The 115,343-nt window shown below is 43.2% G+C and carries 89 protein-coding genes and 1 tRNA gene (2 of these 90 only partly in view); 60 read left to right on the top strand and 30 right to left on the bottom strand.

Features of this window, described 5'->3' with window-relative positions; all coding sequences use genetic code 11:
* Nucleotides 1-571, bottom strand: the 5' portion of a protein-coding gene (locus tag PQ469_RS18025) for a HEPN domain-containing protein (protein WP_274208921.1). Its footprint begins 236 nt before the window's first position; the window shows 571 of its 807 coding nt (coding positions 1-571); its start codon is at nucleotides 569-571; its stop codon lies off the left edge, out of view.
* On the bottom strand, nucleotides 571-1,785 hold the full coding sequence (locus PQ469_RS18020) for a DUF262 domain-containing protein (protein ID WP_274208920.1): 1,215 nt from the start codon (nucleotides 1,783-1,785) through the stop codon (nucleotides 571-573). Before PQ469_RS18020 ends, PQ469_RS18025 begins: the two co-directional genes overlap by 1 nt.
* A gap of 386 nt (nucleotides 1,786-2,171) precedes the next feature.
* On the opposite strand from PQ469_RS18020, the gene PQ469_RS18015 reads away from it, so the two are divergent.
* Nucleotides 2,172-2,909, top strand: a complete 738-nt coding sequence (locus tag PQ469_RS18015) for a DUF3450 domain-containing protein (protein WP_274208919.1) — start codon at nucleotides 2,172-2,174, stop codon at nucleotides 2,907-2,909.
* A gap of 184 nt (nucleotides 2,910-3,093) precedes the next feature.
* Here the strand turns inward: PQ469_RS18015 and PQ469_RS18010 are convergent, their stop codons facing one another.
* Entirely contained in the window at nucleotides 3,094-4,659 is a 1,566-nt protein-coding gene (locus PQ469_RS18010; protein ID WP_274208918.1) for a DUF4407 domain-containing protein, read from the bottom strand.
* A gap of 678 nt (nucleotides 4,660-5,337) precedes the next feature.
* On the opposite strand from PQ469_RS18010, the gene PQ469_RS18005 reads away from it, so the two are divergent.
* Both PQ469_RS18005 and PQ469_RS18000 read left to right on the top strand, forming a co-directional pair.
* Nucleotides 5,338-7,905 (top strand): M1 family aminopeptidase, encoded by a 2,568-nt coding sequence (locus PQ469_RS18005; protein WP_274208917.1) that lies wholly within the window; start codon nucleotides 5,338-5,340, stop codon nucleotides 7,903-7,905.
* 45 nt (nucleotides 7,906-7,950) lie between these two features.
* Complete coding sequence (locus PQ469_RS18000; RefSeq protein WP_274208916.1) at nucleotides 7,951-8,280, top strand: hypothetical protein; 330 nt, start codon at nucleotides 7,951-7,953, stop codon at nucleotides 8,278-8,280.
* A 155-nt stretch (nucleotides 8,281-8,435) separates the two neighbouring features.
* On the opposite strand, the gene PQ469_RS17995 is transcribed toward PQ469_RS18000, so the two are convergent.
* A complete protein-coding gene (locus PQ469_RS17995; protein WP_274208915.1) occupies nucleotides 8,436-10,685 on the bottom strand; it encodes a sodium-translocating pyrophosphatase in 2,250 nt (749 codons plus the stop codon).
* A gap of 248 nt (nucleotides 10,686-10,933) precedes the next feature.
* Here PQ469_RS17995 and PQ469_RS17990 point away from each other — a divergent pair, with 248 nt between their 5' ends.
* The 4 genes from PQ469_RS17990 to PQ469_RS17975 all read left to right on the top strand — a co-directional run bounded on the left by PQ469_RS17990 (nucleotide 10,934) and on the right by PQ469_RS17975 (nucleotide 14,890).
* The gene (locus PQ469_RS17990; RefSeq protein WP_274208914.1) at nucleotides 10,934-12,370 is read left to right on the top strand and encodes an APC family permease; all 1,437 of its coding nucleotides are present in this window, start codon (nucleotides 10,934-10,936) and stop codon (nucleotides 12,368-12,370) included.
* Nucleotides 12,348-13,754, top strand: a complete 1,407-nt coding sequence (gene dacB, locus PQ469_RS17985; protein WP_274208913.1) for a D-alanyl-D-alanine carboxypeptidase/D-alanyl-D-alanine endopeptidase — start codon at nucleotides 12,348-12,350, stop codon at nucleotides 13,752-13,754. The genes PQ469_RS17990 and dacB overlap by 23 nt, the downstream gene beginning before the upstream one ends.
* Nucleotides 13,755-13,982: 228 nt before the next feature.
* Nucleotides 13,983-14,432, top strand: a complete 450-nt coding sequence (locus PQ469_RS17980) for a hypothetical protein (protein WP_274208912.1) — start codon at nucleotides 13,983-13,985, stop codon at nucleotides 14,430-14,432.
* 56 nt (nucleotides 14,433-14,488) lie between these two features.
* Complete coding sequence (locus PQ469_RS17975) at nucleotides 14,489-14,890, top strand: hypothetical protein (RefSeq protein WP_090645716.1); 402 nt, start codon at nucleotides 14,489-14,491, stop codon at nucleotides 14,888-14,890.
* A 321-nt stretch (nucleotides 14,891-15,211) separates the two neighbouring features.
* Here the strand turns inward: PQ469_RS17975 and PQ469_RS17970 are convergent, their stop codons facing one another.
* The 3 genes from PQ469_RS17970 to PQ469_RS17960 all read right to left on the bottom strand — a co-directional run bounded on the left by PQ469_RS17970 (nucleotide 15,212) and on the right by PQ469_RS17960 (nucleotide 17,517).
* Nucleotides 15,212-15,631: an OsmC family protein gene (locus tag PQ469_RS17970; protein WP_274208911.1), complete on the bottom strand. Its 420-nt coding sequence runs from the start codon at nucleotides 15,629-15,631 to the stop codon at nucleotides 15,212-15,214.
* Nucleotides 15,632-15,824: 193 nt separating this feature from the next.
* Nucleotides 15,825-16,892: an NADH:flavin oxidoreductase/NADH oxidase gene (locus tag PQ469_RS17965; protein ID WP_274208910.1), complete on the bottom strand. Its 1,068-nt coding sequence runs from the start codon at nucleotides 16,890-16,892 to the stop codon at nucleotides 15,825-15,827.
* 181 nt (nucleotides 16,893-17,073) lie between these two features.
* Nucleotides 17,074-17,517, bottom strand: coding sequence for a hypothetical protein (locus tag PQ469_RS17960; RefSeq protein ID WP_274208909.1), 444 nt, complete (start codon nucleotides 17,515-17,517; stop codon nucleotides 17,074-17,076).
* Between the two features lie 149 nt (nucleotides 17,518-17,666).
* Here PQ469_RS17960 and PQ469_RS17955 point away from each other — a divergent pair, with 149 nt between their 5' ends.
* The 11 genes from PQ469_RS17955 to PQ469_RS17905 all read left to right on the top strand — a co-directional run bounded on the left by PQ469_RS17955 (nucleotide 17,667) and on the right by PQ469_RS17905 (nucleotide 36,563).
* On the top strand, nucleotides 17,667-18,857 hold the full coding sequence (locus PQ469_RS17955) for a cation:proton antiporter domain-containing protein (RefSeq protein WP_274208908.1): 1,191 nt from the start codon (nucleotides 17,667-17,669) through the stop codon (nucleotides 18,855-18,857).
* A gap of 137 nt (nucleotides 18,858-18,994) precedes the next feature.
* Entirely contained in the window at nucleotides 18,995-19,849 is an 855-nt protein-coding gene (locus tag PQ469_RS17950) for a bifunctional helix-turn-helix domain-containing protein/methylated-DNA--[protein]-cysteine S-methyltransferase (RefSeq protein WP_274208907.1), read from the top strand.
* 6 nt (nucleotides 19,850-19,855) lie between these two features.
* Nucleotides 19,856-20,563 carry a 2OG-Fe(II) oxygenase gene (locus tag PQ469_RS17945; RefSeq protein ID WP_274208906.1) on the top strand — a complete coding sequence of 236 codons (708 nt, stop codon included), beginning with the start codon at nucleotides 19,856-19,858 and terminating at the stop codon, nucleotides 20,561-20,563.
* Between the two features lie 133 nt (nucleotides 20,564-20,696).
* Nucleotides 20,697-21,251 carry an RNA polymerase sigma-70 factor gene (locus PQ469_RS17940; RefSeq protein WP_274208905.1) on the top strand — a complete coding sequence of 185 codons (555 nt, stop codon included), beginning with the start codon at nucleotides 20,697-20,699 and terminating at the stop codon, nucleotides 21,249-21,251.
* Nucleotides 21,252-21,653: 402 nt separating this feature from the next.
* Nucleotides 21,654-22,817, top strand: a complete 1,164-nt coding sequence (locus PQ469_RS17935) for a FecR family protein (RefSeq protein ID WP_274208904.1) — start codon at nucleotides 21,654-21,656, stop codon at nucleotides 22,815-22,817.
* A 193-nt stretch (nucleotides 22,818-23,010) separates the two neighbouring features.
* Nucleotides 23,011-26,400, top strand: a complete 3,390-nt coding sequence (locus PQ469_RS17930; protein WP_274208903.1) for a TonB-dependent receptor — start codon at nucleotides 23,011-23,013, stop codon at nucleotides 26,398-26,400.
* Between the two features lie 51 nt (nucleotides 26,401-26,451).
* Entirely contained in the window at nucleotides 26,452-27,945 is a 1,494-nt protein-coding gene (locus PQ469_RS17925; RefSeq protein WP_274208902.1) for a RagB/SusD family nutrient uptake outer membrane protein, read from the top strand.
* 148 nt (nucleotides 27,946-28,093) lie between these two features.
* On the top strand, nucleotides 28,094-30,883 hold the full coding sequence (locus PQ469_RS17920) for a glycoside hydrolase family 78 protein (protein ID WP_274208901.1): 2,790 nt from the start codon (nucleotides 28,094-28,096) through the stop codon (nucleotides 30,881-30,883).
* Nucleotides 30,884-30,912: 29 nt separating this feature from the next.
* Entirely contained in the window at nucleotides 30,913-32,064 is a 1,152-nt protein-coding gene (locus PQ469_RS17915) for an acyltransferase family protein (RefSeq protein WP_274208900.1), read from the top strand.
* Nucleotides 32,065-32,081: 17 nt separating this feature from the next.
* Nucleotides 32,082-34,358 carry a beta-N-acetylhexosaminidase gene (locus PQ469_RS17910; RefSeq protein WP_274208899.1) on the top strand — a complete coding sequence of 759 codons (2,277 nt, stop codon included), beginning with the start codon at nucleotides 32,082-32,084 and terminating at the stop codon, nucleotides 34,356-34,358.
* Between the two features lie 9 nt (nucleotides 34,359-34,367).
* Complete coding sequence (locus PQ469_RS17905) at nucleotides 34,368-36,563, top strand: GH92 family glycosyl hydrolase (protein ID WP_274208898.1); 2,196 nt, start codon at nucleotides 34,368-34,370, stop codon at nucleotides 36,561-36,563.
* Nucleotides 36,564-36,776: 213 nt separating this feature from the next.
* Here the strand turns inward: PQ469_RS17905 and PQ469_RS17900 are convergent, their stop codons facing one another.
* Nucleotides 36,777-37,616, bottom strand: coding sequence for an SDR family oxidoreductase (locus PQ469_RS17900; protein ID WP_274208897.1), 840 nt, complete (start codon nucleotides 37,614-37,616; stop codon nucleotides 36,777-36,779).
* 105 nt (nucleotides 37,617-37,721) lie between these two features.
* On the opposite strand from PQ469_RS17900, the gene PQ469_RS17895 reads away from it, so the two are divergent.
* The 3 genes from PQ469_RS17895 to PQ469_RS17885 all read left to right on the top strand — a co-directional run bounded on the left by PQ469_RS17895 (nucleotide 37,722) and on the right by PQ469_RS17885 (nucleotide 42,133).
* On the top strand, nucleotides 37,722-38,267 hold the full coding sequence (locus tag PQ469_RS17895; RefSeq protein ID WP_090645796.1) for a lipocalin family protein: 546 nt from the start codon (nucleotides 37,722-37,724) through the stop codon (nucleotides 38,265-38,267).
* A gap of 462 nt (nucleotides 38,268-38,729) precedes the next feature.
* Nucleotides 38,730-41,453, top strand: coding sequence for an MBG domain-containing protein (locus PQ469_RS17890; RefSeq protein WP_274208896.1), 2,724 nt, complete (start codon nucleotides 38,730-38,732; stop codon nucleotides 41,451-41,453).
* Nucleotides 41,450-42,133 carry a hypothetical protein gene (locus tag PQ469_RS17885; protein WP_274208895.1) on the top strand — a complete coding sequence of 228 codons (684 nt, stop codon included), beginning with the start codon at nucleotides 41,450-41,452 and terminating at the stop codon, nucleotides 42,131-42,133. Before PQ469_RS17890 ends, PQ469_RS17885 begins: the two co-directional genes overlap by 4 nt.
* 445 nt (nucleotides 42,134-42,578) lie before the next feature.
* Here PQ469_RS17885 and PQ469_RS17880 read toward each other — a convergent pair whose 3' ends face one another.
* The gene (locus tag PQ469_RS17880; RefSeq protein WP_274208894.1) at nucleotides 42,579-44,057 is read right to left on the bottom strand and encodes an OmpP1/FadL family transporter; all 1,479 of its coding nucleotides are present in this window, start codon (nucleotides 44,055-44,057) and stop codon (nucleotides 42,579-42,581) included.
* Between the two features lie 18 nt (nucleotides 44,058-44,075).
* Nucleotides 44,076-44,996, bottom strand: a complete 921-nt coding sequence (locus PQ469_RS17875; protein WP_274208893.1) for a hypothetical protein — start codon at nucleotides 44,994-44,996, stop codon at nucleotides 44,076-44,078.
* 100 nt (nucleotides 44,997-45,096) lie between these two features.
* Between PQ469_RS17875 and proS the strand changes: the two genes are divergently transcribed.
* The 3 genes from proS to PQ469_RS17860 all read left to right on the top strand — a co-directional run bounded on the left by proS (nucleotide 45,097) and on the right by PQ469_RS17860 (nucleotide 48,752).
* Complete coding sequence (gene proS, locus PQ469_RS17870; protein WP_274208892.1) at nucleotides 45,097-46,569, top strand: proline--tRNA ligase; 1,473 nt, start codon at nucleotides 45,097-45,099, stop codon at nucleotides 46,567-46,569.
* 86 nt (nucleotides 46,570-46,655) lie between these two features.
* Nucleotides 46,656-47,795 carry a cystathionine gamma-synthase gene (locus PQ469_RS17865; RefSeq protein ID WP_274208891.1) on the top strand — a complete coding sequence of 380 codons (1,140 nt, stop codon included), beginning with the start codon at nucleotides 46,656-46,658 and terminating at the stop codon, nucleotides 47,793-47,795.
* Nucleotides 47,796-47,897: 102 nt separating this feature from the next.
* Nucleotides 47,898-48,752: a TIGR02757 family protein gene (locus PQ469_RS17860; protein WP_274208890.1), complete on the top strand. Its 855-nt coding sequence runs from the start codon at nucleotides 47,898-47,900 to the stop codon at nucleotides 48,750-48,752.
* A gap of 97 nt (nucleotides 48,753-48,849) precedes the next feature.
* Here PQ469_RS17860 and PQ469_RS17855 read toward each other — a convergent pair whose 3' ends face one another.
* A complete protein-coding gene (locus PQ469_RS17855; protein ID WP_274208889.1) occupies nucleotides 48,850-49,140 on the bottom strand; it encodes a hypothetical protein in 291 nt (96 codons plus the stop codon).
* 469 nt (nucleotides 49,141-49,609) lie between these two features.
* Here PQ469_RS17855 and PQ469_RS17850 point away from each other — a divergent pair, with 469 nt between their 5' ends.
* Nucleotides 49,610-51,577 (top strand): KUP/HAK/KT family potassium transporter, encoded by a 1,968-nt coding sequence (locus PQ469_RS17850; protein ID WP_274208888.1) that lies wholly within the window; start codon nucleotides 49,610-49,612, stop codon nucleotides 51,575-51,577.
* A gap of 114 nt (nucleotides 51,578-51,691) precedes the next feature.
* Here the strand turns inward: PQ469_RS17850 and PQ469_RS17845 are convergent, their stop codons facing one another.
* Nucleotides 51,692-52,750: a nucleoid-associated protein gene (locus PQ469_RS17845; RefSeq protein WP_274208887.1), complete on the bottom strand. Its 1,059-nt coding sequence runs from the start codon at nucleotides 52,748-52,750 to the stop codon at nucleotides 51,692-51,694.
* Between the two features lie 157 nt (nucleotides 52,751-52,907).
* Here PQ469_RS17845 and mnmE point away from each other — a divergent pair, with 157 nt between their 5' ends.
* From mnmE to PQ469_RS17825, 4 genes are all read left to right on the top strand, one after another.
* Nucleotides 52,908-54,299 (top strand): tRNA uridine-5-carboxymethylaminomethyl(34) synthesis GTPase MnmE, encoded by a 1,392-nt coding sequence (gene mnmE, locus PQ469_RS17840; protein ID WP_274208886.1) that lies wholly within the window; start codon nucleotides 52,908-52,910, stop codon nucleotides 54,297-54,299.
* 321 nt (nucleotides 54,300-54,620) lie between these two features.
* Entirely contained in the window at nucleotides 54,621-56,936 is a 2,316-nt protein-coding gene (locus PQ469_RS17835; protein WP_274208885.1) for a tetratricopeptide repeat-containing sensor histidine kinase, read from the top strand.
* A 342-nt stretch (nucleotides 56,937-57,278) separates the two neighbouring features.
* On the top strand, nucleotides 57,279-59,537 hold the full coding sequence (locus PQ469_RS17830; protein ID WP_274208884.1) for a tetratricopeptide repeat-containing sensor histidine kinase: 2,259 nt from the start codon (nucleotides 57,279-57,281) through the stop codon (nucleotides 59,535-59,537).
* A 17-nt stretch (nucleotides 59,538-59,554) separates the two neighbouring features.
* On the top strand, nucleotides 59,555-61,504 hold the full coding sequence (locus tag PQ469_RS17825) for a sigma 54-interacting response regulator (RefSeq protein ID WP_274208883.1): 1,950 nt from the start codon (nucleotides 59,555-59,557) through the stop codon (nucleotides 61,502-61,504).
* A 13-nt stretch (nucleotides 61,505-61,517) separates the two neighbouring features.
* Here the strand turns inward: PQ469_RS17825 and PQ469_RS17820 are convergent, their stop codons facing one another.
* Both PQ469_RS17820 and PQ469_RS17815 read right to left on the bottom strand, forming a co-directional pair.
* Nucleotides 61,518-62,198, bottom strand: coding sequence for a YoaK family protein (locus tag PQ469_RS17820; protein WP_274208882.1), 681 nt, complete (start codon nucleotides 62,196-62,198; stop codon nucleotides 61,518-61,520).
* Nucleotides 62,199-62,216: 18 nt separating this feature from the next.
* Nucleotides 62,217-63,572 (bottom strand): alginate export family protein, encoded by a 1,356-nt coding sequence (locus PQ469_RS17815; protein WP_274208881.1) that lies wholly within the window; start codon nucleotides 63,570-63,572, stop codon nucleotides 62,217-62,219.
* Nucleotides 63,573-63,956: 384 nt separating this feature from the next.
* On the opposite strand from PQ469_RS17815, the gene PQ469_RS17810 reads away from it, so the two are divergent.
* The 13 genes from PQ469_RS17810 to PQ469_RS17750 all read left to right on the top strand — a co-directional run bounded on the left by PQ469_RS17810 (nucleotide 63,957) and on the right by PQ469_RS17750 (nucleotide 77,363).
* A complete protein-coding gene (locus PQ469_RS17810; protein ID WP_274208880.1) occupies nucleotides 63,957-64,238 on the top strand; it encodes a hypothetical protein in 282 nt (93 codons plus the stop codon).
* Nucleotides 64,239-64,430: 192 nt separating this feature from the next.
* Complete coding sequence (locus tag PQ469_RS17805) at nucleotides 64,431-64,697, top strand: SDR family NAD(P)-dependent oxidoreductase (protein WP_274208879.1); 267 nt, start codon at nucleotides 64,431-64,433, stop codon at nucleotides 64,695-64,697.
* Between the two features lie 13 nt (nucleotides 64,698-64,710).
* Nucleotides 64,711-65,493: an alpha/beta hydrolase gene (locus tag PQ469_RS17800; protein WP_274208878.1), complete on the top strand. Its 783-nt coding sequence runs from the start codon at nucleotides 64,711-64,713 to the stop codon at nucleotides 65,491-65,493.
* Nucleotides 65,494-65,497: 4 nt separating this feature from the next.
* Nucleotides 65,498-67,261 carry an amidohydrolase gene (locus PQ469_RS17795; protein ID WP_274208877.1) on the top strand — a complete coding sequence of 588 codons (1,764 nt, stop codon included), beginning with the start codon at nucleotides 65,498-65,500 and terminating at the stop codon, nucleotides 67,259-67,261.
* A gap of 19 nt (nucleotides 67,262-67,280) precedes the next feature.
* Nucleotides 67,281-68,276: an MBL fold metallo-hydrolase gene (locus PQ469_RS17790; protein ID WP_274208876.1), complete on the top strand. Its 996-nt coding sequence runs from the start codon at nucleotides 67,281-67,283 to the stop codon at nucleotides 68,274-68,276.
* Between the two features lie 30 nt (nucleotides 68,277-68,306).
* Nucleotides 68,307-69,236 carry an alpha/beta fold hydrolase gene (locus PQ469_RS17785; RefSeq protein WP_274208875.1) on the top strand — a complete coding sequence of 310 codons (930 nt, stop codon included), beginning with the start codon at nucleotides 68,307-68,309 and terminating at the stop codon, nucleotides 69,234-69,236.
* A 202-nt stretch (nucleotides 69,237-69,438) separates the two neighbouring features.
* On the top strand, nucleotides 69,439-70,233 hold the full coding sequence (locus tag PQ469_RS17780) for an SDR family NAD(P)-dependent oxidoreductase (protein ID WP_274208874.1): 795 nt from the start codon (nucleotides 69,439-69,441) through the stop codon (nucleotides 70,231-70,233).
* A gap of 630 nt (nucleotides 70,234-70,863) precedes the next feature.
* Nucleotides 70,864-71,532, top strand: coding sequence for a BON domain-containing protein (locus PQ469_RS17775; RefSeq protein ID WP_274208873.1), 669 nt, complete (start codon nucleotides 70,864-70,866; stop codon nucleotides 71,530-71,532).
* A gap of 21 nt (nucleotides 71,533-71,553) precedes the next feature.
* Nucleotides 71,554-72,063 carry a nicotinate-nucleotide adenylyltransferase gene (locus tag PQ469_RS17770; protein WP_090645954.1) on the top strand — a complete coding sequence of 170 codons (510 nt, stop codon included), beginning with the start codon at nucleotides 71,554-71,556 and terminating at the stop codon, nucleotides 72,061-72,063.
* A gap of 76 nt (nucleotides 72,064-72,139) precedes the next feature.
* A complete protein-coding gene (locus PQ469_RS17765; RefSeq protein WP_274208872.1) occupies nucleotides 72,140-72,982 on the top strand; it encodes a universal stress protein in 843 nt (280 codons plus the stop codon).
* A gap of 39 nt (nucleotides 72,983-73,021) precedes the next feature.
* Nucleotides 73,022-73,858 carry a universal stress protein gene (locus PQ469_RS17760; protein WP_274208871.1) on the top strand — a complete coding sequence of 279 codons (837 nt, stop codon included), beginning with the start codon at nucleotides 73,022-73,024 and terminating at the stop codon, nucleotides 73,856-73,858.
* An 11-nt stretch (nucleotides 73,859-73,869) separates the two neighbouring features.
* A complete protein-coding gene (locus tag PQ469_RS17755) occupies nucleotides 73,870-74,715 on the top strand; it encodes a universal stress protein (RefSeq protein ID WP_274208870.1) in 846 nt (281 codons plus the stop codon).
* Entirely contained in the window at nucleotides 74,712-77,363 is a 2,652-nt protein-coding gene (locus tag PQ469_RS17750; protein WP_274208869.1) for a cation-translocating P-type ATPase, read from the top strand. The genes PQ469_RS17755 and PQ469_RS17750 overlap by 4 nt, the downstream gene beginning before the upstream one ends.
* Here the strand turns inward: PQ469_RS17750 and PQ469_RS17745 are convergent.
* Entirely contained in the window at nucleotides 77,360-78,430 is a 1,071-nt protein-coding gene (locus PQ469_RS17745) for an AI-2E family transporter (protein ID WP_274208868.1), read from the bottom strand. The two genes, PQ469_RS17750 and PQ469_RS17745, sit on opposite strands and share 4 nt — an antisense overlap.
* A gap of 433 nt (nucleotides 78,431-78,863) precedes the next feature.
* On the opposite strand from PQ469_RS17745, the gene PQ469_RS17740 reads away from it, so the two are divergent.
* Entirely contained in the window at nucleotides 78,864-80,357 is a 1,494-nt protein-coding gene (locus tag PQ469_RS17740; RefSeq protein WP_274208867.1) for a glycosyl hydrolase family 28 protein, read from the top strand.
* 129 nt (nucleotides 80,358-80,486) lie between these two features.
* Here PQ469_RS17740 and PQ469_RS17735 read toward each other — a convergent pair whose 3' ends face one another.
* The 3 genes from PQ469_RS17735 to PQ469_RS17725 form a co-directional block, all read right to left on the bottom strand.
* Nucleotides 80,487-81,146, bottom strand: a complete 660-nt coding sequence (locus PQ469_RS17735) for a YdeI/OmpD-associated family protein (protein WP_274208866.1) — start codon at nucleotides 81,144-81,146, stop codon at nucleotides 80,487-80,489.
* 96 nt (nucleotides 81,147-81,242) lie between these two features.
* A complete protein-coding gene (locus tag PQ469_RS17730; protein ID WP_274208865.1) occupies nucleotides 81,243-81,779 on the bottom strand; it encodes an RNA methyltransferase in 537 nt (178 codons plus the stop codon).
* Nucleotides 81,780-81,838: 59 nt separating this feature from the next.
* Nucleotides 81,839-83,005, bottom strand: a complete 1,167-nt coding sequence (locus PQ469_RS17725; protein WP_274208864.1) for a galactokinase — start codon at nucleotides 83,003-83,005, stop codon at nucleotides 81,839-81,841.
* A gap of 203 nt (nucleotides 83,006-83,208) precedes the next feature.
* On the opposite strand from PQ469_RS17725, the gene PQ469_RS17720 reads away from it, so the two are divergent.
* Nucleotides 83,209-83,499 (top strand): YciI family protein, encoded by a 291-nt coding sequence (locus PQ469_RS17720; RefSeq protein ID WP_090645992.1) that lies wholly within the window; start codon nucleotides 83,209-83,211, stop codon nucleotides 83,497-83,499.
* 110 nt (nucleotides 83,500-83,609) lie between these two features.
* Here the strand turns inward: PQ469_RS17720 and PQ469_RS17715 are convergent, their stop codons facing one another.
* Nucleotides 83,610-84,035: a hypothetical protein gene (locus PQ469_RS17715; RefSeq protein ID WP_274208863.1), complete on the bottom strand. Its 426-nt coding sequence runs from the start codon at nucleotides 84,033-84,035 to the stop codon at nucleotides 83,610-83,612.
* A gap of 86 nt (nucleotides 84,036-84,121) precedes the next feature.
* Nucleotides 84,122-84,985: an aldo/keto reductase gene (locus tag PQ469_RS17710; protein ID WP_274208862.1), complete on the bottom strand. Its 864-nt coding sequence runs from the start codon at nucleotides 84,983-84,985 to the stop codon at nucleotides 84,122-84,124.
* A gap of 189 nt (nucleotides 84,986-85,174) precedes the next feature.
* Between PQ469_RS17710 and PQ469_RS17705 the strand changes: the two genes are divergently transcribed.
* Nucleotides 85,175-85,606 carry a DUF6526 family protein gene (locus PQ469_RS17705; RefSeq protein ID WP_274208861.1) on the top strand — a complete coding sequence of 144 codons (432 nt, stop codon included), beginning with the start codon at nucleotides 85,175-85,177 and terminating at the stop codon, nucleotides 85,604-85,606.
* Between the two features lie 12 nt (nucleotides 85,607-85,618).
* On the opposite strand, the gene PQ469_RS17700 is transcribed toward PQ469_RS17705, so the two are convergent.
* The 4 genes from PQ469_RS17700 to PQ469_RS17685 all read right to left on the bottom strand — a co-directional run bounded on the left by PQ469_RS17700 (nucleotide 85,619) and on the right by PQ469_RS17685 (nucleotide 91,529).
* Nucleotides 85,619-86,023, bottom strand: coding sequence for a DUF1761 domain-containing protein (locus PQ469_RS17700; RefSeq protein ID WP_274208860.1), 405 nt, complete (start codon nucleotides 86,021-86,023; stop codon nucleotides 85,619-85,621).
* A gap of 493 nt (nucleotides 86,024-86,516) precedes the next feature.
* Nucleotides 86,517-89,243 (bottom strand): carboxypeptidase regulatory-like domain-containing protein, encoded by a 2,727-nt coding sequence (locus PQ469_RS17695; protein WP_274208859.1) that lies wholly within the window; start codon nucleotides 89,241-89,243, stop codon nucleotides 86,517-86,519.
* Between the two features lie 238 nt (nucleotides 89,244-89,481).
* Nucleotides 89,482-90,441 carry a hypothetical protein gene (locus PQ469_RS17690; RefSeq protein WP_274208858.1) on the bottom strand — a complete coding sequence of 320 codons (960 nt, stop codon included), beginning with the start codon at nucleotides 90,439-90,441 and terminating at the stop codon, nucleotides 89,482-89,484.
* A 158-nt stretch (nucleotides 90,442-90,599) separates the two neighbouring features.
* Entirely contained in the window at nucleotides 90,600-91,529 is a 930-nt protein-coding gene (locus PQ469_RS17685) for a hypothetical protein (protein ID WP_274208857.1), read from the bottom strand.
* 129 nt (nucleotides 91,530-91,658) lie between these two features.
* On the opposite strand from PQ469_RS17685, the gene PQ469_RS17680 reads away from it, so the two are divergent.
* Nucleotides 91,659-92,126 (top strand): CYTH domain-containing protein, encoded by a 468-nt coding sequence (locus tag PQ469_RS17680; protein ID WP_274208856.1) that lies wholly within the window; start codon nucleotides 91,659-91,661, stop codon nucleotides 92,124-92,126.
* Nucleotides 92,127-92,131: 5 nt separating this feature from the next.
* Here PQ469_RS17680 and PQ469_RS17675 read toward each other — a convergent pair whose 3' ends face one another.
* Both PQ469_RS17675 and PQ469_RS17670 read right to left on the bottom strand, forming a co-directional pair.
* Entirely contained in the window at nucleotides 92,132-92,425 is a 294-nt protein-coding gene (locus PQ469_RS17675; RefSeq protein ID WP_090649422.1) for a DUF3892 domain-containing protein, read from the bottom strand.
* Nucleotides 92,426-92,673: 248 nt separating this feature from the next.
* Complete coding sequence (locus tag PQ469_RS17670) at nucleotides 92,674-92,892, bottom strand: hypothetical protein (RefSeq protein ID WP_090649425.1); 219 nt, start codon at nucleotides 92,890-92,892, stop codon at nucleotides 92,674-92,676.
* 408 nt (nucleotides 92,893-93,300) lie between these two features.
* On the opposite strand from PQ469_RS17670, the gene PQ469_RS17665 reads away from it, so the two are divergent.
* On the top strand, nucleotides 93,301-94,197 hold the full coding sequence (locus PQ469_RS17665; protein WP_274208855.1) for an NUDIX domain-containing protein: 897 nt from the start codon (nucleotides 93,301-93,303) through the stop codon (nucleotides 94,195-94,197).
* A gap of 4 nt (nucleotides 94,198-94,201) precedes the next feature.
* A complete protein-coding gene (locus tag PQ469_RS17660) occupies nucleotides 94,202-95,626 on the top strand; it encodes a nicotinate phosphoribosyltransferase (protein WP_274208854.1) in 1,425 nt (474 codons plus the stop codon).
* Nucleotides 95,627-95,775: 149 nt separating this feature from the next.
* On the opposite strand, the gene PQ469_RS17655 is transcribed toward PQ469_RS17660, so the two are convergent.
* Nucleotides 95,776-97,074 (bottom strand): IS4 family transposase, encoded by a 1,299-nt coding sequence (locus PQ469_RS17655; protein ID WP_274208853.1) that lies wholly within the window; start codon nucleotides 97,072-97,074, stop codon nucleotides 95,776-95,778.
* Nucleotides 97,075-97,278: 204 nt separating this feature from the next.
* On the opposite strand from PQ469_RS17655, the gene PQ469_RS17650 reads away from it, so the two are divergent.
* The 4 genes from PQ469_RS17650 to PQ469_RS17635 all read left to right on the top strand — a co-directional run bounded on the left by PQ469_RS17650 (nucleotide 97,279) and on the right by PQ469_RS17635 (nucleotide 100,328).
* Nucleotides 97,279-98,187: a ribose-phosphate diphosphokinase gene (locus PQ469_RS17650; protein ID WP_274208852.1), complete on the top strand. Its 909-nt coding sequence runs from the start codon at nucleotides 97,279-97,281 to the stop codon at nucleotides 98,185-98,187.
* Between the two features lie 195 nt (nucleotides 98,188-98,382).
* A complete protein-coding gene (locus PQ469_RS17645) occupies nucleotides 98,383-99,042 on the top strand; it encodes a tRNA1(Val) (adenine(37)-N6)-methyltransferase (RefSeq protein ID WP_274208851.1) in 660 nt (219 codons plus the stop codon).
* A 562-nt stretch (nucleotides 99,043-99,604) separates the two neighbouring features.
* On the top strand, nucleotides 99,605-100,099 hold the full coding sequence (locus PQ469_RS17640; protein WP_274208850.1) for a metallophosphoesterase family protein: 495 nt from the start codon (nucleotides 99,605-99,607) through the stop codon (nucleotides 100,097-100,099).
* Between the two features lie 97 nt (nucleotides 100,100-100,196).
* Complete coding sequence (locus tag PQ469_RS17635; RefSeq protein ID WP_274208849.1) at nucleotides 100,197-100,328, top strand: hypothetical protein; 132 nt, start codon at nucleotides 100,197-100,199, stop codon at nucleotides 100,326-100,328.
* A 68-nt stretch (nucleotides 100,329-100,396) separates the two neighbouring features.
* Here the strand turns inward: PQ469_RS17635 and rnhA are convergent, their stop codons facing one another.
* Nucleotides 100,397-100,855 (bottom strand): ribonuclease HI, encoded by a 459-nt coding sequence (gene rnhA / locus PQ469_RS17630; RefSeq protein ID WP_274208848.1) that lies wholly within the window; start codon nucleotides 100,853-100,855, stop codon nucleotides 100,397-100,399.
* 107 nt (nucleotides 100,856-100,962) lie between these two features.
* Nucleotides 100,963-103,056: a heavy metal translocating P-type ATPase gene (locus PQ469_RS17625; protein WP_274208847.1), complete on the bottom strand. Its 2,094-nt coding sequence runs from the start codon at nucleotides 103,054-103,056 to the stop codon at nucleotides 100,963-100,965.
* Between the two features lie 116 nt (nucleotides 103,057-103,172).
* Here PQ469_RS17625 and PQ469_RS17620 point away from each other — a divergent pair.
* Nucleotides 103,173-103,246, top strand: a tRNA-His gene (locus PQ469_RS17620).
* Between the two features lie 319 nt (nucleotides 103,247-103,565).
* Here PQ469_RS17620 and PQ469_RS17615 read toward each other — a convergent pair.
* Nucleotides 103,566-103,883 carry a hypothetical protein gene (locus tag PQ469_RS17615; protein WP_274208846.1) on the bottom strand — a complete coding sequence of 106 codons (318 nt, stop codon included), beginning with the start codon at nucleotides 103,881-103,883 and terminating at the stop codon, nucleotides 103,566-103,568.
* 887 nt (nucleotides 103,884-104,770) lie between these two features.
* On the opposite strand from PQ469_RS17615, the gene PQ469_RS17610 reads away from it, so the two are divergent.
* The 7 genes from PQ469_RS17610 to PQ469_RS17580 all read left to right on the top strand — a co-directional run.
* Nucleotides 104,771-106,198: an alpha-L-fucosidase gene (locus PQ469_RS17610; protein ID WP_274208845.1), complete on the top strand. Its 1,428-nt coding sequence runs from the start codon at nucleotides 104,771-104,773 to the stop codon at nucleotides 106,196-106,198.
* Between the two features lie 35 nt (nucleotides 106,199-106,233).
* Nucleotides 106,234-107,124 (top strand): AraC family transcriptional regulator, encoded by an 891-nt coding sequence (locus tag PQ469_RS17605; RefSeq protein ID WP_274208844.1) that lies wholly within the window; start codon nucleotides 106,234-106,236, stop codon nucleotides 107,122-107,124.
* Nucleotides 107,117-109,285 carry an alpha-galactosidase gene (locus PQ469_RS17600; protein ID WP_274208843.1) on the top strand — a complete coding sequence of 723 codons (2,169 nt, stop codon included), beginning with the start codon at nucleotides 107,117-107,119 and terminating at the stop codon, nucleotides 109,283-109,285. The genes PQ469_RS17605 and PQ469_RS17600 overlap by 8 nt, the downstream gene beginning before the upstream one ends.
* Before the next feature lie 24 nt (nucleotides 109,286-109,309).
* On the top strand, nucleotides 109,310-110,110 hold the full coding sequence (locus tag PQ469_RS17595; RefSeq protein WP_274208842.1) for a DUF4350 domain-containing protein: 801 nt from the start codon (nucleotides 109,310-109,312) through the stop codon (nucleotides 110,108-110,110).
* A 378-nt stretch (nucleotides 110,111-110,488) separates the two neighbouring features.
* Nucleotides 110,489-111,052, top strand: a complete 564-nt coding sequence (locus PQ469_RS17590) for an RNA polymerase sigma factor (protein WP_274208841.1) — start codon at nucleotides 110,489-110,491, stop codon at nucleotides 111,050-111,052.
* 96 nt (nucleotides 111,053-111,148) lie between these two features.
* On the top strand, nucleotides 111,149-112,036 hold the full coding sequence (locus PQ469_RS17585) for a FecR family protein (RefSeq protein WP_274208840.1): 888 nt from the start codon (nucleotides 111,149-111,151) through the stop codon (nucleotides 112,034-112,036).
* 165 nt (nucleotides 112,037-112,201) lie between these two features.
* Nucleotides 112,202-115,343: the 5' portion of a SusC/RagA family TonB-linked outer membrane protein gene (locus tag PQ469_RS17580; RefSeq protein ID WP_274208839.1), read on the top strand. The gene runs 224 nt beyond the window's last position; only the first 3,142 of its 3,366 coding nucleotides appear in the window; the start codon lies at nucleotides 112,202-112,204; its stop codon lies beyond the right edge, outside the window.

The raw sequence follows: 115,343 nt of genomic DNA, 5'->3' as shown, positions 1-115,343 counted from the left end.
TTTGCATTTTAGGATGCTGACCAACTTTAGTCCAAACTTCTTTTGCTCCAATTCGTGCAAACAGTTCTGCAAGAATGGTCGGCCTCATATTCTCTGTGGTAATCGAAATACATTTTATATTTACAGACGTAATATTAAGTCCTTTGATATTGTCTGAAAGAGTATTTATAAATGAGTTACGTCCATTTTCTGCGTGTCCATATTTTCTAGGATTTTTCATGACGTCGGCAGTAAAGGAAAATAAGTTTTCTTTGAAATCCTTTGGCAAATTATCGAATTTGAGGCATTTATCAGCGATTCCAGCAGCTAAATCTTCAAAAATGCTTCTCACAAAATATTCAAATCTCCCGGCTAAATAGAGAACCAGTGTCCCTGGAACAAAGGTAAGACCAATATTAGCTTCCCTGCCTAACGTTTGTATCTGCAAACCTTTATTAATGAAATTATCATTAGCAATTGCTGCATTTGGTGCAAAAGAACTTGATGTGAAAAGTTTAACATTTTCAGTAAGCACCAACAGTTTTCGCAGATGTTCTAAATCGCCCTTAAACTCGTTAAAAAGCAAACTCATTAGGCCTTCAAAATTTTAGTAGCTTCCTCTATTCGTTCCTTTATACCTTCAACAGTATTTTGCTTACCCAATAGGATTGCATTAATTGTGTCGTCGTTAAGACTGGTTTGTAATCTACTTTTTATAGTGGCAGGTTCCGCGAGTTCTTCAACGGTTAAAAAGCTGAGTGCTACCATTAGCGCATCGTATAGTGGACGACTTGGTTTATCGGTATTTGGAACTATGAATGGTCTGTTATCAAATATAGTATTTAAACGTTCCAATGTTTTCAAAAAAAGATCTTTTGATTGCTCCACCTTTGCTTCATCATCAGTGTAGTGTAACCGCATACTTTTATCAAGTAACGTTTTTAAACCGCCAGTTATTAAATCTTGATTAGTTTCTCGTATTGCGAAAAATCGCAATACTAATTCACAGTCAACCATTGATTTATATAGTGAATTTGAGATAAGAATCTTGGATGGATTTTCTTTTTCATCTTGTTCAAGTGGAGGAATTCCCCATATTTTAGTAAATAAAGCATGCCTGGAAACCTCCTTTAACATTCTATTAAATATACTTTCGTAAAGCGCATTTCTCAGTTCTTGCGCATTTAATTGTACCCCTCCAGAATTAAGTCGGTTAAAGAGGATCATCCTGACATCTACATCTGTATCGCCATTGTCTTGCTCGTATGTAAATGTAGTAGCAGATTCGGTTAACAACACAGTTGCCGAAATAGTTCTACGCAAAATACCCCTCTGAATAACTATAGGTAATTGTTCAAATTTTTTTCCGTTAAGTTCCTTCCAATATTTTAATCCGCGCAAACTTAAATTTCCACTTAAAAAATCTTTTAACGTTTCCAATCGTTGTCTTCCGTCGACCACCTCATACATTCCATATTCCTTTTCAAATAAAAATATTGGTGGAATGGGAATGTTCAATAACAGGGATTCAATTAGTAATGACCTCTTCGTAATGTCCCACCTACTTCTCCGTTGATATTGTGGCATTAAATCAATTAATGTACCGATTGCGTTTTTAAGATAGTCAATGGAGTAATCAATATTGGTACGTACTATTCGTAACTGAGTATTGGAATATTTGTCGGATATCGTTTCATCAGTGACAATTTTGGACACTGTATCAGATGAAGGACTGTCATCGTCTTCGGTTTCTAACCATTCATTAACTTCTTCGTCTGAAAATAGGCTAGGTTGCTGTGTTGCCATTTGTATAATTTAATTTCTAAACTTATAAAAAAGAAGTCAATCAAGCAATTGTTAGTTTGATTCTTATAATAGAAACTGGAGCAATAAAATAAGTAAGGGTAAAATAGTTTTATATACCAGGTATCGCTATAAAATGGTTAAAGTGAATATAGTAGGCAGTTCTTGCGAAAAATATATGTAGCAAAAATGCCTACTATAGATGAACAAAACTATTCGTCTGCCTACACGCACACTGGTTCGAAGCCTCCAGACTACAGCGGGGGTATTACGTGTTGACCGTAGTACCCGGCAGCGAAAGCATTTGCAAGAGCGAGGGGGGACTGCTTACGAATATACTTATCTCTTTTTTAGCTAATATTAATGGCAATAAGTATATTTGTATAATTATGATAAGAGGCCAATTATATAAAGATATATCGGAAACGCTCGATGAACATACTCGGTTTGATAGTACTGATTTTCGAATTTTAGCAGAAAAAAAGGATGAAAGAAATAATTTTCATACTATTTTATCGATCAATTATATAATCGATTCCAAGTACTCAATATATTTTAAAATTCCATCCTCAAAGACTTCTGATTCTGATGGCTATTCAAGCTACTATTTAATATCAGGAAAGGTTTGTCCAGGGCCATTGTCTTATGAGGAAACGTTTTCGTTTAAAGGAGAAAGTTTTATATATACAACCATTAAAAATTGGTTAGATGCTATTTGGCAGGAAGTTTCTTCAAGTCCAGTTGTTAGGCAAGTCGAAGATCATCAGGAACAAATCAATAATATCTTTGAAAAATTTGAAACTTTAAAAGAAGAATATTTTACTAACCAAGAAGCAGAAGAGTTAAAAAAACGATTAGATGCCCTAGAAGAGACATTGAAGTCTCAAATCGAAAGCCATAATGAGCTTAAAAAAAATATAGAACAAGAGGTTTCTAAGCTGCATTTTGACATTGATACTCTTAAACAAACAATTACCTCTTTCAGTAAAAAGGGTTGGCTAAAAAGTTTTACTGGAAAAATTTTCAAGTGGACAGCTAATTCTGATAATAGAAAAATGGTTAAAGGAGGGTATTCCCTATTAAGAGAATTTTTGCCTGACGACATAAAGAAAACTTTACCTGAATAAACTTCACATAGAGGGTCTGTAAAATAAACTGTCTCGGCCCCTGCCATCCCATGGGACGGCAGGGGCTGAGATCTTTTAATTCTTCAAGATTTAGGATATTCAAAACAATATTATTTACTGCGAAATATACAAAAAGAGGAGTTTTCCAAAGGCAAGCTATCCAAATTGATAGGCATTGCAACGCCTAATCAATTTTTTCTTTGCCCTTATCTTTCGTTAGATATTTAATAGAATCGGTTAAACTGGCCAGCGAAGCAAATGCCTCTTGGGCGAAACTTAAATCCTTGATCTGATCCTCTCCGAATGGGAACATCACATCCTTACCTAATAAGTCGATCAGCTTATCAAAATCTGGTTTCTTACTTTCGCACTCAAACGCTTCTTTAGAGGCGAGATAGGTAAGTAGATACCTCTCAATAACAACTTTAACCTTTAAAATGTGAAGTTCCTTGTCTGAAATTGCCCGTCTTTGTTTCAGGAACCAGGCGCCCAGAAACTCGATCATTAAAATCGTTAGCGAACCCGAGGCTAATTCATAAACAAAATATGGCTTGAATAAGTTATGGGAAAAAAAATAGATCCAGAATACGATAAACAGGAATGCAACGAAAATTCCGAGAACACTGAAAAATATGCCATAGCCAAAAAATGATTTCGCGTCTTTTTCCATTTTGTTACTTTGAATAGTAAAGGAGTCTAGCATTCTGTCAAAGTAATGTTCATACGCAGTTTTTGACTTAACTCCAAGAACCTCTCTTGTAGTGTTGTTCTCTTGCTTTTGTAATTTCTTGCGTCTATCCAGTTTAAATACTTCTGTTTCATTAGCAAGTACCAGTTGATTATATGGACCTGGCTTTCCCAACATTTGAATGATAGTTGGCGCCGTCATCAGCATTACCAATAAAAAGCACACGAAAAGATATGTATTGTTGAGCGCTGCGTTTTTTTCGCGAAGCTTTGAAAGCGCTTGGATATAGGATAGCAGATCATAACTGACTATCACATTGTCAGCCACTCTTAAATCAGCTTCTCGTTTTGAATAGCTGTATATGAGTTTCTTTTGATAGTATGCGCGAAGGCTATCATTATTTCTGCGAACCCGGTCAAAGTCTTTGATATCTGTTAAAAGCTGCTGTCGTCGCAATTGGACAATAGGGCCGTAACCTGCTCTCCTGGATCCGCCAGTACCTCTCAATTCATTTTCAATCAAGTTTGACAATTCATCAATTTCAGCTCTTTTCCCAGAATCTATGCGATTGAGCTTATTAATTTCACTGCGCCAAATGGATGTTGCAAGATCGTTTGCTCTTTCAAGCGTGTTAAGCCTAACCATTCGCTCGTAGGTTAATTCTTGCTTGATTTCACCGCGGAATATGAATATTAAAAGTGGCGTAGCAACGATGAGCCCTATAATGACCGACAGCATGAGACGCGCGACAGCTGTAAAAACATTCCTTTCAGCGTTGTTAGAACTTAATGTAATATTTAAAATGGACCTATCCAAGGTAAAAACAATAGCGCCCCATAAAATACTTGATAGCAGTGTAAGTAAATTGCTACTGAAAACATATTGGAACGCTACAAATCCTGCAAACGTCGAAATTAAGAATGACAGAAATACTGCAAAGCCTTTTATCTGAAAGGAGATTTTAGCTGAGGATATTTTGGCAACAATGCTGGGATCTGCGCCAGCACACCACCATAAAAATTCGTTGAACTTTCGTTCAATTTCTCGAAGAGATTTTAACATGTGATTTTGAGTTAAGGTTGATTGGCGATTTTAATTCCTTTTCCACTAATTCATATATCTTCAATATAATATTCTACAAGGTGAATATAAGAAGAATATTTTATACGATTTTTTAATGGAGTTCATGATGTTAGTGTAAACAAATACTAAGTATTATATTCGTGCGCCCGCAAGTGCTTTTCGCTACCGCCTCCAGGCTAGCGCCCCGCGTACAAATCACGATGTTGTTGTAAAACGCTTAACCCCACAATTCCCCCGACCTTCGCGTTAGGGATATTAGCGGATACCGGCCTCGCGCCTAATGCCTTGTGGGCGTATGAGCGATTAGCCCGGCCCGCTTCTACCAGCGGGAACGCCCTTTTTAGAGTCAAGAATCAAGAGTCAAGAATCAAAACAGCAGGTGAAAGGTTAAAGGCGAAGGGTAAAAATTCTTCGATGTCCGATTCTCCGAGTTTGAACCATTATGCCTATATTCTGCGGCTGTGGAATGACAAGGTTATGGATCGGCAATTGATAAATGAATACAATAAAACTATTGGTTAAAGGCGGTAATAATGCCGTAGCCGGAGAAACAGGCATAATGGTTCGAAGTCTGGAGACTTCGAACAGCGGTTTGTTCTTTTGACTTTCGACTCAGAACTCAAAACTCAGAACCCAAAACTCAAAACAACCAACCATATGAAATTATCTAAACTGATACTGTTTTTGTTGAGCTTCAATGTTGTGGTATATGCACAGCAGCGTGTTAAACCTGTACCTGTTGAAACGGGGGTATCGTACGGGTTGGCGCAGTACAGGCATTCGGTAATCAGTAATGTGGAGTATGACCTGTCGTTTTTGGTCCCGTTGAAACGGGCTGATGATATAGCCGGTGTGGCGCATATTGCATTTGATTTAAAAAATGCCGGCCAGCCGCTGCAAATTGATTTTAAGCAGGATGCGCAGCACATTAAAAATGTGCGGTTGGCCCAGGGGGCGGCAATCCCTTTTGAGGCGAAGGATGAACATATTATTATAGCCACTAAATATTTAAAGGCCGGGCGTAATGATATCACGATTGATTTTGTGGCCGGTAATGGATCATTAAACCGCAACGATGATTATTTGTACGCCCTATTTGTGCCCGACCGCGCCCGTACCGTTTTCCCTTGTTTTGATCAGCCGGATTTGAAAGCTACTTTTAAATTAGGCCTAAGGGTGCCAAAGGAATGGAAGGCATTGGCCAATGGCAGCATAAAGGATGTAACTGATGAGGGCGACTTTATGCGTTATGTTTTTAACACCAGCGACAAATTGCCCACCTACCTGTTCTCTTTCACCGCGGGGGCGTATGCTGATGTAAGGCAGATGATAGGCGGGCGCAATGCCGAATTTCTGCACAGGGAAACAGATTCGACCCAGATCAGGTTGAGTGTCGATTCGATATTTAAAGCCCACCGGGATGCCATCAGCTTTTTAGAAAGCTGGACGGGCATACCTTACCCTTTTCAGAAAGTGGGCTTTGTGGCCATACCCGATTTTCAGTTCGGCGGGATGGAGCACCCGGGCGAGGTGCAGTACAAGGCCTCGGGCTTGTTTTTAGATGAGGGGGCTACCAAAGATCAGTTCATCGCCCGGTCGAACGTAATTTCGCACGAGACGGCGCACATGTGGTTTGGCGATATGGTGACCATGGAGTGGTTTAATGATGTGTGGATGAAGGAGGTGTTTGCCAATTTTATGGCCGATAAGGTGACCGAAAAACTTATGGGCGCCGAAACTTTTAATCTTAAATTTTTGCAGGACCATTACCCGGCTGCTTACGGCGTTGACCGCACCATGGGTGCCAATCCAATTAGGCAGCAACTGGATAATTTGCAGGATGCGGGCTCGCTTTACGGCAATATTATTTACCACAAAGCCCCCATTATGATGCGCCAGCTGGAAAGCCTGATGGGGAAGGCCAACTTTCGGAAAGGCATCCGCGAATACCTGAAAAAATATGCTTATGGCAACGCTACCTGGCCCCAGCTGATTGCCATCCTGAGCAAATACAGTACCGCCAACCTGTACACCTGGAACAAGGTTTGGGTAAGCCAGCCCGGCAGGCCGGTGTTTGATTATAAAGTGAGTTACAACGATGGTAAAATCGGCGCTTTTACCATCAGCCAGCATCCCGAAGTTGGCGCGCAACGCATATGGCCGCAGGTATTTAATATCATGTTGGTGTATCCGGGTTACAGCAAAACCATCCCGGTGAATATGAACGCGCGGCAGATTGTACTAAAGGCGGCTGCGGATTTGGCGAAGCCGCTGTTCATTTTATTTAATGCGGACGGGATGGGCTACGGACTGTTCCCGGCGGATAAGGCGATGACGGCCAGCCTGTTCAATTTAGAAAGTCCGTTGCAACGCGCGTCGGCCTATATTAACGGGTACGAGAATATGCTGGCCGGGCGTGCCTTTAAACCGGCTGAACTATTAAAGCTTTACCTGCACGGCATCAGTATCGAAAAAAATGAAATGAACCTTCGCCTGCTTACCGGCTATATTACCAACATATTCTGGACGTTCACGCTGCCCAAAGACCGCTTGATTTTAAGCACCGAGCTGGAGCACGCCGTATGGCAGGCCATGGAACAGCAAACAGCGCCGAATAACAAGAAAATACTGTTTGGCGCTTACCAAAACACCTGTTTAAGTGCCGAAGCTAAAAGCCGCATTTACCAGGTATGGCTGACCCAAAAGCCGCCGGCAGGTGTTAAACTGGCCGAGGATGATTATACCGGCATGGCGCTTTCCATAGCCCTGAAAAGTGATACCGTTACATCGGTATTAAAGCAGCAGCAAGCCCGGATAAACAATCCCGAACGCAAAAACAGGCTGACTTTCCTGGTGCCCGCCCTCTCGCTGAACGTGCAGGAACGCGACGCCTTTTTCAACAGCCTGGCCGAGCGTAAAAACAGGGCAAAAGAAGCCTGGGTTACAACTGGCTTGAGTTATTTAAACCACCCCTTAAGGCAAAGCACCTCCATCAAATACCTGCCCAAAAGTTTGGAACTGGTTGAAGAGATCCAGCGCACCGGAGATGTGTTCTTCCCCCAATCGTGGCTGAGCGCGGTATTCGGTAGTTATCAAACCAAAGAAGCTTACCAGATTGTACGCGATTTCCTGCAGCGGCATCCTGGTTACAATCCTAAGTTGAAGGATAAGATATTGCAGGCTAATGATAATTTGTATCGGGCGCAGGGGATATTGGGGCGGTGAGACATTAAGACAGGGTAAGGTGGAGGTTACGTTTGGGATGAGGTATTGGAGTACAGGGTTTGGTGCCACTTACATGATGGAGCACCTGATATTTATGAAGGCGACGATTATTATTATGCTTTTGAAACCTATGAAGATGCTATCGGATTTTCAACAGAAAATGAAGGATCAGAGGAACCATTGGCTCTTATTTTGCAAAAGGAATATATAGACGAACCTGAGCCGGGCAACTATATCCATGTTAAAGAGCAAAGAGTAACAGAGTGGCCTGTGGAGTTTCTTAGTCGCCCTAAAAGAAACCCAAACACTATCCCTGACTTTTTTTCTCCGAATGCGCCCGATAATCGATTGCAGATATTACGTGGATTGGCTTGAGGTACCGGAAAGTTAAAAATAACACAATCATCACCCAAACCCAATTCCGGTTCAAACAATTATTCTGTTCATTCTTTAATTCTGAAAATCCTGATTCAGACAGCAAAAAAAGCCACCCTCAACAGGTGGCTTTTCCTAAATATCCTAAAAAGTAATTACCCTTTTTTGTCAATCTTAGTCGCAGGAGATATATAAGCCTGTACGATAACATGTTTTTTAACCTCCTGTTTCATGGCCGTTGATGCCACATGGTTTGCATTCAAATGCGGCGCAATTACCAGCGAAACTATCGACATTAGTTTAATCAAAATGTTCATCGACGGGCCCGAGGTATCTTTAAACGGATCGCCTACGGTATCGCCGGTTACGGATGCTTTGTGCGGTTCTGATTTTTTGTAGTACATCTCGCCATTGATCAGGCAGCCTTTTTCGAAAGATTTTTTGGCGTTATCCCATGCGCCGCCGGCGTTGCTCTGGAAAATACCCATTAATACACCCGATACGGTTACACCGGCCAATAAACCTCCCAATACTTCGGGGCCAAAGGCGAAACCGATAATGATTGGGGTGATCAGCGCGATTAAACCAGGGGCAACCATCTCGCGGATGGACGCTTTGGTTGAGATAGCTACGCACTTTTCGTATTCGGGCTTGCCTTCATAGGTCATAATGCCCGGGATTTCACGGAACTGGCGTCTAACCTCTTCAACCATGGCCATGGCAGCACGGCCTACTGCCGAGATACACAATGCTGAGAAGATGAAAGGGATCATACCGCCCACAAACAGCCCGGCCAAAACATCGGCCTTATAAATATCAATATGCTCGATACCTGCAACACCCACAAAAGCCGCAAATAAAGCCAGTGAGGTTAACGCAGCCGATGCAATGGCAAAACCCTTGCCGGTAGCAGCGGTAGTGTTACCTACAGCATCTAAATTGTCTGTACGGTGGCGTACTTCTTCTGGCAGTCGGCTCATTTCGGCAATACCACCAGCGTTATCGGCAATTGGTCCAAAGGCGTCAATAGCTAATTGCATAGCTGTTGTTGCCATCATACCTGCGGCCGCTATCGCTACCCCATATAAACCCGCAAAATGGTACGAGCCATAAATACCCGATGCCAAAACCAGGATAGGCAATACGGTTGATTCCATACCTATAGATAAGCCACCGATAATGTTGGTAGCGTGGCCTGTAGATGACTGGCGGATGATGCTCAATACCGGGCGTTTGCCCATTGCGGTATAGTACTCGGTAATGATAGACATTAAAGTACCTACAACCAAACCTACTACTATCGACATAAACACGCCGTTTTTGGTAAACGGAATTATACCCGCTTTAACAGCTCCGTTAACTTCATCGCGTACCATGTGAAACTCGCCCTCGGGCAGCATCCATTGTACTACAAAATAAGTGGCTATCGCGGTTAAAATGATAGATGCCCAGTTGCCTATGTTCAGTGCTTTTTGCACGCTGTCTGTTTCGCTTTTAATCCTCACCATGGCAGCGCCAACAATCGAGAATATCAAACCTAAACCGGCTATAACCATAGGCAACAGGATAGGGGCAATACCCCCAAAAGCATCATGAGACACAATTTCGCGGCCCAGCACCATGGTAGCCAGCATTGTAGCCACATACGATCCGAATAAATCGGCGCCCATACCGGCAACGTCGCCTACGTTATCGCCTACGTTATCGGCAATGGTGGCAGGGTTACGCACATCGTCCTCGGGGATGCCGGCTTCAACCTTACCCACAAGGTCGGCGCCCACGTCGGCTGCTTTGGTATAAATACCGCCGCCTACACGGGCAAACAGCGCTATCGACTCGGCACCTAACGAAAAACCAGCCAAAACATCCAGTGCTTTGGCCATTGCCTCGCCGTTTACGGTGCTGCCTGCAACATTAACTACATAAAACTGGTAAAATAATATGAACAGCGAACCCAAACCAATAATGGCTAACCCGGCAACGCCAAGTCCCATTACGGTACCGCCGGTAAATGATACTTTTAATGCCTGCGCCAAACTGGTACGGGCAGCCTGTGTAGTACGCACATTAGCTTTGGTTGCAATGCGCATGCCCAGGTAACCGGCAAAGGCCGATAAAAACGCTCCGATGATGAATGAAACGGCAATAACCGGGCTGGATGTAGCCACGGTGGTACCGCTCCAGGCCAGCAATAGGGCAGCTACGGCAACAAAGCCACCAAGCACTTTCCACTCGGCACGTAAAAAGGCCATTGCGCCATCGGCAATGTAGCCGGCAAGCGTAACCATGTCGCCATCGCCGGCATCTTGTTTGGTAACCCAGGCTGCTTTAACAGCCATAACGGCAATACCGATGAGTCCAAACACCGGAATTAAGTAAATTAAGTAAATGTTCAAAAAATCCATAGTAACAATTTTGGTTTTATTAAGTAAGTGTTGCTAAGTCTGAAGTCTAAAGTCGCAAGTCAAAAGCCTTTTTTTTCTTTTTTCTTTGATTCTTAAGACTACCGACTTAAGACTAACGACTTAATACCACACTGGCTATAGCAGGGTTTAATTGGTGGTTGCAAAATAGTAAATTTATTTTCTTTACAATAGCCTCTCAATATTAAAGTTTTTTGAATAGTTTAGGGCTTTAAACCCTTTTTTAATTTATGGCAAAAGATTCCGGACAACCAAAAATGAAACATGAACTTGGCCTGCTTGACGGCACCATGCTGGTAGCAGGCTCCATGATAGGCTCAGGTATATTTATAGTTGCTGCCGACATTGTACGTAATGTAGGCTCAGCAGGTTGGCTCATAGCCATTTGGCTAATAACCGGTTTCATGACACTGACAGCGGCATTAAGCTACGGCGAGTTGAGCGGCATGTACCCCAAAGCAGGCGGACAGTATGTTTACCTCAAGGAAGCCTACAATAAACTTATAGCGTTTTTGTACGGCTGGAGTTTTTTCGCGGTGATACAAACCGGAACTATAGCTGCGGTTGGTGTGGCTTTTTCAAAATTTACGGCGTATTTGATACCGGCCGTTAGTGAAGATAACATTCTTTTTCAGCAGGGCTTTATAAAAATCAGCGCGGCACAGCTTGTTTCTATCGGTGTTATTTTAATATTAACGTTTATTAATACCCGCGGTGTTAAAAGCGGAAAACTGATACAAACTACTTTTACATTAACCAAACTGTTAAGTTTATTCGGGCTGATCATTTTTGGTTTCATAGCCTTAAAGCCCGAGGTATGGCACGCAAACTGGAACGACGCCTGGAATCTGCATAAATTGAATACCGATGGTAGCTTTACAAGTGTAACCCTGGCGGCGGGGCTTGGTGCTATAGCCGCATCTATGGTGGGTTCTATTTTTAGCAGTGACTCATGGAACAACGTTACTTTTATAGCAGGCGAAATGCGTAACCCTAAAAGGGATGTGGCGCTAAGCTTGTTTTTTGGTACCATGATAGTAACTATAATTTATGTGGCTGCCAACGTGGTTTACACCGGGGTTTTACCATTACATGAAATTGCTACGGCTCCGAAAGACCGGGTTGCAGTAGCTGCTTCACAGGTAATTTTTGGTCATACGGGAACGCTTATTATAGCTGTGATGATTATGATCTCTACTTTTGGCTGTAATAATGGCTTAATTATGGCAGGTGCAAGGGTTTATTACACTATGGCTAAGGATGGTTTGTTTTTCAAAAAAACCGGAGAACTTAATAAAGCATCAGTACCGGAATTCGGCTTATGGATACAGGCACTGGTAGCATCAATACTTTGTTTAAGTGGAAAGTATGGCGATCTGTTGGATATGATATCTTTTGTTGTTGTAATATTTTACGTGCTTACTATAATTGGCATTTATATTTTGCGTTCCAAGTTGCCTAATGCAGATCGTCCTTACAAAGCTTTTGGTTACCCAGTGTTGCCGGCTATCTATATTGTAATGGGAATAGCCTTCTGTATATTGCTGATTATTTATAAGCCGCAATTCACGTGGCCCGGATTAATTATTGTTTTAATCGGTATTCCAATATATTACATATCGCAAAGGAACGTTAAGGAGCAGGATGAAGCGGCTATTGATAGTTAGTTTATTTTTAATTACCGGGCAGGCTTATGCCCAGGATCTGCAATCGAAATTATCAGCTGCATTTAACAGGTTACAGGCCGATAGCCAGTGCCGTTATGCATCGCTTTCGCTCACGGTTTTGGATGCCAAAACCGGCGAGCAGGTATTTGCCGCCAGCCCTAACATGGGGCTGGCTACTGCATCAACCTTGAAGACCATTACCAGCATCACAGCCTTTAATGTTTTGGGCGCCGATTTCAGGTACCAGACCCAATTGGGCTACAACGGCGAAATTGCCGCTGACGGTACGTTGAACGGCGATATCATCATCAAAGGATCGGGCGACCCAACCCTGGGCAGCTGGCGGTATGAGCAAACCAAAGAAGCACATGTGCTGGCCTTAATGGTTGATGCACTTAAAACTGCCGGCATCAAAAAAATAAACGGGCGCGTTATTGGCGACGATAGCATCTTTGGCACCCAATCTATCCCCGAAGGCTGGATTTGGCAGGATATTGGCAACTACTATGGCGCCGGAACATCGGGCCTTTGCTGGCGCGAAAACCAGTTTGATATTAAGCTGCGCACCGGCGCTGTGGGCAATCCTATTGGCGTTTCGTACACCGTGCCCAACGTATCGTACCTTACTTTTAAAAGCGAATTGGTTAACGGCCCCGCGGGCAGCGGCGATAATGCTTACGCCTTTTTGCCCGTTGGCAGCAAAGTAATGTACCTGCGCGGCAGTTACGCTATTGATAAAGATAAAAAAAGTATTTCGGCCGCCATACCCGACGCGGCCTACGATGCGGCCCTGCGATTGTCGGATACGCTGAAAAAATTAGGTATCGCGGTGGGGTTCGACCCCGAATCTGTTGCAACTTTAACCGCGAAAGGCTTAAAAGCGCCTTCAATCTCCAAAAATCTCACCGCAATTCAATCGCCGCCATTAAGCCGGATCATTTACTGGCTCAATCAAAAAAGTATTAACCTTTATGCCGAGCAACTGCTTAAAACCATCGCCTGGAAACAAGGCCGTAAACCCACCACAACAAACGGGGTAGAGGAGGTACAAAAATTCTGGCAGGCCCGGGGGATAGATGCCAGTAGCATGAACATCTACGATGGCAGCGGCCTGTCGCCCGGCGATAGGGTAAGCACCAATACCATGGCCCGCATCCTGCAATCGGCCAAAAAAGAAAGCTGGTTCCCTGATCTGTACGAAAGCCTACCCGTATACAACGACATGAAAATGAAAAGCGGCAGTATCAACAGCGTGCTTTGCTATGCAGGTTACCAAACCCACAACGGCCGCGAGTTTTGTTTTTCTATCATGGTAAATAACTTCAGCGGATCGAGCAGGGGGATAAAGGAAAAGATGTTCAGGGTGCTGGATGTGTTGAAGTAGGAGGCCCCTAACCCCCTGAAGGGGGGACTTTTTGATTGGTGTGATTGTATTCAGGTTGTGAGAAATAAATAGAGCGTGAGAATGTGCGATTCCTTCCTTGGGGAAGGAGGAGGTAGGGGTTTAGCCACCTGTTATTAGTCTTTTCAATTCACCGTTTTTAGTTATAATTTACTGCTCTGTAATTCGTTATGTGTTGATATTAGCCTAATTTGTTTTTAAACCTGAATCATGAAAATATTAACCTTAACCCCGCGCAACCCCATTGTTTACTCACCCGGAATGATCAGCCTTGTATTGTTGCCATTATTTTGCCTGGTTTATTTAAAGCAGCATAAAGCATTTGTGCGTTACAGTGCCATGGATATAGCGGTATGGAGTCCTGAATGGAACAGCAGGTTACCAAAGCGGCTTCAACGGGATTTTCCACCGGTTAGAAACTATCTCAGAATAAATTTAGATGGCAACGAAATTGGCGATAAGGCCCGCCTCGATTTCGCCCGCCTTGAAATCAGAAAAATGCTGGCTTCGGGAGATACTGAAAGGGGTATAGATTTTCATTTCTGGAATACCGCGAAATATCAGGCATTTATTACCGCTATTGATATTTGCCAAACGGAGAATGCCGGCATTTATATTCCTTATAAAGACGATATTTACGTAATAGTTCCAAAACGATAGTTTTAAAAAAGCCGGATTATACCGGCCGTCCTAAGTAATTTACAAATCAATATATTATGAAAAAATTAAACACGGTGATAATCCTTTTTGTGTTTTTTGCCTTGTCGGCCTGCAAATCCAAACCCAACCCTGCCGACGCCGTTCAAAGCATCCGCTTTAAGTTTACGGAGCTGGGCCGCGAAACACAGTTCAGGATCCCCTGTGATAAATTCAGCTATTATTTTCCGGCAAGCAGGATTAAGATTTTTACAAAACCCACAGCCATTGATAGTGTGATGCACTTGCTCGATGGCATGAAACCGGCCGGCGAAGGCGTCCAGCCCGATGTACGGGGGCAGATTCTCATTACCCATGTGGGCAATGCCATAGATACTGTATGTGTAGGGGTAAAGGCCCTTGAATATAAGGGTGCCACTTACGAAACGCCGCAGGAGTTATTGGTGTTGATACAGAAATAAAAACTCGGAAGAATGTGTCATCGCGAGCGTAGCGCGGCGATCGCGGACATTGCAGGTCATTCACGCGTAACTAAGAGATCGCCACGTCGTTCCTCACTATAATGGCGTGTTTGTAAGTTTATTGATTACCAGTATAGAAAACCGTCATTGCGAGGTACGAAGCAATCCCCGATATGCTAAGTCCCACATAGTTCGGGATTGCTTCGTACCTCGCAATGACGGCGGTTTAGAACATCAATTTAATTATATTTTGTTGTGCGTCATAACGTTTTTTTTAATTTTTACCTGATCGGTACACGCAATGACATGATGAAATATTACTTACGCGTAAGTAACATTTAAAGTAAATGGTACGCTCAGCGCTTTTGATATAATGCAATTTGCTTTTGCGTCTTCGGCAATGGCTTTAAATTTAGCTTCATCAACACCGTCAATAACCGATGCTTTCAGTTCTAAATGAATACCGGTGATGCTTAGGGCCTGCATATCAAGGTCAAGGATAGCATCGGTGGTAAGATCGCCGGGAGTAAAGCCGGCTTGGGTTAAAGCAGCGCCAACAGCCATAGTAAAACAGCCTGCATGAGCGGCGGCAATCAGTTCTTCGGGGTTGGTGCCAATGCCATCGGCAAAGCGGGTTTTAAAAGAGTATTGGGTTTTGTTAAGCACGGTGCTTTGCGTAGTGATTTCTCCGCTGCCGGCCTGTAAAGTGCCATTCCAATGGGCGTTTGCTGTACGTTTCATAGTTTGTGTTTTTTATTGTTTGTGGTTTTATTAGTTCATGGTTCATGCTTTTAGTTCATGGTTCATAGATCATGGTTCATGGTTTTTCGGGTTAATATAAAGATTCATAATTTCCGCATAGTGATAAGCTATCAACCATCGGCCATGAACTATGAACCATCAACCATGAACGCGCAGCGCGCTACGCGCCGCCCTACCATTTCGCCCGAACGTACTGCTCCGGCCATTCTACTTCGTGTCCCAGCTCATGGGCGGCGCGTAGTGCAAAATGCGGATCGCGCAGCATTTCGCGGGCTATAAATACAACATCGGCTTCGCCTTCCTGTATAATTTCATCAGCCTGGTGCGGTTTGGTTATTAAGCCTACTGCTCCGGTAAGTATACCGCTTTCTTTTTTAACTTTCTCTGCAAATTCAACCTGGTAACCTGGTTTTAACGCTATTTTAACACCAGCGATGTTGCCGCCGGTCGAGCAGTCAATAAGATCGATACCTTTATCTTTTAATATTTTGGCAAGCGCTACCGAGTCATCAGCCGTCCAGGCACCTTCCGTCCATTCGGTTGCCGATATACGTACAAACAGCGGGTTTTCGGCAGGCCAGGCTTCCTGTACACTTTCAATTACTTCCAGTAAAAAACGGATCCGGTTCTCGAACGGGCCTCCGTATTCATCTGTACGTTTATTGCTTGCCGGCGATAAAAACTCGTGCAATAAATACCCGTGCGCGCCATGCAGTTCAATTACGTCAAAACCTGCGGCCAAAGCCCTGGCAGCGGCGGCTTTAAAATCAGCTTTAATTTTTTCAATGCCAGCTTTATCAAGCTCTAAAGGTGCCTCTTCACTGTCGATAAAAGCGATTGGGCTTGGGGCGTATGATTTCCATCCGTTAAGCTCATTTGATGGTACTTGCTTGCCGCCCAGCCACGGCTGCAAGTGGCTGGCCTTGCGGCCGGCATGCGCCAGCTGTGTGCCCGCATACGCACCACGGGCATGCAAAAAGTCGGTAATCTGTTTTAATTTGATAATATGTTCATCTTTATAAAGGCCAAGGTCGGCAGATGAAATGCGGCCTTCGGGCGATACGGCGGTGGCTTCGGTGATAATTAAAGCAGCACCGCCAACGGCCATGCTGCCCAGGTGCACCAGGTGCCAGTCGTTAGCGAAACCGTCTTCGCTGGAATACTCGCACATGGGCGATACCACGATTCGGTTTTTAAGTTCGATGTTCTTTATTTTAAGCGGTGAGAATAGATGCGGCATATGTTTTTATTTGGTACAAATATGGTAAGTAACATTGATTGTAACCACACTGTTTTGTAAAATAGATATAAGCTAAAAGCCGAAGGCCTAAAGCAGAAAGCAAAACAGGCGTAACGGCTTTTACCAGTGGCCCTTTGCTGTGCTTCACACTTTTTTGGTGAGGTTTTAAATTGCGACCTGTTCAGGATGCTGGTTCTTCTTCCTCCTCGTCTTCATAGCTTTCATCTTCCAAATCCAGCCTGCAAATCCAAACACCCAATAACAAAGGGAATAAGAATGGCAGCAACATGGCCGATAACTCAAAGGGTGAGTAGGCGTTTTTAGCGGCAGATGCGCCAAGAAATACCAAAATAACAACCATGCCCAGGGCAGCTGATACCCGCTGCTTAACAGCAATTACGGTTGAATTCCTGGTCATCCGCGGAATAATAAAAGTAAGCAGCGCGCCCAGCGGGCAGGTAAATACCATTAACACCCCAACAGATAATGGATACTCTTTAATAAAGGCGACCGATAGGATACTCCCGGAGTGAAAGAAAAACTGGCTTACAAGGATTTGTAGCACGGGTGCTATGATCACCATAGTTAGCCACACCTTAAAACTGTAAAATTGCGCCGGATCCATAGGCTGTTATTGTTAAAGAAGTAAATATAAAAGATATCGGCTTTCAAACAAGGGATGCGCCGTACGCGACAAAAAATAATGCGAAACAATGCTTAAGTTTGAAATGTTAAGGCTGATTTATGTACTCGCACTGTTAAACAATTGGTAATTTGACTACATATACAACCCTGATTATTTTAAGCGGACTGGTCATTTTCTCGTACCTGTTCGATTTGATAGCCGGTAAAACCAAAATCCCTTCGGTTATTTTATTGCTGATGCTTGGCATCGCGATACATTTTACTGTTGATTATTTTGGGGTAAAAATGATCAATTTTAAGGTGATTCTGCCTACGCTTGGCACGTTGGGCCTTATCCTTATAGTATTTGAGGGAGCGCTGGAACTGCGGTACAATAGCGATAAAAATGCCATCATCAAAAAAGCGTTCTTTTCGGCATTTACCATTTTATTGGTTAGCGCATTTGCCATTACATTTATCATCAGGTATTTAACGGGGCAAAGCTTTTACCTGTGCTTTGTAAATGCCATACCTTATTGCGTGGTCAGTTCGGCAGTGGCTATTCCATCGGCATCTAACCTTGGTAAAAACAAAAAGGAGTTTATTATTTATGAGTCTTCTTTTTCGGATATCCTTACCGTTGTGCTGTTCAACTTTATAGTACGCAACCAGCAAATTGATGTGGTATCGTTTATAAAACTTGGCGCCGAACTTACAGGCATTATTATAGCAGCCATCATATCCTGCCTGCTGTTGCTTTACCTTATTGGCCGGTTAACGCATCACATCAAATCGTTCCTTATTATTGCCTTGCTTATATTGGTTTATTCGGTAGGGCAATCGTTTCATTTATCGGCATTGATAATTGTACTGGCACTGGGCCTGTTCCTGAATAATGCCAACCAAATCAGTTTTCCGTGGTTCAGGAAACTGTTTATCTATCCAACCTTTCAGCACGATATCAAACAGCTTTTCCAGCTATCTGCCGAGAGCGCTTTCTTGATGCGCACGTTCTTTTTCATAGTATTTGGTTATACCATGGATATTTATGAATTGCAGGATATTACCTTGCTGGCAACCGGCGGTGCCATACTGGTATCCATTTACCTGGTCCGCTTTTTATACATCAAATTCGTATCCAAAACCGACCTGATGCCCGAGTTAGTAATAGTACCCCGGGGGCTAATCAGCGTACTGCTATATTATAACCTGCCCGATAATTTGAAGATACCACAGGTTGGTACGGGGCTGTTGTTTATTGTAGTATTGGGTACAAGTTTGATATTGAGTTTGGGGTTATTTGCGACGAGGAGGAATCTGAATCAGAATTTACAGGATTAAAGAATTTGCAGAATATTCGATGCATACATTCTGTTCATTTTAAAATTCTGTAAATTCTGATTCCAGACTTTAGCAAGTTTCGGGTTTTACCACATCCGCTATCGGCCTACATTTGTTTATAAATAACAAATAAAATTATGAACACACAGGAAAATATCAATTACCATCGTATCTCCGAGGCAATAAACTATATAAAACTCAACTTTAAAACCCAGCCAAATTTAGATGAAGTTGCCGAAAAGGTTAACCTGAGCCCCTTTCATTTTCAGCGTTTGTTTACAGATTGGGTGGGCATCAGCCCTAAAAAGTTTTTGCAATACTTAAGCCTGGAATATGCCAAAGGTATTTTGAAAGATAAGCAGGCCACATTGTTTGATACGGCATATGAAACGGGCCTGTCGGGTACCGGGCGGCTACACGATCTGTTCATCAACATTGAAGGCATGACCCCAGCCGAATACAAAAATGGTGGCAGGGAGCTGAGCATTAACTACAGCTTTGCCGAAAGTCCGTTTGGTAATATCATAGTGGCATCAACTCCTAAAGGCATTTGCTACATGGCTTTTGCCGATGACCATGCCGACGCTTTAGATCAGCTTAAACAGCATTTTTCCAACGCAACATATACACAGGTAGTTGATATGATGCAACAGGATGTTTTGCATATATTTAAAAAAGACTGGTCGCAATTGCCGGCAATAAAATTGCATTTAAAGGGCAGTAGTTTTCAATTAAAGGTGTGGGATGCCTTGTTAAAAATACCTATGGGTGGCTTATGCAGCTATGGCGATGTTTCGCAAAAAATACAATTGCCAAATGCCAGCCGGGCAGTAGGCAGCGCCATAGGGGCCAATCCGGTAGCGTTTTTGATCCCTTGTCACCGGGTTATCCGGTCGACAGGCGAATCGGGGCAATACCATTGGGGGGCAACCCGTAAATCGGCTATTATAGGCTGGGAGGCGGCAATGGTTAATCAACCGGTATCAATATAAAAGGTGATGGAAATTAAAGAGCGAATTGATAATTTAAATTGGGCTGATATTAAGGCCGGTATGGATGCCCGTGGATATGCCATTGTAAAAAACGTTTTAGCTGCGGATGAATGCGCCGCTTTGGCCAATCAATATATTGATGATGGGCTTTACCGCAAAACCGTTGTGATGGAACGCCACCATTACGGCCGGGGCGAGTATAAATATTTCAAATATCCATTGCCGGCAATCATTCAACAGTTACGGGAGCATGTTTATCCCCACCTTGCGCCCATTGCCAATAATTGGATGGAAATGCTAAATAAGCCTACGCGTTTTGCCGATACTTTAGATGAATTGCTGCAGTATTGCCATCAGCATGAACAATTGCGGCCAACTCCGTTGATACTGCAATACACCGAAGGCGGTTACAATGCCATGCACCAGGATTTGTATGGCGAGGTGTTTTTTCCCATTCAATCGGTTTTTATTTTAGATGAACCCGGCATAGATTACGAGGGTGGCGAATTTATTTTGCTGGAGCAAAAACCGCGCGAACAATCAAGGGCGATGGTGTTAAAACCCGGCAAGGGTGATATGATATTATTTACCACCAGTTACCGGCCCGCAAAAGGCAGCATAGGGTACCACCGGGTAAATATGAAACACGGCATAGCCGAGATTACCAATGGTCGGCGGCACAGTATGGGCATTATTTTTCATGATGCCAAATAACTGTTGCAACCCGGAATTTGATGTGAAACAAAGCTTTAAAACTCCTGCGATCGCGATTGATTTATGCCATAATTTACATCAATAGTTAATTTTTGCTAAATTTATCGCAATTCTATGTTAACCCCCTTTCAGGATGGCAGAAAAGGTAGCTATAAGCGATGTGCAATTGATCGACCGGTTAAAGTCGGGCGATGAAAGTGTGTTGACCGCTATCTACAAAAAATACTGGCAGCAATTGTTCCTGTCGGCCTATAATGTTTTAAAAGATAAGCAGTCCTGCGAAGATGTTATCCAGGAACTGTTCATCAAGCTTTGGAATAGCAGGGATAATATCCAAATAGCCGTATCGTTAAAAGCATACCTGTATGCATCCATCCGTTATGAAGTTTACAGGCAAATCCGTGCCGGGGTTGCAACAAGCGATGTGTTTGATGCCCTTGCCAACAGTTTGCAAAGCCCTGACACCCATGAAAATTTAGAATACAAAGAGCTGGTTTCACAGGTAAATTCGGTAGTTGAAACGCTACCCGAAAAATGCCGCGAAGTTTACAAGCTTAGCCGCGAAGAGTACCTTACCCATAAACAAATTGCCTCAAGGCTCAATATATCTACCAAAACAGTCGAAAATCATTTAACCAAAGCGCTTAAACATTTGCGTACTTCATTGGGGACTTTGTTTTTGTTGTAGATGGGGTTACATGTCTTTTATTGACACAACGGGGCTTGTTCTATTACGAATTAGAGGCGTAGCCTCGGCCAATCTTGTAGCCACGGGTTTTAACCCGTGGAAAAGAATGAAGGGAACGATTGAGAACCGTAGGGTCGGGACATATTATCAATGCGTATAATCGTTTGGACAAATTGAAAATGCTTGGATTACACCAAAATATGGGCCGTGCCGATGGCACTCTTGTTGGTCTTTGGCCATTCATCCCCGGGTTGAAACCCGGGGCTACAATATGTGTCGGGCCGATGACCCTTTTTTATCCACAAACCAAGTTTACCTATCAACCTTAATCTTCTCAAATTTTTTTTCTTCCCACGTAGGGGATACCCCCCGTTTTTATACTCTCACTATAAAAAGCAGGTTGTGCAAAAACAGGAATTTCAACAATTGATAGATAGATACCTTAATGGGCAGGCTACTGCCGATGAGGTGCAGCTGTTAATGGAATTGTTTGATAACGTCCAAACCGATAGCGATTGGGACGAGCAAGCCCTGGGCGTAAGGCAAGACCTGGAAGATAAAATGCTGCAGCGTTTGCATTCGGCTGTTCAACAATCGTCTGCAAAGCATCAACCTAAAGTATTAAAAATCTTTGCTTTTAAGAATGTAGCTGCGGCGGTAATTGGCCTTATGGTCATCAGCGGCGGAGTGTATTATTGCATGCAGCATGTCGCAAAAGATAACATTGCGGCAAAAAACAAAATCGTGGTTAAGCACGATGCCGACCCCGGTAAAAATGAAGCAGTCCTAACCTTAGATAATGGCGAAAAAGTGGTGCTCGATTCTGCAAGGATCGGCACCCTTGCCAAAAAAGGCAACGTCAGCGTTAAAAAAACTAAAGATGGGCAACTGGTTTACCAGGTTGAAGAAGGCAAGGCTTCAGCGACAAATGGCCCTGTAGCTTATAATACCATCAGCACACCACGTGGAGGTCAGTACCAGGTTATATTGCCCGATGGCAGCAAAATTTGGCTCAACGCGGCATCATCGCTCAAATTCCCCACGGCATTTACCGGCAGCCAACGTGATGTGGAACTAACCGGCGAGGCCTATTTTGAAGTGGCTAAAAATCCGTCGAAGCCATTCATGGTAAATGTTAATGTGCTTAAAGTAAAGGTATTGGGCACCCATTTTAACATTAATGCCTATGCCGACGAGGACGATATTAAAACAACTTTGCTGGAAGGATTGGTACAATTAACCAGCGGCAATAACCATAACTTGCTAAAACCAGATGAGCAGGGTATTGTTAAAGGTGATAATATCCAGGTTGTTGAGGTAGATGCCCTAAGGGCCGTGGCCTGGAAAAACGGTTTTTTTGATTTTAACCGGGCCAGTATCAGGGATATCATGAAACAACTATCGCGATGGTACAACATCGAAGTGGTTTACAACGGCAAAGTATCCGACGACGAATTTATGGGCAGAATTGAACGAAATGTGAAGCTATCGCAGGTACTGCACGTTCTGGAGCTTAGCCATGTGCATTTTAAAGTTGAAGATAAAAAGATAACAGTATCACCTTAACCATATCCGTTTTTACATTAACCTTTAAAAAACATCTACCTATGAAAAAAAACATACATCTCCATTAACACCCTACAACTACCTTACCCATGAAAAATGCCGGGAGTACTGCAATACTCCCGGCTTAAATGTATGGGCTAAGCTTTTACTGAGTTTCCTTAACAGACACATTCACCCAAAACACGACGAAGTTATGCAATTAAACTTTAGGGGTAAAGTATTTTATGTACCCCAAACATCAACCTCCAAACTGTTTTTGACAATGAAGTTAACGGTTATCCTGATTATGATTGGTTGTTTACAGCTTAGCGCCAAAAGTTACTCGCAAACCATAACGCTAAGCACCAGCAATACCGCTATTGATAAAGTATTTGCCGCTATTGAAAAGCAAAGCGGTTTTTATTTTTTTTACAAATACAATGAAATTAAGCAGGCCAAACCCGTTACAATTTCTTTAAAAAATGCCACGCTTGAACAAGCCTTACACGAGTGTTTTAAAGACGAACCTTTTACTTACACCATTGATAACAAAACCATTATTGTAAATAAAAAGGAAGAGCAGTTGGTTATACCCGATAAAATAACCGTTAGCGGGCAGGTTCTTGACAATACCAAACAGCCATTGCCCGGTGTAAGCATCACCATTAAAGGTTCAAATACCGGGGTAATAAGCGGAATCGATGGTAAATACAGCATCCAGGTTGATGATAACGCGGTGCTGGTTTTCAGGTTTGTAGGATTTAAAACAAGGGAAGAGCCTGTTAACAAACGTGCGGTTATCAATGTATCCCTTGATGAAGATAACCAGCAAATGAGCGAGGTTGTAGTAGTGGGATATGGTAACCAGGAACGTAAAAACGTTACCGGTGCGGTTGGAACCGTAAAAATGGCCAATATTAAAGAGATAAAAGCTGCCAGCCTTGATCTGAAACTGGCAGGGCAACTGGCCGGCGTTACAGTAAACCAGGTTACAGGCACGCCGGGTGGCGGTGTTGCGGTTAACATCCGCGGCGCCGGTTCAGTGGGCGCCGGTGACAACCCGCTGTATGTGGTAGATGGTTTTCCACTCTCGCCTGGTTTCGATCAATATTCGAACCCCCTGAGCACCATTAACCCCGATGATATTGAAAATATAAGCGTACTTAAAGATGCTGCTTCAACCGCAATATATGGTTCGCGCGGTGCAAATGGGGTTATCATGATAACTACCAAGCGGGCAAAAAAAGGGGAGTCGTCTGTTACGGTAAATACTTCAACCGGTCTGCAATCGGTATTGCCCAAAAGCAAACTTAAAATGATGACGGCGGCCGAATTTGCTCAATGGCGCACAGAAGCTATCCAGGATGCAAACGCGGTTAACGGTACCAACAACCCAATACCCAACGAATATAAAAACCCTCAATCGCTCGGCAAAGGCACCGATTGGTTTGATGCTGTAACCCGCGTTGCGCCCATGCAAAATTACGATGTTACCATAGCTAACGGTACAGAAAAAGTACGGTCGTTGTTTTCATTAGGATACTTTGATCAGCAGGGTACTGTGCTTAATACTGCTTTTAAACGCTACTCGTTAAAGGCTACAATTGATGCCGATATAGCTAAGGGTTTAACCGTAGGGTTAAATATAGCGCCCACTTACAGCTTCAGAAATTTACAGGAAACAGACGGCCACTTTCTTTCGGCAGCATTAAGCCAGGCCTACCTGGAAAGCCCGCTTGTGCCGGTGAAACAACCTGATGGCTCGTATACCAACGTTGTCGGGTCGCCAGGTACTTTTCAAAATAATAACCCGGTAAGCTCCCTTGTAAATACAACCAACAAGCGCAACGAATTCAGGGCCCTTGCCAACACTTATATTGATTATGAAGTTGTTAAAGGGCTGAACATAAAATCAACGTTCGGGGTCGACTATCAAACCAAATCACAGGATTACTACAGGCCATCGTACCTGGGCGGGTTTAATGTCCCAAACCGCGATGGTAACCAGCAAAAAGCAGTAGCTTCATTCACCTCGCAAAATGTTTTTAACTGGCTCAACGAAAACAGCATCAACTACAAAAAAAACTGGGGCAGCCATACATTAACTGTATTGGCCGATTACTCCATACAACAGGAAAACTCACATGATCGTTTTACTTTCGGCACCGGCTTTCCTGATGATGCCATACGGTCTGTTGCCAATGCAACCATCATTACTGCTGACGCCGGCGACGCCGAGTGGCGTTTACAATCGTTAATTGGCCGGGTAAATTATGCCTATAAAGATAAATACCTGTTAAGTGGCTCTATTCGCCGCGATGGTTCATCAAGGTTTGCACCCGGGCACCGTTGGGGCACTTTCCCGTCGGTATCAGGCGGATGGCGCATTTCCGACGAATCTTTTTTTCCTAAAACGGCGGCAATTGACCAGGTTAAGTTTACCGCCAGCTACGGCCTTGCCGGTAATAACGATGTAGGGAACTATGATTACATTCCCGTTGTTGATGTAGCCAATTATACATTTGGCGGCGGGCTTGCACCGGGGGCTTCAATAACCGACCAGATTGGCAATACCGAGCTTGGCTGGGAAACCACCAAACAGCTGGATATAGGTATGGATGTATCGCTGCTAAAAGGCCGCGTTTATTTAATTGCCGAATATTATAACCGGTATACCCAACGGATGCTGCAGTATATCCCGATTCCTATCGTATCGGGCTATGGTTATGCTTTATCAAATGTGGGTAATGTACGTAACCGCGGATGGGAGTTTACGTTAACCACAAAAAATATAGTGGAGCGTAACTTCAACTGGTCAACCGATCTTAACATATCATTTAACCGCAATAAGGTGCTTGATTTAGGCCCTACACCATACATTTACGATGCACCTAAAAACGACAACCCTACAAGTATTACCAAAGTAGGCCTGCCCTTAGGCCAGTTTTATGGTTATATTTTTGAAGGTATATTTCAAAACCAGGCCGAGCTTGATAAATACCCTCATTTTGACGGCGAACAGGTTGGCAATGTCAGGTATAAAGATGTTAATGGCGATGGCGTAATTGACGGTAACGACCAAACCAATATAGGCAACCCCTGGCCCAAATTTACATTTGGTTTCAGCAATCATTTTTCGTACAAAAAGTTTGATCTGAATATCATTACAGCAGGATCGGTTGGCGGGCACGTGTTTGATATGTACAAGCAGTTTACAACCAATTTAGATGGGGTTTTTAATGTCGAGGAATCGGTTATTCATCGCTGGCGGTCTGCAAGCAATCCAGGAGCTGGAATATTGCCAACCACCGTTTCAAACACCAATCTTGCGCGTGATTATTACCCATCGTACTGGGTTGAAAGTAACTCGTATCTGTCGGTTAAAAACATTGATTTTGGATACAACTTTAAAACAAAGTTCACCCGGAATTTCAGGGTCTATTTCAGTGCCCAAAACGCCATCCTCCTAACCGGTTATAAAGGCGGTAACCCCGAGGTAGGGATTGAAGGGCAGCAGGGCAACAGGTCGCTGTCGCCCAACGTAAATTTTACGGGCTACCCTGTTTCGGCAGTTTACACGTTGGGATGTAACGTGACATTTTAATTGAAAATGAGTATTCAAACTAACGATGGTGAAACCATAACAACAGAAATCATGAAAAAATACATATATGTTTTCCTGGTACTTATTGCATGTAGTACGTGGAGCTGTAAAAAGGATTACCTTAACCTTCAGCCTGCCGATACTCAAAATACAACCAATTTTTTCAAGACAAAGGCACAGTTTATACAGGCGGTTAACGGAGCTTATGCACCGTTACAAGGCCTGTATAACGGCAGTTTTTGGGCAATGGGCGAAATGCGGTCTGACAATACATCATACGAGTTTGATCCTTATGACCGCTCCGGTACCAACAAAGAGGAAATAGATGAGTTTAGGGAGTTGAACAATAACGATATGGTAGGCGCTTTTTTTGAGGCCAGCTATACAGGCATTGGTCGTTGCAATGCTATTTTAGCACGTCTGCCCGCGGCCAAACTTGATGTGGCAGTTGCCGATACCATAGCCGGACAGGCCAGCTTTTTACGCGCATTCAACTATTTTAACCTGGTGCGTATGTTTGGCCGGGTGCCGCTGGTACTTAACGAGGTAGCATCGGTAAGCGAGGCTTACAAGGTAGCAACAAAGGCCGAGGTAGATGCTGTTTACGCGGCTATTATTGCCGATGCGCAGGTTGCAGTTGCCAAACTGCCGGTAACCTATGCCGGCGCCGCAAATAAAGGCCGGGTAACCAAGGGAACCGCCGAAACCATGCTTGCCGAGGTGTACATGACCCGGAAAAAATTTGACCTGGCCATTCCCTTGCTGCGGAATATTATTGCATCAAATGCTTATCATCTGAATACAGATTATGCCGATAACTTTGATAATAATAAAGAGAACGGCCCCGAGTCTATTTTCGAAATACAATACATTGAGGGTTCAAACGGACTGGGCAGCGATTTTGTAGATACTTTTATCCCCTGGGATTATTATGACTCGGATGTAACCGGTTTTGAGATAGCCAACGGCGCGCAAAATGGCTGGAATATTCCAACCCAGGACCTGGTTAACGCCTACGAGGATGGCGATAACCGTAAAGATGCCTCGTTAATTGAATTTACATCTGATGAGTACGGCGTGGATTTGCCCTTTATTAAAAAGTTTGCAACCACCAGCGCCGTGCAGGGTGTAACCGGCAAAAATTTCCCGGTGTACCGCTATGCCGATGTTTACCTGATGCTGGCCGAATGCCTTAACGAGCAGGGATTTGTGGGTGGCGGCGATGCTTTTAAATATTTAAACCTGGTACGCGAACGGGCCGGCCTGGCCGCTAAATCCGCCGGGAATGATGACCCTGCTTTAAATGTTTCGGGGCAGGATGCCTTTCGCGATGCCATTGCGCATGAAAGGCAGGTTGAATTGGCGTTTGAAAATCACCGCTGGTTTGATCTTTTACGTACCGGTAAGGCCGTTGCTGTAATGACAGCCCACGGCGCCCGCGAAAAAGCCTTTAAAAAACCTTACTGGAATGTTAACTCTGCTGCTTACGCTAATATCCGCCTGCTTTTCCAATATCCGCTAACAGAAGGAACACTGGAGCATTAATTATTACTTTTTTTGCCCCGCGAAACTTTTGCGGGGCTTTTTCCGTTTATTGACATAATAATGCTATTACCACATCATTTTTACTGTTTTATAGCTAAAATATGTGTGGTATTTAAAACAAAAAACGTTCTAAAGCTATATTTAGTGCATGAATTATACTCAACAAATAAGTGTGCTCAAAAAAGTATGCTTAAATATCGTTTTGTTAGTTTTTATTTCTTTCAGCAGTTTTTCCCAGGTTAAGCCGTTACCGCCGCCGCCGCTCACAGTTGATAACCTTATTTGCGAATACAAAACCAATCCCATATCGGTTGCTGTTGCCAATCCCCGTTTAAGTTGGAAACTGGTATGCCCGGAGCGCGACATTCAGCAAACATCCTATGAAATAAGAGTTGGCAGCAATGCCGTATCGTTAACAAAAGGCAAGGATATCATCTGGGGTACAGGCCGCATTTATTCCGCTCAGTCTATCCAGGTTTATTATGGCGGGCCTATGCTTGCTTCGCGCCAAAAAGTTTACTGGCAGGTTAGGGTATGGGATAACAAAAACCGGGTAAGCCCCTGGTGTATGGTCAACTTTTGGAAAATGGGTTTGCTAAACCCAACCGACTGGTCGGCCAAATGGATCCAGGATACTTACCCGTCTGACACCACCGGCGGCCCGGCGCCCATGTTCCGCAAAAGTTTTAAGTTAGATAAAAAAGTGCGTGCAGCACACTTATACATCACCGCGCACGGTGTTTTTGAAGCGCAAATAAATGGCAAACGTGTTGGTAATGATTATTTTGCCCCCGGCTGGACGAGCTATAACAAACGCCTGCAATATAATGTGTATGATGTTACCGCCAATATGCTAAAAGGCGCCAACGCCATTGGCGTAACCGTTGGCGATGGCTGGTACAGGGGCTATACTTATAACCGTAAAAAAAATATATATGGCAGCAAACTGGCCCTGCTTTGCCAGTTGGAATTAGTATATACTAATGGTAAACGGGAAATAATTAATTCAGATAAAAGCTGGAAGGTAACTTATGGCCCAATACGCTCGTCATCTTTTTTTGATGGCGAGGTTTATGACGCCCGCAAGGAAAAAAACGGCTGGACAAGTCCCCTTTATAAAGACATGGGCTGGGATACGGTTAAAATGGATACGACCATAAGGAATAACCTGATTGCCACCACCGGCCCGACTGTAAAAAAACACGAGAAGTTTTTGCCCTTAAAGGTATTTACCACACCGGCAGGCGAGCGGGTTGTCGATTTTGGCCAAAACCTGGTAGGCTGGGTGCAGTTTAAACTGAAAGCAAAGGCAGGCGATACCGTCAGGCTTTACCATGCCGAAGTGCTGGATCAAAAGGGAAATTTTTACACCAAAAACCTGCGTACCGCCAAACAGGAAATTACCTATGTTTTTAAAGATGACAGCCTTGCCACTTTCGAACCTCATTTTACCTTCCAGGGGTTCAGGTTTTTAAAGGTGGTGGGTTATACAGGCCCGCTGGATTCCACAAATTTAGCTGCTTATGCCGTTTATTCGGATATGGCGCAAACGGGCAAATTTTCCACTTCAAACCCATTAGTTAACCAGTTACAACATAATATTCAATGGGGGCAAAAAGGAAATTTTATTGATGTGCCTACCGATTGCCCACAGCGCGATGAACGCATGGGCTGGACGGGGGATGCACAGGCTTTTTGCCGTACCGCCACTTTTAATATGGATGTGGCAGGCTTTTATACCAAATGGCTGAAAGATTTAACAGCCGATCAGCATAAGGACGGCGCGGTACCTTACGTGATACCCAATATGCTGGATAGCGCATCGTCAGCCGCATCCGGCTGGAGCGACGTGGCCACCATAGCCCCCTGGAATATTTACCTGGCTTATAACGATAAACAGGTGTTGCAGCAGCAATACGAAAGTATGAAGGCATGGGTGGGCTACATTCAGCTGCATAGCCGCAATTACCTGTGGGATACAGGCAACCACTTTGGCGACTGGCTGTTTTACGCCGGTACCAATTACGAAGATGGTGCCGCACTAACCGACAAAAACCTGATAGCGCAGGCTTTTTATGCCCACTCAACGCAATTGCTCATCAATGCAGCCAAAATATTGGGTAAAAGCGATGATGTACAAAAATATTCGCAGCTGTTGTATAATATCAAAAAAGCTTTTAACAGCGAGTATGTAACACCCAACGGGCGCATGATATCGGGTACGCAAACATCCTACGTGCTGGCATTAAATTTTGATTTGCTGCCCGAGAACCTGAGGGTATCGGCAGCAAAAAGGCTGGTAAAAAACATTGACGATTATGACGAGCATATCACTACAGGTTTTTTAGGCACACCCTACATTTGCCATGTTTTGAGCCGCTTTGGCTTTACAGATATTGCTTATGACCTGCTGATGAAAGAATCGTACCCATCGTGGCTATACCCGGTTAAAAACGGCGCCACAACCATTTGGGAGCGCTGGGATGGTATTAAGCCCGATGGAACCTTTGAAGACCCCGAAATGAACTCCTTTAACCATTACGCCTACGGTGCCATAGGCGATTGGATGTACCGGGTAATTGCCGGCATTAATACTGATGAGGCTGATCCGGGGTTCCACAAAATTATTATTGCGCCAAAGCCGGGCGGTAAATTAACCAGCGCGCAGGCCGAACTGGAAACCCTGTACGGCAAAATAAAATCGGCATGGAGTATTGATAATGGCATATTTACCCTGGATATTGTAGTGCCGCCAAATACTACGGCGCATGTAGTTTTGCCATTGGTAACAGATCAGATCACCGAAAGTGGCCTGGATTTTAATACCGAAGAAGAGATCACCGAAATTAAAAAAGTTGGTAATGATGAACAGATGAATGTAGTTTCGGGTACGTATCATTTTGTGTATACGCTTAAGGCCCCGGGAAAAAAAAGCTGACAACCGGACGATTTATGGAATAATAAAGCATGGCAAATACAATAGTTGGCGATAAGGCCACCAGTACCAGCAGGCCGCGACTACTTTCGCTTGATTTTTTTCGCGGCTTTACCGTTGCGGCTATGATCCTGGTAAATGATCCCGGCGATTGGGGGCATATTTACTGGCCGCTGGAACACTCTAAATGGAATGGATGCACCCCCACCGACCTGGTGTTTCCCTTCTTTCTTTTTATGGTGGGGGTATCCATCGTTTATGCTATGCAGGGCAAAAAGTCAGATGAAGCAAATCATGGTAAAGCTATCCTTTCTATACTGCGACGCACATTAATCATCGTTGCATTAGGCGTTTGCCTGCCATTGATCAGCGATTTTCAGTTTGCGCATCTTCGCTTCCCCGGCGTATTACAGCGCATAGGGGTGGTGTTTGGCATTACTGCCATTATGTACCTGAAAACGAATACCCGAACACAAATTATGATAGCTGTGAGTTGTCTAATGGGCTATTATTTAATCATGACTTTTGTGCCGGTACCTGGCGTAGCTCACCCCAACCTTGAAAAGGAGACCAATTTGGGCGCTTATATCGATAGGATAGTTTTTACCACCAATCATCTTTGGCAGGCCTCGAAAACCTGGGACCCCGAAGGGCTGTTGGGCACTATACCCGCTATTGGTACCTGTTTGTTAGGCGTATTTGCCGGCACCTGGCTTAAAAGCGACCGGCTTAAAAACGGCAACGAAATTTTAAAACTTACCGGTGCGGGCGTGCTGCTGGTGATACTTGGCTTAGTATGGAACACGTTTTTCCCTATCAATAAACAATTGTGGACAAGCTCATTCGTGCTGTTTACCGCCGGGCTGGCTATTATTATCCTGTCGTTATCGTATTGGCTTATTGATGTAAAAGGCTATAAAAAAATCCTGCCGCCATTCCTTGCCTTCGGCCGCAATGCCATAGCCGCCTATGTTTTAGCCGATGTGATTCCGGAGATATTATCCATCATCCCGGTTACCGATAACGGGCATAAAACAAATATCTGGTCGTACATGTACTTTCACCTCCTTACGCCCAATTTTTCGCCAGAGAATGCGTCGCTGATATCGGCCATACTTACGGTTATCATTATATTTATCCCTGTTTGGATATTGTACATCAAAAAAATCACCGTAAAAATTTAAGTCCCCCTTTACATTACATGAGCAACATCAGCATAAAGTATTTAGCCGCGATTTTTATAAGTACTTGTATCAGTTTACAGGTAAAGGCACAGCTACACATTATACCGCAGCCTTTGCACATAACCGAACAAAAGGGCAGCTTTGTTTTAAGCAGTAAAGCAGTTATCGGGGTTGATAAAGAAAGCGAGGCTGTAGGTAAATACCTGCAAACCTATCTTGCTACTTATTATAAGCTGAATTTGAAGCTTAAAGTTTATCCTAAAGTTCCGGCTGCTACAGCTATCCAATTGGTAACCACGGTAACCAATAAAGAAGGCGCTTATAATCTGGTGGTAAAACCCGGCACGGTAAAAATAGCGGGCAATGGTGCCGGCGTGTTTTACGGGGTACAATCATTAATTCAATTATTACCGGGGCGGGCCGTTGCTCCTTTAAAATTAGCAGCATGCCGAGTTGCCGATGAGCCCCGCTTTCAGTGGCGTGGTTTAAGCCTGGATGTAAGCCGCCATTTTTTTACGGTTGATGAGGTTAAAAGGTATATTGATGTGATGGCGCATTACAAACTGAATGTATTTCATTGGCACTTAACCGATGATGAGGGCTGGCGCATCCAGATTAACAAATACCCAAAACTGACCGAAGTTGGTGCTAAGATCACCTATTATGAAAAACAGGGGAAATTTCGCAAGCTGGATAATTTGATTGATGGTGGTGGCAGGGATGGGTTTTATACCCAGGCTGAGATTAAAGAAGTGGTAAAATACGCGCAGGACAGGTTTGTAACCATCCTGCCCGAAATTGAAATGCCCGGCCACAGCGAAGCGGCTATATTTGCTTATCCCGAATTAGGCTGCCAGGATTCCACCGGTGCCAAACACCGTGTACGCATGCTGGATCCGGGCGAGTATACTTTTACATTTATGGAAAACGTGCTTACCGAAGTGATGGCGCTTTTTCCTAACCAATACATTCACATTGGCGGCGATGAAGCCGAAATGGTGGATTGGCTGAAAAGCCCTACAGCAGTAGCCCTGATGAAAAAGGAGGGCCTGAAAAGCGAGAAAGAAGTACAAAGCTATTTTATTAAACGAATAGAAAAATTCCTGCTCTCCAAAAACAAAAGACTCATTGGGTGGGACGAGATATTACAGGGTGGCCTGGCCGAATCGGCCACGGTAATGAGCTGGCAGGGCGAGGCGGGCGGTATAGCCGCGGCAAAAATGCACCACCATGTGGTGATGACACCACTGCCTTATATGTATTTTGATGCCCCGCAGGCCGCCGAGGATCTGGAACCGGTGGGATGGAACCCAACGGTAACCTGGCAAATGGTGTACAATTACGAACCCATGTCTAAAGAGCTTAACGCCGAAGAGGCCAAATACATTTTAGGCGCCCAGGGCAATATCTGGGCCGAAAAAGTGCCCACTGCAACACACCTGCAATACATGGTTTACCCGCGTGCTTTAGCGGTAGCCGAATTAACCTGGTCGGCAGCGGAAAATAAAGATATAGATAGATTTGCCTATAAGATGAAGCAGCAATACGGCTACTTCAAACTCTGGAACTGGAATGCCCGCCTGCCCGATATTGTGGGTATGGATAACATTGTAACCAACAGCAACCAGTTTGGCCTGGTGCTTAAATATCCGCTGTTGGGCGCGCAGGTACGTTATTCGCTTAACGGCAAAATGCCCGATAGCACCGCTAAACCACAATCGTTCCCCATAAAAATCAATACCATGCTGCAGGATACCTTCAACATTAAAACTTATACTACCTGGACGCTGAATAAGCAGCATATTTTGCAGGAGGCCATGATCAGGCATGTGGATGTTAAGCCCGTGGTTATCGACCAGGCTGCGTTTACCCCCGGCTTCAGCTACCGGCTATTTAAAAGCAAGGAATACAATATTGATAAAGTAGATACCACACAGGTGGTTACAACTGCTATCATCAATTCGGCCACGCCAATGGTGCTGCCGGTAACAGACGGAAACCTCACTTGGGTAAAAGTAAACGGCTTCATCCGGATTAATTCCGACGGTGATTACCAGCTTACTTCGGGCTTTTTAGTTAGCCCGGCGCTGTTTATCAACGGCGAGCAGATCATATACCGGGGTAAGGATAAGTACGCGCAGCCGCAAAAGGGGATGCTGCATCTTAAAAAGGGAGCCTATGCCATTAGTGGTCATTATATTGCCGATAATACCAACCGTAACGAGGATTTGCTGATTATCAAAGCTGACGATGGTAAGGTAATAGATCCACAGGTTTATATGTTCCATCAATAAACGTTTGATATGAGGTTATCCTGGTGCCCGAAAGTCGTTTTGTTGCTATTTTGCCTTGCTGCGGGTCGTACAGCCTATGCCCAAACATATGGTAAATATGTAAACCCTTTTATAGGCACATCGGCAACCGGTCATACATTTCCCGGCGCTACCGTTCCCTTCGGATTGGTGCAGCTAAGTCCCGAGACCGGCAACTTTGGCTGGAATTATTGCTCGGGCTATCGTTATGAAGATAGCGTGATTACCGGTTTTGCCCATACCCATTTAAGCGGCACCGGCGGCGTTGATTTGGGCGATGTACTGTTCTTTCCATTCCAGGGGAATGACCCCCAAAAATTCACGAGCAAATTCTCGCACCAAACAGAAAAAGCGTCCCCGGGGTACTATGAGGTTGTTTTAAGCGATCACAACATCAAGGCACAGCTTACAGCCACAGCACATACCGGTTTGCATCGTTATACATTTAACAAATCCGGCAAGTCGCATTTGCTTATTGATATGCAAAGCGGCCTGGTTGAGGATGCCGAACAATTGAAAGAACATGTGTCTGAAGGTAGCATTACCATCAATAGTAAAACGAACATCAGCGGGTATGCCAATACCAGTCAATGGGTTGAGAAGAAGGTGTTTTTTACCGCTACGTTCGGTAAGGCCTTTACCGGCTATCATTTTATTGATGGCGATGCCCATCGCCGATTGGTTGTTGATTTTGACAGCCAGCCCGGCGAAACTATTGAAGCCAGGGTTGCCATATCCACGGTCAGCACCGATGGAGCCCTTAAAAATCTTGCTGGCGAAACGGGCAATAAAACCTTTGCACAGGTTAAAACCGGGGCGGCCAAAGTTTGGGAAAACTATTTTTCCCGGTTGAAGGCCGAGGGAGGAGACGAGCAGAAAACAGCCTTTTATACCAGTGTTTATCATGCCCTTATCCAACCCAATAATATTGCCGATGTAGATGGCAAATACCGCGGAGCTGATGGCTTAGTGCATCAATCTGCCGATAAGGTTTATTATTCTACGTTATCGCTGTGGGATATCTACCGGGCAGCTCATCCGCTGTATACCCTCATCTGCCCCGATAAAGACGGGCAGATGGTCGAGACTATGCTGCAGCACTTCAACATAGCCAAATTATTGCCGGTATGGACATTGTTTGGCAAAGAAAGCTACGCCATGATAGGTAACCATGCTGTCCCGGTTATAGTTGATGCCAGCCTGAAAGGGATTAAAGGGTTTGATAAAGAACAAGCATTTGCAGCCATAAAAGCTACCCTGACTATTAATAAAAATCCCAAATACAATTGGGACTTGTATATGAAATATGGCTACCTGCCGTCAGACTCAGTAAAGCGCGAGGCGGTATCGCGTACGCTGGAGGCTGCTTATGATGATTGGTGCGCCGCTCAGTTAGCCAAATTGCTGGGCAAAACGGCTGATTATAATTACTTCAGTAAACGGTCTTCCTTCTACAAAAACCTGTTCGATAAATCAACCAACCTGATGCGGGGTAAACTGGCCGATGGCAATTGGGTACAACCATTTGCCCGTTTGGATAGTGGGCAATTGGCCATAGGCGGCGATTATACCGAAGGCAACGCCTGGCAATACACCTGGCAGGTACAACAGGACATTCTGGAATTAATGAAATTGATGGGAGGTAGGCGAGCCTTCCTAACCAAACTCGATTCGCTGTTTAGTATGGACTCCAAGGTTTTTGGTAAAGGCTCAACACTGGATGTTACCGGGTTGATAGGGCAGTATGCGCATGGCAATGAGCCAAACCACCATATTGATTATTTATATACGCTTGCCGGCGATGCTGCTAAAACGCAACGGCTGGTAAGGCAAATTGCCGATCAGTTTTACCAAAACAAACCCGACGGTTTATCGGGGAATGATGATTGCGGGCAAATGTCGGCATGGTATATTTTTACAGCCATGGGCTTTTACCCGGTTAACCCGGCCGATGGTAAATATGTGTTTGGTGCGCCCCAGTTGAGTAAGATTAGCCTGGCATTACCCGGTAATAAAAATTTTGCGATCATAGCCAGGAACCTAACGGTAGCCAATAAATACGTGAAGAGTATCAGCCTGAATGGGAAGCCTTACATGAAGAATTATATCAGCCATAAAGATATTTTGAAAGGCGGGAAGCTGCTTTTTGTGATGGGGGATAAGGGAAACGAGGCCTTAAAAAAATGAAGGCTTGCACTGTTGGGGCAAACGCATCTAATTGGGTTAACATAACTTAACACATTTCAGATAAAATATTTATAAGTATTTAATAATCAATATTTTATAATTTATCATGGTTGACACTAAACTGATGTATTGCGCAATTACGGCGCATCCAAATATTGGTGCCTGTTGTTGGCCGATACAGGTGCCAAAGGTGCCCGGGTCTTTTTACCAGGATCAGGCAAATGTATCAGAGCTTCTCAAATGCTGCTTAAATTGATATCCTAGGATAGCTTCCAAATTCTCGCTCTTTACAATTTTCCACTCTTTCAATTCATCTATAAAGTCGGGCTTATCAAGTCCGGAATTTATGGCTGCCTGGGTATAGAACACCGATTTTACAGGATGATCTGGTGCACATCCGTTAAAAAGATATCCAAAGGCATGGTGGCCAATAATAGCTTTTGTTAGTCCTATGCAATCATCCAGGTGAATGAGGTTAACCGGCGCATTCCCATTTGGGATATTTTTTTTACCCGCAAAGAACCGTCCGGGATTTCGGCCGGGGCCGATTAATCCCGCGAAGCGGATAATGGTTGTTTTAAATGCCGGGTCATTTTTGAACAAGTTTTCGGCTTCCAGCAGAATTTTGCCCGATTCTGTATCCGGCAACGGAGGGGTGCGCTCATCTACCTCGCAGTTCAAATCGGCATATACTCCCGTCGAACTTATAAAAACAACCTTTTTTACACTATGCCGCTCAATAGCGCTTATAATGCGCTGTATTTTAGGAATAAATTCGGCACCGGCGCCCGATCTGGCTTTTGGGGGTATCGCGATAAAAAGTACTTCGCAATCAAAGAAATCAGCGTTATAGGTTTCGTCATCTGCGGAGAAATTGACCAGGTATGGCTCAATTCCTTCATCAGCCAGCAAAGCTATTTTTTGCTCCGATGTGGTTGACCCTTTTACCTTTATCCCATCGTTAATCAGCGCTTTTGCTAATGCCAGGCCATACCAGCCGCAGCCTAATATACTGATGGTGTTTTTGTGCTGAAATGCAGTTGTACTCTCCAAATTTAATACTTTGTGACAAAGGTAATTAAATATTTCAGGGCGTTTAATAACGTAAATATCTGTACCGGGGTTAAACTTTTTGCCAGACCTAATCGTTATTGGAGTATGAAGAAAGAAATCTTGGCAACTTCTGTAGTATTGGGTTTGGCCGCTGCTGCTGCTTTGGCATTGCAACAGGCAAAAGAAAAACCTTTGGAAACCGTAAATTACGTCGACATAAAAAAATACCTGGGCACCTGGTTCGAGGTAGCCGCTTTTGAGCAGCCTTTTGAAAAAGGATGTTCCTGTACATCGGCAACCTATGGCCTAAATAAGGATGGCAGCATCATTGTTAAAAACAGGTGTATAAAAGGCAATAAACTTAAAGTAACCGAGGGGCGGGCTACCGTGACCGATAGAGGCGTTAACTCCAAACTTGACGTGCAGTTTTTTTGGCCTTTTAAAGGAAAGTATTGGATTATCGACCTGGCTAAAGATTACAGCTATGCTATGGTTGGACACCCTAATCGCAAATTTTTGTGGATTTTGAGCCGCAGGCCAACGCTGGATGACCAAACTTATAACCAACTAATGGTGCGTGCTGCAAACAAAGGATTTGACATACGGCGGCTGGTAAAAACCGAGCAAATAGGGGATCTGTCGGGGATATAAATAGTAGTAAGTAGTAAGTATCAAGTAACAAGATTTTTTGATTTCGGATAACGAATTTTTGAACTTGAAACCTTGCTTAAAGTCTTACTACTTGATTATAACCAGCTATTGGTACGTGCCGCAAATAAAGGGTTTGACATACGGAGGCTGGTAAAAACCGAGCAGATAGGCGATCTTTCGGGGATATAATAACTGATTTTTAATATCTGCAATGGCTTAATCAAAAATGGTTAGGCCATTTCTGTTTTTAGTGCAACAGGTTTGATGTTAGTTTATGTAATAAAGTGCTGATTGAAAATTAACTTAATGATAATGTTGTAATAACCTATCTAAAATAAAACATAGGTTATTAATATCTTTTAAATAAACAGTTCATAACTATTTGGTACTTATCGCAATTTTTGATAATTTTCCGTAAAATTTTTAACTCAAACATTCTTTAAAATTCCTAAACCGATATTAATGAGGAAACTTTACCTTATCGCTATTTGCTTTATCCTGTTGTTTTTTTCAGAACGCATTTATGGCCAGGCTCCCGCAATCAGTTACAGCGGTGCAGTGAAATTTACAGTAGGCACAAAAGCAACCCTTGCCGCGCCCAGGAATACAGGCGGAGCAATACCCAAAGAAATTTATTCAAAAGTTAGTACGTTGGCCGGCAGCGGATACTATGGCTACAAAGACACCCTGGTTAAGTATGCCAGGTTTGAAAATCCTACCAGCCTGGCTTTTGATAGTAAAGGAAACATGTTTATAACAGATGCCAATTTAAACATGGTAAGGAAAATTTCGGTTAATGGTGTAGTAAGTACATTTGCGGGCAATCCCAAAAAAGGTGTGAAAAACGGTCAGGATACCGCCGCAAGGTTTAACTACCCAACCGGTGTTATTGTAGATAAAAACGACAATGTTTATGTTGCCGATTTTGGAAATAACATGATCAGGAAGATTACGCCCAAGGGTTTGGTAAGTACTTTTGCCGGTGGTGTTAATGATGGCTACAAGGACGCTAATGGTACTGATGCCCGTTTTAGCCATCCATATGGACTGGCTTTAGATCCTTTGTCCGGTGGTATCATAGTTGCCGATACTTATAACAATAGGATAAGGATGATTTCATCGACAGGAGATGTTATAACTCTTGTGGGAACGGGTGCACCGGGCAGGAAAGATGGGTATCCCGGGCAGGCAACGTTTTATGTGCCGTATGCAGTTGCGACAGATAAGAAAGGGAATATTTATGTTGCCGACCAGGGCAATAATTGCATCAGGAAAATTTCTAACTACACAACTGTCTCCACTTTTTCTGATACCACTTACACATCAGCTTATGGCGTCGCCGTAGATAACCTGAACCGTGTATACCTTTCAACTGTAGAAGCATTCAGCATCATTCAGTTTGACAGTAATGGTAAACAAACCAGCCCGTTACCATTTTCAGGCGGCTCTTATAAAACTTATAATGATGCTACCGATACGCTGAGCAGTTACCGGGGCAGCATGGGCTTAACGTTTGATGGCCAAAATAATATCATTGTTGCGGACGCGGGTAACGGCCGTATTCGTAAAGTGGCTGTAAACGGTTACACTGTTCATCCGCGTTTGCCGGCGGGCCTTGGCATTGATAGCACGGGGGTAATTAGTGGGGTACCTTTATCTATATCGCCTGCAACAGATTATACCGTTACGGCCTATAATAGCTCGGGCTCGTCAAGTGCAAAAGTAAATATTACGGTCGGTATCGGCTCGCAAACTATTACATTTAATAAACTACAGGCTGTTACCTACGGTGCTGTTGATTACAGCCCCCTGGCCACAAGTACCGATACCGTGATCAAGATTCGTTACAACAGTAGTGATACCACTGTGGCAACCATTGTTAAAGATAAAATACACATTAAAGGCGCAGGTACAACCACCATAACCGCCAACCAGGATGGGAATGCCAATTATAAGGCGGCCTTGCCTGTTAGCCAGCCCTTAACAGTTAATAAAGCGGTTTTAACGGTTACTGCAGATGATAAAATAAAAACCATCCTTAAAGACAATCCGGCTTTAACCGTTAGTTATAAGGGCTTTGTTTATGGGCAGGATACAACTGTAATACTTACCAGGCCTTCCATCAGTACCACGGCAACCACAAATTCCGCAGCGGGTACTTACCCCATAACCGCGACAGGGGCTACTGCAAAAAATTACACGTTCAATTATGTGGCCGGCAAGCTGATTGTGGCACCCGTGCCTGTAATTACAGCTACAGGGTCAACAACCATCGTTAAGGGTGGCAGTGTTACGCTGTCGGCTTCCCCATCAACCGGCTATACCTATCAATGGGCGGTTGATGGGAAGGAAATAACCGGAGCCACAACTAATTCCTATATAGCTACCAAAACAGGGGCTTATACAGTTGCCATCACCGCAAATAATTACACTACTTATTCATTATATATCAGCGTTTTATCGCAGCTGCAACTGCCGCCCAATAATTTCAATATCAGCGTTGTAAGTGCAACCTGTAAGGGAAGTAACAATGGGCTCATCCATATAGCGGCATTGCAAAAACTTAAATATACTGCGGCATTAACAGGAAACGGGCTGAGCAAATCTTATCCCTTTACCGATTCATTAACGGTGAACAACCTGTCGCCAGGCGAGTACAGTATTTGTTTTTCGGTTGACGGCGAAATTTTCAGCCAGTGCTTCCAGCTAAAAGTTACCGAACCGAAGGACTTGTCGGTTTACTCCACTGTTGATCCAAAGCTTAATAATTTGAATTTACAGCTGGATGGCGGTACATCGTTCCAAATAGTATTGAATAGCGTAACCTATAATACTACACAAAAGGAAATTAGCCTTCCGCTGTCTGCCGGTTACAATAAACTCAGCATCACAACAGATAACTTATGCCAGGGCGTAATTGAAAAAGTTATTATAGTTGCCGATAAGGTTGTACCATTTCCCAATCCGTTTCAAAATGTGCTTAATGTTAATATTGGTAACCAAACTATTAATAACGTGGGTGTAAACGTGATTAATACCATGAGCGGTAAAACTGTGTTGAATAGCAAATACACCAATCAATCGGGCGTAATACAGCTTGATATGTCGGCCCTTCCAAATGGGGTGTATTATCTTAATTTAAACCTGGATAACAATAAATCCGGCTATAAAATTGTAAAAAAATGATGAAGCGTATTTTAAGTGTAGTAGCAATATTGGTTATCCTATCGTGCGGAAAAAAAGCGCCAGCGCCTGCGCCGGGTATAGCAACTTTATCCGCGCCGCTAAAAGATCAGCCCTGCCTTACCGGTACAGTACTATCAGCCACAGAAAGTTCGGTGTCTTTTTCATGGAACGCGTCTTCGAACACAAACCAGTACGATTTAACGATTACAAACCTGCTAACCAAAGCAGCAACAACGCAAACCACATCTGCAACCAGTGCAACGGTAAAACTGCTCCGCAACACTCCTTATTCCTGGTACATCGGTTCCAAATCGAATAAATCTTCGGTTGTAACCAAAAGTGATACCTGGAAATTTTACAACGCCGGGCCGGGAGTTGTAACTTATGCACCCTTCCCTGCCGAAATTACAGCACCTGCATTTGGCGCCGTTTTAAGTGCCGGTACAACCAAAGTAAACCTTACGTGGAAAGGAAGCTCGGTAAGTTCAAATATTGTAGCTTATGACGTGTATTTTGGCCCATCGGGTAATCCTGATTTGTTCAGGAACCACATTACGGATACTTTTGTTAATGATGTAACGGTAGGAGCAAATACCACTTATTACTGGCGTGTAGTTACTATAGATGCCAACGGTAATATCTCCGATTCAGGGACATACAATTTCTTTGTTCAGAAATAACAGAACTGTAAACGAGAGCTTAGAGGTCTGTCTAAATTGGGTTCGCTAATGTTTTTGATACAGCTAATGAAGAGACAATGACGTATATGGCATGGCGGCGACGACTCACCCCGGCTACGCTGCGCTGGCCGACCCTCTCTCCGGCTGAAGCTGCAAAGAGGGTTTATTATTTAAAGAAGTTTTATAGTCAGGCATTTACATCGGAATGGTTTCCCAAACCCTCTTTGCGGCTTCAGCCGGAGAGAGGGAGGTCGGGCGTAGCCTCGACCGGGTGAGTTGTAGCCTGCATTCAAACGAATGTTTATGTAAATTCCGATACGTTATTGGTGGGTATGAAGCAATGACGTTTTTTTATTTTTCAGACAGCTTATTTCAGACAGCTTATTAAAAGAAAACGCCGCCTCATTATAAAAATGCAGGCGGCGTTTGCTATATATTACATTTCTTAAAACGCGTATCCCAATGTCAGGAATGCGTTATTGTTGGTCTTCTTCAAATTGGCTCCGGGGCTGCCTGTACCTATTTCATAGGGGTAAACTGTTTGGTTGCCGCTTAAATGCGCATAAGTGGCATCAACATAATAGCTACCAAAGCGTACACCAATACCACCAGTTACGGTTTTAATATCGCTGCCGTTGGTTTTTAGCGGGCTACCCTGTATGCCGTAACCGCCGCGCAGGTAAAACATGCTGTTAAGGCGTGCCTCGGCGCCTATACGGGCGTTTACGGTTGAGCGGTACAGTGCTTTTATGTTGCTGTTATCAAAATCGGCGCTATAGCTGTCGTTGCTGCTGATGTGGGTAGTAGTGTAATCAATATAATCCACATCGCCCGATATGAAGCCGTATTTGCCTATAAAAATGGCAGCACCGCCGGTTAATTTTAAGGGAGTGCGCATGTTATAGGATAATGGATACTCCACCGGGCCGTTTTTAAAGCTGCTGTTATTGGCAAAGTTGGTGTTCAGGCCTTCGGAGTACGAGTCGTCAATGGTATAATAGGTAGGTGATGTAAAGGTAAAGCCCAAACGTAAGGCGTTAACAGGTTTATAAATTACCCCCAGCTTAACATTAGCGCCAGAGCCCTTGGTAACCTGGTCTTGAACAAAATTGGAATTAAAGCCAACATTTGTGCCTATATTGTTAACCAGAATATTTGCTGTACCTGTTTCGTTGAACACGTTATAGGAATTGTAACGGATGTCGGAAAAAGATACTCCTAATCCAAAATATAGCTTGTTGCTGTAGTTTGCGCCAAATGCCAGGTTAACTTCCGATTGTCCGCCTGTGCGGATGGTGTTATTTAATTGATTTACAGTTCCATATGCATTTCTGCGATATTCGCTGCCGCCGCCGGTGGTGGCATAGCTATCTATCAGGTTTTGTTGGTAGGCCCAGTCATCCAACCCACCATCGCTTAGCTGGCCGTTTGAATTGGCAATTCCCGCGTAATAGTCGCCTATGGAGTTGCTTGTGTTTTTACCGCCGTAGGTAATGTTTTCATAAAAATTATTGGTACGGCTGTATGCTGCGCCGTAGTTGATACTTAGCCATCCTTTGGTTTTATCACGGCCTTTTGGCGTGCTCAGCCGCTGGTAAATTACAACTGAAGCATTGCTGAAATTCAGGTTGCTTTTGCTATCGGTATTAAACTGGCCAAGGTAGGTTGAATTTACTTTCGACCCGTCAAACTCCGGTGTAATACTTGCCTCGGAGTGTGTAAAAAAGCCAAGCCCTGCAGGGTTACCGCTGATAGAGCTCAAATCGCCGCCAATAGCTGTCCCCGCGTTCCCTATTCCTTTGATGCGTGATGTTGAACCTGTTTGAAAGGTGCTGAAGCGAATAGCATCCTGCGAATATTGCGCAAAACTATCTTTTGTAATTGCTACTATAGCAATCACACTAAGTAAATATTTAATCTTCATAGATTTAAGCTGATAAAATTATGGTCTAACTGGTCTGCCGCCACCACCACCGCCGCCGCTGTTACCGCCGCCGCCCGAGCTTGAAGATGATGGCGATGGGGCTGGAGATGGTGAAGAGCGCTCAACACTTTGGGTTTGTGGCCTGGTATCTTGTTGCCTTACAGGGCGAGAATCGCGCGAGTAACTGGTATTGCTGTTGTTTGAATTGCCGCGGGTAATAGTACCATCGGTTGTTCTGTTTGCACGGCCGCCTGGTATATAACCAATACCGGTACGCGTAGGCGAGCCAGCACCTACCGGGCGGGCAGTACGGGTAAATGAACTTGGCGTGTAACCACGGCCGCTAAACGGACTGCCGGTACCGCGCACAGGGCGCGGCGTACCTGATGAAGCATAACCCCCACGGCCATAACCGCCGCCGTATCCATAACCGCCGCCATAAAGGCCACCGTAGCCATAACCGCCACCGAAACCGCCATATCCATAACCGTACGGGTAGCCATAGCCTAAACCAAGGCCCCAGCCGCCACCATAGCCATAACCAAGTCCCCAGCCGCCGTACGCGTACGGCGAGTAGCCATAACCATAAGGACCATAATTAAAGCCTAAGCTAAAACCGCCGTTGTAATAGGGGTTGCTGTAGCCGTAATATAAATTATCGTAATAACTAAACGGAGAGTAATAACTGAAACGGTTTATGCGCGATGCATAATCATCGTAGTAAAAATAATCGTCGTCATCTTCCTGCTGCACTTGTTGGTTATCAGCATCAGTTTGGTTGTAAACAGGCTGCACGGCATAAATAGGCTCATCTCCTGCCTTCGCATTCGAAAAGTATACATCGTCGTTACTGGCAGTGGTGGCGAGTTTTTGAGTGGAGCAGGAACTCAGTGCCAGGGCGCTGATGAGAAAAATTCCTATTGCAATATTCCGTTTCATATGCAGGTTTGTAAAAGTTCGGGTTCGAATAAGTTTTAAATTTATAAATTTGGGCGCAATATACAATAATTGCAAAGTCAAAAATTCTATTCCAATCAATATGAGCAAAGGTGTTATCAGTAAAGACGAAGATTATTCGCAATGGTTTAACGACTTAGTAATTAAATCTGACATGGCCGAATATTCGCCGGTTAGGGGCTGCATGATCATTAAACCGTACGGCTATTCTATATGGGAAAAAATACAGGCCGTGCTTGACGGCATGTTTAAAGATACCGGGCATAGCAATGCCTATTTCCCGCTGTTAATACCCAAATCGTTTTTCAGCAAAGAAGCCAGCCACGTTGATGGTTTTGCCAAAGAATGTGCTGTTGTTACCCACTACCGCCTTAAAAACGATGGTAATGGCAATATTATAGTTGATGAGGATGCCAAACTGGAAGAAGAGCTGATCATTCGCCCTACATCAGAAACCATTATCTGGAATACCTATAAAGGCTGGATCCAATCATACCGCGATTTGCCTATTTTGGTTAACCAATGGGCCAACGTAATGCGTTGGGAAATGCGTACCCGTTTGTTTTTACGTACCAGCGAGTTTTTATGGCAGGAGGGTCACACCGCCCATGCTACAGCCGACGAAGCCATAGCCGAAACCGAACAAATGCTGAATGTATATGCCGATTTCGCCGAAAACTGGATGGCACTACCGGTAGTAAAAGGCCGTAAAACCGCCAACGAGCGTTTTGCAGGCGCTTTGGATACTTATTGTATTGAGGCTTTGATGCAGGATGGTAAAGCCTTACAGGCAGGTACATCGCACTTTTTGGGGCAAAATTTTGCAAAGGCCTTTGATGTAAAATTCACCAATAAAGAAAATAAGATAGAGCATGTTTGGGCAACCTCATGGGGCGTATCGACGCGCTTGATAGGTGCTTTAATTATGGCCCATAGTGACGATGCGGGGCTGGTATTGCCGCCAAAACTGGCGCCTATACAAGTTGTGGTTGTGCCTATTTACAAGCACCAGGAAGAACTGGATAATATATCAGCTTATGTAGATTCTTTAAAGAAAGAACTGAAGGCCAGAGGTATTTCTGTAAAATTCGATAATCGTGATACCCACCGTCCCGGAGCAAAATTTGCAGAGTACGAGTTAAAAGGCGTTCCATTGCGTGTAGCCATTGGCAGCCGTGATATGACAAACGGAACCGTTGAACTGGCCCGCCGCGATACCAAAACCAAGAATACCGTTAACCAGGAAGGGTTGGCCCAGCATATTGAAGCTTTATTAGAAGAAATTCAGAACAATATCTATAAAAAAGCTTTTGATTTCCGCGCCGAAAACATGACCGAGGTGGATACCTACGAGGAATTTAAACGCATGTTGGATGAACAACCAGGCTTTATAAGCGCCCACTGGGACGGTACACCCGAAACCGAGCAAAAAATAAAAGAGGAAACTAAAGCGACAATCCGTTGCATACCTTTGGATAATAAACAGGAAGAAGGGAAATGTATTTTGACAGGTAAACCATCTACACAAAGGGTGTTATTTGCCAGGGCATATTAATTCAGCATATAGTTCATAGATCATGGTTCATAGCCGAATCTGATACTGCCATGAACTATGATCCATGAACCATGAACAAACCAAAAATGAAATTCGCAACTAAAGCAATACACGCAGGGCAGGAGCCCGATCCAACCACCGGTGCTATCATGACGCCGATATACCAGACATCTACCTATTGGCAAAAATCGCCGGGGGATAATAAGGGATATGAATACTCGCGTGGTACCAACCCAACCCGTAAAGCGCTTGAGGGCTGTTTGGCCGCATTGGAAAATGCCGAATTTGGCCTGGCTTTTTCAAGCGGAATGGGCGCCACAGACGCCGTGATGAAATTATTACAGCCCGGCGACGAGGTGATTACCGGGAATGACCTGTATGGAGGCTCGTACCGGATTTTTACAAAAATTTATGCTCACTATGGCATTAAGTTTCATTTTTTGGATCTGTCTGATCCCGAAATTGTTGCTGAGTACACCAACTCATACACCAAACTGGTTTGGATAGAAACGCCTACCAACCCAACTATGCAAATTGTGGATATTGAGGCTATAGGCAAAATAACCAAAGAGAAAAATTTGCTGTTTGTGGTAGATAATACCTTTGCCTCGCCATACCTGCAAAACCCTATCGACCTTGGGGCCGACCTGGTAATGCACTCTGTAACCAAATATATTGGCGGCCACAGCGATGTGGTAATGGGCGCCCTGATGACGAACGACGAGGACCTGTACAAAAGGCTTTGGTTTATTTACAACGCCTGTGGTGCCACACCCGGCCCAATGGACAGTTTCCTGGTGCTCAGGGGGATTAAAACCCTGCACCTGCGCATGAAGGCACATTGTGAAAATGGTCGCCTGGTGGCTGAGTTTCTGAAAACACACCCCAAAGTCGGGAAAATTTATTGGCCGGGCTTTACCGACCATCCAAATCATGAAGTTGCCAAAAAGCAGATGCGCGATTTTGGCGGCATGATATCTATCGTATTGAAAGATGCCGACCTGCAGGAAACTTTCCGTATTGCTTCATCATTTAAAGTATTTGCCCTTGCCGAATCATTAGGCGGTGTAGAGTCCCTGATTAACCACCCTGTAAGCATGACGCACGGTTCTATCCCCAAAGCCGAACGTGAAAAAGCCGGCGTAGTTGACAACCTGCTGCGTTTAAGCGTAGGGGTTGAGGATATTGAAGATTTACTGGAAGATCTTCGTCAGGCACTGAGTTAAAACCTACCCGTCATTGCGAGGTACGAAGCAATCCCCTACATGCAAGCCCGCTTAGCAAATCGGGGATTGCTTCGTACCTCGCAATGACGTTTTTTATATGTAATGAGCGAAAACCTCCAATCCTTCCTCGACGCTAAAGTTGCCCAATACAACCGCACGGAGTTTATTGAAAACGATCCTATCGTGATCCCGCATATGTTCAGCAAAAAACAGGATATCGAGATCATGGGTTTTTGGGCAGCTACCCTGGCCTGGGGGCAGCGGGTTACCATCATCAAAAAGTGTCGGGAACTAATAACCTTGATGGATGGGGCACCCTATGATTTTATCATCAACCACGAAGAGCCCGATCTTAAAAAGCTGCTGAGCTTTAAGCACCGCACTTTTAACGATATCGATACGCTTTATTTCATCAGCTTTTTTAGATATCATTATGAAAACTTTGATTCGCTGGAGGATGCATTTATGCCGAAGCCCCCTAACCCCCTGAAGGGGGAACAAGCGGCTAAATTTCCTAATCAAGGAACTCCCCCTTCCGGGGGCTGGGGGGCCGAAGATCATCTCAATCACTTCCGTTCCTATTTCTTTTCGCTGCCCGATTATCCGCATCGCACAAAAAAGCATGTATCCTCGCCTTCGCAAAAATCAACCTGTAAAAGGCTCAATATGTTTTTACGCTGGATGGTTCGTAAAGACGAGAACGGCGTTGATTTCGGCATCTGGAGCCGTATCAAATCTGCCGATCTGATTTGCCCGCTCGATCTGCATGTCGACCGGGTTTCCCGCAAGCTATTACTCATCACCCGCAAACAAACCGACTGGCAAACTGCGCTTGAACTAACAGAACGATTGAGGGAGTTTGATCCGCTCGATCCGGTGAAGTATGATTTTGCCCTGTTTGGTTTGGGCATTGAGGAACGGTGGGGGATAGAGGGCGTACTTCCAAACTTTAGCTGAGTCATAAGTACTAAGTCTTAAGCCTTAGGTTCTAAGTCATGGGGCTGAATTGGCATTTTTGACTTGGAACTTAAAACTTTCGGCTCAAGACTTCAAGCTAACTTTTTGCCTTTTCAACAACCACTACTGCGGGCTTTGGCTCTTCAACCCGTTCCATACGTACCAGGCGTCCGTCTTTAAAATAATAGTACATGTTTGCTACCACTCTTTGGGCATCGGCTTCAACTACCCGCTTGTAAACAGATCTTCCTTGTGTTGCTTCAACAAGGCTCAAATTATATTTCTGTGATGCGGTGAATTCCGTTTCGCTCATGCCAATGGTGTACTGCTTTACTGCGCAGCTTGCTAAAATAACAGACATGAATAAAATAGCGAATGACTTTTTCATAAGGTAAATGTGACAAGTTTTTGAAATACATTTTGTTTGTAAAAGTATGACTTATCCTCGCCGAAAAGGTTTACTTAATAAAGCAAAAAGTGTGTTTATTTATTGGTAACAATTGTTGTATTCAATACTACGAAGGCCTGAAATGGTTTCTTGAGGTCATATTGTACATAAAAAAATGGCAAATTTTTTATTTGTAAATGGCTATCGTTTTGATAAAACCTATCATTTTGATAGTTTTTTTGATTTTTACAAATTGCTGCATTTTTCATTCAATTGTTTGTAATACAGGTTTTTATTTTTGATAATAGTCCTGTAGGCATGTGTTTTGACTACGAGGTTTCGTTATTAAAAACAGTTTATGGCGATAGTATTTCTTTGTTGCGGCGGTCAACATTCAATGTGGCTGCAAAAAAAATCCCAGGCAACAGTATTGTCACCTTTTCAATCCCCTAATTTTTTTATTTATTAAATGAACTCACACGTTAAGCACCTCACATTTGCGGGCATGATTGTTACGCTCGGTATCATTTTTGGCGATATCGGTACTTCCCCGCTATATGTATTTCAAACCCTGCTGGTCGAAGGCGGAAAAGTAAATCAGGCCCTGGTTTTAGGCTCCATTTCTTGCATCTTTTGGACGCTTACCTTGCAAACCACCTTTAAATACATTGTGATAACCCTACAGGCCGACAATAAGGGCGAGGGTGGCATATTCTCATTGTATGCCCTGGTAAGGCGATATGGTAAATGGCTGGCTATACCGGCAATTATTGGGGCGGGCACTTTGCTTGCCGATGGTATAATTACCCCACCAATATCGGTAACATCGGCTATTGAGGGATTGAACCTGGTGCCTTACTTTTCGGATGTTATCATTCCTGGTAATAACCTTATTTTGATCATAGTAATTGCGATAATTATACTGCTTTTCTTTTTTCAACAGTTCGGTACCAAAGTGGTTGGTTCGGCTTTTGGGCCTATTATGCTGATGTGGTTTATTATGTTGGGCATTTTAGGGGGTATACAGGTGATGCATTCTCCAGGCATATTTAAAGCGCTGAACCCTTACTATGGCGCGCGCTTACTAATGGATCATCCAAAAGGGTTTTGGCTGCTGGGCGCGGTATTTTTATGTACAACGGGTGCAGAGGCCTTATACTCAGATTTGGGCCATTGTGGTCGCAAAAACATCCAGGTAAGCTGGATATTTGTGAAGACCACGCTGGTTATTAACTACCTGGGTCAGGGCGCATGGGTATTGGCGCAGGCACCAAACAAGAATTTTACAGGCGTAAATCCATTCTTCGAGATAGTGCCTCACCAGTTCCTGATCCCGAGTATTGCATTAGCTACTATGGCTACTATTATTGCCAGCCAGGCTTTAATCAGCGGGTCGTTTACACTAATCAGCGAGGCGGTGAGCATGAACTTCTGGCCGCGCATTACTATCAAATATCCATCTAACATTCGCGGACAGATTTATATCCCCAGCATCAACTGGATACTTTGTGTGGGTTGTATCCTGGTATCGTTGTATTTTAAAACATCAAGTGCCATGACCGCTGCTTACGGCTTTAGTATCACCATTGCAATGCTAAGTACTACCGTTTTAATGTACTATTTCATGCGCTATGTTAAACACTGGCCGGTGTGGTTGGTCACAATTATTTTGTGCCTGTTTTTAACCGTTGAGTTCTCGTTTTTTGTAGCCAATGCGGTTAAAATAGTTAAAAGGTTATTCTTTGTAGGCTTTGAAGTTGGGTTGATATTTACCATGTATGTTTGGTTCAGGGCGAGGAAGATCAATAACCGTTTCCTGCATTTTGTAGATATTAAAGAAAAATTACCCCTGTTAAATGCACTTAGTGCCGATACTACCGTCAACAAATACGCTACACATCTGATTTATCTAACCAAAGCCAATAACAGCAAACAGATAGAAGAAAAGATTATTTACTCTATCATGAGCCGCCGCCCTAAACGTGCCGATATTTATTGGTTTGTGCACATTGAACGTACAGATGAGCCCTACACCATGGAGTACAGCGTTGACCATATTGAGCCCGGTAAGGTTATCCGCATTGAGTACCGCTTAGGCTTTAGGATTCAGCCGAGGGTTAACGTGCTGTTCCGCAACGTGGTTGAGGATATGGTGAAACGCAAAGAAATTGATATTACCAGTAAATACCCTTCCCTTAAGGAGTATAATATCCCTGCCGATTTCAGGTTTGTAATTATGGAAAAATTCCTGAGTTATAATAACCTGTTCAGCGTGAGCGAAGGATTTATCCTTAACAGTTACTTCGCCATTAAAAAACTGGCCCAGTCAGAAGCCAAAGCCTTTGGTTTGGATACCAGCGAAACCCGCATTGAAAAAATACCGCTGGTGGTTAAGCCGGTGAGTAATTTGCATTTGAAGAGGGTAGAGGCGGTATAGGTTTTTTGGTGGAGTAGTTGATTGAGTTGATTAGGTGAGTGGTTGATTAAGTTTAAAATGCTGATAATCTGTCAACCACTTAACCCAATCAACCACTCACTTAATCAACCAACCCTACGCCTCTTCCTTAAAATAAACCTTATAAAAGTTCATCGCTTTATCATCGTCAAAGCCTTTTTCGATCAGTTGTTTATCACCATGGATATAGATGTGGAAGTTTTTATCCAGCTTTAAAACACTTTTGTAGTCGCGGGCTTGTTTTTTTACGGCATTGCCGGATATTTCGAAGGTGTTGCCAATGGGGCTGTCAAACTCCTGTTCGTACTGGTTTTTGAATGTTTTGAACGATTCGATGGCTTCAGGGTTACCTATTACCTCGTTGCCAAATTCGTCCATATCAAAGGTTTCCTTTTCTTTAAAATACTTCATCGACCGGTTGAGCAGGTCAATCTTATCGGCCTTACTCATTTCAAACTGATCGTCGAGTTTTTGGGTAACAAAGTTTTTGTAAATGCCCAGGGTATTGTTGGTTTGGTTAAAACTATCGTTACGGATCTTGAGCTGTAAAAAATCGTCTTTCCAGTATACGGCCGCATCCTGGCCGCCGTTGGTTTTATCAACCACCACTACTTTATAACCGTTTTCTTTCTCGATGTTAAAGATAAGCACCCCTTTATCCAACTTGTTAATGTTGATGGCGTCCTGCTCATAATCAACCTGGAAACCGCCTTTATCGGGGTAAACCTTCAGGTAGGTTTCTTTATTCTCCGATTTAAAAATGCCGATGGTATCCAGTGGGTTACCTTCAATTTGTACGTTGTTAAAGTAAACAACATACAACTCGCCACCTTTAATATTGGGATGGGTGGTAACCTTAAAAAGATGCTTGGCAATTTTTTCTGATGCTTCGTGAAATTTTTCCTGATCCTCAAACACCTTGGTGGCAAAGTTATGCAACTCGTTAAGCGCCAGGTCGCCGCTGCTGTGTGTCAGGTGATAAACTTCGTTAACCTTTTCAAAGGGCTTTAAAAAGTACTGCATCAGCAGGTTGGGGATAATCTCATCCTTCAATTCCAGCGGACTATCCGACAAGGCGTATAACTCATCCTGCAAAGGATTACCAACATGATGTACCGAAATAGTATCGAGCGAAGCTTCAAAAAAAGTTACCATAGTGGCGGCAAAGGTAGTTTTTTTAGTCCATAGACCATGGACGATGGTCCATAGTTAGGTTACAAAATGATGATAGGAAGATTGATCTTAAATTGCGACTTTTGTGCTTTGGTCCTTTTACCATGGGCTATCGACCATCGACTATTGACCACCGACTATGAACACTCACCACTCACCACTCACCACTCACCACGAAGATACCATCGTTGCCCTTGCTACCCCAAACGGGATTGGCGCTATCGCGGTGATCCGCCTTTCGGGGCTGAATGCCATAGCTATTGCCAACAGTGTGTGGAAGGGTAAAGATTTAACCAAACAGGCTTCGCATACCATCCACTTTGGCCATATTGTTGACGGCGATTTGGTGCTTGACGAAGTATTGGCATCGTTGTTTGTTGCCCCGCGATCATATACGCGCGAGAATGTTGTCGAGATTAGTTGCCATGCCTCGGGGTATATCATCGAATCAATCATAAAGCTATTCATCAAAAAGGGAGCAAGATCGGCCAAGCCGGGCGAGTTTACCCTCAGGGCATTCCTGAACGGACAACTCGATTTATCGCAGGCCGAGGCGGTTGCCGATTTGATAGCCTCCAACTCCAAAGCATCACAGCAGGTAGCTTTACAGCAATTGCGTGGCGGTTTTAGTACTCAGCTGCAAGCGCTGCGCGAGCAGCTGGTAAATTTTGCATCGCTGATTGAACTGGAACTTGATTTTGCCGAAGAGGATGTTGAGTTTGCCAACCGCGACCAGCTGAAAAACCTCATTCATGAAATAACCAAAATAGTAGGCAGGTTAATCCAGTCATTCGAACTGGGTAATGCCATCAAGAACGGTGTAAATACAGTTATAGCCGGCCGGCCCAACGCGGGTAAGTCGACGCTGCTGAATGCGCTCCTGAACGAGGAAAGGGCCATTGTAAGCCATATTCCTGGTACCACCCGTGATACTATTGAAGAGGTACTGAATATCCAGGGCATCAATTTCCGGTTGATAGATACCGCCGGCATCCGCGAGGCCACTGATGCTATTGAGCAGATAGGGGTACAGCGTACAATGGAAAAAATAAGCCAGTCGGCATTGTTGGTTTACGTGTTTGATGCCGCTGAAATTACTACCGAAGAATTGAACAACGACATTGAAAGCCTGCAAAAGCCAGGAATTTCCATGCTGCTGGTAGCCAATAAAGCCGATTTGCTTACCGATGCCCAGCTAACAGCCCTACCGCATGGCGATAAGCTGACCATCATATCAGCTAAAGAAAAACAACATATCGATGAGTTGAAACAACGCATCTATTCCTCATCCATTAAAGACCAGCTAAGCGGCGATGAAACCATGGTAACCAACATTCGCCACCTGGAGGCACTACAAAAAACCGAGGAGGCCCTTGTACGGGTGCTTGGTGGGATAGACGGGAGTATAACATCCGATTTCCTGTCGATGGATATTAAACAAGCGCTTCATTACCTTGGCGAGATTACCGGTGTAGTTACTACGGATGATCTGCTGGAAAATATATTTAGTAAGTTCTGTATCGGCAAGTAAGCCATCAAAAAATAAATTCTATCTGCTTTTAGGTTTCTTAATTACAGTAAATTACCTGGTTTTTTGCCGGCTTCTCATTTTGCAAGGATGATTGGATTTTTTCGAAATCATCATTAAGAATATGTTTTTAATTTTTTGTTAATCAATAAGGTATATGAATATGCTGGTATTGATTATCGGTATGCTGTAAATCGATTTTTTAAATCACGAGATATATTTCTTATGACGCCCGGAAACAAAAATGTTTATATTGGTATGTTATTTGGGTAAGCAGGTTCGCCACCAACTCATTAACGACTTAACTTTCAAAAAATAAATTCGATGGGGCATCAGTTACCAGGCCTTGCCAAACAAGAAGGCAGAGAGGCGAATATCCCCAAAAACTGCTGGCTTGCTGTGGCTGTCGATAGCAAATATGTTAAACTCCTGATAGCAATTTTATTGCTTATTGTACCAGAGTTTTGCCCCGCCCAAGAGGTAAAGGAGCAATTGTACACGCAGCCAGCTCACCACCAGGTTGACACATCGCGTATTAAGGCTTTATATCAATTAGGCCTTTACTATTTATCGCATTATAATCAAAAAAATCATTTAGATAGTGCGCAGTTTTATTTGAACAAAGCACTCCTGATGGCTACAGCGGCGCACCGAAGCACCGAAATAAACAGGTGTAATTTACAATTGGGCAATGTGTACCTGGCACGCAATAACCTGCCTGTTGCAGAAAGGTATTATACCCTTGTGGCACAGGCGCATGAAGCAAGGCTGGAAACAGCTAAGCAGGCGCAAACATGGTTAAAATTTGGCGAGAATGTATTAAATAAAATGACAGATACCGGCAAAAAGAAACCTGAGTTGGCGGCCGAAATGGCCGAGAAATATTATAGTCGGGGTTTAAGATTATTGGAAACTACAAAGGACACCGGCGCCCTTATTGACAGGGAAATAATTATAGCCAGCTCTTTTGGTGTTAGGGGTTTTGATGAGCGTTACAAGAAAAAATCTATAGACATCATTAAAAGATTTGAAAACTCCAGCTTTGCCCGGGTTAATGTGCTGTATGCAAGTTTATCGCAGTTTTACAGGGACGCAGGTAATAACAATGTGTCGCTATTTTATTTGCTGAAGGCGATGAACCGCATGAACCGGTTACGCGATACAGTAAATAAAGATTTGTTATACGGCGAGCTGGCGCTGATATACGACGAATTGGGGCAGACGGACAAGAGCATAGAAATGTATAAAGAAACCTTAGCCTTACGTGAAAAAATACCCGGTACGCCGCCTGAAGCATTGTACCGCACAGTTGGTTTTATGGTGCTTGACTTAAATAAACTGGGACGTAGCGCCGAGGGGCTTAGCTACCTTATAAACCTCGAAAAAAGGCATCCGCCTAAAGAAGATAATGTAAAAGGTATGGCCGCCCAGGTAAAAGCCTATTGTTATGACGGGCTTAAACAATATAGGTTAGCCGAAAAATTCTACCTGGTAATGATGACTTATTACAGGAACTGTCGTATCAATTACCTGCGAGAGATAGCTTCGTACGACATTGCCAATTTTTATTTACAACAAAAAAAATACAGCAAGGCCGCCTATTACCTGAAAGCTTTGCAGTCAGTAAATTTTAATTTATCGCGCGAAAGGAATATCAATTTAATGCGTTTTAAAATAGATTCTGCTGCTGGGAAACCCTGGTCTGCTATCAAGTATTTTCAGCAGTATAAACGGTTAAACGATTCGATTTTTAATGCCACCAAAAGCGGGCAAATAGAAGAATTGCAAATAAAATATGCCACCGAGCAGAAAGAGAGCGACCTTGTGTCCGTTACCAAAGACCGGCAGTTACAGTATGAAAAGGCGAACCACGCCACCAACGCACGCAATATTACATTGATAGGCATAGGTATGCTTTTAATAGTTGTTGGTTTACTTTACAATAGTTACCGCATAAACCAAAAAAAGACTATTGAGATAGATCGTAAGAATAAAGAACTGAGCCAATTAGTGAGCGAAAAAGATAGTTTATTAGAAGAAAAAGAATGGCTGATAAAAGAGGTTCATCACCGGGTGAAAAACAACCTGCAAATAGTAATGAGCCTGCTTCAGCGACAATCATCATTTATTAATAATAAAGAGGCGCTGGCAGCTATTCGCAATAGCGAACATCGCATGCATTCAATAGCCCTTATACACCAAAAGTTATATCAGTCAGATAGTTTAATGCTGGTCAACATGAATGATTACATAAATGATATGGTTGGGTACCTGCAGGAATGCTTTGATTTGGGCAACCGCATCAGGTTTGAGAAATTAGTTGCCGATATTAACTTTGAAGTAAATGTAGCAGTACCTATGGGACTTATTCTGAACGAAGCTATTACCAATTCAATCAAATATGCTTTTAATGGTCATCGGGATGGTTATATAAGGATAGCCCTTGAGCAAACCGGGGAAAACGATTATTTATTGGCAATAGCCGACAATGGGCGGGGCCTTGCTGTTGACATTGACCTTGAGAAAATGAATTCGATGGGGTTTAATCTCATGCGGGGGTTAAGCAAACAACTTGGTGGGAAATTATCGGTGTCAAATGATCATGGACTGGTTATAAAAATAGCATTTCGTACACGCTAAAATTATAAAACAACACCTGTTAAAACAACGATATATCGTTGTTTTGCAGCTAAATATCGCTGCCATCGTTACACGGTAACATATTTTACGTAGGCCGCGAAATAAAAATACATCTCAATTTATAATTGTGTTTGCTAATAAAAATCCGGCGGCTATCACGCTCAGTTGTGGCAAGGTTTATGAATAAGCATTGCCGTCCGTTATAACTTGCCGCCGGAACGGCAATAATTATCGAGGTAATGGATTTTAAATTTTAAATTATAGCCAGGTTTAATAGCAGATCCGGGAAACTTCATCAACAAGTTGCCGGATGCAGAAGCAATTGGCTATTAACAATAAATTATGTTTAAAGCGACGGTTCTTCTGTCATTATTTATTGCTGCAACCTATCCATGCTTTTCCCAAACGGCGCCTAAGGATAAGGTAAGCAACCTGCTTGCCCAATTACGTACGGCAAGGCCGGATACCAATCAACTAAACATGCTTCGCCAACTTGGCAGCTATTACCTTGAGCGGCACTTCAGGTTAAACAAGCCCGATCTCGACAGCGCTTTCGTTTTTTTTAAAAGAGAGAACAGCTTAAGTACAAAGCTACATGTGGAGGCTGGGTCTGGCCGCTTAGAAAGCCTGTGCAGTTTAGGTACAGTTTACCTCTCGAAGAATATGCTCGATAGCGGAAAGGCATGTTTTATGCAAGTAGTAGATTTTTATAAAAAAAACGGCAACAAACAACAGGAAGCAAAAACATGGGAAAGGTTTGGTAAAACAACCGAATTGGCAAACTGGCCCCTTGTGCCCGCAAATTTAGTAACGGAAATAATTGGCGCGTATAACAACGCTATTACTTTATTTATAGCTACCAATGACAGGCAGCGTGAAATTATGGCCCGGTACAATCTGGCCCACGGGCATTTTAAATTCGGCCTTATATATTTGGCCGAAAAAGATTGCATACAAGCCATTGAGAAATATGGGAATAGCTCATTTAGCAATATGGGGGCCATTTACTTTATCCTGGCCCATATAAACAGGTACCGTGGCAATATGAATAAAGCCCTGCTTTATATTTTAGAAAGTATAAGGCGGATAGATAAAAGCCATGATACCACCAACATTCGTGTAAGGCAAGCTTCTATGTTTGGCGAATTGGCCGAGGTGTACGATGCGCTTGGGCAAACCGATAACAGTGTTGCCTGGTATAAAAAAACACTGGCACTGCGCGAAAACCTAAATTTACCACTCCAGCAAAAATACAGGACAGCCGGGTTTATTGTTAAAGGGTTAATAAAGCAGAAAAGGTATTCGGAAGCGCTTGCCCTTACAATTGGCATCGAAAAAAGACACCCGCCGGATGACAATTACGATAAAGCTATTATTACACAAATAAAGGCTTATTGTTACGAAGCTTTGAAAGACTATAAAAATGCAGAGGCTGCCTACGTTGAAATGATGAGGCTGTACCCCAAGACCACAGCAGACGAGATTGTTTCTTTGGCCAAGTATGATATTGCCAAATTTTATATAACACAAAAAAAATTTGAAAGAGCTGCATTTTATCTTGATGAAGAAATTTCGAAAAGTGCTGCTGTTACACGGTCGAGGGACTTTTATTTTATAAAGTATAAAATTGATTCGGCAAAAGGGAACTATTTATTGGCACTACAGCATCAATATTTATTTAAGCAGTTCAGCGATTCTATTTTTAATAGTAATAAAAGCAAGGAAATTCAGGAGCTGCAGATTAAGTATGAAACTGACCAAAAGGAACGCAATATCAAATTCTTAACAAAAGAAGGCCTGCTGCAACATGAAAAGGCGGTACGGGCCAACAATACACGCAACCTTACCCTGGCAATTAGCGTGCTGCTTATTTTTTTGATGTGCTTGATTTTTAATAGTTACAGGATAAAACAGCGAACCAACGTGGCGCTGAACGCACTTGTAAATGAAAAAGACAAGTTATTGGCAGAAAAGCAATGGCTACTAAAAGAGATCCATCACAGGGTAAAAAATAATCTGCAAATAGTAATGGGGCTGTTGCAGCGGCAATCGGCTTATATTGATAATGACGAGGCGCTGGCCGCCATACAGAATAGCGAAAATAGGATGCACTCCATTGCGCTGATTCACCAGAAACTTTACCAGTCCGAAAATCTCGACCTGATTTGTATGCAGGAGTATATTGATGAAATGATCGGTTATTTAAAAGACAGTTGCGGCCTTTATAACCACATTTTGTTTGAAAAACAAATAGATGAACTTTACTTGGACGTGGCGCAGGCAGTACCGCTTGGTTTAATACTGAACGAAGCCATCACAAATTCCATTAAATACGCTTACAAACCCGATGAGGCCGGTATTATTTATATTTCACTGGTTAGTAAAGCTGACGGGAACAACCAGTTAACTATAGCCGATAACGGGCCTGGCCTGCCTGCTGCCTTTAATATAAATAAAGTTGAATCGTTAGGTATAAATTTAATGCGGGGATTGGCCAAGCAACTGGGCGGAAGTTTTGATATCATCAGCGAACAGGGATGTATAATAAATATTGATTTTAAAACAGAAATATTTAACAGGGTTACAGCAAAACAGAAATAACACTAACTTAGAATGTCATGAATCGGAAAAAAATTCTTGTTGTTGAGGACGAGTTTATTATTGCAGATGTATTAAGCAATATTTTAAAAACTGCAGGCTACGACGTTTGCGGTATTGCCGACAGCGTGCCAGAAGCGCTGGAAATGATTGATGAATTTGCGCCGGGATTTGTATTGCTGGACATTTATTTAAAAGGGAAGCTTACAGGTATAGATCTGGCACATCGTTTAACCGAAATAAATACCCCGTTTATTTATATTTCGGCCAACTCCAACCAAAAGGTACTTGAGGCCGCAAAGATTACCAATCCGTATGGGTTTGTGATTAAGCCATTCCGCGAAAAAGATGTATTGATTGCCTTGGATATAGCAATGTACCGCTATGAAAACCAACTGGAGAATGGCCTGCGTCAAATTGCAGTATTACAAAAAAAAGCTGCCGAAATACTGGCTTCAACAATTGGCTGGGAGCATAAAATATTGCAGATGGGCAAAACTTTACAACCCTATATTCCCTTTGAATTTTTGTCGGTGGGTATGAAACAGGAGGATACCGGGAGTTTTTATGAAATCGGCTTTTCGAGGATAGGTTTTGATGAATACCAACTGATAGGCGGTACAGAACTGATGATTGTTACCAACCACAAGCAGCATGAACTGGCCAAACTAAAGGCTAATGACCTAACCGACCTGATAGCAACCTGGTATGACGAAAATGAATTAGAAGTTTTGCTGAAAAAACCTTCGTTAAAAAAATTGTTTGCCGATACGTACAACTTAAAGTCGCATTTGTCAATGCCTATTTCATTAAGCAATGGCAAAGTGTGTTATTTTAATTTTTATAGCCGCCGACCAGACGCATACCAGGCCGATCACTTAGTGCTATGCAATAGGTTGCAGCTTATGTTAACCAGTTTTATGGAAAGCATGCAGCATGCTCCTAACAGTCCACTGATTAACAAGCCGGGTAATTATACGCCAAACCCGCAGGTTAAAACAACAGAACAGCCAAATCCCTTCAGTGGTATTATTGGCAGCAGCCATTTGTTGTTAACGGTGTTTGATAATGTCGTCCAGGTATCTAAATCAAATTCATCGGTACTTATTTTGGGCGAAAGCGGTACCGGCAAAGAAAAAATAGCAGAGCGTATTCATTCATTATCACTACGAAAAGACAAACCTTTTATCAGGATAAATTGCGCGGCTTTACCCACATCGTTAATTGATTCTGAACTATTCGGCCATGAAAAAGGAGCATTTACAGGTGCCCACGAAAGAAAAATAGGGCGGTTTGAACAGGCACATACAGGCACTATATTTTTGGATGAAATAGGCGAATTGCCGCTGGAATCGCAATCAAAATTGCTTAGGGTATTGCAGGAAAAAGAAATAGAACGCATTGGTGGTCGTGTTACCATCAAAACTGATGTACGGATTATTGCGGCTACCAACCGTAATTTGGATAAAGAAGTGGCTGAGGGTCGTTTCAGACTCGATCTTTTTTACCGCATCAATGTTTTTCCTATACTAATGCCCCCGTTGCGCGAACGAAAAGAGGATATTGCCGACCTGGCCAGGCATTTTTTAAACATCTACGCCCGTAAAACCGGTAAAACTGTGCGCGGTATATCCCCGCAGGTTTTGGAGAGCATGAAACGTTACCATTGGCCGGGCAATATCCGCGAACTGGAAAATTTAATAGAGCGTAATGTACTGCTAACACGCGATGACATGATCAATAGCATGGCGTTGCCCACCCAGTTAGAGCAACCTATAGCTGTTATGCCTGCCGAAACCGTGGTTACCACCATGGTTGAAGGAGAACGTGCCCACATACTGGCAGCGCTGAAAAAGTGTAATGGCAAAATATGGGGAGAAGGCGGAGCGGCCGGTTTATTGAATATCCCCCCAACCACACTCAACTCTAAAATGAAAAAGCTGGGAATTCGGAAAGATTTTGGTACGTAGGCAGGGAGCGAAATCAGGCCGCTTGTTGTTTAAACAGATTATTTGCTCCCAGCCAGGCCAGCATCATTGCACCCGGCAGCAAAACCGAAACCAACCCGTAGTGTTTAGCCATAAGCGCACCTGCAAAACATCCTGCCAAAAAGCCAATAATTAAAGTAGCCTGTTTTTTAAAGCTTATCCATGTTTCGGCATCTGCCGGGCGGGTGGTTATACCTTTTATCAAATCGAGGGAAGCCTGGGTTACGTTGCCGGTCATTACTGTTGTTAAACCATAGGTAGCTTTGCTGTACAGCTTGCCAAACGTATTTTGAAACGCCATTGCAGTTACAAGGAGTATTACAATTAGTTGTACCTGCCAGCCCGTATTTTGCCCGCCGCTTATCAACAGCGCCGATAATATGCCGCTAATAAGTAGCAGCAGCCCTTCCAAAATTATCAGCGTGTACATATTAGCCGATTTTTTGCCTATACGGCCGCCCAGCATTACGGCCAGCACAAAAACAGGAAAGGTGAGCAGCTTTTGCCAGTCATGCGGGTTATTATGCTTAATAAGGTCGTAAGCAAACACAATAAAGTTGCCTGTAACATGGGCCGAAAATAATTCGCCTGCGGCAACAAAAGTAAGCGTATCACAAAACCCGGCTGCAAAGCATAATAGCAGCGTTGTATTTCTAACCAATTTTTCAGTTTCCATCTTATTAATATTACCGGCTCAAAATTTCAGCGTAATGGTGCTGCCCGCCATTAAAATATCTTTACCGGGCCCGGCTTCTTTCAGGAAGTCGCCGGCGCTAAACCATGTTATTTCCTGCCGTAAATACAGGTATTTGTTTATGGTATATTCCAGCGCGCCCCCAAGCTGGCGGCCTATCTGCTTTGAACTACCTGCTTTACCGCTATAGATGACCTTGCCATTTACCGCATAAAGCCCGTCATTACGGTTCATGCGCCAAAATAAATCGTAATCTGCCGAAAATACCAATTTTTTAGTCAGGTTAACCTGAAAGTATGGGTGAGCATCCAGTAAGTTGTAGGGCCCGATCAATGCTGCAAGACCAAAATAAGCGCCTTTGGGAAATAATGGATTGAACGTATTTAACCTGCCGTCGCCATAATTTTTATCCCCGCTGATAGCTTCCGTTTTTAACCCTATTTGTGGCTTTAGCTTGGTTTGATAAAATGTGTGCGAAATATTTGCTGATAGGGTCCATGCCGAAATAGCGCCAGTTGCAAAATTACCAAACTGATAAAGGCCTTCCAGGTCATATTGCCAGTAAGGTGTAGTTCTCCATATTCGTGTACCTATGGAGTGGCGGGTTTCGGCACCTTTGCCGTCATCAAACGTAGCCGCCTTTTTATGGATGCCGAGGTAATAAATGTCGAAATTTTTGACTACAGGTATTTGGGTAAAGGCCCCGTAAGCGCCCCAAAACTGCGTTCCGTTGTTAAAGCCATCATCAAATATATTTGGTTTGGCAGGCACATAGTACGAGTAAAATACATCGAGTTTGAGATTTTTGCTGCCATACATCAGTTTAGCTGCATCAAATGCCTGCCTGTTATTTGGCGCTTCGCGTACCGCTACCAGGCGCTGCGATCCGTAGGATAATTCCTGCCTGCCAAGTCTAAGCGTTAAGCCCTTAGTCATCACATCAACAAAGGCCTGGTGCAGATCAAGCAGGTTTTGATCTACCGGCGACGGTTTTTCTGCCTCGCCGCTGGCCAAACTGCTTTGTAGCTGCACAAACGTACGAAAGTGCTTGCCGGCATGAAAATCCAGATGCCCCAGGTACCGGGTTAAAATGAAGCCGTCTTTATCCGCTGGTGCGGCTCCCCAGTCCTGGTTGTCAAAATGAAAATATTGGTAGCGTACCTCGCCACCGAAACTGAGGTAAGCAGCTTTATCTTGAGATACAGACTGGAATTTTAACCGGTTGTACCAATTGGCTGATGTGTCTTTTGCGAGATACGTGTAATTTTCATCGTATCGCAATTGTTTAAAGGAAGTTTCCTGCGCCAGGCAGGTGCAGGAAACTATACTGAAAAATAGGGCAGCAATGGCTTTCATAGGTGTAGGGATATAGGGGCGGTTTGAGCGATGAGTTTAGAAATAGCTAATTTTTGTTATTCATTGTTCACTAAAGAATCAATAGTAGTGCCTTGTTGGTAATTATTTAAAAATCAATTGTTTGTGTTTTGACGCTGCGGGGGTTATCGCTTTATTTCGGAGTCTGTCCGGTTTTTCTACGAAATAGCGTTGTTGCCCAAGGCAATATTGAGTTAGCAGATAACCATCAGGTTATCAGTTAATTTAACTACATATCGTTAAGAGGGGACGGAAATTGCGACATGTCGTTTTTTTATTGGTAGTTGTAATGTTATAAGTATTTGATTTTTAGTTATTTAAATAGGTGGAATAGCGCTTGTCATTGATAAAGGAAATAATTACGACATGAAAAAGCACTCTCTTAAAAAATTGAACTCATCCCTAACCAACTGGGTGATCCGCCTCCATCAAATTGGATACACCGACGATTTTTTACCATTAAAAAGCGGCGAGGTACAATGCGCCCAAAACGGTGAGAACTTTGCCATCAACAACCTGCGCGTCAGTTTGATTGATTGTAGTTATGACACGCTTACCGGTTCCTGTCAATATATCCATACCATTGATACCCAGGTTGGCTATCGTGGGTTGTTAATTACCAACAGAATATTAGGACTAACCAATTAACATATGATGATAGCCGGCAAACCTACTAACGGCAAAATGGATTGTGTTACCTTATTTCGTTGCAAAACTTGGCCATTTTAACGACATACCGCCAATGAGATATATCGGTAGAAAATAAGTTATTGATTTTTAGAGTGTTAGATAAGTGGCTTTTGGATTGCACCAGGTGGTTCATAACAAATATCATAAATTATGAACACGTTAAACCAAAAAATAGCCATCGTCGCCGGCGCGGACAGCGGCATGGGTTATGCTACGGCAAAACTATTTAAAGCAAAAGATGCAACCGTTTTAGTTACCGGCAGAAATTCGTCGACGATTAACAAGGTAGCATCAGCGTTAGCGGTAACCGGTTACAAATCACGCCACCGAGATCTAAACTCCCGTAAATCTTCTTTTATCACCGGTACAAAAATCCCCATCAACGATGGTTTTTTTGTCAACCCGGTAGTGCAATAAATCTGAACCAGTTATGAAAAAAATTAATTCAAAAACCGTGGTATTTATTACCGGCGCCTTTGTAAGTAGTGATTGCTGGGCCGAATGGAAAAGCTATTTTGAAGAACGAGGCTATGAAACATTTGCACCGGCCTGGCCATACAAAGATGCCCCCGCCTGCACATTGCGCCAGCTACACCCTGATGCCGATGTTGCCAGCCAGCGCCTGGATAAGCTGACCTCTTATTTCAGGGACTTTGTGAAGTCACTGCCGGAAAAACCCATCCTGATCGGCCACTCTATGGGCGGCCTTATCACCCAGTTATTGTTGCAAAACGGGCTGGCAGCAGCGGGTATCGCCATTCATTCGCTTCAGCCGCAGGGCATATTTACTTTCAGGTTCTCCTTTTATAAAGCCGGCTGGCCCGCGCTGGGTTTTTTTACCGATACCCGCAAAACCTACCTGATGTCTTTCCCCGAATGGCAATATGCTTTCACAAATGGTATGCCTTACGAAGTGCAAAAGGATGCTTATTACAAACTATTGGTGCCGGAGTCGAAGCTGCTGGTGCGCGATGCCACAACGCCTGCTGCTAAGGTGGATTTTGCAAAGCCGCACGCACCACTCCTTTTTCTCTCTGGTAGCCAAGACAATTTCATTCCGGCCTCGCTCAACTATACAAACTATAAAAAATACAGCCATGCCCAGTCTGTGGCCGATTACAAGGAATTCCCCGGGCGAAACCATTTTGTGTTGGGCCAGCCGGGCTGGCAGGAGATAGCAGAATATATTTTAAACTGGTTAACAAAAAAATAAGACCATGAAAAAATTACTAACCTTATTGTTCCTGGTAACGTTGCTAACAGCCGCAGCTCAGCAAAAAGCCGACCTGATAGTTTACAACGGAAAAATAGCGACGATGGCCCGCCCGGGCGAATTTAAACAAGCGATTGCTGTAAAAAATGGCTTAATCCTGGCGACAGGCAGCACCCAGGCTATCTTTAAAACCTATAAAAGTAATTCAACTAAGCTGGTTAATGCTGCCGGCAAAACCGTTATTCCGGGACTGAATGACAGTCATATGCATGCAATCAGGGAAGGCCTGAACTTTAATATGGAGCTGCGATGGGACGGCGTTAAAACGCTTAAACGCGCCATGGAAATGCTGAAGGAGCAAGCCGCAAGGACACCGCCCGGGGCCTGGGTGAAAGTGGTTGGCGGCTGGAATGAATTCCAGTTTGCCGAAAAAAGGCAGCCAACCATCGATGAGATAAATGCCGCAGTTCCTGACAAGCCTGTGTTCATTACTTACCTCTACGGCAAGGCTTTCTTGAATAAAAAGGGTATTGAGACGCTGGGTTACGACAAACATACCGACTATCCCGGCAGTTTGATTGAGCTTGATGAACAAGGCAACCCCACCGGTTTGTTGTATGCTAAAGAAACCCCGATGGCTATTTACCGCACGCTGGCACTCACCGGCAAACTTACGCCCGAAGAACGAGTTAACAGTTCTGAACATTTTTACCGCGAGATTAACAGCTTCGGTATCACCAGTGTTGTAGACGCCGCCGGCGGATCACAAAATTATGATGCCGATTACCATGCCTCATTAGCGCTGGCCAAGGCCGGGAAGCTAACTGTACGCACCGCCTATTATTTATTTGCGCAACAAAAAGGTAAGGAATTAGCCGATTACGAAAAATGGATAGGGCAAACTTATCCAAATAAGAATGATCATATCCTTATGGCCAATGGCTATGCGATGGAAGGAGCCGGTGAAAACCTCATCGCCTCGGGTGCCGACTTTGAGAACTTTCTGGAACCGCGCATAATACTGGCCCCGGAAATGGAAAGCGACCTGGAGCCGGTTATCCGGTTATTGGTTAAAAACCGCTGGCCGTTTCGCCTGCATGCCACCTACGGCGAATCCATTGACCGCATGCTGAACGTGTTTGAAAAAGTGAATAAAGACACGCCTTTTAATGGCCTGCGCTGGTTCTTTGACCATGCCGAAACCATCACTGATACTGAACTGGCCCGTGTAAAAGCGTTGGGCGGGGGGATAGCCGTACAGTTCCGCATGTATTATCAGGGCGAACTATATAACAAAATGTACGGACAGCCTAAAACCCAGTTGCCACCCATCAAAAAAATGCTGGCCATGGGCATTCCTGTGGGTATGGGCACCGACGCGCCTCGTATTTCAACCTATAACCCATGGATGGCCTTGCATTGGTTGCTAACCGGTAAAACCATTGGAGGTATGCAGTTTTGGCCAAAAGACCAGGTGCTGGATAAGTTCACTGCCCTAAAACTTTATACCTCAGGCAGCGCATGGTGCTCGGGTGAGCAGGACGTTAAAGGCAAACTTGTGAAAGGTATGTATGCCGATATGGTCATTCTTTCTGACGATTATTTTAGTGCAACTCCAGAAAAGGTAAAGCATATTTCGTCGCTGATAACCATTGTTAACGGCAACATAGTATACGCTGCTGGTAAATATGCCGCGCGATGCCCACCAATAGCGCGCGCAATTCCAGATTGGTCGCCAATTAATTATTACGGAGCTTACCAAAGATAAAAACCAAGTTCAAATCAATATGAAAACAACATTTATCAGATTGTTAACGGCCTGCCTGGTGCTCAGCAGCAGCGTTTTTGCCCAAATGCCGCCCGTGGTGCCTATCTGGGACGCCAATAAAGTCACCCTCGGCCTGCACAAAGTGGCAACGGATATTTACGCTATCATCCCGACTACTGCAGAAACAGAAACAACTAAAGGTATTCCTCAGGCTACTACAGGTGGTTTTATCGTCGGAGATAAAGGAGTGCTGCTGATCGAGGTGATGATGACTAAGCGGCTTTACGACCAGGAAGTGAAACTCATCCGATTGGTGACGGATAAGCCCATTATCTATGCGGTTAACACCAGCGATCATGGCGATCATTGTTTCAGTAATTACTTACTTCCTCCTTCTACCCGCATCATTCAAAATGAATTTGCCAGGAATAACCTTTCAAAAAACTATGATGGCATTAAAACATTTATGGTCGGGCTTTTCGGCACCGGTAGGGAAATTGAAAATACTATTTTCCGGACGGCGGATATCGTGATCCCGAAGAACAGTGATCTTAAGGTAGATATGGGCGGTGGCAAGATTGTTGAACTTCTGAACATTAGCCCTGCGCAGTCTCAGGCCGATTTGTTTGTGTGGATGCCCAATCAAAAGATATTCTGGGCCGGTAACCCCTTCATCGCTGAAAGTCCTGCTATCCCCTGGTTATTCGATGGTGTCTTTTTGGAGCCTGTCGTTAACCTCAAAAAAGTATACGACTTTTTACCTGACGATGCCATTATTATTCCCGGCCATGGCCGCATTACCAATAAAGCCGGTATTAAATATACGATTGATTACGTCGAAAAATTAAAAAGCGAAGTAGAAGCGGCGGTTGACAAAGGCTTGAGCCTGGAACAAACCAAAACGGCGGTGCCGATGAAAGAGTTCGATAAAGGTTATGTGTTGTTCAATTGGCTGCACTACAATTTCAACCTCCCTAATGCCTATAAAGACATTAGCAATAACAAGAATAAATAATCATAATTCCATATCAAAAACAATAAAACTATGAAAATCAGAACAACAATGAAACAGCTATTGGTTACCCTGCTGTTCTCGGCTTTAATTGCCAATGTTTTCGCGGCGGTTACTCCGGCTAACCCTCCGTCAAATTTTAAGCATCAGTATGCGACCGTAAACAATGTGAAGATCCATTACGTGATTGGCGGAAAGGGTGAGCCTTTGCTGCTGATACACGGCTTTGGCCAAAACTGGTATATGTGGAACAGGCTGCTGCCCGAGTTATCAAAACACTATACCGTTATCGCACCCGATATGCGCGGCGTTGGTGAATCGGGTAAGCCAGCCGGTGGTTACGATAAAAAGAATATGGCAGTGGATATGCATGAACTGATGAAAAAATTGGGCTATCAGCGTATTAACCTCGCCGGTCATGACATCGGATTGATGGTGGCTTATGCTTATGCAGCCCAGTATCCAGGTGATGTAAAAAAACTGGTTTTGATGGATGCATTGTTACCCGGCATTGAGCCTGTTTGGAGCCAGGTTAAAGCCCAGGCCTGGTGGTTTGGTTTTTTTGCACAGCCGCATGCGGGAGAATTGGTTTCCGGTAAAGTCCGCGTATTTTTTACCGACTTCTGGCCCGTTGTAGGTTTTCAAAAAAACGCTTTTACCAAGGGAGAGACTGCTGAATTTATCAGGGCTTATTCTGTACCCGGCGCTACCACCGGTGCATTCCATTGGTTTGGGTATTTTAACCAGGACGGCAAAGACAATGTTGAATTTGCCAAGAAAAAACTGCCGATGCCTGTGCTGGCTATGGGTTCAGATCATTTTGCCGGAGCATTCCTGGCAACACACATCAGCTTGGTGGCTACTAACGTGCAGGAATCTGTCATCAAAGATTCGGGACACTGGGTTGTGCAGGAAAACACACCGCAGGTTCAAAAAGACCTGCTAGCATTTTTAATGAAGTAATTATTAAGTCCGGGCATCAACAATTGGCCTTATGTAGCTGTTAAACAGGGAGCAGTTATCACAATACGGGCGTATAATAAGAAGGTTCAACCCAATTCAACGATGTTGAGCATGGTAAGGAGCATAGGCCGGGTACATCTGGCTTTTGTTTTCTCAAGTAAATAACAATATTAGTTTTATATCGCATTAATTTTTAAATATTATGGACCTGAAGTTACAAAACAAAAAAGCGCTGGTCACTGGCTCTACCGCCGGTATAGGCTATGCCATTGCTCTTCAATTAGCTAAGGAAGGCGCCGAAGTTATTGTCAATGGTCGCACTACAGAACGGGTGGATAAAGCAGTAGCACAAATTAAAACCGAAAGCGCCAATGATAAGGTAAGCGGCATAACTGCTGATTTTAAGAGCCTCGAATCTATTAACAATTTGATTAGTCAATTACCACAGGTAGACATCCTGATTAATAATGTGGCCATCTTTGAACCGAAAGCATTTGTTGACATTACCGACGAAGACTGGCTGCGCTTTTATGAGATTAATGTCATGAGCGGCATCCGTTTATCCCGTGCCTATTTTCCTAAAATGTTAGCTGTCGGCTGGGGAAGGATCATCTTTATTTCAAGCGAATCAGCTGTACAGATCCCGGAAGAAATGATCCATTACGGTATGACCAAAACCGCCCAGTTGGCTATAGCCCGCGGTCTGGCTGAATTGACCAAAGGCACCGAGGTTACAGTTAACTCTGTGTTACCCGGCCCCACCATGTCAGAAGGAGTAGGTGACTTTATTGAAAACCTGGCGAAGGATCAAAACAAGACCATAGCTGAGGTGGAAGCCGATTTCTTCAAAACGGTACGGCCTACATCTATCATTCAACGGTTTCTTAATACCAGCGAAGTAGCAAACATGGTTACCTACCTGGCCAGTCCGCTGGCCTCGGCAACCAATGGCGCTGCTGTCAGAGCCGAAGGTGGATTGCTAAAGGGCATAGTGTAAGAAAAATCCCGCATTTTTTTCGATCATTTACTAAAGCCGTGGAATAGTTCCATGGCTTTTTTGTCATTCCAACGAGGCGGGCTGGTGTATTAGATATTAAATTTTCAATTTGTTAATTGCTTTGGCTATTCCTCCGGTTGTGCTGCCCGAAAGTTTTAGTCGACCTGTATCAATGCCAGAGCTTTCCCTGATACGCCTCATACCTTGCAGATTTATGCTTAGGATTGCACCGGATGCAATCTTTTTGCAGAAGTGTGCCCGGTTATCGTTAATACTGATAACGACAGGAAAGCCGTCAACTACGGTAAAAGCACAAATCACACTGAAACAAGGTATAATATCAGCATTTTTGAGCAAATCCCGGTAAATGAGTGCTCCTCTGTATATTTTTCGTCGGTGCGACGAGGACAATTTCTCAAATTATTGTTTGAGTTTTCTGGAGCAAAGTTCCTGTGGTAGGAAGCTATCCCTGTTATTCCGGTTCCTTATCAGCCTCGGCAAGTAGGTTCGGCTTTAAAGCAACCAACGTGACCAGGATCATACCCGATACTGACCGTCATCATGTTCTTTACCACTGGTTTAGTCGTTATTTGACTTTATGATTTACATCTTTTATTAATTATTGAAGTTATGAAAACAGATATTCAAATTCAAAAAGACGTGATGGATGAACTGAAATGGCAGCCATTTTTAAATTCATCAGAAATTGGCGTTGCCGTTAAGAACGGCATAGTGACCCTGTCAGGGACCCTGGATTCCTACGCCAAAAAATTAGATGCCGAAAGAGCGGCAAAAAAAGTAGCCGGTGTTAAGGCGATAGCCGAAGATATCCGGATTGGCGTATCGCCCGGCGCCGGTAAAACAGATGCGGAGATTGCCGAGGCGGTTTTTAACACCCTTAAATGGCATTCTGCCGTTCCGGAGGAAAAAATTAAAATAAAGGTAGAAGATGGCATAGTAACGCTGGAAGGTGAACTGGAGTGGGAATATCAGCGGGTGAATGCAAAAAAGGCCATTCAATCCCTTTCCGGCGTGCGTTCGGTAATTAACCTGATCACGATTAAACCGAAGTTAAACGCATTTGACATGGAACAAAAAATCATGGCTGCCTTTCGCAGAAACGCCACTGTTGATGCCAGCAAAGTAAACGTTAGCACAATTGGCAACAAGGTTGTTTTGACAGGTAAAGTGCGCTCATTTGCCGAAAGCGAAGATGCGGAAGATGTAGCCTGGGCGGCACCCGGCGTTTATCACGTTGAAAACAAACTGACCGTTGAAGAGCCTGAATATGCATTTTAATTCACCATTAAATTAAAGATCATGAAACGATTTAAAATAGCACTTATACTGGCAACGCTCTTAACCGGCGCTGCCGTGCGGTCATTCGCGCAAGTTATCCTCCCCGAAGTGAAGATCATCGCATCAACTTATAAATACCTGAATGCAACTGATAACCGCGAAATGGCGCAACCTGTGAGGATGCTGGAGTTTAAAGCGGCGGCTTACGATGTAAAAAAGTCGGAATTTTACGACGATGATTATGACGGATATTATATATCTTTTTTTATCCCCGATGGAAAGATTCTGGCTGCCTACGATAAAAATGGCAAGCTGCTTCGTACCGCGGAAAAATTCAAGAACACCAAGCTGCCCGCTGCAGTAAAGGACGCCGTTACCCAACGGTTCCCTAACTGGCATATTTCGGAGGACGTTTACCAGGTTCATTATTTTGACCAGAAAGAGAAAGCAGATAAAACCTTTAAGCTGCTGCTGCAAAACGGCGATAAGCGCATGAAAGTAAAATTGAATGGAGAAGGAAAATTCATTTAACCCTTAACGGAAACCAAACAATCAAACAGCTTTCGTGAACAACGTTCGCGAAAGCTGCCTCTTAAATATAGAAGATATGAAAAAGATCATGATCGCACTCGGCGCAGAAAAAACAGAGCAGCAAAGTACCGCCTTTGCATGTTACCTGGCACGGCTAACCGGCTCCCGGCTAACAGGAGTTTTCCTGGAAGATTTACCCACAGAAAATGTTCCAGGGGTAAAATTTGCCTACGGCAGCGTGTTTGTGGAAACCATTGACACGGGCAACGTACCTGAAACAGAATTTAAGGGCCGGGCTGTTGCCGAAAATATTAGCGCATTTAAAAGGTACTGCGAAGAACAGGGTGTTGACTGCCAGATACACCGCGATCAGGGTGTTCCTGATGCGGAACTGATAGGCGAGAGCCGATATGCAGACATTATTATTACCCCGCCTGGATTGTTTGCATCCTCGCCGCTTGAGGTGCCTGCCGGTTTAGTAAAGGAGTTGCTGGCCAAGTCTGAATGCCCGGTTATGATCGCTCCGCACCATGCCGAACCGGTCAATAAGATCCTGTTCGCCTATGATGGAAATGCGTCATCGGTATTTGCGATTAAGCAATTCACTTATTTATTCCCCGAATTAAAAGACGCCGAAATCACTGTATTGCAAGCGAACAAGGATGCCGTATTCAGCGAGGATCAGAAAGAAAAACTGTACGAATACCTGAAAGAACATTACCACCGTATCGATTTTAAAGACCTTCGCGGTAAACCGGAAGATGAGCTGTTTGATTATACACTGCGGCAGAGTAGTGCCTGCCTGGTCATGGGTGCCTTTGGCCGCAATTGGTTATCAAGGTTGTTTAAAGCCAGTACGGCCGACCTGCTGATCAAAATCAACAACCTGCCGGTTTTTATTGCCCATCCTGTGGTTTAATAAAATTAAGTAACACACATCTGCATTAATTCCAAAATCATGAAAAAAATAAGCGCAGTATTTGATGGATTAAAATTCGCGGATAGTACGCTGGCTTACGCTATAAAACTGGCCGAAAGCAGCAGGGCGCTTCTCTCTGGTGTATTCCTGGAGTCATTGCTGTATAACAGTTACCAGCTGGATGACCTCATCGGGAGCAGCGGGCTGTCTGAAGTGAAAATTAAACATCTTTTGGAAAAGGATAAAGCTACCCGGGATAAATCGGTCGGAATCTTTGAACAGGCCTGCAAAAAAGCACATATCAGCTATGCCATACATCGCGATCAAGGTTTTTCTTTACAGGAAGTACTTAAAGAAAGTATTTATAGCGACCTGCTGCTAATTAACGTAGAAGAAACGTTCAGCCATGTGCGTGTCCAGCCTCCTACACATTTTATCCGGGAGCTGCTTGCAGCAACGCAATGCCCGGTCTTTATTACACCCCGGGATTACCAGGAGATTGAAAAAGTAGTGCTGCTTTATGATGGCAAGCCGCCGGCTGTATATGCAATAAAGATGTTCAACTATATGATGCCCTGGCTGCGCAGTAAGCCAATTGAAGTGGTTTCGGTAGCCGATGACGGCGATGTGGCCGAACTTCCTGATGAAGCTTTGGTTAAGGAATTTATTGCCTGTCATTATCCGGCGGCAAGCTATGCCTTGTTGAACGGTAACCCTGAGGAAGAGCTGACCACCTTTCTTAAAAGCCGTAATAAACATACCCTTGTTGTGTTAGGGGCCTATCAGCGCGGAGGTGTTTCCCGCTGGTTTAAATCCAGTATGGCCGACAAACTTATAAAAGAAATAGAAGCGCCCTTGTTTATAGCTCACCACTAACCCCAAAACTCATGGAAAAGATACTCGTGACTACCGACCAATCCGCTAATTCAAAAGCGGCAATTCGCTTTGCTATTAAGCTGGCCAAACAACGCCAGGCTGAATTAGTTATTCTGCATGTTTACCATCTTTTAAAACCTTTCAAATGGACAGCGGAAGCCTTTGATCAATATATTGTGCAATTCAGAGAAAAAACGATTGAAGAACTATCCTCATTTATTGTCGAAATTTATAAGGCGATAGAAGAGCCCGAAATCACTTACCAATTGGCCCTGGTATCCAACGTTGATGTGGTGGATGGGATCAGGGATTATGCCAGTAAGCATAGTTGTGACTATGTATGCATCAGTACCCGCGGCGCAGGCACGCTAACTAAAATATTCGGTACACATACCGCCAAACTGATTAGCAGTTCTGCAGTACCTGTTTTGTGCATACCAAGTTCTTATCATTTAAAAGAATTAAAACACATTCTTTATGCATCGGATATGACCGATTACGAAAACGAATTGAAAAAGGTAGTTGATTTTGCGAAGCCCCTTGGGGCCAGCGTAGCCATGATGCATATTTCATACCCCTATGAATTTGCGTTTGATAAGGAACTTGCGGAAGCCACGCTACAAAAAAAAGCTTCCTATCCAGTGAGTTTGTTAACCCCCAAAAGAGACATCAACCATGCTTTGCTGGAAGATATGGACCAGGCCATCAAGGCCAGCAAACCATCACTCCTTGTATTATTTACCCATCAGTCAAGGTCAATGTTTGAGAAATTATTCTTTCCATCCAATGCTGAAGAATATTCTTTTTACGGCAAAATCCCCTTACTTACTTTCAATAAAAGCGAAGAAAGTAAATGAAATACCCAATAGATCATCCCTTTTCTTTAACGGCAACGGAGGTGGTCGGGTTGGCTCAAACAAATAGCAATACAGGGATTTCTGAACATGAGGCCACGAAACGCCGTAAAGCCTATGGCCCCAATGCTTACCAAACGCAAAAACTAAAAAGCCGATGGTTGATATTGCTGGCCCAGTTCAGGAGCCCCATTGTTTATCTTCTGGTTTTTGGCGCAGCCGTTTCGCTGTACTTTAAAGACCGGTTAGAAACCATGTCTATCCTGGTGGTTATCATCATTAACGCCATGATTGGTTTTTTTATGGAAATGCAGGCACGCAGTTCAATGAACGCCCTGAAAAAAATGGAAGTGATACGGGCCAAAGTGATTCGCAACGGCGAAGCCAGGCCGATTCCGGCTGATGAGCTGGTGCCCGGCGACCTGGTTTTGCTTGAGGCTGGAGATATGGTCCCTGCAGATGGACGCCTGGTTGCTGTAAGCAGGCTACAATGCGATGAATCCCCGCTAACCGGTGAATCACTTCCGTCTGATAAAATAACAGAACGGCTAAAGGAAGATAGCAGTATTGGTGACCAGCGAAACATGGTTTTTAAAGGCACTTCTGTAATGAACGGAAACGGGAAAATGGTGATTACTGGGATAGGCGCAAATACACAGTTAGGTGTAATTACCGCTTTGGTTGAAAGTTCGGCCGAAACGATTACCCCGCTGGATAAAAAGCTGAACAAGTTAAGCCGGAAACTAATCTGGATTACCCTGACCATGACCGTTATTTTTGCGGTAACAGGGTTTATACAAGGCAATGCTTTCCTGACTATTATAGAAACCTCCATTGCGCTGGCTGTTGCTGCGATACCTGAGGGCTTGCCAATTGTAGCGACTGTTGCCTTGGCATACGGCATGTTGCTGATGGCCAGGCGAAATGCCATTGTAAAGAAAATATCCGCCGTAGAAACGCTGGGCAGTACCGGGGTGATCCTGACGGACAAGACCGGCACCCTGACAGAAAACAAGATACATGTGGATACGTTTGCGTTTCCGGAGGAAAGTGTTAAGGTTCATATCGAAAATAACCTCCTGAAATTTCCGGGTGGCACTATCAAGTTGAGCGCCGAAAACTTGGATAAACTCTTATTAGCTGGGATTTTGTGCAATAACGCTGATGAAACGACAGGGGATCCCGTGGAAGTGGCATTAATGCAGATAGCCATAGCTACGGGGTTAGATACCGACGAATTAATTAAGCAATACGTACGGATTGGCGAGGTGCCATTTAACTCGGAAATTATGATGATGTGCACCCTGCACCAAACGCCGTCCGGATATTTTGCCGCGGCTAAAGGTTCGGTTGAACGGCTGTTAGAAAAATGCAGCCAAATACAATCGGGGGCATTCTTCAAGGCTCTTGACAACGAATCCCGTAATGCCATACTTTTAAAATCTGAGAAGATGGCTGCCAGCGGCCTGCGGGTGTTGGCATTTGCCTACCGGCTGGACGATGCGCTTACCAGGCATAACTATTTGAATGATCTGATTTATATTGGTATGGCTGGTTTTATTGACCCGCCCCGGATAGACATCAAAGGAGCAATCCTGGCTTGTAGAAATGCAGGAATTAAAGTGGTGATGATTACAGGTGATCATCCGCAAACCGCATTAAACATTGCCCGTAAGGTAGGTTTGATTGATGGTAACAGCAAAGACGTAATCACCGGAAAAGAACTGCCTGAAAATGCTTTCCTGACTAAAGCATGGAGACATCGGGTATTGGGCACTGCTGTTTTTGCACGCACTTCCCCCAGGCAAAAATTGGAAATAGCGGAGGTCTTCCAACAGGCCGGATTTGTAGTTGCCATGACAGGTGATGGTGTAAACGATGCGCCAGCGTTAAAAAAAGCAGATGTAAGTATTGCCATGGGCCAGCGGGGAACACAGGTGGCTAAAGAAACAGCCAGTATCATATTGAAAGACGATTCGTTCACTTCCATAGCCCGGGCAGTTGCACACGGCCGCGAGATATTTCAAAACATACAAAAGTTTGTGGTATACCTGGTGTCCTGTAACCTGAGCGAGATATTTATAGTTACTATTTTAGGTGTTATCACTCCCGCAGCTACCTTATTGCCGCTACAGATCCTTTTCTTAAATATGGTGACCGACATCTTCCCTGCACTTGCACTGGGTTTGGGTACGGGCGATACTACCGTAATGCTACGGCCCCCGCGCGATCCCCAAAAAGATATCATCACCAACAAAAAATGGCGGGTTATAGCGCTATACGCAGCTGTCGTCGCCTCCACGGTTATCCTTGCGGTTGTTTATGCCAGTAAAGTGCTGCACAGCGATGATAGTACCTGCAATAATGTAGCGTTTATTACTCTTACCTTCGCCCAGTTATTTCATGTGTTCAACATGTCATCGAAAGGTTCCGGCTTTTTGAATAATGAGATCACGAGGAACAAATGGGTATGGATTGCTATTTTGCTCTGCAGCGGCCTTATCCTGATGGTTTATGCTGTGCCTGGCCTGCGGTTGGTTTTAGGGCTTTCTGTACTTCCTTTTAAAGTGTGGCTGACCGCTATATGTGTTAGCCTGTTGCCGTTAGCTATTTTTCAGGTTCATAAAGCTATCCAAAAAATGGTACACTAAATTTGCAGCTCGCTTTTTACCGGCCGTTCGTCGCCCAGCAGTACACCCCATTGCTTATAATTTTCAGTACGGTCAAACATGATTTTTAAAATAGAAAGCACCGGCATTGCCAGGAACATCCCCGACAAGCCCGCCATAACACCGCCAACGATAATACCAACGATAGAAACAAGCGGGTTGATTTTTACCTGCGAACCCACAATACGCGGCATAAGGATATTATTGTCCAGAAATTGTACTGCTGTAATGGCTCCTAATACGATCAGCACATCCAAAAGGCTCTCTGATGAAGCCAGGGTAAGGAGTACGCTCAAAATATTGCCAATTAATGCACCAAGGTAGGGTATCAGGTTTAGAAAAGCGAAGATGATACCAATGAGTAAGGCGTTGCGGATACCGAAAAGCCACAATGTGCCCCCTAAAAGAACAATGATGTAGGTAATCTGTATCAACAATCCCACCAGGTAGCTTTTAATCATTTTTTCGGTCTGCCGTACAATCTCTTCTACATTTTGGTATTCATCTTTTTTAAACCACATCAGCAGGAACTTTAAAAAAAGGTTCCGGTACAGGATGATAAAGTAGATATAAATAGGCAGTAAGCCTATAAATATAATGATGCCCGATAAAGATCCGGCTGCACCACTCAATACGCCGCCCAACGAACTGAATAGTTTTTTGCTCTGCTCATTAATGAATTTAACTTGCTCTGCCGGGGAATAGCCAAATGAACGGCTTATCCAGATACTCAGGTCATCCAGGTGCTTGGCTACGGTACGTTGGATCTGCGGAAAATCATCCAACAAGGCCCCCAGTTGACTTGAGAACAGCCAAATGATTAACACCACTACGATGGTTAATAATAAAATTGGTAAAAAAACAGCTACCACTTCAGGTACCCTTATTTTTTTAAAAAACCGGAATACAGGCAAAAGTACCAAACTGAAAAAAAAAGCCATTAATAAGGGCATGATGATGGTATTCCCAACAACAACGATCGTTCCTAAAACAAACAGACCAATGAGCTCTATGGCCCGTTTCACGGATTCCGGCATTACTTTTACCATGGGGTGCAGTTTTTGCGCTCTTGCGGGGATTAGCCGGTTTACGAGCTTTTCGACTTAATATTTTCTTACCAAATGTCATCATTTGCAGGTGCTATTTTGCCAACTGGCATCAGGTGAATTAATGATCATAATCATTATTTACGGCAAAACCAGCTGGACAGGGCAAATTGGCAACGGGGGCAAATAGATTGGCGTTTTCAAGCTAATAATTGTCATTCAGGCTATTTTATATCGAAACGCATGCAGATAAAGCATTTTTTTCGTTTGGGATAAACATTTATTAAATATACCCCCTGTATTTGACCCCATAACCGCCTTTCTCTCCGTTTTTTTCGGGCGACTTTTATGGCTTCTTCAAAGGCAATAATTATTGACGTAATGGAGGGCTGCCCCGGTGTCAGGTACACGCCGCAAGTTTTAACTTTTATATTTAATGAAAAAAAGAATTATTAAACTGTTTTTATTGTTGCTTTGTATTGTAAGCCGTGTAAATGCCCAACTTATTACTTACAAAGCTCCTGTTGGCGCTGCCTTAACTACCGATTTTATAGTAAAAGTAAGGCAAAAGGGAGGTGAATGGAAAACACTGCCTACATATAAGGCTACAGTTACCAATATAGTTAACACCAAAAGTGAACATCAAGCTACCTCTTTTGCATATTTTGATTTTTCGGGTACTGTAGAGGTTGCTGTTACTTACAATAAAGGTGCCGTTGAACAAGCCAGGGTGAGACCATTGGGCTTTGGTATAGTCCCCAGGATACAATTTAACACACTCTCCTTTTTTCTGGATAAGCCCCGTAATCTTTCAGTTGAAATAAATGGGGATATACTTCATAACCTCCAGTTATTCGCAAACCCGGTTGAAACTTTCCATCCGTCACCGGCCGACACCAATATAACCTATTTTGGCCCTGGGATACACCAGGTAGGTGTTCTTAAGGCGCGGTCAAACCAAACCATCTACCTGGCAGGCGGTGCTATTGTACAGGGGCAAATACTTATCAGTAAAGCCGAGAACGTTCGTATTTTGGGACGTGGAATTTTAACTCAGCTGCCCGTGTTTCAGAAGCAAAATGCCGGCAAAGCCGAGCCTTCGGCCGTACAGGGCTCCCGTAACGACCAGTTGACTGTAGCGTTTTCAAAAAACGTTGAAGTGGATGGCATCATCGTTTTGCCACATAAGTATAGTATACTTATCGGCCAGTCGGCAGGTGTGAAGATCAGTAATTTTAAGTCAATCAGCTTTGAAGGCAATGCCGATGGTATTGATGTTTTTTGCAGCTCGGACGTTGCCATCAGCGATATTTTTATGAGAAACTCAGACGATTGCATAGCTATTTACGGTCATAGGTGGAATTATTATGGCAATACCAAAAATATCTCAGTTTCCAATGCTACACTTTGGGCAGATGTTGCCCACCCCATACTGATTGGCACTCATGGCGATACCGACAAGCCGGACACACTTGAAAATATGACTTTTAAGAATATTGACGTCCTGGAACAGCACGAGCACCAGATAGATTACCAGGGTTGTATTGCGCTGAATGCCGGAGACAGTAACCTGTTAAACCAATTGCGATTCGAAAATATAAGGGTCGAAGATTTCAGAGAAGGGCAACTTGTTAATATCAGGGTAATGTTTAATCACTATTACAATACTTCGCCGGGCAGAGGAATACAAAATGTATATTTTAAAAATGTTGATTTCAATGGACATCACTCCAATATTTCGGTCATCGCGGGCTACGATAATGAACGCCGGATAAAAAATGTTGTATTTGAAAATTTAAAGATCAACGGGGTAAGCATAGCAGATGATATGCCAGGGAAGCCAGGTTATTATAAAACAGGGGATATGGCGAATATCCTTATCGGGGAACATACCGATGGCATTCGCTTTATTGCGACTAAGGACAAATAGTTAAATTAAGCCGATATTATCAGACATTCTGCTGCCCGTTCATAGGAAGCTCGGGCAGTAGGTTGGTACATTCAAAAAATGTCAACATAAAAGTTAGTGACGCCCGGAAAATCGAATTAAACAAAAGACCTATTTATCCGCCGGGTTTTTCTTTTTATTTGCCAACATGTCCATCATTTTTAATAAACGTTCGTTCCTGGTTTTTTCCTGTTTGGCGGTCAGTATCCAAAGCACGTACTCTTTTTTATTGCTGTACGATAGCTGTTGGTACCAGGCCATAGCCGCGGGTTGTTGTTCAAGGGTGGTTTTTATATAGTGCGGAAGGGTAATAACTTTGTTGTCAACGTCAACATAAGCGTTATGCTCATTATTACGGATGCCATCGTTTCGCCCTTCGGATACTTTTACCTTATCGTGGGGGCGGAAACGTAACGCAGTCCAGGTTTCATTTACGGCGGCAGATGCAACCGGGCGCAGACCATAAACGGCAGGTTCGGTCCAGCTGCTCATCATCTCCAGATCGGTGGCAATTTTAGAAGTTTTTTTTGGGTAGATGATCCAGAAAACAGCATCGTCATTTAATACCGGGATAATTACTTTCAGCTCTGATGCCAATTCCTGGCTGTTGATGATAAATAAAAGTATCCCGTTAAAACTGCCGACGGTATTAAAAACAATTTCGGCATCATCGGGTAGCGGCAATAAGCTATCCAGAAAATTAGCAGGTGCGTTATGCAACAACCAGCGTGAATTGGGTTTTATCTGGAGTTTTTTTGTTAAGGCGCTCATTTTTGGTATCAAGTAGTTAGTATCAAGTATCAAGATAAAAGAACTATTGTTACAAACTTAAAAGAAAACCATGAACCATCAACTATGAACCATGATCTATGAGCCAATAGCCAGCTTGGCAAAAAAGTCCCACAGTACAATGCCGGCGGATACTACAATATTAAAAGAGTGTTTGGTGCCAAACTGGGGAATTTCGATACAGGCGTCTATGGATTGCATAACCTCGTCGCTTACGCCGTTTACCTCGTTGCCAAATATGAGGGCGTACTTTTGGGCAGGATCGGGAACGAATTCATTGAGCATGGTGCTGTTTTCAGCTTGCTCAACGGCAATAATCTGGTAGCCCTCGCCGCGCAATTGTTCAACAGCCTGTAACGGTGTTTCGTAATAGGTCCAGTTTACAGACAGGGTGGCGCCGAGTGCGGTTTTTTCAATTTCGCGGTGTGGCGGCTGGGCGGTGATTCCGCAAAGGCAAATTTGCTCAACCGCAAAACCATCTGAAGTACGAAAAATGGAACCGATATTGTGCATGCTACGCACATTATCCAATACTACGGCAACCGGTAACTTAGCCTGTTCCTTAAACTCATCAACCGATGCCCGGTTCAGCTCATCTAACTTTAGTTTACGCATTTTTTTATTTGTCCATAGTCTATGGTCCATAGACCATGGACAAAAGTATAAAAAGGGAATTAAATAGCTACTTCGTTTAACAAGCCAACGCCATTACCTATTAATGAGCTATATACCGAGGGTGCGTAACCTATTTTGCTGGTATAGTATTCGGTAACGCCTTTGCTATAGTCTTCAAAGGCATCGCCTTTTACCAAAGCTATGGCGCAGCCGCCAAAACCTGCCCCTGTCATGCGGGCACCGGCTACGTTGGGGTTGGTTTTACTGTATTCGGCAACGGTATCAAGTTCAATGCCGCTTACCTCGTATAAATCGCGCAATGAATCATGCGAAGCGTACATCAGCCTGCCAAATTCATCAAGGTTATTGCCGGCCAATGCTTTGGCAGCGAGTTTTACCCGGTCGTTCTCTTCAATAACGTGTTTGGCGCGTTTAAGTACTGTAGGATTGGTAATCAGGTGCTGGTATTTGCCGAAGGTTTCGGCATCAATATCGCATAAGTAATTGATATCCAATTCCTGCTGTAATGCTTTCAAAGCGGTTTGGCATTCTTCTACACGTTCATTGTATTTTGATTCGGCCAGTTTGCGGGGCTTGTTGGTATTGATAATGGCCAGCACATATTCGCCCAGGTTGCTGTCAACTGCTTCGTAATCAAGTGTGTCGCAGTTTAGCATCAGGGCTTTGTTTTTTTCGCCAAAGGCAACAGCAAACTGGTCCATAATGCCGCAGTTTACACCAATAAAGTTATTCTCCACCGACTTAGATAGCTTAACCAAATCAAGTTTGCTGTAACCGCTGTTAAAAATATCATTCAACGCAAAAGAGGTAACCACCTCGATAGAGGCCGACGACGACAGGCCCGAACCGATGGGGATATCGCCGTAAAAAAGCATGTCAAGTCCTTTCAAATCATGGCCTTCCTGTATAAAGCTGTTGATTACACCAATTGGGAAATTAAACCAGGTTTCGCCAACTTTTTTATATGACGCCTGTAAGGGGGTATCTTGCTGCTCATTGAAATTTAAGCTCCTGAAACGGAAAACACCATCCTCATTAGGCGATGTTAACAGGTAAGTGCCAAAAGTGATGGCGCAGGGCATAACCAGCCCCCCGTTATAATCGATATGTTCGCCGATAAGGTTTACGCGTCCTGGTGAGAAGTAGGCGTTGTCGGCTTCTTTATTAAAGATGTTGATAAATTCCTGGTGCAGATTATTCTTCATTATTCGGTTTATATTACAATTGGAAAACAAATATTGTAAAAATTGTCAAGTTTACATTTATAAAATTAAATTAATTTCAAAAAACATCAAATTTTAGGTAAGAAAATAGAAGTTTCGCCTGGATTTTTAATTTTATAGCTTTACATCTATCAAAAACATAAATTAACCCTATAAGTTAAATTACGACAATCAAATTTTAAACTATGAAACAATACCTGGTTACCGGCTACGATTATACCGACGAAGGTGCCCTTGAACGCCGTATGAATACACGTGCGCATCATCTTGATGGGGTTAAGGCGCTTAAAGCCAATGGCAATTTTATTGCTGCCGCGGCCTTTTTAAACGAAGAAGGTAATATGATAGGTTCGGTAATGATGCTGCAATTTGAATCGGAAGAAGAATTAAATGCCTGGAAACTGGCCGAGCCCTATGTTACCCAAAGCGTTTGGGAATCTGTAGATGTGAAACCTATTAAAGTGGCGGTTATTTAGGGAGTATCAAGTAGTAAGTATCAAGTAGTAAGACTGCTGCAACGCGCAGCTAATTTAAATAGCTTCATCTGAACGTGAAAATCTTGATACTTACTACTTGATACTAAGAACTATTCCCTTCCCACTCTCCAGCGGACCATTTGCCAATAGCCTTCGGCATCTTTGGTGTAAAATGCGGTATAGCCAATGCCCATCATATTAAAATCAAAGGCAAACTCGGTTACGGTGGGGTCATCAGGTAAAAAATTAGGAAGTACGCTATCGGCAACTAAAGCTATTTGTTCGCTTAATTCGTCTTTATCGTTTTTAACAACTTTAATTTCGGTGCTTTTTATATAATCTTCCAGGTTTTTAAACTGGTAATTGGGCGTTGGGGCAAATTCATCCTTAAGCTTGCGGGCGGCATTGAATGCGTCTGCAAGGCTTTGCTGTTTATAAGCTTCCATGGCTTTCAGTAAATCGGGAGCTGATATTTCGGACACGCCATCGGCGCCGGTGGTGTAAAAGCTGTTTAGTATTTCTTCTTTAGTTTTCATGTGCAGGGTATCACTTTAATACAAAACAAAAGGATGCAGTAAAATTAACCACATCCTGTCGCTTTTAGCCTTAAATAGCAAATTAATTACAATTGGCCAAGACTGTTCAGCACGTCCATATCGTCTTCTGATAGTTGAATATCGGCTGTTTTCATATTTTCTTCCAGGTGTTTAACGCTCGAGGTACCCGGTATCAGCAGTATATTTGGCGAATGGTGCAGCAACCAGCTTAAGGCAATTTGATGGATGGTGGCACCATGTTTACCGGCCACGCGTTTTAGTACCTCTTCGCCTTTTACGTTACCGCCGCCAAGCGGGAACCAGGGGATAAATGCAATGTTATGCTCGCGGGTATATTCGAGTTCGGCTTCCCATTTGCGGTTGTCAACACTGTACATATTTTGTACCGATACAACTTCGAAAAACTGTTGTGCCAGTTTTATATCCTGCACACTCACTTCAGATAAGCCGATATGTTTAATTTTGCCATCCTGTTGTGCCTTTTGCAATACCTCAAATGATTTTTCGGCCGGCACTTTCGGGTCAATGCGATGCAATTGGTACAGGTCAATCCTTTGCAGTTTAAGGCGTTTGAGGCTTCCTTCAAGGGCCTGGTTTAAATGCGCGGGCGACGAATCAATTGGCCATTCGTTTGGGCCGGTACGTAACAAGCCCCCTTTTGTTCCAATAACCAGGTCGGCGGGGTAGGGTACAAGCGCTTCGGCAATCAACTCCTCTGACACAAAGGGGCCATAGCTATCGGCAGTATCAATAAAATTTACGCCCAGTTCAACAGCGCGTTTCAACACACGAATGCACTCTTTTTTATCGTTGGGCGGCCCCCAAATACCCTGGCCGGTAATGCGCATGGCGCCATATCCCAGGCGGTTTATTTTGAAATCGCCGCCTAAAATGAAAGTTTTTTCAAATGAACTTGTTGTTGTAGCCATATTGTTAATATTGATTATAAGTTGAACTCAAATACTGCGGTATTGTTTGGTTTAGTATCAAGTAGCGAGTATCAAGTATCAAGATTTTGATTGTAGATTTGTTTATGCTTATTTAGCAGATGAGGTCTTGATACTTGATACTAATTTCTTGCTACTAAAAAGCTATCTTTCCATAAAAAATCAACCTTCATGACCGATCAGAATTTTACCAATCACAGGCGTTTGGCGCCAGGTTATCATTATGTATTGACCCTTTTACTTTTAGTCGGAATTATATCAGCCATGGTAAATGTAGTATTGCAATGGGGCACCAGCGGACTAATGACCTCGCTACTGATATTGCTGCTGTTTATCTGTTTGCTTTTTGTTTTTATTATGATGCGCACTTTTCCGTTAAAAGCGCAAGATAGGGCCATACGTGCCGAAGAAAGCCTGCGTTACTTTATACTTACGCGCCAGCCATTAAGCAGAAACCTTAGTATAGGCCAGATAGCCGCGCTGCGTTTTGCAGCCGATGAGGAAATGGTGCCGCTTGTTGAAAAAACACTGGCAGATAACCTTAAACCCGACGAGATTAAAAAAGCCATCCAAACCTGGCGGGCCGATCATCATAGGGTATAGAGTTTTCTCCCCTTATCTCCAGGCCCCCAGAATAGCGCCCATCAGCGTTAGGGATACCAAACTGTATCCGCCATTAATAAATATCAGGCGCCAGCTTTTAAGTTCAAAAAGGCTCATGGTGGCAATGGCGCTAAATGTCCAGATGCCGGCAAGTGCGCCAGCTGTTGTACCCCAGGCCAGGTCGGTTTTTGCATCGGCTAAAAAGGCAGCAAGGTTTGCCGCCATAATAAGCGAAAAAATGGCGGTCATTCCGAATATTTTGAGCTTATTGCCGGCTTTTAAGTCGGCCTCATCAAGTTTGTTATCGGCCACCCAGGCTTTGGCAAACAGTACAGGCGAATACCAGATACCGCCTACTAAAAATGAGGAGAGAGCGGCCACCACAACGGCAGCCCAGTTGATTAATTTAGGATCCATGATGATAAGTTTATGTGTAATTAAAGTTATCTGTTTTTGGATTAAAGAGCAAAGTTTTTTTGTGGAATAAAGAGGATTGATTAGGTGTGTGGGAGGAACAAAATTAGGCGTCCGGTTTGTCAGTCCTGATATCTATGGGTATTGTTGAAGCAAGTTATCGACATGGTGTTGTGAAGCCCAGACTTGCGAAGTTTTTAAAACTTCGCAAGTCTTTCGCCGTCATATCAATCCTCGTTCACAGTCTCGGGATTTTACTACTACCCATGAAGTGTTTGGTTTTACACAAACATCGGCTTTGAACGCGGCCTAAGACTCACCCGGCCGACGCTGCGCTGGGCCACCCTCTCTCCGGCTGACGCCGCAAAGAGGGTTAACTCCAATTTTCTATTTCGCTCCTCTCTCCGGCTGACGCTGCAAAGAGGGTTAACTCCAATTTTCTATTGCGACGGGCGCAGCCTCGTCGGGGTGAGGCGATACGCTGCCATACAAAACGCTACTTCACATTAAAATGTATTACCTGCCTGCCTAAATTGCCATCACCATCAAGGCCTTCAATAATGGCCCGGTACGAGCCGCGAGCATCGCTGTTGTAAAAGTTAAAGGTGGCAACGCCGTTTTTATCGGTAATTACTTTAGGGTTCCAGTAAATGGTGTTCCTGAGATCGAGCCCTATTACGCTGCTTTTGCCAACCTCGTATTTAGGTACGTAAAAATCTTTGGCCTTACTATAACCTTGTACTGCAAACGTAATTACGTTTTGTTTGGGTATCATAGCCATTAACTGCGACAGGGAAATTTTTTGAGTTTTGATCACCTTTTTGTGGATGATCATAACCCCCTTTGTACCGTTTATACGGTTTATGCCGCTTAAACCATCGTTCAAAAATATCTCTACAGATTCTACATCGTCGCCACTCATTGATGCAAGGTTGGTAACATCAATCTGGGCGCTGTTAATATAAATTTGTACCGGTGTTGTTTTTTTTCCCTGGTTGTAATCGCGGGTTACATAAAAGTTATTATCGGCATAAGTTAAGCCAAGCGCCATGGTGCTTAAGCAATTGATCAAAATAGGGCAGCCTTTCAGTTGCTCCGGCTTTATTTCATGATCGGCTTGCGGGCTTAGGCCGGAAAACGTGCCATAATCATTATGGCTGGCTTTTTTAACAACGGTTTTGGCCTTAATGACTACCTCTTTAAGTATCCTTGAGTTTTGGTATTGTTTATGGCTGTTTTCCAGGTACGGGCGTATAACGCTATCGATATTCACAATTTCATCGGCTACATTGGGGTTTTTATTTACCTTTTGATATAGCTCTCCGTTAACGTTTATCACCATATTTCTGCCGTTAGGGTTATTGCGGGCACTCAGGGTAATTTTTGAGGTATCCCTCACCATTACGTCCGAAAACTTGAAGTTACCCGCCATATCGGTAAGGGTTTCGGCCGAAAAATTATTATCGGGTACAATCAGGCGGATGCTGCCCTTACTAACCGGCAGCCCGGTATTGGTGCGTAATATACCCGATACTTCGATGCCCTGCTCGGGCGCAGTGTATATGGGCGGGTTTTTATCGGCCAGTATATCCTCATAATTAAAGCGGGTATAACCCTGGGTAAGCATCAGTATATCAAGATTATCTGACTTTTCCTGGTCGGGTTTATTAAAGTAATAGTTAGGCTTTTCGATATATCCCTTAAGGTCGGATGTAAGCAGAATATAGCTTAAAATGGTTTGCTCGTTATTTTCGTTAGATGGGATGGTGGCATCGTCTAAAACAGCCACCGAAAAACTGCCCACAACCGGGGTTGTTTTGTTAACTGCCGTTACCGACATTTTTACGTTTTGACGTACCGTATACGATGGCTTATCAGTTTTCAAATTAAGGCTCAGCTGATCGTTATGTTGAATAAACACCAATCGCTGGCACAACGCGTAGCCGCCCGACGAAAATAACGTGATTTGCAATATACCCGTTGGGAATTTTGATTTTGGAATAGCTGCCGAGTAGCTTTGATCTTTTAACACGGTAGATGCCGCGTAATATATCACGCCGCCGCTTTGTGCTACCAGGTAAAAGCTTTTGTTTTGTTTGCGTTGCAAAAACACATCGTTGGCTGCAATTTTTATATTGAGGTTGTCAGGGTCGCTATTATTTACCATAAGGCCTATGCCCATATTTTGCACCCGGGGCAGTTTATAGGTAGCCGAAGAGCCGTTGGGGAAAGTTACATTGGCTGTGTATATTTTGCCGCTTTCGGGCGTCATGCCAAATATGCCCATGCCCAGGTGGGCCGATGTAAATGTGGCTACTTCGGTTCCGGCATCGTCGGTTATTGTACCCTTAATATCGGCACCCAAACCTTTGGCGTTAATGGCTTTAAACGCTACCTTGGTACGTACACCGTTGGTAAGCTGGCCGCTCTCGGGAAAAAACTGTACGTCAAAGTTAGTTATCGATCCTGTTAGCGGGAATGTGTTGGTTACAAAATTGCGGTCGCCCATGTCAATAGCAGTTACCAGCGACCCCGATGTGAGCGTTGGGGCGTCGTTTTCTGGCAGTTCAACCAATAAGTTACCTTTGGCATCGGTAGTGCCTTTGCCTTTGGCTATAGGATCGCCGTTGCGCACCAATTGCCAGCTTACTTTTTTATCGGCATAAGGCGCACTTGTAGGGTCTTTATAAACAATATTGGCGTTTAGCTTAATCATACCGCCCTTTTTGCCCGAGCTTTTGTAGCTGATAAAGGTATTTACCTTGTTATCAAGCGCATTGCCAATGTTAATGGTACGGTCGTAAAAATAATCGGCGTCAAAATTACGCATCCAGTTGGTGTATGCCCTTATTCGGTAGGCGCCTTGTTTAATGGTTTCGCCATCCAGTGTAATGTTGCCGTTGGCAAAGCCACTTTTTAGGGGTAGCCTGAGGCCTGCAATTACCGAATCCTGGCTGTTTAGCAAATCAACATAAACAATGCCGCTTAAGGCCGAAGGCTGGTGTTTCTCCACCGTTACATAGGCTTTAAGCCATATGGTATCGCCGGCGGCGTAATAAGGCTTATCCAGGTGCAGGTAAACTTTTTCTATCGGAAAAGCCGTAGCGTACTTGGCGGTTTTTTCAATAACGGTATTAATAGGGATGCTATCCTGCTGGGCCATTGCGGCTAAACTAAAACATAAGAACAGCGATGCTACGAGTAAAAATTTTCTTGATATCATTAATATAATATAAAGCGGCTAACGGGGCTAATATAAACATTTAGGGCTGTTGCATACGGGGTGCATACGGCATTTAACATTTTTTTACAAACTGGCAGGATTTGAACTATGTTTTACAATGAACGCTTAAAAATACGCTGCATTGTTTCGCGCTGCGAAAGTTAAAGCCATTTGATAGCATAGCACAGAAAATAACATGATTGTTACTTTTTTAATAAAAAATGGCAGCAGAGCAACCCTAATTTGCAGGTGCCGTTTTGCCTTCAACATGTACAGATACCATGCTGGAATGTATAATACCCAGGGTTGAGCCCGGTTTTATATTAAGATAAAACTTAAAATAACTATCCATAATACCATTGGCCATCCTGTTATAGGCCGCGGTAAATTCGGGCCCGCTGATATCAAGGTCGATAAGGGGCTTGCCGTAATGCATGCCGCCCTTATCATCAATATACATGGTAAATGAATAGTAAAAATCTTTGTAAGCCTTGTTGATCACGATATCGTAAGTAGGGTCGAGGTAATCGTCGGACGGGTCGAAATTGTTTTCGATGGTGGGTTTTGTAGTGCGTCGGCTAACCGTTACCTGCGGGCTTTTGCTGGTAATTAGGGCCGGTTGCCTTGCCGAAAACTGTTTTTTATAATCGGCATTTGCTTTTACCGCTAATGAGCGGATAAACAAAGTATCCTGCCGGCTGGGGTGCCTTAGTGTGGATGTATCGGTATGCAATACGTTTTTTACATAATTATCGGCATAAAAGGTCATGTACACTTTAGTGCCCTTAATGTCAAGCGAATCGCCTTTTTGTTTGATAATTTCAAGGATAAGGCTGTCTTTGGTCATTTTTTGCACCTTTAGCCAGGAGCGGGCAGCATTGAAAATAGAATCGTACCCGCGCGTTAGGGGAAAGTTGATAAAAGCTTTTTTGGTAGGGCTATAAATACTTACCGAATCGTCTGATACAAACTTAAGCTTCCATTGCGGCTCCAGCTGGTAGCCATATTCGTTAAAAGACAGTCCGTTTTTCTGCCTGCGTTTTACTTCAGAATAGTTGATGCCGTTATAAGGCTTAAAATCTATTAATTCTTTTTTTTTATTACCGGGGCCGCCACTGCAGCCGGTTTGTATAATGGAGATGATAGTAAGCAGTATAAAACCAGCCAGTTTTATTGTTTTTATATTGATAGATAGCATACGCCTTAAAGATATATATAATTCAATAAACTGCTAAAAGGGACTTTTATTTTCGAAGGTTTGGAGGGCCTGGACGAAAGACTTTTGAATAAGAGATTTTAGCACCTCTACCGAACTTTTCACCAATGAGCTAATGAACCAGTGAACCAATAAACTAATTATATTCCCGTTATTCCCTGCACATGAATGTTAATTTCGCTGGCATGCAGCATGTTCAATGTTTTGCCTGGTGTAACTTTCAGGTAATGTTTTAAATAGCTGTTCATGACGGCGGTAGACTGCCGTATATAGTTGTCTTTTAAGGATTGGCCAAGAAAGGGGATGAGCGGTTGATTATAATGCATTTGCCCATCCGAATCAATATACACGCTGAATGAATAGTAAAAATCAGCATGAGCCTTACTTATCGCGACATCAAAGGTTGGGTGCATATAGTCATCAGACGTATCAAAGTGATTAAGCAGATCGCCCTCGGCAACCCATTTTTTCACCTTAACCCGAGGGCTTGTACTGCTTAAAAAAGCAGGCTGCCGGGCTGCAAATGCTTTGGTGTAGTCTTTATTAGCCGCATCGGATAGCGCCCTGATGAAGACCGAATCCTTGCGGTTTGGTCTTTTTAACACCGAGGTATCGGTGTGCAAGGTGTTTTTAATGTAATCATCGGCATAAAAGGTCATGTACAATTTTTCCCCGCGGGTATCAACGGTATCGCCATAGGAGTTAATCATTTCCAGTTTCAGACTATCCCGGTTCATTGCTTTTACTTTGAGCCAGGTGCGCGCGGTATTAAAAATGGAGTCGTAACCACGTGTTAACGGAAAGTTGATGAATTTTCCCTTAGTAGGGCTATAGATGCTTGCCGAATCGTTGGATACAAAGTTGATACGCCATTGAGGCTCCATCTGGTAACCATAGTCTGTAAACGAAAGGCCGTTTGCTGTAAGTCGCGAAATTTCTGAATAAGCCACTCCCCATACCGGTTTAAACGATATCAGGTCTTTTTCGCCGTTATGTTTAACAACAGGAGGGTGTTTACAGGCAAGGTTAAAGAATATTAAAAGTGTCAGGAGTAATACAGGTAGCTTCATTTGGGTTATCATCAGGTAAAGGATTTTAGTTAAATATAGGTTATTGATTTAATAAAACAATATTTGCATGGCCGGTAATTTTAAAACCAACCATCAGCCGGGCCGTTAAGTAGTAAAAGCAAGAAACAAATGGGAGTTGAAATAGAGCGTAAATTTTTAGTTGATCATGATCAATGGTTACAAATGCCAAAGCCAATAGGCACGTACTTTAGGCAAGGTTATCTTTTAAGCGAGCCTGGTAAAACTATCAGGGTGCGCGTAACGCCCGATGAAGGCTTTATTACTATAAAAGGCGGTACTAACGGCTTAAGCAGGTTAGAGTATGAGTATGCAATCCCTGCCATAGATGGGGAAGAGCTGTTGGATAATTTTGCAATATCCGAACTGAAAAAACGCAGGTATAGGATTGATGTTGCTGGCAAGGTGTGGGAAGTTGACGAATTTTTGGGCGATAACAAAGGCTTGCTGGTTGCCGAAATTGAACTGGAAAGCGAAGGCGAAAAGTTTATATTGCCGCCCTGGGTTACCACCGAAGTTACCGGCGACGCCAGGTATTACAATTCGAATTTATCGGTAACGCCATTTTGCAGGTGGTAGCAAAATCAGGCCGATTCGGGCAGGCCCAGTAAAATATCCGTTTCAGATTCGTCGCTAACGGTTTTTACATATTTATTGCCTTTGGGGCAAAGTGCCGGTATTAGGCAGGTTTTATTGCCGCGTTCGTCAATAATATAAGCTTCACCGTCCTCGTTCTTTATCCAATCGTAAAGTTTTGCCCGTTCGGTTATCCCTTTAACATTTATCCGTTCGTTAATCCACTCCAGCGAATCTATTGCCACGTATGGGTTTTCATGTGGCGTTACATCAGTTTTAATACAAAGAATACGTACAGCCATAGCTAAAATGCTTTAAATAATCAGGTGCGATAAAATTAAAGCAAAAATAAAAGCGATGAAATAGGTGTTTTCACCCATTTGGGCGTACGTAGTTTTACTTATGGGCTTATTAATTGCCTGCTATTGCCTGAGCTGAAGCCGGGAGCAGGGTGTTTAAACGAGAGGAAGTATAATGACAAAATATCCTTAAAATACAAAAGCCCTGGTTAAGTATAACTTAAGCAGGGCTTTTGCGGTTAATAAAAATATTAAGCCCAGCCAGTACCTTTTTTAGCGTTACCATTGGCAATATGCTCTTCGGCAGTGGCTTTGCCCATGATTGCAGCCATTTTGTTACCTGCACCATCTGTACCGGTAGCAATGTACCTCCCAGATTTAATGTCGATCACCGGATCAACCATTGGTACATTCTTAGTTTTGGTTTTCACTGAATACGCGGTAATACCGCTTCCTTTTTCTGTTGCCATGATAAGTTCTTTTTGTTTAATTTAAGTTAACCCGATTAACGCCGAATTGTTTTCGGCATACTCACAATTGGTTTTACAGTGTAAACATGCATTAAAATTTTTTAATTCAAAATATTTGACATAAATAATTTGTTAACACATTTAGGGCATTGTTAATAAAAAAATGTAAAGGGGCGCGTTAACGACGTTAAGTTGCGGATATTTGCCGGTTAAGCACCTCCCGTACCTTCCCAAGTAGGGTAGTGCCTTAAAAAATAGTATAGTATAATACCTCCAACCGGGGGAAACCTTACCGGGCTGCCAGATAACTTGCAGGGCCTGATTACATAAAATATATAAAAAAAAAGCCAAAATAATTTGCGTATTTGAAACACATATTTATATTTGCGTATAATTAACGCAAATAAGATGAAAATAGCCGTAATTATTGCCCGCTTCCAAACGCCGTACCTGCACGATGGACATAAAAACCTGGTAGATACCGTAAGTAAGGATTATGCTAAATTGATTATCCTGCTTGGGGTAAGCCCGGTAATGGGCAGCCGGAAAAACCCGTATGATTACCATACCCGCGAAAAAATGATTAAAAGGGAATACCCGGATGTGATTGTACTGCCGGTGAGCGATCATCCGAGCGACAAGGTGTGGTCTGATAACCTTGATAACTTGCTCAAAAGTGTTTTCCCTAATGGTAATTTCACGCTGTTTGGCAGCCGGGATAGCTTTATCCCTTACTACCAGGGCCATTTTGAAACCGTGGAACTGCCCGCTCACGGCGATTACAATGCTACCGAATTGCGTAAACAATACGCCGATAAGGTTTTCGACTCCAACGATTTTCGCGCGGGCATCCTGTACGCTTACTATAACCAATACACCAAAGTATACCCAACGGTTGATGTGGCCATGTTTAGGAACAATAAAACCGAACTGTTATTAGGGAAAAAAGCCAACAGCCCTAAATGGCGCTTTATAGGCGGCTTTGCCGACCCGGAAGACGATAGCTACGAAGCCGCCGCCAAACGCGAACTCACCGAAGAATGTGGAAAAGTGGAGGTGGGCAACATGACCTACGAAACCAGCCACCGTGTAAACGACTGGCGCTACCGCAACGAAGCCGATAAAATTATTACCTTGTTGTTTAGTTGTGACCATATATCAGGCGAGCCGGTAGCTAACGACGATATTGTAGATGTAGCCTGGTTTAAAATTGAAAACCTTACACCAATGATAAGCAACGGCCTGATTAATGATGAGCATGCCAAAATGTTAAAATTGATCATCACTAAATACCTTAACAATTAACACCATGAAACGCGAAAACTTAGTACTGCTGGCCGATGGCTACAAGTACGCCCACCATAAATTATATTATCCTGGCACCACCCAAATTTACAGCTACCTGGAAAGCAGGGGAGGGATGTTTAATGAAACCATTTTTTTCGGCCTGCAATATTTTTTGAAAGAATACCTGCAAGGCCCTGCATTTACCCAACATGATTTGGACGAAGCCGATGGCTTTTTAAAACAGGTGTTTGGCAGGGACGATGTGTTTGATAAAAGCAAGTTCCAGTACATACTGGATAAATACAACGGCAGATTGCCCGTAAAGATAAAAGCTGTAGCCGAAGGGACCGCAGTACCTACCGGCAACGTACTGATGACCATTGAAAATACCGACCCGGAATGTTACTGGCTCACCAATTTTTTAGAAACCCTGCTGATGCAGGTTTGGTACCCATGTACCGTAGCTACATTAAGCAACCAGATAAAAAGGGTAGTGGTTAGATATTACCAGGAGACCGCCACACCCGGCGCAGAGGCCGGTATAGACTTTGTGCTGAACGATTTTGGTTTCCGCGGCGTAAGCAGTGTGGAGAGTGCTAAGATTGGCGGAGCCGCCCATTTGCTTAATTTTAGAGGCAGCGATAACCTGGCCGGTTCTGTAATGGCCATTAATTATTATAATGCCCAAAATGTTTATGGCTTAAGCATCCCTGCTACCGAACATAGCATTTGTACATTATTGGGCAGGGAAGGAGAGCTGGAGGTTTTCAGGCACGTATTAAAAACTTTCCCCACCGGGATTATTGCCTGCGTATCTGACAGTTACAATATATTTAAGGCCTGTAGCGAATACTGGGGGACGGAGCTGCGCGACGAGATATTGAACCGTGATGGCACCCTGGTGATCCGCCCGGATAGCGGCGACCCGGTGATGACCTTGTTAGAGATTTTCAATATCCTGTTTGATAAATTTGGCTTTACCATCAATGCCAAAGGTTACAAAGTACTGCCCTCACAGGTAAGGGTAATACAAGGTGATGGCGTAAACTATACCGAAATAGGTAATATTTATAAAGCTTTAAAAGAAAACGGCATCAGCGCCGAGAACCTGGTACTGGGCATGGGAGGCGCTTTGCTTCAAAAAGTTGACCGCGATACCCAGAAATTCGCCCTGAAATGCAGCTGCGCCATTGTAAACGGGCAGGAAGTTAGGGTGGAGAAAAGCCCGACCGAAATGGATGCCGATGGCAACATTACCTCCAGCTTTAAAAAGAGCAAAGCTGGCAGGTTAAAGCTGATTATGGTAGACGGAACATTTAAAACAGTTAATGAAGATGACCTGCCCGCAGCAGAAGACCTGTTGCAAACCGTTTTTAAGAACGGGGAATTGATAAATACTGTTAGTTTTGAGCAGGTAAAGGCAAATGTAAATGCCAACAAGGGTTAGAAAGTTCGGTTTAAGGGAGCAAGGGGGCGTGCGATTCCTTCCTTGGGGAAGGGAAGGTAGGGGTTTCTCCAACCATAAGGCAAGAGTAAAAGCATAAAGTAGAAACCCCTCCCTCCACCCTCCCACAATGTCATTAAGTTAAGGATAACTCATATTGCATCTCTCTGGTTTTTAGTCACAATCGGTTTTTCTTTGTTCTTATATTTATCCATATCTCTCAAGTTAGTTCGATTATTTCTTATCGGAATGGTATTTTTTAGAAACAGGATTTCCAATTCATGAAATATATTTTCTAAAGGCGCATTTTTATATAGAAGGTCTATCACCCTATTTTTCAAAAAGCCATATGATAAATTGGTATTTACTTTATAATCGTACTTTTTCCCTTGATTTTGTATATGTAAGTCATCTTTAAGGTCATTCACTATAACCGACTGAAGATTGCTAATGAAAATGGCACAAAAAAAATCCTGCTGAATGCTTACTTCCGAATAGCCCGTAAAATGTTCTACCTTAAGTTTGTTTTTTAATTCGTCATAGAATGTTTCAATTCCCCATCTTAGAAAATATAATTCCTTAAACATTTTAGTGGGGTATTTTTGGCTATCTAATAGGGTTGTCATTAATACTTCTACTTCTCCTCCGGGCAAGTCAACACGCAAAAACCGTACTTGTAAAGTACTGTGCCTGCCGTATTCTTTATCTTTGAATGATTGGTTCTTTTGAGGTCGTATTTCTGTAATTATAGACTTTTTGCCTCCTTTCACAAATGCGATAACTACATTATTATGAGTCAATTTTACCCTTATCAAACAATCAACTTTCAGTTTAACATGCTCGTATACAAAATCGAAGGAGGGATAGCCCCTGTCATATATAATCAAATCATTTGTCTTCCATTGATGTGCATGATTTAATGCTAAATCACGTTCCCCTTCGCTTAGATTATCTAACGAAGCATCTAATGCAATGCCATTTAAAACATCGTATAAAACAGATGCCCTTGCCTGTACAATAGTTTCTCCGAATTGATTTTTTGTTGCTCCATAGCTCTTTTTTAGTTTTTCGGTAAAAGGCAGCGTAATCCTGGAACCATCCACAGCAAGTACCCTAAACCCATTTAGAAGGGTTTGTGAATCATTATCAGCTACATAGAAATTTTCAACTATTATCTCCGACAGATGACTGAATACTGCTGGACTGATTTTTTTCCTGTTTTGAATAAACGCACTTGAAGTAAAAGACTGAGTAGGGTCTGAAGAAAAACGTAGGTTTAAATAACGCACAAATCCATCGATTTCAACAGTGAGACTCTTTCGCAATAAATTAAACATAAAAAGCAAAGTTGCTCCAAATGTCTGCTTTCTATTTCTTGTAAAGTCTTGGTCTTTCATTTTAAATTTTAGCACAAGTTCTTTACTTAGAATTGCCTGCCTCAGTTTTTCCAAGATTAAAAATGAGGTTTTTTTTGCACTTTAACTATTTGATTATGAATTAAATATACGAAAAAATACACAATAAAACAATGTAAATAATTGACAATCAAATGATTACCCTTAACTTAATGACATTGCCACCCTCCCATGGGAGGGAATCGCACTGGGCCATCACTTTTTGACCTTACAGAATACCTGTGCCATTAAAATATTAACATGAAAAAGCTACTGTTCGCGATAAAAGATTATGAATACCTGGCCCAAAAGGTAATGGCCTGCGGAACGTTTGAAAAAGGACAAATTGAGGTAAGCACCTTTACCGATGGCGAACGTTACCAGCGCATCCTGTCGCCAATTGAAAACCGCGATATTATCCTTATAGGCGGTACGGTAACCGACGAAGCAACGCTTGAATTGTATGATCTGGCATCGTCACTGGTAAGCTACGGGGCCAATTCATTAACCTTAGTAATCCCATATTTTGGCTACTCCACCATGGAACGTGCCGTACTAAGCGGCGAGATTGTAACCGCCAAAACCCGCGCACGGCTCATCTCTGCCATTCCCAAATCAAACAGGGGCAACAAAGTGGTGTTGTTTGATCTGCATTCCGAAGGGATCCAGTATTATTTTGAACACGACCTGTACCCGGTACATGTTTACTGTAAAGACCTGGTGATAAAAGCAGCCCTGAAATACGGAGGCGATAATTTTGTAATGGCCAGTACCGATGCCGGCCGCGCCAAATGGGTAGAATCGTTAGCTAACGACATGGGCGTAAACGCTGCCTTCATCCTTAAACGTCGCCTAAAAGGCGACCATACCGAAGTAAGCGCCATCAACGCCGATGTTGCCGGCAAAACCGTAATTATTTATGATGACATGATACGCTCTGGAGGCAGCATCATCAACGCCGCCCAAACCTATAAAAATGCCGGCGCGGGCGATATTTATGTAATAACCACCCATGGTTTATTCATCAACAACGGCATAGAAAAATTAAAAAACAGCGGCCTCATCAAAAAACTCATCAGCTCAGATTCGCACATGAATATGCAGGCCATCAGCGATGATGATTTTATGGAGGTAAACAGTTTGGCGGAGTTGATTTGTTCGGTGATTTAGGTATTTTAATAGACAACTTCCTGTCATCCTCGTGGTGAAGGATCTATTTGCACCATGCATCTTACACCCTGCAAAGTTGGCGAATAGATACCCCATACCTCGGCACTACGGAGGGATGGATATTCAGGTTTATACCTTAAATTCGCACCAATGTTCCACTTCAAACAATTCAGCGTCGACCAAACTGGTTGCGCCATGAAGATTAATACTGATGGTGTTTTGCTTGGCGCGTTGGCAGCCGCCGATGACCCGATGTCGATATTAGATATCGGTAGCGGAACAGGCGTTATAGCCCTGATGCTGGCCCAGCGCTTTGCCACCGCGCAAATTGATGCTGTTGAGATTGATGAAAGCGCGGCGAAGACTGCCGAAAGTAATTTTAAAAACTCCCCTTTTGCGGATAGGCTCAGGATTTATGCTTCGGGGTTTAAATTTTTTTTTGAGGAACATCCCGGCAGGAAATATGACCTGATTGTTTCCAATCCGCCCTTTTACATCAATTCCCTGTTATCGCCCGGCGCGAAGAAGAACCAGGCCAAACATGCTGGCGAAGGATTTTTTGAGGAATTGATTCAAACTGTTTCTAAACAGCTTAACGGAAATGGGGTTTGTTGGTTGGTGTTACCACAGGATACGGCAGATATAGTAAAGGCCCTGGCCACAAAATACGGATTGTACTTGCAAAAAGATATCAAAATCAGGTCTTTTGAAAATGATGAGCCTCACCGTGAAATTGTGGTGCTGGGTTTCCAGGAAATTTCGACAGAAATAGCTACTTTAACCATTTATAATGATGTAAACGTTTATTCTGAAGAATATAAACGTATACTACAACCTTATTTTTTAGCCTTTTAGCATGAGAACCCTATCAATAATCTTAACAATTTTGTTAATTGTACCATTTTTAGGCTGCTTATTTATAGCTTACCAAAGCTATTCCATGACAACGAGGCTTTCGTTCTCTCATCAAAGTGATAAAAGACTTTTGATACAGTTGGTCTGGCCTGCATTTACTTATGTGTTTTTTGGGGTTGTGGCAATCATATTGCACAAAATGGAGAAGTATCTTGAGAACAGTGTTATGTGTACCACTTTGATTGCTTCTTTTATTGTATCGTACGCAATGAGTATGATTATCAACTTGGTGTTTTTATGGTCAAAATAAACCTGATATCTTCCGCTGCGTTAGCATAGCGTAATTTCTGGGTAATGCTTGCAGAAGCCTTTGACTTCGGTCCAGCTGAAAGCTGCCGCGAGTTTAGCGCAGCGTAGCTCGTGGTTAGCCATTATGTAAGCTTCCAGCTTACGGAATTCAGCTGAAAGCTGAAATTATGATACACACGGGCTGCAAGCCCGCGTGAGCTATTATTTTTAATCTTAACTCTTGATTCTTGACTCTTGCATCTATCTTTACCCCATGACCCGAATTGGCCTGATATCCGACACCCACAGCTACCTTGATGAAGCAGTTTTTAAACATTTTGAAAACTGTGACGAGATTTGGCATGCCGGCGATTTTGGTACCATCGAATTGGCCGATCAGTTGGCGGCTTTTAAGCCCTTAAAAGGCGTTTATGGTAATATAGATGGCAAGGATGTAAGAATAGTTTACCCCGAACACCTGCGTTTTAACTGCGAGGAGGTGGATGTATGGATGACGCATATAGGTGGTTACCCGGGCAGGTATAGCCAGCATATTAAGGCCGAAATTTATACTAACCCGCCCAAACTATTCATCACCGGCCATTCGCACATTTTAAAAGTGATACCCGACAAAAAGCTACACCTGCTGCACCTTAACCCCGGCGCGGCCGGTAAACAAGGCTGGCACAAAGTACGCACCCTGATGCGTTTTAATATCGATGGCGAAAGGATTCAGGATTTGCAGGTGATAGAGCTGGCGGGAAGGTAGGGGGAAGTTGATAGTTCATGGTTCATAGCTTTTCGTGTTAAAGTAAAACAATCATCTCAACCCCAAATTGCTACTAATGACTAATGACTAATGACTAATGACTAATTATATATTAATTGATTTAACATACATTACAGTGTACCACCCCGTACCAGGGCGTACCACCCCGTACCAGGGCGTACCACCCCATACCGGTACACACACTTTATTGGCTATACACAGTACCTAAAAACGGGAAAATTACTTGTTTTCAATCGTAAAAGGCTGTTAACTCTATGTGCACGCTTTATACAGAAACTACTTCGCGTTTTCCACCTCAAAAACAGAGTCGATAAGAAGCGGGGCCCGCTTACCGGCAGCGACAGCCAGTTGGTCGCAACGCTCATTTTCGGGGTGCCCGTTATGGCCGCGTACCCAGGTAAATTTTACCTGGTGCAGTTTGCTTACATCAAGATAGCGCATCCACAGGTCTTTGTTTTTTTTGCCGGCAAAACCCTTGGCAACCCAACCATTAACCCAGCGTTTTTCGATAGAGTCGATTACATATTTGGAGTCGGAAAAGATCATAACCTGTTGATTAGGTGTTTTTAACGCCTCCAGGCCTTTAATAACGGCCAATAGCTCCATCCGGTTATTGGTAGTTTTACGAAAACCTTCGGATAGCTCCTTATAATGTTGCCCCGAGCGCAATATCACCCCATATCCTCCTGGTCCCGGGTTACCACTTGATGCACCGTCTGTAAAAATCTCGATCATGATGTTGGTCCATGGACGATAGTAAATGGTCCATGGGGCAAAAATAGCAAAGTTTGATGTTTAGATGAACTAAATAGGAAAATGAGAATGCTATGGACTATGGTCTATCAGCCATCGACGTTCTTCACCTTCAGTCTCAACGAATTACCAATTACCACCACGTCAGAAAAAGCCATGGCAAAGGCGCCAACCATGGGGTTTAAAAAACCGAATGCCGCCACCGGTATGGCTATAATGTTATAGGCAAAAGCCCAAAAGAGGTTTTGTTTAATGGTAAGCAGGGTGTGCTTACTAATCTGCAAAAATTTAACAACTGAATGTAAATCAGTATTTAACAGCACCACACTTGCCGATTGGATAGCTACCTGGCTGGCATCGTTCATTGATACGCCCACATCAGCCCGGGTGAGGGCAGGGGCGTCATTGATGCCGTCGCCAATCATTATGGTTTTACCCTTTTGTTTGTATATGTCAATTACTTTCAGCTTTTCATCGGGAAGTCTTTCGGAGTGGACTTCAGTAATACCTATCTGGCTGGCAACTTTCAAACAGCGGTTTTTTTTATCTCCGCTTAAAAGTACAGGTACAATTCCCATTTTTTTAAGTTTCGTTATCAGTAGGGCTGTTTCGGGCTTAATCTCGTCGTCTATGGCAACCTGGGCCAGCAATTGCTGGTTTTTATAAAGCGAAAGGTTAAAATGATCTTCGGTGTTTTGTTTGGCGGTGCCTAAAAAGTAATGATTACCCTGTACATCTTCGGCACGCATTCCTAACCCCTTTTCTTCCTGAACAGATTTTAAGATCACTTTTTGCTGCGGTAGTTTTTTTAAACCGTCGACCAATGATTTGGCAATGGGGTGGTTTGAACGTTCTTCAATAGCGGTGATTATACCCCGGATTAATTCCAGGTCCGTACCTGCTTCTGCTTTGATCTCGTTAATGCTGAATTTCCCTGTGGTCAGTGTGCCTGTTTTATCAAAAACTACGTATTTGGTATTTGCAACAGCTTCAACCGTATCGCCCCCTTTAATCAGGATGCCATTTTTTGCAGCCCGCCCCAGGCCAACCATAACAGCTGTGGGGGTAGCCAAACCCATAGCACATGGGCATGAAATAACCAGTACGGCAATGGCATTCATTAATGATTTTTGCAAGCCCGCGTCGCCTACAAAATAGGTTAACGTAAATGTGATCAATGATATTAATATAACTGCAGGTACAAATATTGATGCTGCCTTATCGCCCAATTTCTGAACAGGGGGCTTGGCGGCCTGTGCTTTTTTCATCAGGTCGATAATCTGCGACAGGACGGTATTGGAGCCAACTTTGGTGGCCAGCATATGGAAGTTCCCATTAACTACTATAGTGCCGCCAATTACTTTATCATATTTATCTTTTTCAACCGGTATGCTTTCGCCGGTAAGCATGGCTTCGTCAACAGAGGCGTTGCCTGAAAGAATCTCGCCATCAACGGGCACCTTGTCGCCCTGATTTACCACCAGGGTATCCCCCGGGCGAACATCTTTGGCGCTAATTATTTCAATAGCTCCATTAACCATCCTGTTGGCATTTACCTGCTGAAATTTTATCAGATCTTTTACTGCCGACGTAGTTTGCGTAACCGAACGTTTTTCTAAAACGTTACCCAATAACACCAATGTGATGATGGTAGCGCAGGTTTCATAAAACTGATAGCGGCCGCCTAATGCCTGAATGGTACCAGCAAGGCTATAAACAAATGCCGATGTGGAACCAATAAATATAAGTACATCCATATTAGGCACACCGGCTTTAACCGAGTTCCATGCACTTTTTCCAAAATGCAGGCAGCCCACAATAAAAACAGGCAGGCATAAAAGTAGCTGTACTATGGGCCGATGTAGAAAATGCCATGGCAGCAGCATATGTAATAAAAGTGGCGCTGTAAAGATGGCGCAGAAGATAAATTTGTTCTCTACCAGCTCATAAAACGGAGGCGAATGCTGGTTGAGATCGTCAATTACTTTAAATCCCAAATTTTCTATGCCTTTTATTACATCGGGCAGTTTGGAATCGTCATCGGTTGAAAATTTTACTTCCTCGCCGGCAAAGTCAACCAATATATTATGTAACCCTTTTTTTTCAAGGAGTTTATGAATAGACATGGCGCAATTATTACAATGCATCCCGGTCACATTCAGTTCAATTAATTGCTCAGCCATAATGACAAATTTAGCCATTAATTAAAATTGTTCTAAATAAATGCGGTAAGCTGAATGTAATTTTAAAAAGAGTTTGCAAATAGGCCGAAGATTTCTATTTTTGCACTCTCCAAACGGTAGATGTAGCTCAGTTGGTTAGAGCATCGGTTTGTGGTACCGAGGGTCGTGGGTTCGAGCCCCATCATTTACCCGAAAGCCTCTCATGAAAATGGGAGGCTTTTTTTGTGCCATTATCTATGCTTTTTTATCTATGTTTCGGTAATAGGATATACATCATACTGAAGACATAAGGGGACTGTCAATCTTATAAAACAATAAGTTCGTTGCCTTCGGCGCCTGTTAAAGGTACTTTCTCCCTATAAGTGTGCATTTTTTCGTAACATTCCAAAAAGCAAATCCGGGTCTTCCGGATGGGATCGACCAGTATACAATTTTACGACTTTGGGTTGCCAAGCCGAACTCGGCAACATATCCGTCTGTCTTGATTCCTTTTTCCGCTCCTTTTATCTCTATCGAATTAAAGCCATAATGCCCGCCAAAGTCTGCATAAAAACGGACTCAAGATCAGATTCGCCGATCCTTATGAATCTACGAGTCGTATTCAATACGAATACGGCATTGCCACAATCAAGCAGGAATACAGGTTTTTCACGCTCATCTAAACTTGCTTGCCGAAGAAGTGCCTGTTGGAGCCCTTCAGGTATAAGATCAAAAAAAGTAAAAGTTTCAGACCCGGTAAAGAAGTTCCTATCCTTACCATGATAGGAAAGGAACCAATGCTGCATCAAAGCAGATATTTGATCAGGTGTTTTAAAAAACTTATCCATGTGGATTTCCGAGATGGGCTAACGGTCTCAAAAATAAAAAAAGCAGCCCAATTTTCGTAAAGCTGCTTCATAGCCCGCTGGGGAAAAGATAGGGCGGTAAGCTGGCGGGCACGGAGGTAGCGACTTCTGCTCAAGGCAATTCCGACTCGCTTACCACCGATGCCCCGAATAGCGACACGATCGGAACAATCCAAACCTGCGCCTCGAAAATAATTCATCGCCTTACAGCTTTGATGAGATCTAAATCAGAGTTAGATTTATTGGCTTTAAATAATTTTGGAAAAATCTCCAATTTCAATCAAATTCACAAAATGGTTCGAATTATGAACCGTTATCCACCCTTCACGGGTTAAGAGATTTTTAGAGGTCTTTTGTCTCTTTTTTCGTAATAGCTTGTTTTTCATGGTATCAACGAGAAACGGCATAAGCGCCCGTCGAGACAGGTGTCACAATCCGCCCCAACTGGTTTTATCAACAGGATGAGGATGTACGTGCTAAAAGCCTAATCGCGTTATGGGTACTTTATTTCTGGAACATTGGCTCAGGTCTTATTAAGCAATTGGTGCGCTGGATAGTAATTCTCTTTTATCTGATCAGATGCAAATCTCCGTTGCGGTTGGCTTTATGCTTGTCGCGCTGCAACCTACTGTCACCTACCCGTCCCGTTAAAAAAAGGAGTATAAGCACTGGTTTAATCTTTTATTTCCCGCTGCGCAAGGTCTGGCCTTACTACAACGTTTGCGTAGATTATTATATATCAATATAGTACCAGTCATTATTACGATTGTATGGTAACATAAGAGCAGTGTAACACATGCTTATTAACCATTCAGCATAATCGCAATCATTATAAAACAAGGCGGTTAATCCGTCAAAAATAAACCAATATGAAAAAACCTTTTATAGCCTGTTTGCTATTACTATTTTTTACGCACGCTGTTTTTGCCCAGAAAGAGCTTACCCGCGACGAACGTATGAAATGGTGGCGTGAAGCCCGTTTCGGAATGTTTATTCATTGGGGCGATTATGCTGGATTGGCGGGTATGTATAAGGGGCATGAAGTAGGGCGTGGCGGAGAATGGATTATGAACAGGGCCAAAATTCCGGTAGCCGAATACCAACAGTTTGCCCAAAAGTTTAATCCCGTAAAATATAACCCCGAAGCCTGGGTGAAGCTGGCCAAAGAAGCCGGAATGAAATATATTGTAATAACGGCAAAACATCATGATGGTTTTGCCATGTTTAAATCAAACGCCAGTAAATGGAATATTGCCGATGCTACACCTTATGGTAAAGATGTTTTAAAACCATTGGCTGCAGCTTGCCGCAAATATGGTATTAAACTGGGCTTTTATTATTCACAGGCCCAGGACTGGAATAATCCCGGCGGTGCAGCGGCACGTAAAGTAAGCAGCGAAGGCTGGGCTAATCCCGATTCGGCAAAGATTGATGCCTATACTAAAGAAAACAGCGGCCATTGGGATCCTGTTCAAACCTCAAACAACATGGCGCAATATATTGATAAAGTAGCCGTGCCGCAGGTAAAAGAGCTGCTTACCAACTATGGCGATGTTGCGGTAATTTGGTGGGATACACCAACAGCCATGACCGACGAGTTTGCGCAAAAACTTCAGGACGTATTAAAGTTACAACCCAATATCATAACCAACGACCGGCTTAAACGCCCCGATTTTGCCGGCGATTATAAAACCCCCGAACAAAAGATACCTAATCTTAGCGAGCTTGACGGAAAAGACTGGGAAACCTGCATGACCATGAACGGTACCTGGGGTTATAAAAGTTATGATCATAAATGGAAAACGCCCGAAACACTAATCCATAACCTGATTGACATAGCCTCAAAAGGAGGGAATTACCTGTTAAATGTTGGCCCTACTGCCGAAGGTGAGTTTCCGCAGGAAAGTATCACTACATTAAAAAAGATGGGCGAATGGATGAAGGTAAACGGCGAAGCTATTTACGCTACCAAGGCAAGCCCGTTACAGCCACTGAGCTGGGGGCGCTGCACATCGAAGCCTGAAGGTAAAAATACTATCCTGTATTTTTCTGTATTTAACTGGCCTGCCGATGGGAAACTAACCATTCCCGGGTTAAAAAATGAAATTATTGGCGCCAAAATGCTTGACGGTGGCAGCACTTTAAAAACAGGTTTAAGTAACGACGGCATAACTATAAATGTAGCCGATAAAGCCACAGATAACATTGCCACAGTAATTAAGGTGGAAGTAAAAGGGCCTATAGATACACAGGCAGCCAGGCCGGCTGAAAAAATGAAAACAGGTGCGCTGGATTAATAAACCGAACTATCGTTAACAGTAAATCAACATAAATGAGACCACAATTGCTAAAAGTATCATCCGGTCCTGCGCGGTCCTTCAGTGTACGACAGGACGTGGTTCCTTCTATTAATAGTAAATGGCACTACCATCCCGAAGTAGAGTTGATCCACTTTGAAAAAGGTAGTGGAACTCAGTTTATAGGCGACAACATACGGCAGTTTAACACCGGCGATATTGTTTTGGTAGGATCGTACCTCCCGCACTACTGGCGTTTTGATGATATCTATTTTTCACGGGATGAAAAAGCCGAGGTTGATATAAGGGTGGCCCATTTTTGCGAAAATTTTTGGGGGAATGATTTTTTGCAACTGCCAGAGAACAAAAACATAAAAACCGTGCTTGAAAAAGCCAGGCGTGGGATACAAATTAACGGTAAAGTAAAAAAACAGGTTGCCGAAACTATGCAGAGGCTGCTGGCGGCCGAAGGTGCAAAACGAATACTATTATTGATAGAGGTATTGAATACAATTGCCGAAGGCGACCACACCGATTGTTTATCATCAATTGGCTTTAGCCCTAATGTGGAGGAATCCCGCAATGATGGCATTAATATAATTTATGAGTATTCGCTGGCAAATTTCAAAAACAAAATACACATGGATGAGCTTGCCGAACTGGCCGGGGTTAGTCCTAACTCATTTTGTCGTTATTTTAAAGCGCGCACACAAAAAACATATTCTAAGTTTTTGCTGGAGATTAAAGTTGGGCATGCCTGTAAGTTACTGATAGAAAACAGGTTGCCATTAAAGCAATTATGTTCTGAAAGCGGATTCAACAATTTTGCAAACTTCCATAAATACTTTAAGCAAATTACGGGCAAAAGCCCTTTAAACTATCAAAGAGAGTTTATCCAGGTAAAATCAAAAGTTTCATATGAGTAAATTAGTACTGTTTATTTACCTGGCTTTTTTTTGCGGGGGTACTGTTTTAAAAGCACAAAGCAACAAGCAAATAATTATTGCCACAAAAAATGTAAATTTGGTATTTACGGTCGGGGCCAATAACAGGGTATACCAGGCATACCTGGGGAAACGGTTTTTAAATCAGGCAGATAATAGCTTAATTCCTAATAATAAACATGAGGCTTATATTGCCGGTGGGATGGAAGACCTGTTGCAACCCGCCATCCGCTTAATTCACAGCGATGGTAACCCATCGCTCGAACTAAGGTATGTAAACCACACAACAAAAAATTCAGACCAAAATATTTCAGAAACCAACATATTACTGCAGGATCCCAAATATTCGGTGCAGGTAATACTGCACTACCAGGCTTTTAGTAGCGAGGACATCATAAAATCATGGGCCGAGATTAAAAATGACGAAAAAAGTGAAATAACCTTAGAAAATTATGCCTCATCTATGCTGCATTTTGAGGCTAAAGATTATTGGCTTACACAATTTCACGGCGACTGGGCCTCTGAAATGAAAATGCAGGAAAGCAAGCTTACAAGCGGCGTAAAAGAGATTGACAGTAAATTAGGCACCCGTGCCGATATGTATCAAACCCCGGTGTTTTTCCTCGCGCTAAATAAACCGGCAGATGAAACAACAGGGGAGCTACTTGCAGGCACATTAGCCTGGACAGGCAATTTTCAATTCCATTTTGAAATAGACGAACGTAACGCCTTACGGGTAATATCGGGCATTAACCCTTATGCATCAGCCTATAAGCTAAAAAAGGGCGAAACCTTTACAACCCCGGCATTTATTTTCACCTATTCAACTACAGGAAAGGGGCAGGCGAGCCGGGATTTACATCAATGGGCACGTAATTATGGTGTACTGGATGGTAATAAACCGCGCCTCACCTTATTAAATAACTGGGAGGCCACACATGTTAATTTTAATGAAAAAGAACTGGTGGGCTTGTTTGATGATGCCACAAAACTGGGTGTCGACCTGTTTTTGCTTGATGATGGATGGTTCGGAAATAAATACCCACGTGATAACGACAAAGCGGGATTAGGAGATTGGCAGGAGAACAAGGCAAAACTACCAAACGGGATAGGCTATTTAGTTAAACAAGCTGAAGCTAAAGGGTTAAAATTTGGCATCTGGCTTGAGCCGGAAATGGTAAATCCTAAAAGCGAATTATATGAGCAGCATCCGGATTGGATTTTAAAATTACCTAACCGGGATGAAAATTATCAGCGCAACCAGTTAGTGTTAGATCTTACAAATCCTAAAGTAGCCGATTATGTATACCATACGGTGGTCGATATGCTCACCAAAAATCCTGGTCTGGCTTATATTAAATGGGATTGTAACCGGAGTATGAGTAATACCTGGTCGCCGAATTTAAAGGATAGGCAGTCGGCATTGTTTGTCGACTATACTTTAAGCCTTTATAAAATCTTAGATCGTATAAGGCAAAAATATCCGCATTTACCCATTATGCTGTGTTCAGGAGGCGGGGGGCGTACCGACTATGGGGCTTTAAAATACTTCACCGAGTTTTGGCCAAGTGATGATACCGATCCTTTAGAGCGCGTGTATATACAATGGGGATATAGTAATTTTTTCCCGGCCTTAACTATCTCAAGTCATGTTACATCCTGGGGAAAACAGTCTATCAAATTCCGTACGGATGTTGCTATGATGGGTAAACTTGGCTATGATATTAAGGTGAGTAAAATGACAGATGATGAATTGCAGTTTAGTAAACAGACGGTTAAAAACTATAACCGCTTAAGGAATACCATTTGGTTTGGCGATCTATACCGTATTATTTCTCCCTACGATGAAAACCGAATGGTGGCCATGTATGTAAATGCAGAAAAATCAAAGGCGGTTTTGTTTAATTACAACCTTAACACCAGGTATAAAGAAGTATTTAACAGGGTACGATTACAGGGCCTGGACAGTCAAAAAAAATATAAAGTGGAAGAAACAAACCTTATGCCCGGTGCCAAATCAAATCTTGCGGAAAACGGACGTGTTTTTAGCGGCGATTATTTGATGACCATGGGGCTTAATTTAACCCCGGGGAAATTAATGCCGTTAACCAGCATGGTAATAGAGATAAATGCAGAGAATTGAAAAAAGAAAACTAATATAAACCAGATGAAATTTAAAAAAGGCATCACCATAGCGTTGCTTGCTGTAATAATGATACCGGCAGCAAACGCCCAAAGTAAAACTGTAACCTTAGACTATTTTTTTAACAATGAATATCGTAAAAATGCATCGGGTACAATGGAGCGTTTTCATTATACCTGGGAGGATACCAAAAGTTCGGGATATTCAATATGGGGGAATATTTTTAAACAAAATGGTGCAAGCCTGAAAAGCCTTATGGCCGAACCAACTGCAGAAAGTTTAAAAGGCACTGATATTTATATTATTGTTGACCCTGATACGAAGAAAGAAACGGCCAATCCTAATTATATTGAATCGAGGTATATTAAAGCTATAGCTGATTGGGTCAAAAAAGGCGGTGTGCTGGTAATGCTTGCAAATGACAGTGCTAATGCCGAACTACCTCATTTAAACAACCTGGCAGGAAAATTCGGGATCCATTTTAACGATGATTTATACAAGCACGTTATTGACAAGCAATTTGAAATGGGAGCAATAGCTATTTCGCCGGGTAACCCTATATTTAAAACAGCCCGCAAGGTTTATTTAAAAGATATAGCAACCATAAAACTATCATTAAATGCCCAACCTGCGCTTACAGATAGCGGTAAAGTAATTGTGGCCACAGAGCGGTATGGCAAGGGGATAGTGTTTGCAGTTGGCGACCCATGGATATATAATGAATACACTAACGGAAGACTGACACCTTCTATGGGGTTCGAAAATGATAAGGCGGCCGAGGATATAACTCAATGGCTTTTGTCGCAAATACCCAAAAAGGAATAACTCATTACATTAAAACTTTCGTTTATAGAACGGTAAAGCGCACTAAGTAAATGTTTTAACGATGGTGTTAATGAAAATTTTCAATTGATTTTGATCGAATATTTTGCGCTGATTTAATTTTTATATACTTTTAGATGACGGCCTGCCGATGCGTCGAAAAAATTGTAAACCAGTTAAATTTATTTCAATAATTTACATACTAAAGCCTGCAAATTAACTTTAGTGTAATCAACCGGATAGCAATATAGATGAATAAATTGCTAAATTAATTGCATAAACAAGCCGTAATTATAATTTAATTGCAGTACCAATTATAAAAACCAATTATTAATAATACAAAGTTGCCAAAAGCAGACTGTATTATTTGATACATAAGAAATGCTGTCTGAAGTAGAATTAATAACATTAATTAAGCAGGGAGATATCCGGGCCTTTGACGAGTTTTATAAAAGAAACTGGCGGGGCTTATACCAGGCTGCTTATCGTTCAACGGGTTCATCTGATGATGCCAAGGACCTTGTTCAAACGGTTTTCATCAGTTTATGGAAATGCAGGTTTACCCTTTGCCCCGAGCAATATAATTCATCGTATCTCTTAAGGGCCTTAAAGAATAATATCATTAATTTTCACAAAAAGGATGCGATCAGAAAGAGGGGAGTGGATGAACTAATGCAATTAAGTGGCGGCAACGAATTTACCAACGAAGATGATTTAATTGCCAAAGAACTCTCCAATACAATTGAAGGCCGCATTAAAGAGCTACCTGGTAAAATGCAACAGGTGTTTGTGTTGTCCCGTCAGCAAAACTTATCCATCAGCGAAATATCTGAGATGCTTGATATAGCCCCGCGTACTGTAAAAAACCAGATATCTAACGCGCTTAAAATATTACGCACAGGATTGGATGTGTTCCTTGTGATAACTTTTCTTTTTATAAAATAAATCTGGTACCAAAACCAGTTGCGCTTGTATTATAAGTGCCAATGCATAAACTGCCTTGTAAGCAGATATTTAAAAACCAAATACACTTTTACAATAATGATAAAATGGCTGAAGCCTGGTCATAAGCCTATTGGCGGTGAAGCACATCTGCATGATGAGGCAACTATGCAGGCGATAGAAAAGCAGATGTTAAATGCTATTCATAAAGAAATTTATGGTAAGTGGTATTTTATAAAAACAACGTCGGGTAAATATGCCGTTGCAGCATCGTTTGTACTTTTATGCTGCTCGATAGCATTGGGCCTTAAACTCTCCTTAAAAAATAAAATCAATTTTGTTACGGTTGCTGCGGCAAATGGGCATATCAATATTGTTGACTTACCCGATGGGTCAAAGGTGTGGTTAAACTCGGGCTCCACTATCCGTTATCCCGACAAGTTTGACAAAACCCGCGAAATTCAGTTGATTAACGGCGAAGCTTTTTTCGACATAAAACACGACGAACATAGTCCTTTTATTGTTCATTATGGCAGTTTGCATGCGCGTGTTTTAGGAACGGCCTTTAATATCAAATACTTTAAAAAACTTAGTGATGTAAGGGTAACCGTAACAAGGGGACTCGTAGAGGTTGGAAAAAATCGTGAAAGTTTTGGCGTGCTTGCTCGTGATAATGAAGTTTCCTATGATCAGCTAAGCAATCAGCACATCATTCGCAAAGTTGATTCACGGAAGATAGCCGCCTGGACAACAAACGAGGTTAATTTATATGATGTTTCTTTTGCTGAACTGATGCTCAGGCTCGAAAACATCTATAACGTTCACATCGCCTACGATCATGCAAAACTGAACACCCTGCCAACAACTATTCATTTTTCAAACAACGATAATTTGCAGCAGGTGCTCGAAATTATTAAAACAATACATCGCGTAAACTATACGGTAAAGGGAAAGGAGGTTTCTTTAGAAAAAATACCTAACAAATAGTAAATAAAAAATGCCAATGTCTATGAGCAAAGCTTAGCAGACATTGGCACTGAGTTAATGTAAGTTATTGGCAGGTTCCAAGCTAAACCAATGATTTACATAGTTTTTTAAGACAAAAACTTTGTAAAGATGATAAAAAAATTGACTAAATTTTTTACTTTTTTCATGAAAGTATCAATAACTGTAGTAGTATGCTCGCTGGTGTGTTGCCAGTTACTGCTTGCTAAGACAGCAAAGAGCCAGATTTCGGCCACGCTTGTCAAAATTTCTTTTGGCAAGGAAAGTCTGCAGAGCTCCATCAGCAAGCTCGAAAAACAAACGGGCATCAAATTTTCCTACAACCCCGAAGATTTGAAGGGTTATTCGGTTAAACCTAATAAGTTCAAAGAGGAAAAACTGAGCAATATCCTTAATTACCTGTTTGCTAAAACACAGCTTACGTTTAAAGAAATTAGTGACGGTATTGTAATTTACGACAAAACAGCAACACTAAAAACGAGCTTGTTCACCGATAAATCTTCAGTACCGGATATAAAAACCGAATCGGCCGATATTACGGTTACGGGCACGGTGTCAGATTTAAACGGCCCCCTACCGGGTGTATCAGTTGTGATTGAAGGCAGTACCAAAGGTGTTATCACCAATACCAACGGAGCTTATTCGCTAAGAGCTGCTCCGGAGGCAGCGTTGATATTTTCTTCTATCGGTTATAAAACACAAAAAATCAATATTAACAACCAAACCGTTATTAATGTAACTATGGTAAGCGATTTGAGGTCGTTGAGCGATGTTATAGTGGTTGGTTATGGTGTTCAGAAAAAGTCGGACATAACAGGTTCAATAGTCTCTGTTAATGAACAGGCGCTTCGCGATATTCCGGCCGCAAATATAGGCCAGGCGTTACAGGGGCAGGCCGCAGGTGTTGATATTCAAAAAAGCGCCGGTAACAGCCATCCGGGAGCTACGCCATCAATCTTAATCAGGGGCACCAGGTCAATAAACGCCTCAAATTCACCACTGATTGTAGTTGATGGCCTTCCTTTTAACGGAAGCCTTAATGATATTAATCCGGATGATATAGTATCGTTAGAGGTATTGAAGGATGCTTCCTCCACCGCTATTTATGGTTCAAGGGGTGCTAACGGTGTTTTATTGGTTTCTACCCGCCGGGGTAAAAAAGGCGGTACATCAATAACCTACAGTGGTTACGCCGGTTTTAACAAGCCAATGGGGCATTATAATGTAATGAATGGCACTCAATTTGAAGACCTTAAAAAATGGGGCCTCATCAACGGGAACCCCGGCAAATATTCGGGCTTGGATGATCCGGCCTTTTTAACCGATGGCTCTTTTGCCCCGCAGGAAGTAGCCTCAATTAAAAGCGGACGCAGTACAGATTGGCAAGACCTGATTTATAAAACCGGTTTTGTTACCGACCACCAGTTAGGCGTTTCCGGTGGTAACGATTTAACCCAATATGCTATATCTGGCGGGTATTATAACGAAACCGGTATATATTTTGGCCAGTCATTCGTGCGGTACTCTATCAAATTAAGCATTGATCAGCAATTGGGTAAAAACGTTAAAATAGGCTTAAGCAGTTTAAACACCTTAAGCTATACCAATGGCGAAAATGCTAACCCACTTGGGCAGGCGCTCAGGGCAAGCCCGCTTTCTACCCCGTATGATGATGCTACCGGTAAATTAGTAGGTTTTACAGCGGGCAGTGCCAACCAGGTTTGGAACCCGCTTGCTAACTTTGTTCCAGGTGCTGTTGCCGAAACACGCAAACGGTTTGGAACATTTACCACTGCTTATGCCGAGATTAACCTGGCGCCGGGCTTAAAATACAGGTTTAACGGTGGTGCCGAAATACGGCCCGATATATACGGAAATTACTACGCCAGCGCAACCACCAATAACCTGGGCGGTGCATCTACAGCAAATAACCAAAGTACTTACAGCTACAACTATACGCTTGAAAATATTTTAACTTACGACAAAACAATTGCTCAAAAGCACCATATCAATTTTACTGGTCTGTACAGTTTGCAGGAAAGTCAATCGCAATCTAACTCGTTCAGTTATAACAATATTCTGTCAGACGGTATTCAGTATTTTAACCCGCAGTATGGCGCTAATTTGAGCGGATCCGGCTCGTACTCAAAATGGGATATTATATCCTACATGGCAAGGGTAAATTATGGCTTTGCCAATAAATACCTGCTTACATTAACCATGCGTTCAGATGGTTCATCGCGCCTGGCGCCTGGTAATAAATATCATGTGTTCCCTTCGGCGGCAGCTGCCTGGAATGTTACCCAAGAACCCATGTTTAAAGATTCACATGTGTTATCAAATCTTAAATTGCGGGTAAGCTATGGTACGGTTGGTAATACTGCCATTAACCCTTACCAAACATTAGGCGCGTTAACATCGGTTAACTATAACTTTGGCTCTACCAACCTCACCGGGGCCTATCCAACAAACGTACCCAATCCCAATCTTACCTGGGAGTATACATCTACATTAAACGCCGGTGTTGATTTTGGATTTCTTGACGGACGGATAACAGGTGCCGTTGATGCTTATCATCAATATACCAGGTCGTTGTTGCTTCCCTTGTCTTTACCACCAACATCCGGTATCCCCAACAGCATTTTAACCAATGTTGGCCAAACGCAAAACAAGGGTATCGAAATAAGCGTAAGCAGTGTTAATATACAGGGTAACGGCAGAAACAGCTTTAGCTGGACTACCAGTGCCAACATTACCTTCAACCGCGGAACAGTAACCAAATTAGCAAGCGGTGTTACGCAGGACATAGCGAACAACCTTTTCGTAGGTCAGTCTATTAATGCCATCTTCGACTATAAAAAAGTGGGAATCTGGCAAAATACGGCGGCCGATACGGCGCAGGCAAAAAGCCTTGGGCTTACCACAACAGGTACCGGTTCTGTTATAGGCACCATAAGGGTAGAAGATGTAAATAAGGATGGAAAGATTAGTGCAAGCGACAGGATAGTGCTTGGATCAGATCAGCCAAAATACACAGGCGGGTTTACCAACCGTATTGCCTACAAGGGTTTTGATTTTACCGTAGTTGGAGTTTACAGGGTAGGCGGTTTAATAACCTCCCGGTTATTTCAAAGCGGCGGTTTTGTTAATACCTTCCAGGGCAATTATAATAACCTGAATGAAGATTACTGGACCCCAACCAATCATCAAAATTTTTATCCAAAACCAAACTCTGCATCAACCAATACACCTTACTCATCGTTACTGAGCTACTTTGATGGTACTTTCC

Source organism: Mucilaginibacter sp. KACC 22773 (assembly GCF_028736215.1).
Classification (GTDB): Bacteria; Bacteroidota; Bacteroidia; order Sphingobacteriales; family Sphingobacteriaceae; genus Mucilaginibacter.
Note: the sequence above shows the minus strand (reverse complement) of the source record. Positions and strands in the feature narration are given on the sequence as shown.

Coding starts and splice junctions, on each gene's coding strand:
- PQ469_RS18020 (WP_274208920.1), bottom strand. CDS start 1,785: ATGGCAACACAGCAACCTAGCCTATTTTCAGACGAAGAAGTTAATGAA.
- PQ469_RS18015 (WP_274208919.1), top strand. CDS start 2,172: ATGATAAGAGGCCAATTATATAAAGATATATCGGAAACGCTCGATGAA.
- PQ469_RS18010 (WP_274208918.1), bottom strand. CDS start 4,659: ATGTTAAAATCTCTTCGAGAAATTGAACGAAAGTTCAACGAATTTTTA.
- PQ469_RS18005 (WP_274208917.1), top strand. CDS start 5,338: ATGAAATTATCTAAACTGATACTGTTTTTGTTGAGCTTCAATGTTGTG.
- PQ469_RS17995 (WP_274208915.1), bottom strand. CDS start 10,685: ATGGATTTTTTGAACATTTACTTAATTTACTTAATTCCGGTGTTTGGA.
- PQ469_RS17990 (WP_274208914.1), top strand. CDS start 10,934: ATGGCAAAAGATTCCGGACAACCAAAAATGAAACATGAACTTGGCCTG.
- dacB (WP_274208913.1), top strand. CDS start 12,348: ATGAAGCGGCTATTGATAGTTAGTTTATTTTTAATTACCGGGCAGGCT.
- PQ469_RS17980 (WP_274208912.1), top strand. CDS start 13,983: ATGAAAATATTAACCTTAACCCCGCGCAACCCCATTGTTTACTCACCC.
- PQ469_RS17975 (WP_090645716.1), top strand. CDS start 14,489: ATGAAAAAATTAAACACGGTGATAATCCTTTTTGTGTTTTTTGCCTTG.
- PQ469_RS17970 (WP_274208911.1), bottom strand. CDS start 15,631: ATGAAACGTACAGCAAACGCCCATTGGAATGGCACTTTACAGGCCGGC.
- PQ469_RS17965 (WP_274208910.1), bottom strand. CDS start 16,892: ATGCCGCATCTATTCTCACCGCTTAAAATAAAGAACATCGAACTTAAA.
- PQ469_RS17960 (WP_274208909.1), bottom strand. CDS start 17,517: ATGGATCCGGCGCAATTTTACAGTTTTAAGGTGTGGCTAACTATGGTG.
- PQ469_RS17950 (WP_274208907.1), top strand. CDS start 18,995: ATGAACACACAGGAAAATATCAATTACCATCGTATCTCCGAGGCAATA.
- PQ469_RS17945 (WP_274208906.1), top strand. CDS start 19,856: ATGGAAATTAAAGAGCGAATTGATAATTTAAATTGGGCTGATATTAAG.
- PQ469_RS17940 (WP_274208905.1), top strand. CDS start 20,697: ATGGCAGAAAAGGTAGCTATAAGCGATGTGCAATTGATCGACCGGTTA.
- PQ469_RS17930 (WP_274208903.1), top strand. CDS start 23,011: ATGCAATTAAACTTTAGGGGTAAAGTATTTTATGTACCCCAAACATCA.
- PQ469_RS17925 (WP_274208902.1), top strand. CDS start 26,452: ATGAAAAAATACATATATGTTTTCCTGGTACTTATTGCATGTAGTACG.
- PQ469_RS17920 (WP_274208901.1), top strand. CDS start 28,094: ATGAATTATACTCAACAAATAAGTGTGCTCAAAAAAGTATGCTTAAAT.
- PQ469_RS17915 (WP_274208900.1), top strand. CDS start 30,913: ATGGCAAATACAATAGTTGGCGATAAGGCCACCAGTACCAGCAGGCCG.
- PQ469_RS17910 (WP_274208899.1), top strand. CDS start 32,082: ATGAGCAACATCAGCATAAAGTATTTAGCCGCGATTTTTATAAGTACT.
- PQ469_RS17905 (WP_274208898.1), top strand. CDS start 34,368: ATGAGGTTATCCTGGTGCCCGAAAGTCGTTTTGTTGCTATTTTGCCTT.
- PQ469_RS17895 (WP_090645796.1), top strand. CDS start 37,722: ATGAAGAAAGAAATCTTGGCAACTTCTGTAGTATTGGGTTTGGCCGCT.
- PQ469_RS17890 (WP_274208896.1), top strand. CDS start 38,730: ATGAGGAAACTTTACCTTATCGCTATTTGCTTTATCCTGTTGTTTTTT.
- PQ469_RS17885 (WP_274208895.1), top strand. CDS start 41,450: ATGATGAAGCGTATTTTAAGTGTAGTAGCAATATTGGTTATCCTATCG.
- PQ469_RS17880 (WP_274208894.1), bottom strand. CDS start 44,057: ATGAAGATTAAATATTTACTTAGTGTGATTGCTATAGTAGCAATTACA.
- PQ469_RS17875 (WP_274208893.1), bottom strand. CDS start 44,996: ATGAAACGGAATATTGCAATAGGAATTTTTCTCATCAGCGCCCTGGCA.
- proS (WP_274208892.1), top strand. CDS start 45,097: ATGAGCAAAGGTGTTATCAGTAAAGACGAAGATTATTCGCAATGGTTT.
- PQ469_RS17865 (WP_274208891.1), top strand. CDS start 46,656: ATGAAATTCGCAACTAAAGCAATACACGCAGGGCAGGAGCCCGATCCA.
- PQ469_RS17860 (WP_274208890.1), top strand. CDS start 47,898: ATGAGCGAAAACCTCCAATCCTTCCTCGACGCTAAAGTTGCCCAATAC.
- PQ469_RS17855 (WP_274208889.1), bottom strand. CDS start 49,140: ATGAAAAAGTCATTCGCTATTTTATTCATGTCTGTTATTTTAGCAAGC.
- PQ469_RS17850 (WP_274208888.1), top strand. CDS start 49,610: ATGAACTCACACGTTAAGCACCTCACATTTGCGGGCATGATTGTTACG.
- PQ469_RS17845 (WP_274208887.1), bottom strand. CDS start 52,750: ATGGTAACTTTTTTTGAAGCTTCGCTCGATACTATTTCGGTACATCAT.
- mnmE (WP_274208886.1), top strand. CDS start 52,908: ATGAACACTCACCACTCACCACTCACCACTCACCACGAAGATACCATC.
- PQ469_RS17835 (WP_274208885.1), top strand. CDS start 54,621: ATGGGGCATCAGTTACCAGGCCTTGCCAAACAAGAAGGCAGAGAGGCG.
- PQ469_RS17830 (WP_274208884.1), top strand. CDS start 57,279: ATGTTTAAAGCGACGGTTCTTCTGTCATTATTTATTGCTGCAACCTAT.
- PQ469_RS17825 (WP_274208883.1), top strand. CDS start 59,555: ATGAATCGGAAAAAAATTCTTGTTGTTGAGGACGAGTTTATTATTGCA.
- PQ469_RS17820 (WP_274208882.1), bottom strand. CDS start 62,198: ATGGAAACTGAAAAATTGGTTAGAAATACAACGCTGCTATTATGCTTT.
- PQ469_RS17815 (WP_274208881.1), bottom strand. CDS start 63,572: ATGAAAGCCATTGCTGCCCTATTTTTCAGTATAGTTTCCTGCACCTGC.
- PQ469_RS17810 (WP_274208880.1), top strand. CDS start 63,957: ATGAAAAAGCACTCTCTTAAAAAATTGAACTCATCCCTAACCAACTGG.
- PQ469_RS17805 (WP_274208879.1), top strand. CDS start 64,431: ATGAACACGTTAAACCAAAAAATAGCCATCGTCGCCGGCGCGGACAGC.
- PQ469_RS17800 (WP_274208878.1), top strand. CDS start 64,711: ATGAAAAAAATTAATTCAAAAACCGTGGTATTTATTACCGGCGCCTTT.
- PQ469_RS17795 (WP_274208877.1), top strand. CDS start 65,498: ATGAAAAAATTACTAACCTTATTGTTCCTGGTAACGTTGCTAACAGCC.
- PQ469_RS17790 (WP_274208876.1), top strand. CDS start 67,281: ATGAAAACAACATTTATCAGATTGTTAACGGCCTGCCTGGTGCTCAGC.
- PQ469_RS17785 (WP_274208875.1), top strand. CDS start 68,307: ATGAAAATCAGAACAACAATGAAACAGCTATTGGTTACCCTGCTGTTC.
- PQ469_RS17780 (WP_274208874.1), top strand. CDS start 69,439: ATGGACCTGAAGTTACAAAACAAAAAAGCGCTGGTCACTGGCTCTACC.
- PQ469_RS17775 (WP_274208873.1), top strand. CDS start 70,864: ATGAAAACAGATATTCAAATTCAAAAAGACGTGATGGATGAACTGAAA.
- PQ469_RS17770 (WP_090645954.1), top strand. CDS start 71,554: ATGAAACGATTTAAAATAGCACTTATACTGGCAACGCTCTTAACCGGC.
- PQ469_RS17765 (WP_274208872.1), top strand. CDS start 72,140: ATGAAAAAGATCATGATCGCACTCGGCGCAGAAAAAACAGAGCAGCAA.
- PQ469_RS17760 (WP_274208871.1), top strand. CDS start 73,022: ATGAAAAAAATAAGCGCAGTATTTGATGGATTAAAATTCGCGGATAGT.
- PQ469_RS17755 (WP_274208870.1), top strand. CDS start 73,870: ATGGAAAAGATACTCGTGACTACCGACCAATCCGCTAATTCAAAAGCG.
- PQ469_RS17750 (WP_274208869.1), top strand. CDS start 74,712: ATGAAATACCCAATAGATCATCCCTTTTCTTTAACGGCAACGGAGGTG.
- PQ469_RS17745 (WP_274208868.1), bottom strand. CDS start 78,430: ATGGTAAAAGTAATGCCGGAATCCGTGAAACGGGCCATAGAGCTCATT.
- PQ469_RS17740 (WP_274208867.1), top strand. CDS start 78,864: ATGAAAAAAAGAATTATTAAACTGTTTTTATTGTTGCTTTGTATTGTA.
- PQ469_RS17735 (WP_274208866.1), bottom strand. CDS start 81,146: ATGAGCGCCTTAACAAAAAAACTCCAGATAAAACCCAATTCACGCTGG.
- PQ469_RS17730 (WP_274208865.1), bottom strand. CDS start 81,779: ATGCGTAAACTAAAGTTAGATGAGCTGAACCGGGCATCGGTTGATGAG.
- PQ469_RS17725 (WP_274208864.1), bottom strand. CDS start 83,005: ATGAAGAATAATCTGCACCAGGAATTTATCAACATCTTTAATAAAGAA.
- PQ469_RS17720 (WP_090645992.1), top strand. CDS start 83,209: ATGAAACAATACCTGGTTACCGGCTACGATTATACCGACGAAGGTGCC.
- PQ469_RS17715 (WP_274208863.1), bottom strand. CDS start 84,035: ATGAAAACTAAAGAAGAAATACTAAACAGCTTTTACACCACCGGCGCC.
- PQ469_RS17710 (WP_274208862.1), bottom strand. CDS start 84,985: ATGGCTACAACAACAAGTTCATTTGAAAAAACTTTCATTTTAGGCGGC.
- PQ469_RS17705 (WP_274208861.1), top strand. CDS start 85,175: ATGACCGATCAGAATTTTACCAATCACAGGCGTTTGGCGCCAGGTTAT.
- PQ469_RS17700 (WP_274208860.1), bottom strand. CDS start 86,023: ATGGATCCTAAATTAATCAACTGGGCTGCCGTTGTGGTGGCCGCTCTC.
- PQ469_RS17695 (WP_274208859.1), bottom strand. CDS start 89,243: ATGATATCAAGAAAATTTTTACTCGTAGCATCGCTGTTCTTATGTTTT.
- PQ469_RS17690 (WP_274208858.1), bottom strand. CDS start 90,441: ATGCTATCTATCAATATAAAAACAATAAAACTGGCTGGTTTTATACTG.
- PQ469_RS17685 (WP_274208857.1), bottom strand. CDS start 91,529: ATGAAGCTACCTGTATTACTCCTGACACTTTTAATATTCTTTAACCTT.
- PQ469_RS17680 (WP_274208856.1), top strand. CDS start 91,659: ATGGGAGTTGAAATAGAGCGTAAATTTTTAGTTGATCATGATCAATGG.
- PQ469_RS17675 (WP_090649422.1), bottom strand. CDS start 92,425: ATGGCTGTACGTATTCTTTGTATTAAAACTGATGTAACGCCACATGAA.
- PQ469_RS17670 (WP_090649425.1), bottom strand. CDS start 92,892: ATGGCAACAGAAAAAGGAAGCGGTATTACCGCGTATTCAGTGAAAACC.
- PQ469_RS17665 (WP_274208855.1), top strand. CDS start 93,301: ATGAAAATAGCCGTAATTATTGCCCGCTTCCAAACGCCGTACCTGCAC.
- PQ469_RS17660 (WP_274208854.1), top strand. CDS start 94,202: ATGAAACGCGAAAACTTAGTACTGCTGGCCGATGGCTACAAGTACGCC.
- PQ469_RS17650 (WP_274208852.1), top strand. CDS start 97,279: ATGAAAAAGCTACTGTTCGCGATAAAAGATTATGAATACCTGGCCCAA.
- PQ469_RS17645 (WP_274208851.1), top strand. CDS start 98,383: ATGAAGATTAATACTGATGGTGTTTTGCTTGGCGCGTTGGCAGCCGCC.
- PQ469_RS17640 (WP_274208850.1), top strand. CDS start 99,605: ATGACCCGAATTGGCCTGATATCCGACACCCACAGCTACCTTGATGAA.
- PQ469_RS17635 (WP_274208849.1), top strand. CDS start 100,197: ATGACTAATTATATATTAATTGATTTAACATACATTACAGTGTACCAC.
- rnhA (WP_274208848.1), bottom strand. CDS start 100,855: ATGATCGAGATTTTTACAGACGGTGCATCAAGTGGTAACCCGGGACCA.
- PQ469_RS17625 (WP_274208847.1), bottom strand. CDS start 103,056: ATGGCTGAGCAATTAATTGAACTGAATGTGACCGGGATGCATTGTAAT.
- PQ469_RS17615 (WP_274208846.1), bottom strand. CDS start 103,883: ATGGATAAGTTTTTTAAAACACCTGATCAAATATCTGCTTTGATGCAG.
- PQ469_RS17610 (WP_274208845.1), top strand. CDS start 104,771: ATGAAAAAACCTTTTATAGCCTGTTTGCTATTACTATTTTTTACGCAC.
- PQ469_RS17605 (WP_274208844.1), top strand. CDS start 106,234: ATGAGACCACAATTGCTAAAAGTATCATCCGGTCCTGCGCGGTCCTTC.
- PQ469_RS17600 (WP_274208843.1), top strand. CDS start 107,117: ATGAGTAAATTAGTACTGTTTATTTACCTGGCTTTTTTTTGCGGGGGT.
- PQ469_RS17595 (WP_274208842.1), top strand. CDS start 109,310: ATGAAATTTAAAAAAGGCATCACCATAGCGTTGCTTGCTGTAATAATG.
- PQ469_RS17590 (WP_274208841.1), top strand. CDS start 110,489: ATGCTGTCTGAAGTAGAATTAATAACATTAATTAAGCAGGGAGATATC.
- PQ469_RS17585 (WP_274208840.1), top strand. CDS start 111,149: ATGATAAAATGGCTGAAGCCTGGTCATAAGCCTATTGGCGGTGAAGCA.